This window comes from Bacteroides salyersiae, from assembly GCF_031172035.1.
In the GTDB taxonomy this organism is placed as follows: Bacteria; Bacteroidota; Bacteroidia; order Bacteroidales; family Bacteroidaceae; genus Bacteroides; species Bacteroides salyersiae.
Genome location: NZ_CP133452.1, coordinates 3,171,930 through 3,287,272, shown reverse-complemented (window position 1 = coordinate 3,287,272; position 115,343 = coordinate 3,171,930). Strand labels below are relative to the sequence as shown.

Annotated in this window: 89 protein-coding genes, 1 tRNA gene and 3 pseudogenes (2 of these 93 cut by a window edge); 48 read left to right on the top strand and 45 right to left on the bottom strand. The window is 42.2% G+C overall.

The features are described from left to right. Window positions 1–118, bottom strand: partial view of a leucine-rich repeat domain-containing protein gene (locus tag RB604_RS12120; protein ID WP_055295509.1) — the start only. Its footprint begins 3,134 nt before the window's first position; only the first 118 of its 3,252 coding nucleotides appear in the window; its start codon is at window positions 116–118; its stop codon lies beyond the left edge, outside the window. A 305-nt stretch (window positions 119–423) separates the two neighbouring features. Between RB604_RS12120 and RB604_RS12115 the strand changes: the two genes are divergently transcribed. Together RB604_RS12115 and RB604_RS12110 are read left to right on the top strand one after the other, a co-directional pair. Then, entirely contained in the window at window positions 424–936 is a 513-nt protein-coding gene (locus RB604_RS12115) for an RNA polymerase sigma factor (RefSeq protein ID WP_005923773.1), read from the top strand. A 3-nt stretch (window positions 937–939) separates the two neighbouring features. Beyond that, entirely contained in the window at window positions 940–1,524 is a 585-nt protein-coding gene (locus tag RB604_RS12110; protein WP_005923776.1) for a hypothetical protein, read from the top strand. 189 nt (window positions 1,525–1,713) lie between these two features. Here RB604_RS12110 and RB604_RS12105 read toward each other — a convergent pair whose 3' ends face one another. From RB604_RS12105 to RB604_RS12090, 4 genes are all read right to left on the bottom strand, one after another. Further along, complete coding sequence (locus RB604_RS12105; RefSeq protein ID WP_055295506.1) at window positions 1,714–4,599, bottom strand: AAA family ATPase; 2,886 nt, start codon at window positions 4,597–4,599, stop codon at window positions 1,714–1,716. A 158-nt stretch (window positions 4,600–4,757) separates the two neighbouring features. Then, on the bottom strand, window positions 4,758–6,008 hold the full coding sequence (locus RB604_RS12100) for an exonuclease SbcCD subunit D (RefSeq protein WP_055295504.1): 1,251 nt from the start codon (window positions 6,006–6,008) through the stop codon (window positions 4,758–4,760). 28 nt (window positions 6,009–6,036) lie between these two features. Further along, window positions 6,037–7,992 (bottom strand): sensor histidine kinase, encoded by a 1,956-nt coding sequence (locus tag RB604_RS12095; RefSeq protein WP_055295502.1) that lies wholly within the window; start codon window positions 7,990–7,992, stop codon window positions 6,037–6,039. Between the two features lie 11 nt (window positions 7,993–8,003). Then, a complete protein-coding gene (locus tag RB604_RS12090; RefSeq protein ID WP_055295500.1) occupies window positions 8,004–9,875 on the bottom strand; it encodes a sensor histidine kinase in 1,872 nt (623 codons plus the stop codon). 301 nt (window positions 9,876–10,176) lie between these two features. On the opposite strand from RB604_RS12090, the gene RB604_RS12085 reads away from it, so the two are divergent. Continuing rightward, the gene (locus tag RB604_RS12085; RefSeq protein WP_005923789.1) at window positions 10,177–10,935 is read left to right on the top strand and encodes a lysophospholipid acyltransferase family protein; all 759 of its coding nucleotides are present in this window, start codon (window positions 10,177–10,179) and stop codon (window positions 10,933–10,935) included. Between the two features lie 149 nt (window positions 10,936–11,084). Here the strand turns inward: RB604_RS12085 and RB604_RS12080 are convergent, their stop codons facing one another. The 4 genes from RB604_RS12080 to RB604_RS12065 form a co-directional block, all read right to left on the bottom strand. Further along, window positions 11,085–11,984 carry a hypothetical protein gene (locus tag RB604_RS12080; protein WP_005923792.1) on the bottom strand — a complete coding sequence of 300 codons (900 nt, stop codon included), beginning with the start codon at window positions 11,982–11,984 and terminating at the stop codon, window positions 11,085–11,087. 9 nt (window positions 11,985–11,993) lie between these two features. Next, window positions 11,994–12,371: a DUF3244 domain-containing protein gene (locus RB604_RS12075; protein WP_021936164.1), complete on the bottom strand. Its 378-nt coding sequence runs from the start codon at window positions 12,369–12,371 to the stop codon at window positions 11,994–11,996. A gap of 165 nt (window positions 12,372–12,536) precedes the next feature. Further along, on the bottom strand, window positions 12,537–14,279 hold the full coding sequence (locus RB604_RS12070; protein ID WP_055295498.1) for a tetratricopeptide repeat protein: 1,743 nt from the start codon (window positions 14,277–14,279) through the stop codon (window positions 12,537–12,539). Window positions 14,280–14,323: 44 nt separating this feature from the next. Next, window positions 14,324–15,052, bottom strand: a complete 729-nt coding sequence (locus RB604_RS12065; RefSeq protein WP_025819163.1) for a DUF4369 domain-containing protein — start codon at window positions 15,050–15,052, stop codon at window positions 14,324–14,326. A gap of 235 nt (window positions 15,053–15,287) precedes the next feature. On the opposite strand from RB604_RS12065, the gene RB604_RS12060 reads away from it, so the two are divergent. The 3 genes from RB604_RS12060 to RB604_RS12050 are packed head-to-tail and all read left to right on the top strand — an operon-like array spanning window position 15,288 to window position 20,948. Then, window positions 15,288–16,538: an anaerobic sulfatase-maturation protein gene (locus RB604_RS12060; protein WP_005923804.1), complete on the top strand. Its 1,251-nt coding sequence runs from the start codon at window positions 15,288–15,290 to the stop codon at window positions 16,536–16,538. Window positions 16,539–16,590: 52 nt separating this feature from the next. Further along, entirely contained in the window at window positions 16,591–18,756 is a 2,166-nt protein-coding gene (locus RB604_RS12055) for a S46 family peptidase (RefSeq protein WP_005923807.1), read from the top strand. Between the two features lie 29 nt (window positions 18,757–18,785). After that, the gene (locus RB604_RS12050) at window positions 18,786–20,948 is read left to right on the top strand and encodes a S46 family peptidase (protein WP_055295495.1); all 2,163 of its coding nucleotides are present in this window, start codon (window positions 18,786–18,788) and stop codon (window positions 20,946–20,948) included. 83 nt (window positions 20,949–21,031) lie between these two features. On the opposite strand, the gene RB604_RS12045 is transcribed toward RB604_RS12050, so the two are convergent. Genes RB604_RS12045 through RB604_RS12035 form a run of 3 tightly spaced genes read right to left on the bottom strand, consistent with a single transcriptional unit; the run spans window position 21,032 to window position 23,138 of the window. Next, window positions 21,032–21,214, bottom strand: coding sequence for a type II toxin-antitoxin system HicB family antitoxin (locus RB604_RS12045; protein WP_005923813.1), 183 nt, complete (start codon window positions 21,212–21,214; stop codon window positions 21,032–21,034). Beyond that, the gene (locus RB604_RS12040; protein ID WP_055295492.1) at window positions 21,211–22,335 is read right to left on the bottom strand and encodes a glycosyltransferase family protein; all 1,125 of its coding nucleotides are present in this window, start codon (window positions 22,333–22,335) and stop codon (window positions 21,211–21,213) included. Before RB604_RS12040 ends, RB604_RS12045 begins: the two co-directional genes overlap by 4 nt. Beyond that, a complete protein-coding gene (locus RB604_RS12035; RefSeq protein ID WP_005923819.1) occupies window positions 22,332–23,138 on the bottom strand; it encodes a UDP-2,3-diacylglucosamine diphosphatase in 807 nt (268 codons plus the stop codon). Before RB604_RS12035 ends, RB604_RS12040 begins: the two co-directional genes overlap by 4 nt. Window positions 23,139–23,308: 170 nt before the next feature. Between RB604_RS12035 and trxA the strand changes: the two genes are divergently transcribed. Next, a complete protein-coding gene (trxA, locus tag RB604_RS12030; protein WP_005923822.1) occupies window positions 23,309–23,614 on the top strand; it encodes a thioredoxin in 306 nt (101 codons plus the stop codon). A gap of 2 nt (window positions 23,615–23,616) precedes the next feature. Continuing rightward, window positions 23,617–24,087, top strand: coding sequence for a thioredoxin family protein (locus tag RB604_RS12025; RefSeq protein WP_055295489.1), 471 nt, complete (start codon window positions 23,617–23,619; stop codon window positions 24,085–24,087). Window positions 24,088–24,168: 81 nt separating this feature from the next. On the opposite strand, the gene RB604_RS12020 is transcribed toward RB604_RS12025, so the two are convergent. The 3 genes from RB604_RS12020 to RB604_RS12010 form a co-directional block, all read right to left on the bottom strand. Further along, entirely contained in the window at window positions 24,169–24,804 is a 636-nt protein-coding gene (locus RB604_RS12020) for a SagB/ThcOx family dehydrogenase (RefSeq protein ID WP_005923826.1), read from the bottom strand. A 137-nt stretch (window positions 24,805–24,941) separates the two neighbouring features. Next, window positions 24,942–25,499, bottom strand: a complete 558-nt coding sequence (locus tag RB604_RS12015; protein WP_005923828.1) for an NADH peroxidase — start codon at window positions 25,497–25,499, stop codon at window positions 24,942–24,944. Window positions 25,500–25,524: 25 nt separating this feature from the next. Further along, on the bottom strand, window positions 25,525–25,941 hold the full coding sequence (locus tag RB604_RS12010; protein ID WP_044093968.1) for a Fur family transcriptional regulator: 417 nt from the start codon (window positions 25,939–25,941) through the stop codon (window positions 25,525–25,527). Window positions 25,942–26,295: 354 nt separating this feature from the next. On the opposite strand from RB604_RS12010, the gene RB604_RS12005 reads away from it, so the two are divergent. Beyond that, entirely contained in the window at window positions 26,296–28,224 is a 1,929-nt protein-coding gene (locus RB604_RS12005; RefSeq protein ID WP_007480418.1) for an NAD(+) synthase, read from the top strand. A gap of 211 nt (window positions 28,225–28,435) precedes the next feature. On the opposite strand, the gene hisB is transcribed toward RB604_RS12005, so the two are convergent. The 7 genes from hisB to RB604_RS11970 all read right to left on the bottom strand — a co-directional run bounded on the left by hisB (window position 28,436) and on the right by RB604_RS11970 (window position 35,453). Next, entirely contained in the window at window positions 28,436–29,560 is a 1,125-nt protein-coding gene (gene hisB / locus RB604_RS12000; RefSeq protein WP_007480417.1) for a bifunctional histidinol-phosphatase/imidazoleglycerol-phosphate dehydratase HisB, read from the bottom strand. A 128-nt stretch (window positions 29,561–29,688) separates the two neighbouring features. Further along, the gene (hisC, locus tag RB604_RS11995) at window positions 29,689–30,759 is read right to left on the bottom strand and encodes a histidinol-phosphate transaminase (protein WP_055295487.1); all 1,071 of its coding nucleotides are present in this window, start codon (window positions 30,757–30,759) and stop codon (window positions 29,689–29,691) included. An 8-nt stretch (window positions 30,760–30,767) separates the two neighbouring features. Then, entirely contained in the window at window positions 30,768–32,060 is a 1,293-nt protein-coding gene (hisD, locus tag RB604_RS11990; RefSeq protein WP_007480415.1) for a histidinol dehydrogenase, read from the bottom strand. A gap of 482 nt (window positions 32,061–32,542) precedes the next feature. Beyond that, a complete protein-coding gene (gene hisG, locus RB604_RS11985; RefSeq protein ID WP_005923844.1) occupies window positions 32,543–33,400 on the bottom strand; it encodes an ATP phosphoribosyltransferase in 858 nt (285 codons plus the stop codon). A 265-nt stretch (window positions 33,401–33,665) separates the two neighbouring features. After that, a complete protein-coding gene (locus tag RB604_RS11980) occupies window positions 33,666–34,157 on the bottom strand; it encodes a PaaI family thioesterase (RefSeq protein WP_005923846.1) in 492 nt (163 codons plus the stop codon). A gap of 71 nt (window positions 34,158–34,228) precedes the next feature. After that, complete coding sequence (locus RB604_RS11975; RefSeq protein WP_129648579.1) at window positions 34,229–34,693, bottom strand: hypothetical protein; 465 nt, start codon at window positions 34,691–34,693, stop codon at window positions 34,229–34,231. Window positions 34,694–34,799: 106 nt separating this feature from the next. Beyond that, window positions 34,800–35,453, bottom strand: coding sequence for a DUF2490 domain-containing protein (locus RB604_RS11970; protein WP_007480413.1), 654 nt, complete (start codon window positions 35,451–35,453; stop codon window positions 34,800–34,802). A gap of 173 nt (window positions 35,454–35,626) precedes the next feature. Between RB604_RS11970 and RB604_RS11965 the strand changes: the two genes are divergently transcribed. Beyond that, window positions 35,627–36,334 (top strand): pirin family protein, encoded by a 708-nt coding sequence (locus RB604_RS11965; protein ID WP_025819386.1) that lies wholly within the window; start codon window positions 35,627–35,629, stop codon window positions 36,332–36,334. 89 nt (window positions 36,335–36,423) lie between these two features. On the opposite strand, the gene RB604_RS11960 is transcribed toward RB604_RS11965, so the two are convergent. Beyond that, window positions 36,424–38,460, bottom strand: coding sequence for a protein-disulfide reductase DsbD family protein (locus RB604_RS11960; RefSeq protein WP_007480411.1), 2,037 nt, complete (start codon window positions 38,458–38,460; stop codon window positions 36,424–36,426). A gap of 49 nt (window positions 38,461–38,509) precedes the next feature. Next, window positions 38,510–38,812 (bottom strand): Dabb family protein, encoded by a 303-nt coding sequence (locus RB604_RS11955; RefSeq protein WP_005923862.1) that lies wholly within the window; start codon window positions 38,810–38,812, stop codon window positions 38,510–38,512. Between the two features lie 102 nt (window positions 38,813–38,914). Here RB604_RS11955 and udk point away from each other — a divergent pair, with 102 nt between their 5' ends. Both udk and RB604_RS11945 read left to right on the top strand, forming a co-directional pair. Next, on the top strand, window positions 38,915–39,523 hold the full coding sequence (gene udk, locus RB604_RS11950; RefSeq protein ID WP_005923864.1) for a uridine kinase: 609 nt from the start codon (window positions 38,915–38,917) through the stop codon (window positions 39,521–39,523). 2 nt (window positions 39,524–39,525) lie between these two features. Continuing rightward, window positions 39,526–40,917 carry an MltF family protein gene (locus RB604_RS11945; RefSeq protein WP_007480410.1) on the top strand — a complete coding sequence of 464 codons (1,392 nt, stop codon included), beginning with the start codon at window positions 39,526–39,528 and terminating at the stop codon, window positions 40,915–40,917. 12 nt (window positions 40,918–40,929) lie between these two features. Here RB604_RS11945 and RB604_RS11940 read toward each other — a convergent pair. The 8 genes and pseudogenes from RB604_RS11940 to RB604_RS11905 form a co-directional block, all read right to left on the bottom strand. Further along, a pseudogene (locus RB604_RS11940) lies at window positions 40,930–41,192 on the bottom strand (helix-turn-helix domain-containing protein); the annotation flags it as partial. Next, a pseudogene (locus tag RB604_RS11935) lies at window positions 41,188–41,566 on the bottom strand (TolC family protein); the annotation flags it as partial. The pseudogenes RB604_RS11935 and RB604_RS11940, both read right to left, overlap by 5 nt. Window positions 41,567–41,656: 90 nt before the next feature. After that, a complete protein-coding gene (locus RB604_RS11930; RefSeq protein WP_007480409.1) occupies window positions 41,657–42,250 on the bottom strand; it encodes a nitroreductase family protein in 594 nt (197 codons plus the stop codon). 11 nt (window positions 42,251–42,261) lie between these two features. Further along, on the bottom strand, window positions 42,262–45,024 hold the full coding sequence (gene metH, locus RB604_RS11925) for a methionine synthase (protein WP_085930801.1): 2,763 nt from the start codon (window positions 45,022–45,024) through the stop codon (window positions 42,262–42,264). Between the two features lie 83 nt (window positions 45,025–45,107). Then, the gene (smpB, locus tag RB604_RS11920) at window positions 45,108–45,560 is read right to left on the bottom strand and encodes an SsrA-binding protein (RefSeq protein WP_005923872.1); all 453 of its coding nucleotides are present in this window, start codon (window positions 45,558–45,560) and stop codon (window positions 45,108–45,110) included. A gap of 7 nt (window positions 45,561–45,567) precedes the next feature. Next, window positions 45,568–46,113, bottom strand: coding sequence for a Yip1 family protein (locus RB604_RS11915; RefSeq protein WP_044093961.1), 546 nt, complete (start codon window positions 46,111–46,113; stop codon window positions 45,568–45,570). A 32-nt stretch (window positions 46,114–46,145) separates the two neighbouring features. Then, on the bottom strand, window positions 46,146–46,958 hold the full coding sequence (locus tag RB604_RS11910) for a hypothetical protein (RefSeq protein WP_007480406.1): 813 nt from the start codon (window positions 46,956–46,958) through the stop codon (window positions 46,146–46,148). Between the two features lie 201 nt (window positions 46,959–47,159). Further along, window positions 47,160–47,660, bottom strand: a complete 501-nt coding sequence (locus tag RB604_RS11905; RefSeq protein WP_007480405.1) for a DMP19 family protein — start codon at window positions 47,658–47,660, stop codon at window positions 47,160–47,162. A gap of 405 nt (window positions 47,661–48,065) precedes the next feature. Between RB604_RS11905 and RB604_RS11900 the strand changes: the two genes are divergently transcribed. Beyond that, on the top strand, window positions 48,066–49,796 hold the full coding sequence (locus tag RB604_RS11900) for a hypothetical protein (RefSeq protein ID WP_007480404.1): 1,731 nt from the start codon (window positions 48,066–48,068) through the stop codon (window positions 49,794–49,796). Between the two features lie 19 nt (window positions 49,797–49,815). Here RB604_RS11900 and RB604_RS11895 read toward each other — a convergent pair whose 3' ends face one another. Beyond that, complete coding sequence (locus RB604_RS11895; RefSeq protein WP_007480403.1) at window positions 49,816–50,217, bottom strand: HsmA family protein; 402 nt, start codon at window positions 50,215–50,217, stop codon at window positions 49,816–49,818. A gap of 222 nt (window positions 50,218–50,439) precedes the next feature. Between RB604_RS11895 and RB604_RS11890 the strand changes: the two genes are divergently transcribed. From RB604_RS11890 to RB604_RS11845, 9 genes are all read left to right on the top strand, one after another. Continuing rightward, window positions 50,440–51,141, top strand: a complete 702-nt coding sequence (locus RB604_RS11890) for an iron-sulfur cluster assembly scaffold protein (protein WP_002561828.1) — start codon at window positions 50,440–50,442, stop codon at window positions 51,139–51,141. Window positions 51,142–51,161: 20 nt separating this feature from the next. Further along, window positions 51,162–52,172 (top strand): GGGtGRT protein, encoded by a 1,011-nt coding sequence (locus RB604_RS11885; RefSeq protein WP_055295483.1) that lies wholly within the window; start codon window positions 51,162–51,164, stop codon window positions 52,170–52,172. 602 nt (window positions 52,173–52,774) lie between these two features. Then, the gene (locus RB604_RS11875) at window positions 52,775–53,254 is read left to right on the top strand and encodes a hypothetical protein (RefSeq protein WP_007480338.1); all 480 of its coding nucleotides are present in this window, start codon (window positions 52,775–52,777) and stop codon (window positions 53,252–53,254) included. Between the two features lie 104 nt (window positions 53,255–53,358). Beyond that, window positions 53,359–53,919, top strand: a complete 561-nt coding sequence (locus tag RB604_RS11870) for a hypothetical protein (RefSeq protein ID WP_007480337.1) — start codon at window positions 53,359–53,361, stop codon at window positions 53,917–53,919. A 444-nt stretch (window positions 53,920–54,363) separates the two neighbouring features. Then, window positions 54,364–56,112: a glycosyltransferase family 39 protein gene (locus RB604_RS11865; RefSeq protein WP_007480335.1), complete on the top strand. Its 1,749-nt coding sequence runs from the start codon at window positions 54,364–54,366 to the stop codon at window positions 56,110–56,112. A gap of 116 nt (window positions 56,113–56,228) precedes the next feature. Further along, window positions 56,229–61,838, top strand: coding sequence for an alpha-2-macroglobulin family protein (locus tag RB604_RS11860; protein ID WP_055295479.1), 5,610 nt, complete (start codon window positions 56,229–56,231; stop codon window positions 61,836–61,838). Between the two features lie 32 nt (window positions 61,839–61,870). Next, window positions 61,871–64,180, top strand: a complete 2,310-nt coding sequence (gene pbpC / locus RB604_RS11855; RefSeq protein ID WP_122282103.1) for a penicillin-binding protein 1C — start codon at window positions 61,871–61,873, stop codon at window positions 64,178–64,180. A 25-nt stretch (window positions 64,181–64,205) separates the two neighbouring features. Further along, entirely contained in the window at window positions 64,206–65,381 is a 1,176-nt protein-coding gene (locus RB604_RS11850) for an MFS transporter (RefSeq protein WP_005923930.1), read from the top strand. Window positions 65,382–65,434: 53 nt separating this feature from the next. After that, window positions 65,435–65,869 (top strand): hypothetical protein, encoded by a 435-nt coding sequence (locus tag RB604_RS11845; protein ID WP_005923933.1) that lies wholly within the window; start codon window positions 65,435–65,437, stop codon window positions 65,867–65,869. Here the strand turns inward: RB604_RS11845 and RB604_RS11840 are convergent. Further along, complete coding sequence (locus RB604_RS11840) at window positions 65,866–66,906, bottom strand: sugar kinase (RefSeq protein WP_055295473.1); 1,041 nt, start codon at window positions 66,904–66,906, stop codon at window positions 65,866–65,868. The genes RB604_RS11845 and RB604_RS11840 overlap by 4 nt on opposite strands. A 259-nt stretch (window positions 66,907–67,165) precedes the next feature. On the opposite strand from RB604_RS11840, the gene RB604_RS11835 reads away from it, so the two are divergent. The 3 genes from RB604_RS11835 (at window position 67,166) to RB604_RS11825 (ending at window position 70,246) form a co-directional block, all read left to right on the top strand. Beyond that, window positions 67,166–67,756: a DUF4251 domain-containing protein gene (locus tag RB604_RS11835; RefSeq protein ID WP_007480326.1), complete on the top strand. Its 591-nt coding sequence runs from the start codon at window positions 67,166–67,168 to the stop codon at window positions 67,754–67,756. Window positions 67,757–68,008: 252 nt separating this feature from the next. Further along, window positions 68,009–69,565 (top strand): PD-(D/E)XK nuclease domain-containing ATP-binding protein, encoded by a 1,557-nt coding sequence (locus tag RB604_RS11830; RefSeq protein ID WP_122282104.1) that lies wholly within the window; start codon window positions 68,009–68,011, stop codon window positions 69,563–69,565. A 15-nt stretch (window positions 69,566–69,580) separates the two neighbouring features. Continuing rightward, window positions 69,581–70,246: a LuxR C-terminal-related transcriptional regulator gene (locus RB604_RS11825; RefSeq protein WP_055295468.1), complete on the top strand. Its 666-nt coding sequence runs from the start codon at window positions 69,581–69,583 to the stop codon at window positions 70,244–70,246. 84 nt (window positions 70,247–70,330) lie between these two features. On the opposite strand, the gene mnmA is transcribed toward RB604_RS11825, so the two are convergent. Beyond that, entirely contained in the window at window positions 70,331–71,395 is a 1,065-nt protein-coding gene (gene mnmA / locus RB604_RS11820; protein WP_005923947.1) for a tRNA 2-thiouridine(34) synthase MnmA, read from the bottom strand. A 123-nt stretch (window positions 71,396–71,518) separates the two neighbouring features. Between mnmA and RB604_RS11815 the strand changes: the two genes are divergently transcribed. Together RB604_RS11815 and RB604_RS11810 are read left to right on the top strand one after the other, a co-directional pair. Beyond that, window positions 71,519–72,904 (top strand): S41 family peptidase, encoded by a 1,386-nt coding sequence (locus tag RB604_RS11815; RefSeq protein ID WP_007480323.1) that lies wholly within the window; start codon window positions 71,519–71,521, stop codon window positions 72,902–72,904. A gap of 13 nt (window positions 72,905–72,917) precedes the next feature. Next, entirely contained in the window at window positions 72,918–73,751 is an 834-nt protein-coding gene (locus tag RB604_RS11810; protein ID WP_055295465.1) for a DUF4595 domain-containing protein, read from the top strand. A 358-nt stretch (window positions 73,752–74,109) separates the two neighbouring features. Here RB604_RS11810 and RB604_RS11805 read toward each other — a convergent pair whose 3' ends face one another. Together RB604_RS11805 and RB604_RS11800 are read right to left on the bottom strand one after the other, a co-directional pair. Beyond that, window positions 74,110–74,925: an alpha/beta hydrolase gene (locus RB604_RS11805; protein ID WP_007480322.1), complete on the bottom strand. Its 816-nt coding sequence runs from the start codon at window positions 74,923–74,925 to the stop codon at window positions 74,110–74,112. Between the two features lie 26 nt (window positions 74,926–74,951). Beyond that, window positions 74,952–75,389 (bottom strand): putative signal transducing protein, encoded by a 438-nt coding sequence (locus RB604_RS11800; RefSeq protein ID WP_025819349.1) that lies wholly within the window; start codon window positions 75,387–75,389, stop codon window positions 74,952–74,954. Between the two features lie 112 nt (window positions 75,390–75,501). Between RB604_RS11800 and RB604_RS11795 the strand changes: the two genes are divergently transcribed. The 16 genes from RB604_RS11795 to RB604_RS11720 all read left to right on the top strand — a co-directional run bounded on the left by RB604_RS11795 (window position 75,502) and on the right by RB604_RS11720 (window position 99,024). Beyond that, on the top strand, window positions 75,502–77,877 hold the full coding sequence (locus tag RB604_RS11795; protein WP_055295463.1) for a TonB-dependent receptor: 2,376 nt from the start codon (window positions 75,502–75,504) through the stop codon (window positions 77,875–77,877). Between the two features lie 208 nt (window positions 77,878–78,085). Next, the gene (locus RB604_RS11790) at window positions 78,086–79,378 is read left to right on the top strand and encodes a hemolysin family protein (protein WP_025819347.1); all 1,293 of its coding nucleotides are present in this window, start codon (window positions 78,086–78,088) and stop codon (window positions 79,376–79,378) included. 37 nt (window positions 79,379–79,415) lie between these two features. Further along, window positions 79,416–79,892, top strand: coding sequence for a copper resistance protein NlpE N-terminal domain-containing protein (locus tag RB604_RS11785; protein ID WP_007480316.1), 477 nt, complete (start codon window positions 79,416–79,418; stop codon window positions 79,890–79,892). Between the two features lie 397 nt (window positions 79,893–80,289). After that, a complete protein-coding gene (locus tag RB604_RS11780; RefSeq protein WP_005923973.1) occupies window positions 80,290–80,856 on the top strand; it encodes an RNA polymerase sigma factor in 567 nt (188 codons plus the stop codon). Window positions 80,857–80,943: 87 nt separating this feature from the next. Next, a complete protein-coding gene (locus tag RB604_RS11775; RefSeq protein ID WP_055295461.1) occupies window positions 80,944–81,867 on the top strand; it encodes a FecR family protein in 924 nt (307 codons plus the stop codon). Window positions 81,868–82,082: 215 nt separating this feature from the next. Then, the gene (locus RB604_RS11770; protein WP_007480314.1) at window positions 82,083–85,505 is read left to right on the top strand and encodes a TonB-dependent receptor; all 3,423 of its coding nucleotides are present in this window, start codon (window positions 82,083–82,085) and stop codon (window positions 85,503–85,505) included. A gap of 24 nt (window positions 85,506–85,529) precedes the next feature. After that, complete coding sequence (locus tag RB604_RS11765; RefSeq protein WP_007480313.1) at window positions 85,530–87,266, top strand: RagB/SusD family nutrient uptake outer membrane protein; 1,737 nt, start codon at window positions 85,530–85,532, stop codon at window positions 87,264–87,266. 12 nt (window positions 87,267–87,278) lie between these two features. Next, window positions 87,279–87,410: a hypothetical protein gene (locus tag RB604_RS11760; RefSeq protein ID WP_259327220.1), complete on the top strand. Its 132-nt coding sequence runs from the start codon at window positions 87,279–87,281 to the stop codon at window positions 87,408–87,410. A 10-nt stretch (window positions 87,411–87,420) separates the two neighbouring features. Next, entirely contained in the window at window positions 87,421–88,206 is a 786-nt protein-coding gene (locus RB604_RS11755) for an endonuclease/exonuclease/phosphatase family protein (protein WP_055295458.1), read from the top strand. Between the two features lie 8 nt (window positions 88,207–88,214). Further along, on the top strand, window positions 88,215–89,264 hold the full coding sequence (locus tag RB604_RS11750; protein WP_055295456.1) for an endonuclease/exonuclease/phosphatase family protein: 1,050 nt from the start codon (window positions 88,215–88,217) through the stop codon (window positions 89,262–89,264). Between the two features lie 61 nt (window positions 89,265–89,325). Then, entirely contained in the window at window positions 89,326–90,894 is a 1,569-nt protein-coding gene (locus tag RB604_RS11745; RefSeq protein ID WP_055295454.1) for a T9SS type A sorting domain-containing protein, read from the top strand. A 107-nt stretch (window positions 90,895–91,001) separates the two neighbouring features. After that, window positions 91,002–93,173: an alpha-N-acetylglucosaminidase gene (locus RB604_RS11740; RefSeq protein ID WP_055295451.1), complete on the top strand. Its 2,172-nt coding sequence runs from the start codon at window positions 91,002–91,004 to the stop codon at window positions 93,171–93,173. 68 nt (window positions 93,174–93,241) lie between these two features. Beyond that, entirely contained in the window at window positions 93,242–94,390 is a 1,149-nt protein-coding gene (locus RB604_RS11735) for a glycerate kinase family protein (protein ID WP_055295449.1), read from the top strand. A 57-nt stretch (window positions 94,391–94,447) separates the two neighbouring features. Continuing rightward, entirely contained in the window at window positions 94,448–95,698 is a 1,251-nt protein-coding gene (locus RB604_RS11730) for a GntP family permease (RefSeq protein ID WP_055295447.1), read from the top strand. A gap of 59 nt (window positions 95,699–95,757) precedes the next feature. After that, window positions 95,758–96,843: an acyltransferase family protein gene (locus tag RB604_RS11725; RefSeq protein ID WP_055295445.1), complete on the top strand. Its 1,086-nt coding sequence runs from the start codon at window positions 95,758–95,760 to the stop codon at window positions 96,841–96,843. A gap of 6 nt (window positions 96,844–96,849) precedes the next feature. Further along, complete coding sequence (locus tag RB604_RS11720) at window positions 96,850–99,024, top strand: alpha-N-acetylglucosaminidase (protein WP_055295443.1); 2,175 nt, start codon at window positions 96,850–96,852, stop codon at window positions 99,022–99,024. A gap of 231 nt (window positions 99,025–99,255) precedes the next feature. Here the strand turns inward: RB604_RS11720 and RB604_RS11715 are convergent, their stop codons facing one another. Continuing rightward, complete coding sequence (locus RB604_RS11715; RefSeq protein WP_055295441.1) at window positions 99,256–99,579, bottom strand: thioredoxin family protein; 324 nt, start codon at window positions 99,577–99,579, stop codon at window positions 99,256–99,258. Between the two features lie 319 nt (window positions 99,580–99,898). Between RB604_RS11715 and RB604_RS11710 the strand changes: the two genes are divergently transcribed. Continuing rightward, a complete protein-coding gene (locus tag RB604_RS11710) occupies window positions 99,899–103,021 on the top strand; it encodes a response regulator (protein ID WP_007480299.1) in 3,123 nt (1,040 codons plus the stop codon). Between the two features lie 700 nt (window positions 103,022–103,721). On the opposite strand, the gene RB604_RS11705 is transcribed toward RB604_RS11710, so the two are convergent. Then, window positions 103,722–103,806, bottom strand: a tRNA-Ser gene (locus tag RB604_RS11705). Window positions 103,807–104,095: 289 nt separating this feature from the next. Here RB604_RS11705 and pflB point away from each other — a divergent pair. Together pflB and pflA are read left to right on the top strand one after the other, a co-directional pair. Then, on the top strand, window positions 104,096–106,324 hold the full coding sequence (pflB, locus tag RB604_RS11700; protein ID WP_021935498.1) for a formate C-acetyltransferase: 2,229 nt from the start codon (window positions 104,096–104,098) through the stop codon (window positions 106,322–106,324). Between the two features lie 26 nt (window positions 106,325–106,350). Continuing rightward, window positions 106,351–107,076, top strand: coding sequence for a pyruvate formate-lyase-activating protein (gene pflA / locus RB604_RS11695; RefSeq protein WP_055295439.1), 726 nt, complete (start codon window positions 106,351–106,353; stop codon window positions 107,074–107,076). A 390-nt stretch (window positions 107,077–107,466) separates the two neighbouring features. On the opposite strand, the gene RB604_RS11690 is transcribed toward pflA, so the two are convergent. Continuing rightward, window positions 107,467–108,717: an outer membrane beta-barrel protein gene (locus RB604_RS11690; RefSeq protein ID WP_182422702.1), complete on the bottom strand. Its 1,251-nt coding sequence runs from the start codon at window positions 108,715–108,717 to the stop codon at window positions 107,467–107,469. A gap of 11 nt (window positions 108,718–108,728) precedes the next feature. Then, complete coding sequence (locus tag RB604_RS11685; protein ID WP_005924050.1) at window positions 108,729–109,280, bottom strand: RNA polymerase sigma factor; 552 nt, start codon at window positions 109,278–109,280, stop codon at window positions 108,729–108,731. A gap of 218 nt (window positions 109,281–109,498) precedes the next feature. On the opposite strand from RB604_RS11685, the gene RB604_RS11680 reads away from it, so the two are divergent. After that, complete coding sequence (locus RB604_RS11680; RefSeq protein WP_005924052.1) at window positions 109,499–110,257, top strand: NigD1/NigD2 family lipoprotein; 759 nt, start codon at window positions 109,499–109,501, stop codon at window positions 110,255–110,257. A gap of 130 nt (window positions 110,258–110,387) precedes the next feature. Here the strand turns inward: RB604_RS11680 and RB604_RS11675 are convergent. Together RB604_RS11675 and RB604_RS11670 are read right to left on the bottom strand one after the other, a co-directional pair. Continuing rightward, window positions 110,388–110,537 (bottom strand): annotated as a pseudogene (locus tag RB604_RS11675) (aquaporin); the annotation flags it as partial. A gap of 16 nt (window positions 110,538–110,553) precedes the next feature. Further along, complete coding sequence (locus RB604_RS11670) at window positions 110,554–111,480, bottom strand: hydrogen peroxide-inducible genes activator (RefSeq protein ID WP_007480290.1); 927 nt, start codon at window positions 111,478–111,480, stop codon at window positions 110,554–110,556. Window positions 111,481–111,615: 135 nt separating this feature from the next. Here RB604_RS11670 and RB604_RS11665 point away from each other — a divergent pair, with 135 nt between their 5' ends. After that, entirely contained in the window at window positions 111,616–112,092 is a 477-nt protein-coding gene (locus RB604_RS11665; protein ID WP_005924056.1) for a Dps family protein, read from the top strand. A gap of 87 nt (window positions 112,093–112,179) precedes the next feature. On the opposite strand, the gene RB604_RS11660 is transcribed toward RB604_RS11665, so the two are convergent. Together RB604_RS11660 and RB604_RS11655 are read right to left on the bottom strand one after the other, a co-directional pair. Continuing rightward, entirely contained in the window at window positions 112,180–114,249 is a 2,070-nt protein-coding gene (locus RB604_RS11660) for a glycoside hydrolase family 20 protein (RefSeq protein WP_055295435.1), read from the bottom strand. Window positions 114,250–114,424: 175 nt separating this feature from the next. After that, a protein-coding gene (locus RB604_RS11655) for a GH92 family glycosyl hydrolase (RefSeq protein WP_055295433.1) crosses the window boundary here: on the bottom strand, window positions 114,425–115,343 show its end. Its footprint extends 1,331 nt past the window's final position; only the last 919 of its 2,250 coding nucleotides appear in the window; the start codon falls outside the window, past its right edge; its stop codon occupies window positions 114,425–114,427.

Sequence of the window (115,343 nt, the reverse complement as noted above, 5' to 3'; positions counted from 1 at the left end):
CTATCTGTTCTCTACGATTAGTCTCATGGCGTTTCAACCAATCGCCAAATGCATTTTGAGCATTAAGTTCCACACCCAACAAAAACAACAAAATAGAAAAAAGTAGTCTTGCTTTCATATGTCTGAAAATTTAAAAATTTACAATAATATTAGCATAGGTAAAGATATACTGTTTTAAAATATTAGAAAAACGGTATTTTTATCAAAAGTGCCCAAACTGATAAAATCAATGTCTATCACTCGAAAAACAGTAACTATATTACATATTTTTTTTCAAAAGCATCTTCTATCATTACCTAATAGGCTGAAATATGATAAGGAAACGACGTGAATCCACAAATTCTTTTCTATCTTTACCCACTTTCACTGTGATTTTTTTAATTCCGTAACGACCAATAATCCAAAAAGCAATCGAAAAAACCAATGGACTCAAGAGCCACGCAAGTCAACGAAAGCATAGAGCAGGAATTCCTATCCGTTATCCGGGAATACGAGCGGGTGATATATAAAGTGTGCTACCTGTACACCACCCCTACGGCTACCCTCAACGATCTATATCAAGACGTGGTACTCAATCTATGGAAGGCCTTTCCTAAATTCCGCAGAGAATGTAAGATATCAACATGGATCTATCGTATCGCGCTGAATACCTGTATCAGCTTCATTCGTAAAGAAAAAAATGTGCCGGAGTTTGTTACCTTAAACCGGGAGGGGGACTGGATGACCGAAGAGAACGATCCGCTTCAGGAAATGCTTCGCCAACTTTACCGGATGATTAACCAATTGGGACAGCTCGACAAATCCATCATACTGCTTTATCTCGAGGACAAAAGTTATGATGAAATATCAGAAATTACCGGCTTGACCGTAACAAACGTAGCAACCAAATTAAGCCGAATTAAAGATAAATTAAAAAAAATGAAGAAGGAGGAATAAGATATGGAACTGGATGAACTTAAAAAATCATGGAATGCATTGGATGAACATTTGAAAGACAAAAAGCTTGTCAAAGATGAAGACATATCCCAGCTCATCAACCATGCCACAAAGAATATCAATGCAATCAGCCGCTTGAACAAAAGATTACGTATCATCTCTCTGACAATTATTGCATTATTCATATTGGCCCTGTTATACGACGGTGTATTCCCGGATATCTACTATCAGATTATTCTCATAGCTCTGATACCGGCTTTAGGATGGGATATATTCAGTTCCCGCTATCTCAGCAATACAAAGATAGACGAACAGCCGCTTGTTACTGTTATTTCCCGCTTCAACCGTATGCATCGTTGGGTAATCCGTGAACGGATCATCGGTATCGGTTTTATTTTGTTTATGGCTGTATTTTTCTTTTTTTACCGGGAAGTATGGCAACACGGCACCGGAATGATCGTTTTCTTTTTCGTGATATGGGCAATAGGCATTATCATTCCTCTCTCGATATATCGTAAGAATCTGGGGCGTCTCCGCGAGATAAAGAAGAATCTCGGAGAGCTAAAAGAATTAAAAGATAATAATTAGCTCGGATCCGGTTTAAATTTTCCTCTTACAAGTTTTTATCGGCATTATTAAAACCGACCCTTAAACCATATTCTTCTCTTCTCTCTAACCTGAATAATTCATAATCAGTAGTAAGTAGCTAAGTAGTAAGTAGTTAACTACTTAACTACTACGTATAAATTATTCAAGTTAAGTATAGCGGAGAAGACTTTATACTATTGTTATCTCACTCTTTCCATTCACGGATTTATGCAACTGTATCTGTACGGAAATACGTTCGCTCATCTCCTGCACATGTGAAATCACACCAATCTTGCGCCCTTGCATTTGCAACTGTTCCAATGCCTCCATAGCGGTACGCAAACTATCGGCGTCCAATGATCCGAAACCTTCGTCAATAAAAAGAGATTCCACTTTCAGATTATTACTCGATAAAGACGAAAGCCCCAAAGCCAACGCTAAAGATATCAAAAAAGACTCTCCGCCAGACAACGAATAAACGGTACGTACTTCATCGCACATATCACAATCAATAACTTGCAAAGCCAATGTACCAGGCACCTGTTGAAGTCTATAACGCTTGGAAAGATAAGCCAAATGTTTATTGGCATGCAACAGCAACAGGTTCAATGTGTAACTTTGAGCAATCACTTTGAACTTTGTTCCATCGGCACTTCCAATCAATTTATTCAGCTTGGCCCATTGCTCGGCAACAGTCTGCTTCTCCTTCCATTCCGATTCTATTTCCATCAGCCGCTTTTTATTCTGTTCTTGCTGCAATAAACGGGCCTCGACAACGGAAAGCAAACGCTCTGTCTCCCGGTTTGCCGATTGACAGGCGACAATATCTTCAGACAAATGTTCCGGATTTTCTATTTTCTCCTGCTGATCGGACAGCTCAATAACAGTTTGTGAAAGCTGTTTGATTTCTCCTTGTATCCCCAAAATACGAACATGAACCGATTCCATGTTTTTACGGGCAAGTTCCAATGCCTCATTCAACTCTTTCTCCCGCCGATGTACTGCCGCTTCAGCCTCATCCGCCGGTTTACCTTTCAAAAGCCCGGCACGCGATTGCTGTAATTCGCCCAATTCCTTGCCTATTGTTTGAAAACGCAACTGCTCAGTGGCCTCCGCCTGCTTGGCCATAGTCAATTGTTCTTCAATGGCAGTCAATTGCTGAGTCAATAACCGGACTTGATTCACTTCTTTCCGAAAAGCCTCATAATGCATACGCAGTTGCTTTAATCTGCCGTCATGTTGTTGCCATTCGGCATAAAGAAGCTGATACTGTTTTATCCTCTCCTCCAATGCACAAAGGCACTGCTGTAACTCAGTCAAATGCGCATCCAGATACTCAGGTGCACGTTCTGCAACTGGATAGTCCGCTAAAACCTCTTCCTGGGCTTTCTGCTGAACGGCATAGTTATTTATATCCCGTTGAAGGGCAATCACACGATTATTTAATTGATTATAAATGTCTGAAGCTGATTTATACTCTTTCTCGATCGAATGATAAAGAGTATCGGCTACTTCATTATCCTGTCGATAAGGATGCGATTGACTACCACATACCGGACATGCTTCCCCGTCATGTAAATCACAACGTAAAGCCACCACATCTTTACTGATCGCCATACGGGCATTATCATAAAGTTTCTGTAGGGAGACGATTTGTTCTTGCTTCACAGCAAGTTGCCGCATTAAAGCAGCCAGTTCAGTAGAAGCTTCTTCTCGCTTTATACACAATTGAGCAAGTAATTGACTGGCCTGAAAAGCACGTTGCATCTGCGCCTGCTGTTTCAGAAGTTTATTCTGTTCTTCACTGACAGACTGAATTCCAAAAGTATTAAGGCGTGACACACGATTATCATTTTCCTGCTGAAGAGTCGTCAATTGTTGTTCTTCATGAAGTAAAAGTTGCTCTATACGTTGCAAATCGATGGGCAGAGAGTTATCAAAGTTATCTTTGCCTTTCAACAATCTGCTCATGGAATTTTGCGACCCACTGAGGGTCTCTTTTCCTGTACGGTATTTCTTTTCAATTTCTGCTGTCTGCTTCCGGGCAAGTAGCAAGGTCTGTTCCGATTGTCGATACTGAGTTCGTAAACTCTGCAAACGGACATCCAACTCGCGTGCCTTGCGCAACTCCGGTTGTAAAGCCTCCCATTGCTCTTGAAAACGAGCCAGATAATCCATCTGTTCCGCAAGGCCCGTTTGAAGTCTTTTTAGCTCCTCTACACCTACAAATTCCTCTTGTTGCTTTTCGTATAACTGTTTTTGCCGTATTTTGAGAGATTGTACAATGCTAAGTTGAGCATTCAGTTCCGTAAGGCGTTTTGTTTCGATAAAACGAAGTCCGATAAGGCGCTCCTGTTCCTTTCGCAATGACAAAAGTTCTTCCTCCGGGATAAGTTCGATGAGACTGATCGTATTTTTGAGAAGATTCATCGCTTCGTCAGCCGCCTTACTACGGGCATAAATCTCCCGGGAGATACGCGAATAGATTTCCGTACCGGTAAGTTTTTCCAATAATTCCGCTTTCGCAGATTCACGGGACTTCAAAAAAGTAGCAAAATCATTTTGGGCAAGCAATACCGTGCGTGTAAACTGTTCGTAAGTGAGCCCTACCAAAGCTACCAATTGGTTCAACAGTTCCGTTTTCGTACCTTGTAGTTCCTCTTCCTTATCCAAATCAGTAACCTGAATGGTTTGAGGTTGCAAAGAACCGGTAGCCTTGCTACGAGCGCGCCGAACCGACCAACGGGAACGATACCGCCTTCCGGTTATCCCGATAAAATCTACCTCAGCAAATCCTTCTCCCGTCCCCCTGCGAAGAATATTCTTCACATCCGACTGATTCACTTGATTTTCACCTACATCAGACAGGTAAAGATTCTCGCCTGATGCTGCAAAACGGGGTGTCTTATCATAAAGTGCCAGACACAAAGCATCCAATATCGTCGATTTTCCAGCTCCCGTAGGACCGGAAATGGCAAATATACCGGCAGAACGAAGAGGCTCGGCAGTAAAGTCCACCTCAAAAGTCCCTTCAATAGAAGTTAGATTCTTTAATCGTATTGTCAATATCTTCATAATAAATAATGTGCCAATAATTCAATGTGCCAATATGCCAATTGGAGAATGAATAATGAATAAAATGAAAGAATGAAAAAATCTGCCTATCAACTGTACCATCATCTGCCAGACATTTCTCCCCGCTTCCTTTCCCTTCTCTCCATTCTTCTCCCCGCTCAATTCTCCTTTCCCCCTTCCCTCACCGCTTCTTCAAACAACCGTTCCAGCTCTTCCGGCATTTCTGTCTGGTAAGTATTCTCAAAAGTCATCTTGAGTATTTGTAAAGGGTTCATTTCCTGCAATCCGGTAGCCACCAATGCTTCTTCCTTCACGTCTGTTTTAGCCTGTCGATATACCGAAACAATACGTGCCAGACGAACAGCTTTGTCAGACAGTATTTCTTCTATCTGTTGTCGAAGCATCGGTTCCGGTTCTGTCAACAGTACTTTCACTTCCAAATACGGATAGTGAGAATTACCTTTGGCTTCTTCCATCTGTAACGGTAACCGGGCAAGTTCATCCAGTACTTCCTCCGGACTGACAGCCTTTCCTTTCGGCACGCTCAGCAAACGAACCAATGGAGTATATTCCCGCTTCTCTATTTCCACAGCCCATCCTTCGGCAAGAGTCACCATCACTACGCCATGATGATAATCCCTTTCTGCAAACGACATCGGCAACGGACTACCGGCATAACGTATGTTCTCCCGTCCCGACACACGCTGGGATTTATGAATATGCCCCAAAGCCGTATAAGCAATCTGCTCTGTAAAAGTGTCAGGTGAGACACATTCCAAACCTCCAATAATGGTTCGTTCGCTGAAATCACGTTCTGCAATTTCCGACCCCGTAGCTTGCAGATGACCGACGGCAACTATTGCCTGATCCTTTTTTCTCCGTTCCATCGCCCGATTTTGCAGACGCGTATAAAGTTCCTTTACCCCCTCCGCATAGGGATTCCCATCAGTTACCACCACCGGATAATCTCCTTGCCGCAGGAAAGGTACTGCCAAACAGAGAGCTTCCACTTCTCCACTACGATTCTTCAATTCCACAATCAAATCATCGTAATCGATCTCTCCATCACGCCGCCGAACAATTCCTTTGATATCGGTACGCATTTCCTGCAATAGCGGTAAAGGAGCTTCAAGACGTGCAGCAGAATCATGATTGCCCGCCACAATCACCAATTGTAATTGCGGATTTTCCGTTGTCACTCTTCGGATAAAGCGGTAGAACATGCGTTGGGATGCAGCCGACGGATTGGAAACATCAAAAACATCGCCAGCAATGAGTAACACATCAATCTCATTTTCTTTTAATTCACGGGCCAGCCAATCCAAGAAATGCGCATGTTCTTCCACGCGATCGTAGCCGAAGAAGGTCTGTCCCAAATGCCAGTCGGCAGTATGCAAGATACGTATCATTCGGAATATCTATATCAAAAACATTTATTCAAAAATCGACTAAAGGACAAGTAAAAACAACCGTAGGTCCATCATCTGTTTCTACATTTACTGTATAAGTACCACCAAAATAACGAATAAAATGAATATTAATTTCATTACGGATCAATATCTTTTTATCTTTTACGTTTTCTTGTGCAAACAATGTACCGACCACACGAAAAACCAACATCGAGTCGACTTCGTCTCTTTCTATATAAAACATTACAAGATCCTCCCCTTCTCCCGAAACGAGTAATCCACGTAATAAAGACATCAGCCATTTCCTGTCGGTACATATCGTCTGAGACTCTACGGCAGTCTGTAAAACCACCTTTGCATTTTCATCTTCCACTTGCCCGTTGATAAAACCGACAATTTCACGACAAAGTGCAATTGCTTCTACTTCTGTCTGTTCATACTGTATTTTTCCAGATTCTAAACGTGAAAGTTCCAATATGTTATTTACATAATCCAATAACTGTTCAGCATTTTCCTGTATGATTTTCCCGTACCCCAGCTTACTCTCCTGATCCAAATCATCTGACTCGGCCAGTAATTCCGCAAAACCGACAACCGCATTCAACGGAGTACGCACATCATGACTGATCTCCATCTTCAATCGTTCTTTGGCCATATTATCCTCTTCGGAATGTGCCGCTGCCTCTGCGGCGGCACATTCGGCCAATACTATCTTTTTGGAAAGATGACGCGTATAAACGTAAAATAAAAAGGCTAAAACCAAAAGAATCAGTAATATGACAGAGACCCGCAAATAATTTGTATTCTTGATTTTCTGCTTTTCGAGCAACAGTTCGTCAATGTGATAAATCTCCTTCACCTGATTCAACTGGTCGGCAGAAAAAGCATTGTTTAAAGAGTCCTGCGTTCTTACCAGATAACGACGGGTTTCAATCGCCGCATCAATATCCCCCTTATCAAACTGGGTAATCGCCTTGTAGTTTATCAGCGTTCCGAATATAAATACATAATCTTTCAATACGATAGGAGTCACCTCATCAACAAAAGCAATACTCTTGTCATACTCCTTGGTGCGTGAAAAATACTGCAAGCGAACCAGTTGTACATTCAACCAGAATACCGGATCGACATGGGGTGCAAGCAACTCCTGAGCACGTTCAATATGCAACAGAGCCTGCTCAAACTTTCTTCTGTTCAAATAATGCAATACATATTTCACTTCACAATCTATCGCCAGATCAGTCCAGTTATTTTGCGCCTCCGGTTCGTTGCTCATCACTTCCTGCAAAGTCTTATCCATCTCACACAAGTAAGGCATCTTCGACTTGTCATCTCCTCCATTCCCGTAAACCTGAGTGATCCGGGAAAGAATATCTACCTTCAAAAATGGTTTTGTTCCGGGTTTAAACTCATGATATGCCTTCATCAAAACTTTAAGAGCCTCTTCCGGACGGCTGGATACGGAATAAGCACACCCCAAACTATTGTATGCAGCGATCTTCCCATTATTGCTATTATGAGCTATGGCCTCTTCCAATACCTCCTTAGTAACATGTACAGCCTTCTCTATCATCCTTTTAGAAGCCAATGCCCGGCCGATGGCCGCTTTCCGTTCCAAGTAATAATCATAAGTCCCCACCCCGGACACCAGTTCTTTCAACTGATTCACCCAATAAGTCAGGCTGTCCGGATCATGCTTTTTATCGTAATAACCTGCCAGATAATAAGCTCCTTCATTTTCATAAAAAATATTCTTCTGTCGTTTTGCTTCTTCATAAAGGGCGGTTGCAAAATATCTGTTATAAGGAAAATACTGATGACAGTAAGCCATACTTTGAAGATAAGCCAATCGGGCAGTATCCGAAGGCATGCTTTCTGCCAAAATCAAAATACTGTCGCGATAAGTAATTCCTTCATTCTTCTCAGCCCGCAGACTAACGGACAGAAAAATAAGATATATGAAACACAGGATTAATCTTTTCATGACAACAGCCGTTATATTAGTTTGGATTCACTCTTCAACGGATGCAAGAAACAAAAACGCGCACCCTCCGTATACTTATCGTCGATCCAAATCTTCCCTTTCAGCCTTTTCAAGATCAACAGACAGATAGACAATCCCAGCCCGGTTCCCTGCACAAAGTCATTCAGTTTCTCAAACCGTTCAAAGATAAGTTTCTGTTTTTCAAGTGGAATACCACATCCGGTATCGGTCACAGAAAATAAAGCCATATCAGCATCATCAATGCTTCTCTCTAACCGCAGAACAATAGATCCCTGAGTGGTGAACTTTGTGGCATTGACCAATAAATTAATCAACACCTGCCGCAGACGAGAATCATCGGTATCTATCATTAAAGAGGTAAGTGAAGTGTCAAAACGCAATTCAACCTGCAGTTTATAAGAAGCAGCTACCGTCTCTATAACTTCACGGCAAATTTTCACAGCATCCTGTCCCTTGATAGTCATACTGATATTATCTTCATCAAAATCTGAAAAATCAATAATATCATTTATCAATTTCAGCAATTGATATGAATTGATCCTGATAATTTCACAATACTCTTTTCGGGAAACCTCGTCCACTTCTATCTCTTCCGAAGCCATTAAGGTGGAAAAGCCAACGATCGCATTCAACGGTGTACGTACTTCATGGCTCATATTAGAAAGGAAGAGATTCTTTTTACGAATGGCATTTTCCGCTTTCCTATTCATCTCTTCCATTTTTTGTTTCGATTGCTTCAGACGAAATATCTTTCGCCAGCTGAGAAATATAAACAACGCCAGCACCATAGCACATCCCCCGATCGCTATCGCATAATAACGAAGCGAACGGTTACGGTCCTGCGTTATCTGATAAGTAAGTTGATCCGCCTCGAAGCGTGCGCAAAGCTGATCAATCTCTTTCGGATAATTCGCCTTAAATTTAGAATTTATATAAGAATAAATAGTGTTGTACAAAGTGAAAGCCTCCTCCTTACGTCCCATCTTCTCCAATAATTGTGCTTTCTTCTCCATCGTACTAATATACAGTTCATAATTATTCCCGGCATGCTTCAAGCTGAAAAAGTAATCGTATATTTCCAAAGCCTTTTCCAGCGCATTGCTCTGTTCCAGATAGTAAGCCTCTGCCACCAGAAAATATTCCAAAAGCCCGGGTATTAACTTGTCCTGCTGCTTCCGTACTTTTTCCAAGTAGCTATCGGCCTCTTCCAATGCTCCTGTATGGATCTTATAATATGCATTAAAAATAGACATCACCGTCTGCTCCAATTCAGACTGGCTGTCAGTAGAATACTGATTTAACAACCTCACATATTTAGCCATCGCTCCTATATCCTTCATACGCAGATTGTATTCGGCCAATTCCACCAGCAATATTTTTTTCATTGTTTCACCCCCACCATACTCTTCAAAAAGTGCCAACGAACGCTCATAAGCATCACCTGCCTCTCTTTCCCTTCCAATAGCGGTATAAATTTCACCGATGGCATTGAGAGAAAGGGCCATGCCCAAAACATCTTTCAAAACCCTGGCCTTGGAATACATTCTGTCGCTATGGGCAATTGCCATCCCCATCTTCCCTTTGAGTATTTGAGATTTTATTATAATTCGGGACAATTCAAAATAGGAATCAAATTGTTCATGCAATTCGAGTATATCCAACAGACTATCGGCATATACAAAACTACTGTCTTTTTCTTCCAGCACATTAAAGCCGAGACTGTTACAGAAAGATTGGATGATTTTCCCCTGTAAAGCGGTATCCTCTCCGACCTGATCGGCAGCATCAGTAGCAGCAGTGGCATTGCCCGCTAAAAACAAAGCACAGAAGCCCAACAGCAGATATTTCAGTAGCTTTCTCATCAGACAGTAAAAAGTGTATGTTCTGTTTGCATTGATCTTACAAATTATCGACAAATCTACATAAAAAATATCAGACTCTCACAGTAGTTTGACCGAAAGAAATGAGAATCTGTAAAAAAAATCTCCAGAAAGTTTATTATAAGTATTATTTAGATAAATAACGATCATGTATGCAAATTGGATATATCATCAGAAATACAGATTATCGTCAGCATTTTAGATATCCCCTGATTTTTATCCGTTTTGAGACACGACAATAAAAAGAGATTCTGTATCTTTGTCCTTCGAAAATCCAACACTCATGAAAATACTGTATTACATCTATCAGATTTGTATTGCATTGCCGATACTGTTAGTATTGACTATTCTCACAGCCATTGTAACCATCATTGGTTCACTGGTAGGGGGAGCACATTTCTGGGGCTACTATCCCGGCAAGATATGGTCGCAATTGATCTGCCTTTTCCTGCTTATACCAGTAAAGGTACGCGGCCGTGAAAAAATACATAAGCATACATCTTATATATTCGTTCCTAATCATCAAGGATCTTTTGATATTTTCCTTATTTATGGTTTTTTAGGGCGTAATTTCAAATGGATGATGAAGAAAAGTCTCCGCAAACTTCCTTTCGTAGGTAAAGCATGTGAAAGTGCAGGGCATATATTCGTAGACCGTTCAGGACCTAAGAAAGTGCTTGAGACCATACAACAGGCCAAAAACTCGCTGAAAGACGGTGTATCATTAGTCGTATTTCCCGAAGGAGCACGTTCATTCACCGGACACATGGGATACTTCAAGAAAGGAGCTTTTCAATTGGCAGACGATTTACAGTTGGCAGTTGTCCCAATCACAATAGACGGATCATTCGAAATTCTTCCCCGTACCGGAAAATGGATTCATCGTCACCGTATGATTCTGACAATCCATGATCCGATTCCCCCCAAGGGTAAAGGACCGGAAAACATAAAAGAGACGATGACAGAAGCCTATGCTGCCGTAGAAAGTGCATTGCCGGAAAGATACAAAGGAATGGTAAAGAATGAAGATCAGGATCGCTGATCCTCATTTTCTATGCCCATCAGAACCTTTTTAGTATCCAATTATTTATAAAAAAATAGGGCTGGGATATGCTCCCGCACTTCCCAACCACTCAATCAATCGTGTGTATTAAAAAAATCCCATTATGTAATTTAGAAAACCAGAAGGATTTAAGAATCTCGCATTATAGAATAAGATGAAACTATATCCCATATTTTTTTATTATTCTCCGACATTTCTTTTCTCAACTTATCGGATATAGTTTCTAATTCACGTGAAGAGAGTTTTAAAGCAGATTTTATCTCTTTCTGAAACTGATCAAGAGAAAAATATTCATCCAGTTCTCCACCAATTTTACCAGCAAAATAATTGTGATATTGGTCTACCACATTATCCTGTGTTAATATGCCACCCGACCCATAATCACCAATAATGATAACGGGCTTTTTATGTAAAGCTCCTTGTAACGCTACATATTTACTACCGATAACAAGACTGGCGTTTTGGATCATAGTGTCCAATTCAAACTCTTCACGTACGGTCACATGAGACGCATAACCTACTTCATAAAGTTCCTGTTCACCCGAATAAATGATGTTAATCTTATATTGGGTTAAAGTATTTAAGACGATGAATGTTCTTAATGCCGAACGTCCATTACCAGCTCCAACCAGAATAGAGGGTTTGGAATACGGATATTTAAGATAAGCATCCGTCTCTTCAACGAAAGGAAAAAGCAGGTCTGTAACACAGTCACCGCAAAAATGAGTTTTTTGGGGTGCAATCAACAGTAAATGCTCATATAGAGTAGCACCTCCTATAAACTCTTCCTCATAATCATCTGCCAAGATGGAATAAATAATAGGAATGGCAGGATGTAACGTCTGTATTCTCTCATAACCTCTCTTATTAAAAGCAAAAGCAAGATCATATAAACTCCATCTCTCTCTTACGACGCTTCCTGCCATATCCACTTGATAACGTCCATCTTTCAACAGCCTTATCAAACCTTCACAGGCTTTTTGCTGTGTATATGTGTTACAACAAGCAGAAAATAGAATTTTCCTCATAATGATGAATTACATTAATGTAAATTCGCCATAAACATAACCATCTTTTGAGTTTCTAAATTCTATTATATAAGTACCGGCTTGATAATTTTCCACGGAAATGGCAACTTGTTGTCCAAAAGCAGTTACATCCATAGAAGATGTATATACTACATTCTGGGTCGCATCTTTTATTGCAATATCAACATTACCTACAGGAGTAGTAAATTCAACATACAGGACATTTCCTTCGAAAGTTGCAGAAATCGGGAGTTCTGGTTTTACAGAACGAGTACCAGCTTGAGAAAATTCTCCCATTAACACTAAATCATCCTCAAGAGGAGTACCGGCAAAAACATTGCCTACCATAAACAATGCCGTCAATAATACAAACAAACGTGATTTCATAAATTATATTGTTTTTTGTTTCCCCAAATGTACGGTGTCATTATGAGAAAAGCAAAAAAATGACCCGGACAAATCAAGCAATGCAATCAACCCACAACAAACTACAAATCAGATATTTAAGATCTTAAGTAAAAAAATCACCCGGACAATTGAAAATATATTTTCTTAGTAATTTCGTATAAAATGATCCAAATCTTCTTGAGGAGCCACATTCAACCTTTTTTTCAATCGCCCTTTAGCCTTTGTTATAGAATCAGAAGTAGTAAGAAAGACTTTCTTCAATGCATCATTTGTAAAACCAAACTTCAACAAACAAAAAATTTCAAGATCATGTTTTGTTAATTGAGGATATTCTTCCTGTAAACGAATAACAATACCTAAATATAAAAAATTAAATAAATCAAACAGATGATCCCAATCACTATGAGATAACTTTCCTTTAAAAGAACCGGATTTTAAAGAAAGCAACATACGAAATATAGATATATACTTACCATCCACTGGCGAACAAGAGCTACCGATATCACCACCTAATGAATTCAAACGTTCCACTAACGTTCTATTTTGACTTTGCAAAAGCAAAACCTTACCATTCAACTCACCTATTTTACTTCTATAATCCTCGGACTCACTCTGTAATAATTGATAATTAACCAGTTCTTCTTGATAAAGAGCTATTTCTTCCTTGTTAAAGTTTATTTGCTGTTCTATTTCTTGTATCCGTTTTTTATTATGTTGATGCCTATAATAAACATAAAGTAAACATAATAATATCAGAAAAAGCAAAACAAAACAAAGAAGTAATATGCTTTGATTTTTTATTTTCAACTGAAGATTTTCTTTTTGTAATTTTTCATTTTCATATTTTTTTTGCAAATCGGCAACAGCTTCTTTTATTTCTTTCTTTTGAATTATTTTAAATATTGAATCAGACCTCTCCTTATATTCTAAAGCCACCCAAGGGGCATTCTTCTGTTTTTCTAATTTAAAAAGCAATTTGTAAGCATCAGCCTGTGTATAGATATTTACGCCCCTTGTAGATTTATCCAAATAATCTTCAGCTACAGTCATATTACCCATCAACAAGTAAGTATAACCTAATGACAAATAAATTCCGGAAGACAAAGAATCTTCTTTTGCTAATTCCAAAGCTTTTAACAAATAATATTCGCTTTTTTTATAATCTTTCTTCAAACGATATAAAACACCAAGTTCCTGTAAAATAGTTAATTCAGAGTTACAATTATTATCATGAGCTATGGTTAATGCACGTTGATAGTAAACATATGCACTATCAATCTTATTATCACATGATAAATAATAACGAGCAATATTTCTTGATGAATAACTCATTCCCAGCACATCATTAATCATTGTATAATACCTTAAAGCATCCTGATAATTCAACAAAGCTTCATCTGTTAAATACTGACTCCAGTTTAGAGTACCTATTTCCTCCGAAATAAGCCCTAACATCCTATACTCCTTACTTCCGTCGAATATACTTTTCGCTTTTAAATAGTACCTCATAGCATCCTCCGGGCGATTAAGTTCTTTCATTACCCTTCCATAATAAAAGAATGACTTTCCTTTCGCAACCCATTGATCATCAAGAGAGCCATAGTATCCTACAGCTATTGAAATTAAAGAATCGGACTCCGGCTTTATGTAATTCTTATCCATAGCCTGTGTCATCAACAAACTATAGTCAGCCTGTGCCTTGCCATGCAAGCTTTCAGGATTTGGAATACGTTTTAATAGATTGAGAGCACTATCCGGATGTGCCTCCATACAATTTTCTGCAGAAGAGAGAGTCTGCACAACAAAATCCGGAGTTTTCTGACACGAAATTACCCACAATGGTAATATAAACAGGAGTATAAGATTAAAAGCATATTGTCGTAACATAGTCTATTCGAGTTTTGCACAAAAATACGCAAAAAACTCCTAACTCAGTTACCGACAGAGGCGTTTTGTTCTAAACGTTGATGTTCTTCAATAAGCTGCATATTTTCCTTCGCCTTAGAAATGAACTCTTTCACCATTTTATTCATTCTAAAGGAATAAGGAGCATCTTTCATTATATCTTCTATCTGAGGAGTCATTATTGGATAAGGAAGATTGCTACACAACATCATAAAGACGCTCGGTCCTAAGACAGTTTCATAATTATCGGAAATAAACTTTTTCACATACCGATTCATATCATCGACCAACGCTTCTCCTTCTTTAGTCAACTGTTCATGGATATCAGCCAAGTCCGCTCCCTCCATCACCATACGCGCCTCTTTACGTTCAAGTTCTTCAATCTTTATGTCCATCGCATTTTTCTTATCGATGAAATCATAAAGAGCTTCATTGAGCGGGGTACCTTCTGCCGACAATTCGGTATTAGCAATCGTTATTTTGATATTACCCTTTTCAATTACCAAAGGCATAATAGCCTCATTATCCATATAAAGAGTAGCCATCATGATGGAATCTACCACACCTTTCATCGTAAACAAGCCATGAATTACCTCCGCTGAGTCTATTTTCACCCACTTTCCGTCCTCCAATGTTTTTATAAACAGCATTCTACCGTCAAGGCTACTCACCGATGATACCCCCTCAATCTTATACTTACGGCTACAGGAAGTAAAGATCACGAGGAAAAACAATAAAGGCAAAAACTTATTCACACGTATCTGTTTATAGATTTTCATACTGCAAAGGTACAACGGATTCAGATTTGAATGAAACATTTTATCAATATTTAAAATTTGTAAGACTCTTTTCTTTAATAATCCTTATAAACATCTGTTTTTGGTATGTATTTTCATTTAGTTTACCTAAATTTGCAGACTATGACTTGACAAATAGTCAATAGAAAAGCCTCATGATTCATAATTTATAATTCGTAAACAGAGAGATAGAATGTCAACTTATGCCCCCTTTGCCAAACCGCTCTACGTGATGCTAAAACCTGTCGGAGCTGTATGCAATCTTGCATGCGATTATTGTTACTATTTAGAAAAATCCAAATTATACAAAGAAAATCCGAAACATGTAATGAGCGAGGAACTCCTTGAAAAATTCATAGAGCAATACATTAACTCGCAAACAATGCCACAAATACTCTTCACATGGCATGGTGGAGAGACATTGATGCGCCCGCTTTCTTTCTATAAAAAAGCGATGGAACTGCAAAAGAAATACAGCCGGGGACGCACTATTGACAATTGCATACAAACCAACGGCACAATGCTGACGGATGAATGGTGTGAATTCTTTCGCGAAAACAATTGGCTGGTAGGCGTGTCTATCGACGGGCCACAAGAATTTCATGACGAATACCGGAAGAATAAACAAGGAAAACCTTCTTTCGTAAAAGTAATGCAGGGTATCAATCTACTCAAGAAACATGATGTACAATGGAATGCAATGGCGGTAGTCAACGATTATAATGCCGATTATCCATTAGATTTTTATCATTTTTTCAAAGAACTCGATTGTCACTATATACAATTTGCCCCTATCGTAGAACGTATTTTCGAACATGCCGACGGACGTCAACTGGCTTCACTTGCCGAACAGGAAGAAGGAAAGCTCGCTGATTTCTCAGTCACTCCGGAACAATGGGGAAACTTTCTTTGTACTTTGTTTGACGAATGGGTGAAAGAAGATGTAGGCAATTACTACATACAGTTATTCGACTCTACACTCGCCAACTGGGTCGGTGAGCAGCCGGGAGTGTGCTCTATGGCTAAAAACTGTGGTCATGCCGGTGTCATGGAGTTTAACGGGGATGTATATTCCTGTGATCATTTTGTATTTCCGGAATATAAATTAGGCAACATCTACAATAAAACTCTGGTAGAAATGATGTATAGCGAAAAGCAAAATGCTTTCGGACAAATGAAACAAAATTCTCTGCCAACACAATGTAAAGAGTGCGAATTCTTATTTGCATGTAATGGAGAATGTCCTAAAAACCGCTTTATCCGAACTTCCAACGGAGAATCCGGATTGAATTACTTATGCAAAGGTTATTATCAATTCTTTAAGCACGTAGCCCCTTATATGGACTTCATGAAAAAAGAACTGATGAACCAACGCCCGCCGGCAAATATAATGGAGGCACTGAAAAAGGGAGAGGGGAAAATGGAGAAGGGAGAATTATTATAAATCATAAGTCGTAAATAGATTGTAAATCAATTATAAATCATAAATTAAAAAGATGAATAAACTAAAACTTTGGGGACTGGCGCTTATGACGCTGGTTGTTGGTTCCGCTAAAGCGGATGAAGGAATGTGGTTGTTACAATTAATGCAACAACAAAATTCCATCGACATGATGAAAAAACAAGGATTGAAACTGGAAGCAAACGACCTTTACAATCCAAACGGGATATCCCTAAAAGATGCAGTAGGTATCTTTGGCGGAGGCTGTACAGGAGAGATTATCTCTCCGGAAGGCCTTATTCTGACAAATCATCATTGCGGATATGCCTCTATCCAACAACATAGCTCGGTAGAACATGATTACCTGACAGATGGCTTTTGGGCTACTTCAAGAGACAAAGAATTACCTACTCCGGGCTTAAAATTCACATTTATCGAACGGATCGAGGACATTACCGATCTGGTAAATCAAAAAATAGAATCAAAAGAAATCACAGAAGCTCAATCATTTACAACAGCTTTCCTCAATAAGTTGGCAAAAGAGCTTTGTGAAAAAAGCGATCTGAACGGCAAACCGGGAATCGTGCCTCAAGCTCTGCCTTTCTATGCAGGCAATAAATTCTACATGTTTTACAAGAAAGTGTATCCGGACGTACGCATGGTAGCTGCTCCTCCCTCATCTGTCGGTAAATTCGGTGGTGAAACGGATAACTGGATGTGGCCACGCCACACCGGCGATTTCTCCATGTTCCGCATTTATGCCGATGCAAATGGTGAACCGGCCGAGTATAGCGCAAGTAATGTACCGTTAAAAACCAAAAAACATCTTGCCATCTCTCTCAAAGGGCTGAAAGAAGGAGACTATGCCATGATTATGGGGTTCCCGGGAAGTACCAGCCGTTACCTTACCGTATCGGAAGTAAAAGAACGAATGAACTCAACCAACGAACCGCGCATACGGATACGTACAGCCCGTCTCAACGTGTTGAAAGAAGTAATGAACGCCAGCGACAAAACACGTATCCAATACGCCAACAAATACGCAGGCTCCTCCAACTACTGGAAGAACTCTATCGGCATGAACAAAGCCATCATCGACAATGATGTATTGGGAACAAAAGAAGCGCAGGAAGAACGTTTCGCTAAGTTTGCCAAAGAGAAAAACAATCCGGCTTACATGAATGTAGTAAAAGAGATAGATGATGCGGTAGCCATCACTGCTCCTCTTGTATATCAGGCCACTTGCCTGACAGAATCATTCTTCTCCGCCATTGAGTTCGGCAGTCCTTACCAAATCATGGAGAAACTGGAAAAAGCATTGGAAGAGAAGAATGATTCGGCAGTCAATGCCAACATCAAAGTATTGGAAAACGTTTTTGCCAGTATACACAATAAGGATTATGACCATGAAGTAGACCGTAAAGTAGCCAAAGTTCTGTTCCCGCTTTATGCTGAAATGATTCCTGCAGAACAGCGTCCGGCTTTCTACAGTACGATTGAAAAAGAATATAAAGGAGATTACAATAAGTTCATCGACGCAATGTACGATTCGTCTATCATGGCTAATCAGGCCAATTTTGATAAATTCATCAAAAAACCGACTGTAAAAGCCATCAAAAAAGACTTGGCTACTCAATATTCGCGTGCAAAATATGAAAGCCTGATGTCACTCAGTTCTGCACTCAAAGCGGAAAACGAAAAATTGGCTTCTTTGCATAAAACCTATATCCGTGGTTTGGAGGAGATGAAACTTCCTGTTCCCTCTTATCCCGATGCAAACTTTACCATCCGTCTGACATACGGGAATGTAAAACCATACAGCCCGAGAGACGGTGTGTTCTATAAATTCTATACGACAACGGACGGTATCATTGAAAAAGAAGACCCCGAAAACCGGGAATTCAACGTACCTGCCAAATTAAAAGAATTAATCGAGAAAAAGGACTTCGGAAGATATGCCATGCCTAACGGTGACATGCCGGTTTGCTTCCTGTCCACTAATGACATTACCGGAGGTAATTCAGGAAGCCCGGTATTGAACGAAAACGGTGAGCTGATCGGTTGTGCATTTGATGGCAACTGGGAGTCGTTGAGTGGAGATATCAATTTCGATAATGACCTGCAGCGTTGTATCAACCTGGATATTCGTTATGTGCTCTTTATCCTCGAGAAACTGGGTGGTTGCGGACATTTGATTAACGAAATGACCATTGTAGAATAATTATTCAATATGTGAAACCGTTATTATTGATGAAAAAACAATTATTAATAGCCGTCCTTTCTCTTGCAGTCTTCACAGCCCGTGCCGATGAAGGTATGTGGATGTTGACCGATTTACAGGCACAGAATGCCGCCGTCATGAGAGAATTAGGACTGGAAATACCGATTGAAGAAGTATATAGCCCCAACGGAATTGCCCTCAAGGATGCAGTTGTACACTTTGGCGGCGGTTGTACCGGTGAAGTTATTTCGGCAGAAGGTCTGGTATTGACTAATCATCATTGCGGCTATGGAGCTATCCAGCAACACAGCAGTGTAGAGCATGATTACCTGACAAATGGATTCTGGGCAATGAACAGGAATGAAGAATTGCCGTGCAAAGGATTGACTGTCACCTTTATCGACCGTATTTTAGACGTTACCCCTTATGTAAATGAACAGTTAAAAACAGATGAAGATCCGGATGGGACCAATTATCTCTCTCCCAAATATCTGGAGAAAGTAGCCAAACGTTTTGCCAAAGCAGAAAACATTGAAGTAACCCCGGCAACCAAATTAGAGTTAAAGGCTTTCTATGGCGGCAATCGTTATTATCTTTTCGTAAAAACAGTGTATAGCGATATCCGTATGGTAGGAGCACCTCCTTCTTCAATAGGCAAATTCGGTGCTGATACAGACAACTGGATGTGGCCTCGTCATACAGGAGATTTTTCTCTGTTCCGTATCTATGCCGATAAAGACGGTAACCCTTCAGAGTATTCGAAAGAGAACATCCCCTTGAAAGTAAAAAAACACCTGACAATCAGTCTTGCAGGTATACAGGAAGGTGACTTTACCTTTGTTATGGGATTCCCGGGACGTAACTGGCGCTATATGATTTCCGATGAAGTGGAAGAACGTATGCAGACCACCAACTTCATGCGTCATCATGTTCGCGGCGCACGTCAAGAGGTATTAATGGAACAAATGCTGAAAGATCCGGCCGTACGTATTCACTATGCCAGCAAATATGCCTCTTCCGCCAATTACTGGAAAAATGCAATCGGTATGAATGAAGGTTTGGTCCGTCTGAAAGTGTTGGATACCAAGCGTGCCCAACAAGAGCAACTTTTGGCATGCGGGCGTGAAAAAGGAGATGACTCTTACCAAAAAGCATTCGATGAAATACGCTCTATCGTAGCCCACCGCAGAGATGCAATGTACCACCAGCAAGCTATCAACGAAGCACTGGTTACTGCGTTGGATTTCATGAAAATACCATCTACTACGGCATTGACTGCGGCACTGGAGAAAAAAGACAAGGAAAAAATCCAAAAGGCCCTTGATGACTTAAAAGAAAAGGGTGAGAAGTATTTTGCTTCCGTGCCCTTCCCGGAAGTGGAAAAGTTGGTAGGAAAACAGATGCTGAAAACTTACATGGGTTATATACCGAAAGATCAGCGCATTGGCATATTCAAAGTGATAGACACCCGCTTCAAAGGAAACAGCGATGCGTTTATAGATGCCTGTTTCAAATATTCTATTTTTGGAAATAAAGAGAATTTCGAGAAATTCCTTAAAAAGCCAAGCTTGAATAAGATGGATAAGGATTGGATGATTCTCTTTAAATATTCCATCACAGACGGATTGATGCAAACAGCATTAGCCATGCATGACGCCAATAAAAACTATGATGCCGCCCATAAGATTTGGGTGAAAGGAATGATGGACATGCGTAAAGAAGCCGGTATCCCGATTTATCCGGATGCAAACTCCACACTGAGATTAACCTATGGCAAAGTGGCCTCATACGAACCGGCCGATGGAGCCGTATACCAATACTACACGACCTTGAAAGGTGCCATGGAGAAAGAAGACCCCGACAACTGGGAATTTGTCGTACCTGCCAAACTGAAACAGCTATACGAAGCAAAAGACTACGGCCGCTATGCCATGAAAAATGGCGAAATGCCGGTTTGCTTTATTGTAGATACAGATAATACAGGAGGAAATTCCGGTAGTCCGGTATTCAATGGAAAAGGACAATTGATAGGTACCGGTTTCGACCGTAACTATGAAGGTCTTACCGGTGATATCGCCTTCCGCCCTTCTTCTCAACGTGCAGCCTGTGTAGACATTCGCTATACACTCTTTATCATCGAAAAATATGCAGGAGCTTCACATATCATAAAAGAAATGGATATCAGTGATTAGCGGTTCAGCGATTGGTGATTAGTGACTGCGCTATATGCCGTATGACACTAATCACCAATCACTAACCACTAAACCGTTAATCACTAAATAAACTCTTCTACCAAATACATTTCATCCAGAAATTCTTCCATTGTCTGCTGCAAATTTTCCACAGCTTCCTCAGGAGAGTCTCCATACGCATTACATTGTATATTCACGACAAGCCAAGCATAATAACCTCCGTCAGAGGTACGTTCTAATATATAGTCCGTTCTTTTTAATTTCATATCGGCAAATAATTTGTTAATGTAGGTATATTTACTATTGATTGATGATCTGCTAACTTTTCCAATTCATCAATGATGTGGCGTTCGCTACTACGCGCCCAGTAGATAAATTCCCGATTAGGGCAATAGGTTTCCGAAAACCGGAGTAACGATTCCAATTCGAACGAGTCGCTCATAATTCCCGCACCGGAGCGAACTGCGTCATGTGCATTGCAGTCCTGTTCGATATGGGCAGGCACCATCAATACCGGCTTACCTAAGTACATGGCTTCACAGATAGACTCAAAACCGGCCGTACTGGCATAGGCACTACACCCTGCCATGTAATTAAGAAACTTCACATCATCGATCCGATGAAAACTCAGTGTTTCATCTACATGCATCTCCTCTTCAACATCAGCTTTATCCCAAAAGAAATGCAAGGATATTTCAGGATGAGTTGTATGAAAAGCCTCCACGCTGTCCGAAAATCCGGAATTCACCATATAGCCATGGATATAATGTCCCGTTTCCGGACGGATAGCCGCCACTTCCTGCCTGAGTAAAGGAGGAACGACCACAATATTATTCACCGGATCTTGGGCCATCTTACGAAAAGACAAGGCCAACCGTTTTTCTGCTTTCAAACTTGTCATCCGGGTAAAAAAGCGAAGCAAAAACAATTGTACCGAGCTCTTTTTCGGAAATTCAAACTCACGATGCAAAAACAAATATTGATGGCCGATACATATATACGGAACGGAGGGACGGAAGAATGCATAGGTAAGGCCGGTTAAAAGTTCGTAGAAGTTGATCACAACTTCCGCCCCTGTCTCCCTGATCCGTTGGTTTATATAACACATACTCCGGAAATATTCCGGTAAATGTATGAGATTATAGACAAAACTCTTTTTTAAATCAGCCCGTTTGTTATCTGGTGCAGGCATGAAGTTCGGACTAAGAAAACGCTTCACCGGCGCTTGTATATTACGGTTAAAGAATCCCGGCAAAGTACGCGACGAACTCTTGCCAACGAGTACTTCCACCACTTCGTGCCCATTACGCCGTAATATCTCTTCAAGCGTCAGCGCTTGGGTCAAATGCCCTCTCCCTTCCCCCTGGACAATAAATAAATATTTCATGAGGCTATTGTTATTTGTTCGGTTTCTTTTTCTTTCAACTCTCTGTCAGGCATCGACATACTATCAAAATAACGCACGCTCCAGTTTCCATCCTCGTCTTCCGTCAAAGCCGAAAGCGTCTCTACCCAATCACCGGAATTCAGATAATGAATATCATCATAATATGTATTGGCAGGATGATGAATGTGCCCGCAAATGACTCCATCACATTTTCTGGCCCTTGCCAACGTCACCAACTCCTTTTCAAAATCAGAAACATAAGAAACGGCCGATTTCACTTTATTCTTGATAGACTGGGAAAGCGAATAATAGGGTTTCCCCTGCTTCATTCTCCGGGCATTGTATACCTTGTTGAGCCAAAGCAAAAACGTGTATCCGGTATCCCCCAACTTTGCAAGCCACTTCATACGGGTAGTCACTGTATCAAAAATATCTCCGTGCGTCACATAGTAGCGCCTGCCATGACTTTCATAAATGCAGTCTTTAACAATCTGTATATTATAAAAGTTCAACGGTGCCAGATTATCAAGAAAATCGTCATGATTACCACGGACATAGATAACCTGCGTACCGAAATTTTCCATCATCTTCATTATCACTTTGAAGAAATCCGTATGCTTCGCTTTCCACTTGCTTAAACCACTTTTTTGTAAATGCCATCCGTCAATGATATCTCCATTCAATATCAAACGGTCGCAATTGATTGATTTAAGAAAACGGGTTACCTCCTCAGTTTTGGAGTGCTGGGTCCCCAGATGAATATCCGAGAGGACAACGGTGGGATAATACGTGCGTAAATACATAATCTTTGAATTTTTCGATATACAAAAGTCAGTATTCGGCATTACAACCAGATGTCTGCAAGATTACTATTTTATGAACAAAAACCGCATTCCGGCGTTATATATTTAAAAATAGTAATTATATTCGCAGCCTGAAAAGGCTGGTAATTCATTTTAAGAAAGGAAAAATCATGGAAAAATTTGATGAATTAATACAGTCACCGGTTCCCGTATTGGTAGATTTCTTCGCAGAATGGTGCGGTCCTTGTAAGGCAATGAAGCCTATACTCGAAGAAGTAAAATCTAAAGTAGGAGATACAGCACGCATTGTTAAAATTGACGTAGACCAGCACGAACAACTGGCAGCCAGATTTAAGATACAAGCCGTACCTACATTTATATTATTCAGTAACGGAGAATCGGTATGGCGTCACTCCGGAATGATACATGCCAGCGAACTGACAGGAGTAATAGAACAGTATTCACATAAAAATTAAGAATGAAGAAAGTATTAGCTATGGTAGCTTTCGTCATGATTGGCGTCATCGTTTACGCTTTCAATGACGAAAACAGAATAAATGTAGATCAACAAAGTAAAAAAGAGGTAAAAAGTGGTGAAGTCATTGTGATGAATAAAGAAATGTTCATCAAAGATGTATTCGACTACGAAAAAAGTGAAGAATGGAAATACAAAGGTGACAAACCTGCTATTATCGACCTCTACGCCGACTGGTGCGGTCCTTGCCGCATGACAGCTCCCATCATGAAGTCGTTGGCCAAAGAATACGACGGAAAAATTGTAATTTATAAAGTAAATGTAGATAAAGAAAAAGAATTGGCAGCTTTGTTCAATGCAACAAGCATCCCTCTTTTCGTATTTATCCCCATGAACGGAGAGCCTCAGCTTTTCCGTGGTGCGGCAGATAAAGCCACCTACCAAAAAGCGATAGACGAATTTCTATTAAAATAGCAGTAAAATAGTGGGTTAATGATAAGTGATTAGCAAGTTGCGCTGTAATCCGCAAGGCACTAATCACTTATCATTAATCCATTATTTATAATATCCCACCGGATGATTCATCAACGCCAATTGGCTCTCTTTCAATTTCAGTACACTTTTCAGTTTTGCAGTATCCATCGAAGCACGCGGTACAGTCGCCAGATTAGCTGCGGCACAGAAAATAGAAATATTCTGTGAAACGATACCGGCATCCACCGCCCCCATCAATTGAGTATGGGTATTCTTTGCATCGCCCAGACGTGACAAATCACTGACCAGTAACAGAGACACCGGTGCTGTTTTTACAAAAGCCTGCCCACCTGCTACGGCATCACGATGATCACCCTCGGCAACCAAGTTCAACTGATGCGCTTTGGCATCATACAAATAAGTACCCTGCGGCAACACGACGTAAACATCTACATCCTGCTTGTTCATCGCCGACGGTGCCGTACGTTTCCCATCCGCCGGGCGATTTACACCATTGGCAGCCCATAACAAATCCGATAAATCGGCAGAAGTCAATGCTTTGGCAGCATATTCACGAGTAGAATGACGTTCAGACAATGCATTCATCACCGATCCCGAACGGTTCATGTTGGGTTTGGGCAGTTTGATTACTTTCTCAGCAGCAAAAGCAGCTACCGAAACCAATAGACACAATAATAACAATTGTACTTTTCTCATAATCTGTGAAATTAAAATTGATGCACAAATATAACCGTATCTTATTGATTCCTTGCATCCTATAAGAAAGTTTAATAAAAAAAGGCCTGTACCTTTCTGAAGATACAAGCCTTTCATCCATTTACGAATTATACTGATTATTTCTTTCCGAAATAACGGTTGTAAAGTCCCTCGAAACCTTTACCGTGACGGGCTTCGTCCTTACACATTTCATGAACCGTATCATGAATAGCATCCAGGTTCAATGCTTTAGCACGTGTAGCGATACGTTTTTTGTCTTCGCAAGCACCGGCTTCGGCATTCATTCTCTTTTCAAGGTTAGTTTTAGTATCCCATACGCAGTCACCCAACAATTCTGCAAATTTAGAAGCGTGCTCTGCTTCTTCCCAAGCATAACGCTTGAAAGCTTCAGCTACTTCCGGATATCCTTCGCGATCAGCCTGACGGCTCATTGCCAAGTACATACCAACTTCTGTACACTCACCCATGAAATGGTTATTCAAATCCTTGATCATCTCTTCGTCACAACCTTTGGCAACACCGATTACATGTTCGTCAACAAAAGTAAGAGCACCACCTTCAGATTCAACAACTTCTACGAACTTGCTTGCAGGAGCTTTACACAAAGGACATTTCTCAGGAGCTGCGTCACCTTCATAAACGTAACCGCAGACAGTACATCTAAATTTTTTCATTTTGTCTTTAATTTTAATTAATTAGTCAATACGTATCTTTTCTTAAACAATTCTTACAAACACCCTTATAATAATAATGTATTTCTTTCACTTCGTGCCCATCTATTTGAGTTTCTTCCACCTCTCTCACCTCTCCCGGAAAAGCCAGATCATAAATTTTCCCACACTCTTTACACAAGAAATGTGCATGTTGTGAAGTATCTGCATCGAAGTTGGCATTCCGATCGTCAATCGTAAGCATCAAAGCAGCACCTTGCTCTGAAAACAATTTCAGTGTATTATAAACGGTTGTTTTCGAGAGTGTTGGCATCGAAGGAGATAATGCCGTATATATTTCATCGGCCGATGGATGCGTACGATGCTCCATCAAATACTCCATAATAGCAATACGCTGCATAGAAGGTTTTATACTGTATTTTAATAACCGATCATATGATTTCATCATTTCCCCTTTCCAAAATTGTAATCAGTACAATTTTAAATCTGATGCAAAGATAAAGATTTCTTTTGTTACCGCAAACAATTCAAAGATAAATTTCACAAAAAACATGCGACAAATTATCCGGATCATCAGAATATGGCAGTAAACAGGCAGAATCTGGCAGTTAATCTTATTAAAGATATACATTCATATATATAAGAAAGCTATTTAGTATTTATCGCACGATTTTCTCAAAACTATTTCCTACTTTTGCAACAAAATAAGATTATTATCATCGTTCATATGTCAAAAGAAGCATGCTATACATGGTAAAGAGCCCCATTGGCATATTGACAAATTAAAGAATTACTCATTATGAACTACGGATTTGTAAAAGTAGCGGCAGCAGTACCCCGGGTGAAAATAGCAGACTGTAAATACAACGCCGGACAATTGGAAAGCTTAATTGCCATTGCAGACGGTAAAGGAGTACAGATTATCACATTCCCTGAAATGTGTATCACAGCCTATACTTGCGGTGATTTGTTCGGGCAGCAACTTTTATTGGAAGAGGCCGAAATGGGGCTGATGCAAATACTGAATAATACCCGCCAACTGGACATTATCTCTATCTTGGGAATGCCGATAGCGGTAAATTCTACCGTTATCAATGCAGCCGTAGTCATTCAGAAAGGGAAAATCTTGGGAGTAGTCCCCAAAACTTATCTTCCGAACTATAAAGAATTTTATGAACAACGCTGGTTTACTTCCGCCCTACAAGTGGCAGAAGACAACGTACGCCTGTGCGGACAGATAGTACCGATGGGAACTAATCTGCTCTTTGAAACTTCCGATACCACTTTCGGTATTGAAATCTGCGAAGATCTGTGGTCTACCATTCCTCCCAGCTCAACGTTAGCGCTCCAAGGTGCGGAAATCCTGTTCAACCTTTCTGCCGATAACGAAGGTATTGGTAAACATAGTTATCTCCGCTCGCTCATCAGCCAGCAGTCGGCACGGTGCATTGCAGGGTATGTCTTCTCTTCCTGCGGATTCGGAGAATCGACCACTGATGTCGTTTTTGCCGGGAACGGTCTTATCTACGAGAATGGCAGCGAGTTGGCTCATAATAAGCGTTTTAGTCTCGAAGAGCAATTGGTAATCAGCGAAATAGATGTAGAACGTTTACGTGCTGAACGTCGTATCAATACGACATTTGCCGCAAGTAAAGGCACTGTCCCTTCCGACAAGAAGCCACTGCGTATCACAACGGAATTCGTAAACAGCAAAGAATTGAATCTGACACGTACTTTCGATATGCACCCGTTTGTCCCGCAGGGAGAAACGTTGAACGAACGTTGTGAAGAGGTGTTTTCCATACAGGTAGCCGGACTGGCACAACGCCTGGTTCACACAGGAGCCAAGACTGCCGTGATCGGTATTTCGGGAGGATTGGATTCTACGCTTGCCTTGCTTGTCTGCGTGAGAACTTTCGATAAATTGGAACTGCCTCGCAAAAACATTATCGGAGTCACTATGCCGGGATTCGGTACCACCGACCGGACTTATCATAATGCGCTTTCGTTAATGAAATCCTTAGGAATTACGATTCGGGAGATCAGTATCAAGGAAGCATGTATACAGCACTTCAAAGATATAAATCACGATATAAACATACATGATGTAACTTATGAAAACTCCCAGGCACGTGAACGCACGCAAATATTAATGGATATAGCCAACCAAACATGGGGAATGGTAATCGGAACCGGTGATTTGTCGGAACTGGTATTAGGATGGGCTACCTACAATGGCGACCACATGTCAATGTACGGTGTCAATGGCAGTGTCCCAAAAACATTAGTGAAATATCTGGTAAAATGGGTGGCGGAGAATGACATAGATGAAGAGTCACGTATCACCTTGCTCGATATCGTAGAGACACCTATCAGTCCGGAACTGATCCCTGCAGATGAAAATGGAGAGATACAACAAAAAACAGAGGATCTGGTAGGTCCTTATGAATTGCACGATTTCTTCCTCTACTATTTTATGCGCTTCGGATTCCGGCCATCCAAGATATATTATTTGGCAAATATAGCATTCAAAGATATTTATGACGAAGAAACAATCAAGAAGTGGCTTTCCACTTTCTTCCGTCGTTTCTTCAATCAGCAATTCAAACGTTCCTGCCTGCCCGACGGCCCCAAAGTGGGCAGTATCTCTATCAGCCCGCGAGGTGACTGGAGGATGCCCAGTGATGCAAGTTCCGCTACATGGCTTAAAGAAATAGAGAACCTATAAGCAGGAAGAATATCTTCAATACTTACAATGACTACTTATATAGGAATAACAACGGGAAAAGACAACTGATTTAGGTTATAAAAAGAATTCATCCTATTGAAACGATTGGTTTCAATAGGATGAAACTCATGGTTCCATATAATGGAAACGGGTAGTTCCAATAGGATGAAACAAACTGTTTCAATCCGATGAAACAAGTCCGATAACAGAATCAAAGCACCCCTTTGCTGGATGGTAATTCAAAGTGATAGATATCCCGCTTCAGCGCCATCTTCAATGCACGGGCTAATGCTTTGAAGATGCCTTCAATTTTATGATGCTCATTCTGTCCTTCCGCTTTTATATTCAAATTCATTTTTGCGGCATCGCTCAACGATTTGAAAAAGTGCAAAAACATTTCCGTAGGCATCTCTCCTATTTTCTCACGTTTGAATTCTGCATCCCATACTAACCAGGGACGCCCACCGAAGTCAAGGCACACCTGACAAAGACAATCATCCATAGGGAGAGCGTAACCGTATCGCTCAATCCCCCGCTTACTCCCCAAAGCCTGATAAATGCATTCGCCTAAAGCAATAGCAGTATCTTCAATGGTATGATGTTCGTCCACTTCAAGATCGCCTTTCACTTTGATAGTCAGATCCATTCCGGAATGCTTTCCTATCTGTTCGAGCATATGATCAAAAAAGCCAAGCCCTGTAGAAATATCACAAACCCCATTGCCATCGAGATTTAAAGCAACAAAAATATCGGTTTCTTTCGTTGTACGTTTCACTTCCGCTTTACGTTCACCGGCAAAAAGATATTCGGCAATCTTATCCCAATCGGTAGTAGCTAAAGCACAAACCGATTCAAGACCTTTTTCTTCCAACAGTTCGGTAGAGTCTTGCAGATAGATGGCCCGGCAACCTAAATTTTTAGCCAGTTCTACATCCGTAGGACGATCACCGATAACAAAACTACCCGCCAGATCATAGTCCGGGTGATCGATATATTTCGTCAACATTCCGGTACGGGGTTTACGGGTCGGTGCATTATCTTCGGGAAAGCTGCGGTCTATCAGGATCTCATCGAATGTTATTCCTTCACCGGCCAACGTCTTTAACATAAGATTATGTGCCGGCCAGAAAGTTTCCTCTGGAAAAGAATCTGTTCCCAATCCGTCCTGATTAGTGACCATTACAAACTCGAAGTCAAGCTTACTACGGATAAAACCTAAATTACGAAACACCTTCGGATAGAACTCCAATTTTTCCAATGAATCGAGTTGGTAATCCACAGGTGGTTCTATAACCAAAGTGCCATCCCGGTCGATAAACAATATTTTCTTCTTCATGATTAATAATTATTTAGAAATGGGGGCCTCTCCCCAACCCTCTCCGTAGGAGAGGGAATACAAATACTCCTGTTTATAATTAGATACAAAACCAACACTCTTGTTTATTAATTAGTTACAAAACTAACTTAGCTCCCTCTCCTACGGAGAGGGCTGGGGAGAGGCCCCATTCTTTTCAACGCTTCCAGCAATTTGTCGTTCTCCATACGCGTACCAACAGTTACACGAAGGCAATTACAGCAAAGCGAGATATTATGGCGATTACGGACAATGATTCCCTCGCCTACCAGATAATTGTAAATTTTTACAGCATCCGTCACGCGTGCCAAGAAAAAGTTGGCATCCGAAGGAAACACTTTTAAGACACAAGGCAAGCCGGTAAAAGCGTCTTCCAAATACTCCCGTTCCTCCTTCAACATTTTCACCCAACGTTCTATCTCATCGTGTTTATGTAACATCTGTATCCCCTGTTTCTGGGTCAAGTCATTCACGTTATACGGATACTTGATTTTATTCAGGATATTAATAATATCGACGGAAGCAAAAGCCATCCCCAAGCGGATAGCTGCACACCCCCATGCTTTGGAGAAAGTCTGGAGCACCACCAAGTTAGGATATTCCTTCAGATTGGCAAGGAAAGAAGGAGCCTCAGAGAAATCATTATAAGCCTCGTCAAGAACTACCAACCCTTCAAAGCGGTTCAAAACCTTTTCGATCTCCGTACGCAGCAAATCATTGCCTGTCGGATTATTAGGAGAACAGAGAAAAATCAATTTGGTATGTTCATCGGTTGCTGCCAGCAATTTATCGGCAGAGAATTGAAAATCCTCATCAAGCAGAACTTTCCGGTACTCCACATTATTCACATCTGCACAAACCTGATACATGCCATAAGTGGGATCGATAGCTACCACATTGTCTTCACCCGGTTCACAGAAAGCACGAAAAACAAGATCGATAGCCTCATCACTGCCATTTCCCAAAAAGATCTGTTCGGAATCGACTTTTTTGATCCTGGCCAGCTCTTTTTTCAAATCACACTGCAACGGATCGGGATACCGGTTGTGTGGAAGATTATACGGATTCTCATTAGCGTCCAGAAATACGGAAGCAGCAGCCCCCTTATATTCATCCCGTGCCGAAGAATAAGGCTTCAGCTTCCAAATATTGGTGCGGGTTAGTTCTTGCAAGGTTTTCATGTGAATGTTTATGATTTATGATTAATATTTCTCAGACGGACGGTTACGGCATTCTTATGAGCATCCAACTGCTCATTGGCAGCCATCGTTTCGATAGCCGGACCGATAGCTTTCATACCATCAGAACAAATTTCCTGAAAAGTGATCTTACGGATAAAACTATCCAGACTTACACCGCTATATGCCTTTGCATAACCATTAGTAGGCAGCGTGTGATTGGTTCCTGATGCATAATCCCCTGCGCTCTCCGGAGAGAACGATCCTAAAAAGACAGAACCGGCATTCACTACGCGTTCCGCCACTTCCATATAGTCTGATGTCTCTACGATTAAATGCTCCGGAGCATATTCATTGGTCAGCTCTACCGCTTCATCCATGTCATTGACCAGAATCAATTTACTGTTAGCAAGTGACTTCTCTGCGATTTCACGACGAGGCAATTCGGCCAATTGCCTTTCCACTTCCTCCACTACGGCAGCCTGCAGTCGCTCAGAAGTCGTAATCAATATTGCCTGGCTATCAACTCCATGTTCTGCCTGCGAAAGTAGATCCGCAGCCACAAATACCGGATTTGCCGAATCATCAGCCAGCACCTCTACTTCCGAAGGCCCGGCAGGCATATCGATAGCGACATCACGCAGGCTGACCAACTGTTTGGCAGCAGTCACATACTGATTTCCCGGTCCGAAAATCTTATAAACTTTCGGTATACTTTCCGTTCCATAAGCCATAGCTGCAATAGCCTGCACACCACCGGCTTTGAATATTCTATCCACTCCCGCCAACCGTGCAGCAAAAAGGATAGCCGGATGTATTTTTCCTTTGCTATCGGGAGGTGTACAAAGAATAATGTCTTTGCAACCGGCAATCTTAGCCGGAACTGCCAGCATCAATACGGTAGAAAACAAAGGAGCCGTTCCTCCCGGAATATACAATCCCACTTTCTCAATACCTACCGCCTTTTGCCAACAAGTCACGCCCGGCATTGTCTCTACTTTCTTACCTACGAACTTTTGTGCCGCATGAAAACGTTCAATATTCTGCTTTGCCAAAGAGATGGCGGCTTTCAATTCTTCACTAACCAAAGCCACCCCTTCTTCCAATTCTTCATTCGTCACCGCAAGTGATGTCAACTCCGCCTTATCGAAAGTGGCTTCATACTCTATCACCGCCTTATCGCCCTCTGTCCGCACGCGGTCGATAATGCCACGTACAGTATCAAACAGACTTTCCGTATTGAGCGCGGGACGTCTCAATATCTCCGCCCACTTCTCTTTTGAAGGATATTTTATTACTTTCATCTTATTATTATATTATTCTTTCTTTTGTCTTGATACAAAAGAAAGAACCAAAGAAAAAATCAAGGCTGCATTTCCTACGCTACTGCACTGCGGTAAAAAGCTAAAGGGGCTCGAACTCGCTACGCTCAGACAATCGCCCCTTCTTACGCTTTTTACCTACGTTCCGTTTGACGCGAAGGAAATGAGGCCGGGGGAACCATTCGGATGGAAAGCGAAACTTCCAAACTACCAATTCCCAGAAACAGCCAACTTCCCAACCACTTACTCCCCAACTCCCATCCGGCTCTGCCGTTACGGTAGGCGCCTCATTTTCTCTCCGTCAAGCGAACGCCCGCAGTGGAGCGTCAGAAAGGGGCGATTGTCTGAGCGAAGCGAGTTCGAGCCCCTTTAGCGAAACGGAGGAAGTGAGTAGGAGAGAAAATGCAGCCTTGATTTTTTCTTTTGGTATCTTTTCTTTTGTATCAAGACAAAAGAAAAGTACATCACAATATCATTTTCTCTATCGGCAACACCAATATCCCCTCAGCCCCCAGTGCCTTCAGTTTTCCGATGATCTCCCAAAAACGTTTCTCGTCGAGCACCGTATGTACCGAGCACCAACCTTCTTGTGCCAACGGCATTACTGTCGGACTTTTCATTCCTGGAAGCACCGCCACGATCTCCTCCAATTTATCTTTCGGGGCATTCATCAATACATATTTCTTATCTTCCGCCGTTTTCACAGCATTCATACGGAACAACAGCTCGTTCAGAATTTCCTTTTTCTCATCGCACATATTCTTATTACCTATCAACAGCGCTTCCGATTTCATCACCACTTCCACCTCTTTCAAGCGATTGCTGACCAAAGTAGAACCGGAGCTGACAATATCAAAAATAGCATCAGCCAACCCGATACCCGGAGCCACCTCTACCGAACCGGTAATGACATGTACTTCCGCATTCACCCCTTTCGTTTTCATGTAATTCTCCAGAATCACAGGATAAGAGGTTGCAATCTTCTTGCCATTAAACCATTCCACACCGGGATAATCGACATCCTTCGGCATTGCCAGCGACAAACGGCATTTACTGAATCCGAGACGTTTGATGACTTCTGCGTCTTCCCCTTTTTCAACAAACTCATTCTCTCCCACAATTCCCAAATCAGCCACACCGGTAGCTACCGACTGAGGAATATCGTCATCCCTCAAGAACAACACTTCTACGGGAAAATTAGACGACTGTACCAACAACGTACGTTTAGTCGTACTCAATTTAATATCTGATTCTTCCAAAAGTGCCATCGTTTCTTCAAACAAACGCCCTTTGGCCTGTACTGCGATTCTTAATAAACACATAATTTCATTTACTATTTAACGATTACTATTCACGATTGAAAAGAACTTCTATTCACGATAATAAAAAAAGGCTTACCTCACCGGCAAGCCTCGTTTTCTATATCATATATACACAATATCATACACGCCCACCGAGTTATTCGATCGAAAAATGATGATGATGATGTGTAGTTGTATATTTCATATTTTCATTCTTTACAGCGACAAAAGTATAGCATTCCATTCAAACCACCAAACATTTATCACAAAAAGTTCGATTTTAATTTCAAATTAAAGGAAGAATCTCTTCCGGTTCTACATCGCACGCCAAAAAGTGCATCTCGTTTTTCGACTTCTCCTGAGAGAACGTGAAATACGTACAAAGCGCTTCCGTACAAAGCTCACCGGCTTCATTGTAAAGTTTTGCATCTACCAAAACAATGTTGCGCTTTATCTCACGAATAGAGGCCCGCAATACCACATGGGAGTCTTTTGTACTGATCGACTTGCGATAGCGTGTCTCCATTTTAGAAGTCACCCCGGTAGTTTGCAGTTTCCGAAGAATCACCCAAGCGCAAATCTCATCCAATAATACCGACTGGATACCTCCATGCAGCGTATCTATCCAGCCCTGATATTCCGGACGTGGCTTCCAAATACTTACTACCTCATCTCCATCTTCATAAAATTCCATCTTAACACCTGCTTCATTGTTAGGAGCACAACCGAAGCAATTATAACCTTCCAAACCCTTCCACGGGTTGATAATCTTTTTCATATCCCTGTTTTTTTATTTATAATATACATATTCACGTTCTTCATACAGCACCGGAACGTCGTTTATGAACTTCACCCTTGTCTTCCAATTGCCATATTCATCATTATAATTGTATCTTTCAGAACGATATTCCGGTCAGCATCCAATACCGTCTTACCATCTACCCGTCCCTGTTCGTCATAACTGTACCGATAAATCCGCTGAATTCCTTGTTGTTTTACCGAAACGGTTATCTCTTCTCTTATCCGGTTGTTTTTATCATATACAAAGATCAGTTTTGTTTTGGCACTACCGTCCGGATTTAATAAATTCTCCACCGATATTCGTCCCTGTTTATCGTATCGGGCAAAGTAAATCTGATCGACAATAGCACCGGGAGTCCATACCGTATCTTTCCAGACTGCTTTATGCACAAAGGTACGGGTAGATTTAAAAAGAGGTACTTCTTGTTGCACTTGTGCAAAAGAAGGCATCCCCAAAAGTAGAAGAAACAAGAGGAGAAAGGCCCTCTTACATGAGCATATTTGATTTTTCATATTGTATCATTTATATAAAGTCCGCCACTCAAAACGGCATTGAAGAGTCACAAATATAAACGATTATCTTGAAAACAGTACTATCGTCCGTATTAAAAGTATATTATCAGAATGTAAAACTACACTCCACGCCTGCAATATGCTTCTTTTTATCCGGCTCATACTGATAGCAATAAAACACATCCAGTGACCATCTGTCAGTAATATCAATCTCCACACCGGGCCTATAGCGCATGCGTGCCACATCCCAAAAGGCAGCATCCCCAATTGCCTGATACAGTTCGATAGAAAAATAAGGAGAAACGATCCCTCTTTGCGGACTATAGCCTGCTTTCAGCCTTGAGCGCAAACGACTTTCAACGTTCCCATTGGAAAAAGTCTGTTGAAAACGCTCGCGAAGTGAAAAATTGAAATGTTGCCATTTTACACTTCCTGTTGCTCCTACACGATATCGATGTCTGAATTTCCATCCTTCATTTCCTCTGTCCCGATGATGAATTTCATAACCGGCTTCTGCTTTCAAAAAAGAGAATATCTGATAGTTAGCTTCCGCAGCAAATCCCCAACGGTCAAATGACTTCATAGAATCTTTTGTACGCAATTCGAACTTTCCGGCTACCGTAAGTCCGGACACAGGACGATGAACGATTTTCAGACTCGTCCAGGTAGTAAAATCATCTTGTGCATGCAATTCTCCGAAGATACAACACAATAGAAATATGATCCAACTTCCTTTTTTTGCTATTTTCTTATTCACCATCTTAATTTATCTTCATAATTATGCAAAGATATGGCAATAATTTTGAAATCATTCTGAAATACATGCGATTAGTTGTCTGTCTTCTCCAAAAGAGAAATCATCAGTTTACTTGTAAAAACTTTATCCTTACTTTATTTGTTATTAGTATAAACTATTTAAAGAAAGGAATTAATATGAAAAAAGTAATAGATAAAGCTGCTTCAAGAGGTTATTTCAACCACGGTTGGTTAAAAACCCACCATACATTCAGTTTCGCTAATTATTATAATCCCGAAAGAATACATTTTGGTGCTTTACGAGTGTTAAATGACGACAGTGTCGATCCGTCTATGGGATTCGATACTCATCCGCACAAAAATATGGAGGTAATATCCATCCCTCTAAAGGGTTATCTAAGACATGGTGACAGCGTGCAAAACACTAAAACGATCACTCCGGGAGATATTCAGGTTATGAGTACCGGAAGCGGTATTTTTCACAGTGAATACAACGGAAGCGATAAAGAACAATTGGAGTTTTTGCAAATCTGGGTATTTCCAAGAGTGGAAAACACTAAACCCGAGTATAATAATTTCGATATACGCCCGCTACTGAAGAAAAACAAATTGGCAGTGATCATTTCTCCCAACGGTGAAACTCCGGCATCTATCAAACAAGACGCCTGGTTTTCAATGGGTAGCTTCGATGCCGGACAAACGATTGATTACAAAATGCATCAAGAAGGAAACGGAGTATATATGTTTGTCATTGAAGGTGAAATAGAAGTAGACGGCGATCACCTGTCAAAACGTGACGGTATCGGAATTTGGGACACCAAAGAATTCCAGATAAAGATTACTAAAGAGACTACTCTTTTATTGATGGAAGTGCCAATGAGATAAATAATGACAGGATAATATGCCAATGTGCCAATTGATGCGTAAAACATAGCGCAACAATTGGCACATTAACGTATTGGGGTATCGGTCGGTTATTTACGATAATTTTCCAAACCGGTTCTCAAGAATTCGATATATTTAGGAATATCCTCGTTATAGGCATAAGACTTATTCAGAGGTTTTCCTTCGTTATCCAGAAGAACATAAAACGGCTGGGCATTGGCACCGAACTTGACACGTTGCAGATAACTCCACTTATCACCTACCGTACGTAAAGTACGCTCAGTTCCATTTTCCACAATCTTTACCGGCTTGGTAAGAGGAGTTTTATTATCAACATACAGGGTAATCAGCACATAGTCGTCATTGATTATTTTGCTAACCGTAGGATCCGTCCATACGGCAAGTTCCATCTTACGGCAATTTACGCATCCATAACCGGTAAAATCGAGCATGACAGGTTTATTATGCAATCTTGCATATTCCATTCCCAAATCATAATCATCAAACTTGGCATGTACCTCATTGGTGTATAGATTAAAATCCTGTGTCTTCATAGGCGGCGCAAATGCACTGACAGCTTTCAATGGCGCTCCCCACAAGCCGGGAACCATATAAACCGCAAATGCAAGCGAAACCAATGCCATGAAGAAACGCGTCACACCTATCTTATTACTATCATCATCATGAGGAAACTTGATTTTCCCTAACAGATAGAAACCGAGCAGTGCAAAGATCACAATCCATAAAGCTAAAAACGTTTCACGATCAAGAATTCTCCAACCATAAGCAAGATCGGCAACCGACAAGAATTTCAAAGCGAAGGCCAGTTCAAGGAAACCGAGAGTAACCTTAATCACATTCATCCATCCTCCTGACTTCGGCATAGACTTCAACCAAGACGGGAACAAAGCAAACAAAGTAAACGGCAACGCCAAAGCAATGGCAAACCCCAACATACCGATGGCAGGAGCAACAACACTACCCGTGGTAGAAACCTGTACCAACAGGAAACCGATAATCGGACCGGTACAAGAAAAAGAGACCAAAGAGAGCGTAAATGCCATCAGGAAGATGCTTATCAAACCACCGGTCGACTCCGCTTTACTATCCACCGCATTGCTCCATTTGGAGGGTAAAGTTATCTCGAAAGCACCAAAGAAAGAAGCTGCAAAAACAATCAACATCAGACAGAAAAGGATGTTGAACACAGCATTGGTAGACAAGGCATTCAATGCACTCGCTCCAAAAATAGCTGTAATGGCCAATCCCAAAGTCACATAAATAACAACAATGGATGCCCCATATGTCCATGCATCACGGATGCCTTTTTTCTTGTCTTTACTGCGTTTCAAAAAGAAACTCACAGTCATGGGAATAATAGGCCATACACAAGGAGTGAACAAAGCAAGCAATCCCCCTAAAAATCCGGTAATAAAAATATAAATCCAGGACATATCATCTTGGGAATGCTCTTCACCTAAACTCTGTAGCTCGTTGATTACCGGTTTCCAAAGGTCGATTTCTCCATCGGAAACATTTATTCCGGTTGTTCCGTCCGCCCCACCGATGGTTGCAACAGAAGCAGTATCCGTAACGGTTTTCACAGTAGCTTGTTGCGGTGCAGGCTGAGTCCCGGACTGTGGAGCGGCTACAGCTTCTTTAGAAAAATCACCTTCGGCCTTACCGGAAAAGTGAAATGGAACCTGAGTAGGCGGAAGGCAACTTTCATCGTCACAAGCTCCATACTCCAGATATCCGTCCATATCGTAAGTACCGGCGGTAAACTTTATCTTTTGAACAAATTGCGCGGTATTTTCAAAATAACGGACTTTCATTTCAAAGAGCTTATCGAATGTCGAAACTTCCTTCCCCACAGGTTTCAACTTGCCTACAAGCTCTGCACCGGTCATCTTATCCACATTAAATGTAGCAGAAATAGGGCCACCATCTCCTAAATCAGTGGAATAGACATGCCATCCCCTATCGATAGTACCGGTAAAAATAATCTCTCCCTCCGTATCAGACAGGGTTTTCAGTTCTGTCTTAAACTTTACGGGATCTTGGATCTGCGCATGAGCCGCCAAAACGACGAACATCAGCAACAAAAAAGAACATACTTTTCTCATTCTCTATTCGTTTTTCTTATTATAACAGTCGGAAAAGCGATCCGGTTCATTAAACTATTTCATAGTCTACGCACGAACGGCTTTCCTTTGCTTCGGCAATAATCTTACCGGCAGCCACATGATCGGGATGAGTGGCATAGAATTTTACATCATCCAGGTTGTCAAATTCACTATACAATGCAATATGCCAAGATTCTCCCGGGTTCATATTCAGTCCCACTTCAATCTTACGAATAACGGATATTTTTGCAGGCAGAGCCTCTATCGCTTCTTTAAATTTATTCATTACAACAAGTTTATCAGTTTCCGGAACTTCATCCTTTAACTTAAATAATACAATGTGTTTTACCATAACGTTGCTATTTTAATTTATTGTTTATATATTTGTCAGCCGAAGCTGCATTTATTTCAATGCAAAATTACTCTATTTGTTTCAAATATACACTATCAACAGATGTTAATAATAGGAATAGCAGGCGGAACGGGCTCAGGAAAGACCACCGTCGTACGGAAAATAATTGAAAGTCTCCCTGCCGGTGAAGTAGTACTGCTCCCCCAGGATTCGTATTATAAAGATAGTAGTCATGTACCTGTGGAAGAGCGCCAAAATATCAATTTCGACCATCCGGACGCTTTTGAATGGAGCCTGCTCTCGAAGCATGTCTCGATGCTGAAAGAAGGCAAGAGCATCGAGCAACCTACCTATTCATACCTCACTTGTACCCGTCAGCCGGAAACAATCCATATCGAACCGCGTGAAGTAGTTATCATCGAAGGAATTCTTGCCCTTTGCGATAAAAAACTACGCAATATGATGGACCTCAAAATATTTGTAGATGCCGATCCGGATGAACGCCTGATACGCGTCATTCAACGGGATGTGGTGGAACGCGGACGGACGGCTGAAGCCGTGATGGAACGTTATACACGTGTATTGAAACCGATGCATCAGCAATTCATCGAACCTTGTAAAAGATATGCCGACCTCATCGTACCCGAAGGAGGCAACAATGAAGTGGCAATCGATATCCTGACCATGTATATCAAGAAACACTTAGGATAGACATGACGGCCCGGCGCTCTATACTGCCCGTCTTTTTCATTATTCTTTTCTCCGTATTGGCCTGTAAACACAGACATCATCCGGCAGAAGAGACAGGAGCCTATGATTTGACCCAGATTAAAGACAGTGGAGAGCTGGTGGTACTAACGTTATACAGTTCGACTACTTATTTTATTTACCGTGGACAGGAAATGGGATTCCAATATGAATTAAGCGAGCAATTTGCCAAAAGCTTAGGAGTTAAACTGCGTGTTGAAGTAGCACGGAACGTGTCTGAACTGATCCAAAAACTATTATCCGGTGAAGGAGATCTGATTGCCTATAACCTGCCCATCACCAAAGAATGGAAAGACAGCCTCATTTATTGTGGAGAGGAAGTGATTACACATCAGGTAATCGTACAACGGAACAATGGCAAAACAAAACCGATAACAGACGTCACAGAACTCATCGGCAAAGAAGTATATGTAAAGCCCGGTAAATATTACGACCGGCTTGTCAATCTGAACAATGAATTGGGAGGCGGCATACAAATACACAAAGTGACGGGCGACAGCATCACGGCGGAGGATCTGATCACACAAGTAGCACAAGGGAAAATACCTTATACGGTAGCTGATAACGACCTGGCCAGGCTGAACACCACTTACTATCCCAATCTCAATATCAAGCTTTCCATCAGCTTCGACCAGCGAGCATCATGGGCTGTACGCAAAGATTGCCCGCAACTGGCGGCAGCAGCAGATAAATGGCACGAAGAGAATATGACCTCACCAGCTTATACGGCGAGCACGAAACGATACTTTGAAATCAGCAAATCGGTTCCCCACTCCCCCATCCTCTCGCTCCGTGAAGGAAAAATTTCCCATTACGACAATTTATTTAAGAAGTACTCCAAAGAGATTGACTGGGACTGGCGTTTACTGGCCTCATTAGCCTATACGGAATCGAATTTCGATACGACAGCCGTATCTTGGGCAGGAGCCAGAGGATTGATGCAGTTAATGCCGCAAACAGCACGGGCTATGGGAGTGCCACCCGGTAAAGAACAAAATCCGGAAGAGAGCATCAAAGCAGCAGTAAAATACATCAAACTAACAGACAGAAGCCTCAGCGCGGTTCCCGATAAAGAAGAACGTATCAAATTTATCCTGGCGTCCTATAACGCCGGTTTAGGGCATATCTACGATGCCATTGCCTTGGCCGACAAGTACGGAAAAGACAAAAACACCTGGAACAACAACGTCGAAAACTACATCCTGCTGAAAAGCAATGAAGAATATTTCACCGACCCGGTCTGTAAAAACGGATATTTCCGTGGAATAGAAACATATAATTTCGTAAGAGATATCATATCAAGATACGAATCGTATAAAAAGAAAATAAAAGAATAACCGTTCAAAAAACTATCCCTTGCGGTATTGCTGTGGTGACTGTCCTGTCTGTTTTTTGAAAAATGTGCCAAAATAAGAAGCATTCGGAAAGTTAAAAAAATCAGAAATTTCTTGAATGCTTTTTTGAGTGTTTTTAAGTAGCGAAATGCTTTTTCGGATATCAGTTGAATCAGCCTGATAAATATCTCATACTTATGTCCGACAGAGGTTTTCAGATTCATCAGTTTTCGGTTGTAGACGGAGCATATCCGATATGTTAATCCAAGAAGCTGCAGTAACTTGACCCAGATAATACATTTTACAAATTTGCAGGATGAAGTAATATAAAGAGTCTGGTTATAAAGTGACATCTGCAACTGTAACCCTACATTGGACCATACCGCAAAGTATGGGTTACGTTGTAAGGCGTACCGTAAGCAGAACCGTCGGTTACGGATACGGAGGGATCGATATTGTCATTGTAATTGGCAAAACCGTTAATTTGTGGAAGTAGCTTAGCGCAGTTTTCAGAAATGCCATATCTGCCTTTCTGTATCTCATTGCGCTTACTCTATAAAGACGGATTATTTTCTATACCCATCTCAAGACAGTTCTCAAGTGTCAGTGTTTCTTGTGCGCTGACACTCGTAACCGACAGGTAGAAAAACATAGGTAAAATATCTATTCGTATTTCCAAAATGGAAAATGTTCTTAAGGTCAGCAAACAGCCACCTCTTTATATCTTTCCTTTAGGTGAAATTTATTGATAGTGTATTTTCTTTTCATCATACTTTTGTTTCGGTTGCTGCTGCACCGCAGGATATCCGAAAGGAATGACACAAAGCGGAAGAATATTCTCGGGAAGAGCAATATACTTGCGCACTACCTCCATACGGTCTTCATAAGGATATGCCGCAGTCCACACAGCACCCAACCCCAAACTTTCAGCAGCTAAAAGAATATTCTGCGCGGCAGCCGAACAATCCAGATACCAATAAGAAGAACGGGTGGAATCACCGCAAACCACAATGGCATAACGGGCCTCAGTAAGCATCTTAGCATAGGGCAAAGCCGCAGCCATAGAATCGAGAGAAGCACGTTCGGTTATAACATAGAACTCCCAAGGACGCAGATCTTTACCAGAAGGGGCAGCCATACCGGCGCGGAGCATCAAGTCGATCTTTTCCTTTTCAACTCCTTTATTCAAATAAGTACGCACACTCTTACGCGCAAAAATATTATCCAAAGCAGCGTTAGCAGAAGCAGACTCCGAGTTTTGCGGAGCAGAAGAACAAGAGATGACACTTGCCAACAGAACCGCCACCGGCAATAATAAGAAACAGATCTTTTTCATACTTATATCAATTAAAACAGATTCAGTTTATTCTTTTGCGCTTCCTCGAGCGACACTGTTTCACGACGCATCATTCCACTCTTATCACGCAATTCTTCATATTCTTTCGTCAGTTCTATCGCCAACTCTTCCTTTGTTTTCGGATTAAGCAGACGCGCCGCTACACCGGCATTTTGAGAAGCGTCTTTCAAATGAACGACCGGAGCATGATAAACAGGAGCAATCTTCAAAGCGGTATGCATCTTTGAAGTCGTAGCACCACCTATTAACAAAGGAATATCCAAACCGGCCTTTTCCAATTCCATAGCCACGTGAACCATTTCTTCCAAAGAGGGAGTGATCAACCCACTCAGGCCAATCATATCTACTTTTTCCTCAATAGCATGCTGTACAATGGTTTCGGCGGGCACCATTACTCCTAAATCTACAATATCATAACCGTTACAAGCCATCACCACAGATACTATGTTCTTACCGATGTCGTGCACGTCTCCTTTTACAGTAGCCAGCAACACCTTACCGGCAGAGGAAGCTCCTTCCTGTTTCTCCGATTCAATAATCGGCTGTAAAATAGCCACTGCTTTTTTCATCGTACGCGCCGTTTTCACAACCTGAGGTAAAAACATTTTCCCCGCTCCGAACAACTCGCCTACATGATTCATCCCATCCATTAAAGGGCCCTCTATCACATCGACCGCCTTTTCATACAACGGTAATGCTTCCGCAAGATCCTCTTCCAGAAAATCACCTATCCCTTTGATCAATGCATGTTGCAAGCGTTCTTGTACTGTTCCGTCGCGCCAAGCCTGATGAACGGACAATTGAGAGTTGGAAGTCGACAACTGTGCGTCCGTGCTACCGGCCTTCAATGCTTCGGCAAGTTCGATCAAACGCTCGGCAGCATCCGGACGACGGTTAAGAACGACATCCTCTATCTTTTCGAGCACATCAGCAGGAATATCCGTATACAGAACAGAAGTAGCCGGATTGACAATTCCCATATCCATTCCCTGCTGGATAGCATGATAAAGGAACACGGCGTGCATTGCTTCACGAATATAATTATTCCCTCGGAAAGAGAACGAGAGATTACTAACACCGCCACTCACATGCGCACCGGGGAGATTCTTCCGTATCCAGCCCGTCGCATTGATAAAATCGACTGCATAATTATTATGCTCTTCGATACCGGTAGCTACAGCCAAAACATTCGGATCAAAAATAATATCCTGCGGATTAAAACCGACTTTATCCACCAATAGCCGATAAGCCCGTTCGCAGACCTCTATCTTACGGGCAGCAGTATCTGCCTGACCTTTTTCATCAAATGCCATCACTACGGCAGCAGCACCATATTGCCTGATAATACGGGCATGTTCCAGAAATTTCTCCTCACCTTCTTTCAAAGAGATAGAGTTTACCACCGATTTACCTTGAAGGCATTTCAAACCGGCTTCAATAACTTCCCATTTAGAAGAGTCGATCATCACAGGAACACGGGCTATCTCCGGTTCGGAAGCTATCAGATTGAGGAAAGTAGTCATTTCCTGACGAGCATCCAGCAAACCGTCATCCATATTCACATCGATAATCAGCGCACCGTCTTCCACTTGCTGACGGGCAATGGAAAGTGCTTCGTCATACTTCTTCTCATTAATCAGACGCAGAAATTTACGCGAACCGGCCACATTACAACGTTCGCCGATATTCACAAAATTTATCTCGGGCTTTACTTCCAGAAGTTCAAGCCCAGAAAGCCAAAGACAATCCGGTTTCCGAACCGGCACATGTGGGCGAGCCCCTTCTATTAAAGCCGGATATTCGGCAATGTATGCATCGGTAGTGCCACAACAGCCACCAATGATATTAATCAAACCTTCATGGATATATTCTTTGACTTCATGGGCCATATCAGCCGGGCTCTGGTCATACTGCCCCAAACTATTGGGAAGTCCGGCATTCGGATAAGCACTGATATAATAAGGAGCACGGGCAGCCAGTTGTTCAAGGAAAGGTTTCAACTGCCTCGCACCAAACGAACAATTTAATCCGACAGAGAAAATATTGGCATGTTGCACAGAAGCTAAAAAAGCATCCAGCGTCTGACCGGAAAGCGTACGTCCACCTGTATCGGAAACAGTAACAGAAAGCATTATGGGTACTTCGACCCCTGTTATCTTTATAGCTTGTTCGGCTGCATAAACAGCCGCTTTAGCATTCAACGTGTCGAAAATCGTTTCAATCAGAATCGCATCCACTCCACCTTCGAGCATAGCTTCCATCTGTTGCTGGTAGGCATCGGCCAATTCATCGTAACTCAAAGCGCGGAAAGCCGGATTATTCACATCCGGGCTCATAGAACAAGTCTTATTGGTAGGTCCCACAGAACCAGCGACAAAACGAGGCTTTTGCGGATTTTTAGCCGTATACTCATCAGCCACCTCACGGGCCAGTTTTACAGCTGCCAAATTTATTTCACGTACATACTGCTCTACATGATAATCGGCCATAGAGACTGTGGTCGAACTGAAAGTATTTGTTTCAATAATATCGGCCCCGGCTTCAAGATATTTACGATGAATATCCTGAATCACATCCGGACGAGTAAGACAAAGCAAATCATTATTCCCTTTCAACTGCCCGGGAATATGCGCGAAACGCTCGCCGCGAAAATCTTCTTCTTTTAAGTTGTATTGCTGAATCATGGTACCCATTGCCCCATCCAATATAAGGATACGCCGGGATACCAATTGCGGAATAGTTATTTTATCCATCTCCATTTATCACCTGTCTACTTTATCACTCACCGTCTATCGCTAATCACCATCACTAATCACTTACCACTAAATCACAATCTTCACCTTTTGAACATTCTGTCCATATCGCGACGGTCATCTTTTTCTTTCAGAGATTCACGTTTATCATACTGCTTTTTACCTTTTGCCAAAGCTACTACAACTTTAGCCAATCCTTTTTCATTGACGAACATACGAACCGGTACAATAGTAAAGCCGGTTTCCTTGGTGCCACGTTCGAGTTTCTTCAACTCTTTTTTATTAAGTAACAGCTTCCTGTCTCTACGAGCTGTATGATTATTGTACGAACCATAGAAATACTCGGCGATGTGCATATTCTTCACCCACAACTCACCTTTGGCAAAGTAGCAAAACGTATCTACCAGACTTGCCTTTCCCATACGGATGGATTTGATTTCCGTTCCGGTAAGCACAATACCTGCCGTATAAGTATCGATCAGTTCATAGTCGAATGTAGCACGTTTATTCTTTATATTTACAGGAGCCAGTTTCATTTGTTTCTTAATTTAATATTGCTGTTAGCTTATTGAACACGAATTGAATCACCGCCGGACACAGTATTAACAACAGGGATGATAAAATGGTGAATCGTAACCGATTCTTTTCTTCAACTTGCATCACAATCGGCACACCTTCCCACACCACATAGACGATATAAAACTGCAATAACCAACCGATAATACTGAAATCCGGCAACAAACCGGTAATTATTTTAAGCAGGAAAGTGACTACCAATGCATATCCGGCAAATTGTTGGGTCAAAGGAACATCATCGGACATCCCGAACATTTGTACCCGTAATTGATTGATGGCATATGCAGCCAGAAAATAACCGCCGAACAATGCCACTGCCACTGCACAACACTGCGTCATAGCTATCTGAAAGCTTTGCGGACCACCCCAACCGTTGACCAACAGAGAACCTATAAATACGGCAAGACCACATAAACCAATCATAGGATAGACAAAAGCTCCGAAAACCTTTCGCCTATCCTCTTCCAAACGAATTTCCTCCCAGGCCTTGGCCGGAGAGGAAATCAATGACATCGATATCTTAAATAATTCTTTGTAATTCAATATTATTCCTCTACTTTATAAGTAAGAGAATACTCTCTCTTCTTAGTTCTTTCATCATCCAACTTGTTATTGACAGTGTTCTCATCAACCTCAACAATAATCTTCACTTCTTTTCCCGGCAAAGTAGGCAAATAATTCGCAAGATCAAAGCTCTTGTAATATAAATACGGATAAGTACCTGCCACATTTGCAGAAATCAAAGTAACACCATCTTTTTCAGGTGTTCCACCATGACGCAAATAAAACTTAATAACACCATCCTCAACCTCCTCATTAGGATAGTTTACCAATGTAAACGAATGCTGCTTTTCCTGAACATAATATGATATTCCAGCAAAAAGATAACGATTATCCAAAATATAGAAATTTTCTTCACTCGTGGAAGAAGAGCTCATCACGTTGGTAACACGTATGATAGGAGCTGTAGCAACAGAATCATTGGAGGCTCCTTTTTCTGCTACACTCTCCACCGTACCATCTAACGATACAGCATAATTTAAAGTTACATTTTTCAACGTATTGGTTGCTCCCGAATTTCCACTCGCTTCATCATTGGAATAAGTGCAAGCAATATAGGCCATCTTGGTGGAAGAAGGATCAAATTTATAAGTTTCCTCGACAGCCATTAATGAAGTAGTAGTAGGTTGTATTTTAAGTTCACCTATTTTAAAATAAGTGCCTCCGTAAACAGAAGAAATAACCTCCACCGGTCCTTGCCATATAGGAGTATAATTATCATCTGAATTCATACAAGAAGTAAAACCAATACCCATTAAAACAATCAGGGTCAATACCAAAACTTTCACTTGTTTCATAAATCTATTTTTTAGAGTTTGCAAAGATATAAATTCTAATTCACAATTAGTAAATGCAGAGACTTAAAAAATACTGCACCGGTTATTTAATTATTTCTCCAAACTCACTTTCTTGTATAAATCGGATGGACTAAATAGCATATCTTTATTTTTAACACCTAAATTATGATTATACGAAGAAATAAAGAACAGCCTTTTACATCACTTTATTATCTCTCCAAACAGTTCTAAATGTTCATCTACATAACTTGCAATGATTACCGTCACCTGTTCCTCCATTTCAAAATACTCTTCTTCCAGCTCATCAAAAGCTTCATACTGTTCATACATTGCCATGAATTCATCTTCGGTACGCTCTTTTTCAAGATCTTCACGATGGGCATCATAAATTTTCTTTGCCCGATAGACAAGCTTAGAAAACTCTTCCGCCCCCCATAAACGCATTACTTTAGCAAAGGGATTATCAAAAATATAACCACCATATCCATTCTGAATCAATTGACAGAAACCGCCTACCATAATCTCATCACGGAATATCTGATAAGCCAATAACGAATGTTGCTCACCCGTAAGCAAAGCCATTGTTCCGGCAGTCAGCTCACCTCCTATCGCTTCTTTATATTTATCGGTAAACACTTGGATAAACTCATCCATTCCCTCACCTGCCGCTTTTTGCAAGACCGCATCTGACAATTTTATCATAATTCTATTTGCTATTTATATTAATGTTGCAAAGTTACGAACTTTATTAAAGAAACCCCTTTTTGACAACTACTATTTTCAAGTATATATAAATGTATGGTTTGAGAACATATATATTATGTTTGTTTGTGTGTGTAATAGGTAGGTGGTACCACCTACCTATTACACACACAAACAAATTAAATTATATACTTAAGAAACACCTAAAAAAAAAGATATAATAGTAATGTAAAATCAACTATCAATAGATGACATACCTATTAACAATATATGTAACAGCACATTACATATATTGATATATTCTATTCATAAAAGCCAATAGTTACACATAGAAAAATAATTTATCCACATACCTAAAGAAGATAATCCCGAACTTTGCCTAAAAATAAAATAGATAAGTAGTTTATGAAACGAATCATTACTTTATTTTCGATACTAATCATAGTAGCAGCGTTAATCAGCGATCTTCATGCCCAGACAACTCCAGCTTTCCCGGGTGCAGAAGGCTTTGCTCGTTATACCACCACCGGAGGGCGTGGCGGTAGTGTATATCATGTCACGAATCTAAACGACAGCGGTTCCGGCTCGCTTCGCGAAGGATTGAAAAGCGGTAACCGTATTATCGTATTCGATGTATCCGGAACTATTGCATTAAAAAGTACACTTGAAATAAAAAACGGAAACATAACAATTGCCGGCCAAACAGCTCCAGGAGATGGCATCTGCATCAAAAACTACTCAGTTGTAATTAAAGCGAGCAATGTTATTATCCGATTTATCCGTTGCCGGATGGGAGACGAAGAGCAAACGGAAGACGATGCTATGTGGGGACGCAATCAAAGTAATGTAATCATTGACCATTGTACGATGAGTTGGAGTACAGATGAATGCTCTTCTTTTTACGGAAATAAAAATTTCACAATGCAATGGTGTATCTTGAGTGAAAGCCTAACCAATTCCGTACATGGAAAAGGTAGCCACGGATATGGCGGCATCTGGGGAGGTGAAGGTGCTACTTTTCATCACAATTTATTAGCACATCATAAAAGTCGTACCCCCAGACTTTGCGGAAGCCGTTATACAGGAAGACCCGATGATGAAATGGTCGATTTGCGCAATAATGTATTTTATAATTGGGGACCGACTAATGGCGGATATGCCGGAGAAGGAGGTAATTATAATTTTATCAACAACTATTATAAACCAGGACCTTCAACTGCAACTAAAGAAGGTATCACCTATCGCATTTTTTCACCAAACGCAGATGATGGGAAATACGTAAACGAAGCTGGTGTTTGGGGAAAATTCTATGTATCAGGAAATTATTTTGATGACACTTGTTCTAAGCTGAGTAGCAAATCTAAAACCAATATCGCTAAAACAAATGCAGACAATTGGGTTGGAATCCATCCGGATACCGGTAATGCCCCATTACCCGGAGGGAGTATTGAAAACATCAAAAGTGTAACAGAATTTGAAGCTGCCCCTACTACTACCCATACAGCAATAGAAACATACGAAAAAGTGTTAACCTATGTCGGAGCAAGCTTGAAACGCGACGTGATAGACACTCGTATCATGTCTGATGTACGCAGTGGCGGTTACACTTTTGAAGGTTCCAATAAAAGCACTAACGGACTCATCGACTCTCAGACCAATTGTGAAGGTTATATCACCTATAACTCAGAAAGCAAACCTACAGACAGTAACAATGACGGAATTCCCGATGAATGGGCCAATAAATATCTGCCTCAAGGTAAAACATACAAAGATATTGATGAAGAAACCGGATATTGTTATCTTGAACTATATATCAACAGCTTGGTAGACGAACTGATGAAAGCCGGATATGAAAACGCAGAGTTTTCTCCGAGCAAAGACGATTTCGGTTTAAAAGGATCACCTACAGGTATCGGAGAAACGAGCACTTCTTCAAATCTGTCTCTACATAAAGAAGGTAATAAGATTGTTATTTTAGGATTAGAGGGTAAAAGCGTTATTGAAGTTTATGATTTGATGGGGCGACTGCTGAGTTCGCAAACAAACTACAACCCCAAACAGGAAATCACCCTCCTGCAACCTGTGATTATCAGAGTAACCGACACTCAACAAACAAAAAGTTTCAAAGTCCTTTAACAAAAGGACTTTTCTTTTTTTAATGATGAGACATCCCTAAATACATCCCGATAAAATAAGGTATAAGCCAAATACACCACACAAAAATACTGAAACGATTAAAATGTGCTTTTGCAGTAAGAGAACCTCTCGTATAAGTCCAAATAGCCCACATCGCATGTATCAGCATCAGTAAAATGGCAATCACACCGGTCACCGTATGTATTTCATCATGAAGATGGGTCATATGCGCGATACTCTTCATTAATCCCGTTCCTACTGCATCACACACCAATCCGGAAAGAAAAAAGAGAATGTGCCAGAATTTCAATTTTCCCTGCACATGCTCTCCCCATACTCCAATAGTATAAAATATCAAAGCACCCGTTATCACACAAATGGCTGCTATCAAATAATGCATATCTACTTGGTCGAACTCCATAATCATAAATTTTATCAAAGAACAAACTGTCCGGTGAATAGTTCAATCCCAAAATGTAATCTCCACATTACAATAAGCGAACTCCCTCCCTCCTATTTTATTCTTTTCATAAAAAAGTAATAAAAGCCGATTTGCAAAAACCAATAAAACGAGTACCTTTGCGTGCAATTTGAGAATAGTGACTACGTATTTTTAATTATATTACTTAAAAAAGAGCTAATTATGACTTATTCACACGAAGTGGAACACATGTGTGTTGTAAAGAAGGGTCCTAACCACGGACCGGCTCCCATACCCGAAGAAGGAAAATGGGTAAAATCAAAAGAAATCGTTGATATTTCAGGTCTGACACATGGTGTTGGTTGGTGTGCTCCTCAGCAGGGTGCTTGTAAACTTACTCTGAACGTAAAAGAAGGTGTCATCCAGGAAGCTCTGGTTGAAACTATCGGATGTTCGGGTATGACTCACTCGGCTGCTATGGCTGCAGAAATTCTTCCGGGTAAAACAATCCTCGAAGCATTGAATACCGACCTTGTTTGCGACGCTATCAACACTGCTATGCGCGAACTTTTCTTACAGATTGTTTACGGACGTACTCAGTCGGCTTTCTCAGAAGGCGGTCTGATCATCGGTGCCGGTCTGGAAGATTTAGGTAAAGGTCTGCGTAGCCAAGTAGGTACACTGTACGGTACTTTAGCTAAAGGTCCTCGTTATCTTGAAATGGCAGAAGGCTATATCAAGAACATCTTCTTGGACAAAAACGATGAGATCTGCGGATACGAATTCGTACACATGGGTAAGTTCATGGACGAAATCAAAAAAGGAACCGATGCTAACGAAGCTTTGAAAAAAGTAACCGGTACATACGGACGCGTAACAGCAGAACAGGGAGCAGTTAAACATATTGATCCACGTCACGAATAATATAAGGAGGAAAAGAAACTATGATTAGAGAAGTAAAATTTGAAAGTCAAGACCGTCGTATCAAAGGTATCATCGAAGCTTTGAACGCTAACGGCATCAAAGACATCGAAGAAGCTAACGCAATCTGCGAAGCTGCCGGACTTGATCCTTATAAGACGTGTGAAGAAACTCAGCCTATCTGTTTTGAAAACGCAAAGTGGGCTTACGTAGTAGGTGTTGCTATTGCTCTCAAAAAAGGCTGTAAGAATGCTGCTGATGCTGCCGAAGCTATCGGTATCGGTCTTCAGGCATTCTGTATTCCGGGTTCAGTAGCCGACGACCGTAAGGTTGGTATCGGTCATGGCAACCTGGCTGCAATGTTGCTGCGTGAAGAAACTAAATGTTTCGCATTCTTAGCCGGTCACGAATCATTCGCTGCTGCCGAAGGTGCAATCAAAATCGCTGCTAAAGCAGACAAAGTACGTAAAGAGCCCTTGCGTTGTATCTTGAACGGTCTTGGAAAAGACGCTGCTCAGATCATCTCACGCATCAATGGCTTTACTTATGTTCAGACTCAATTCGATTATTACACAAGTGAACTGAAAGTAGTTCGCGAAATCGCTTACTCTGACGGTGAACGTGCAAAAGTAAAATGCTATGGTGCTGATGACGTTCGCGAAGGTGTAGCTATCATGTGGAAAGAAGGTGTAGATGTTTCCATTACCGGTAACTCTACTAACCCGACACGTTTCCAACACCCGGTTGCCGGTACATACAAGAAAGAACGCGTATTAGCTGGTAAGCCCTATTTCTCAGTAGCTTCCGGTGGTGGTACAGGTCGTACTCTTCACCCAGATAACATGGCTGCCGGACCTGCTTCATATGGTATGACGGACACGATGGGACGTATGCACTCAGATGCTCAGTTCGCCGGTTCTTCATCAGTTCCTGCTCACGTAGAAATGATGGGATTCTTGGGAATTGGTAACAACCCGATGGTAGGATGTACAGTGGCTTGTGCGGTAGACGTAGCTCAAGCTTTAAGCAAGTAATTTAGTTACTATATACAAAAGGAGAGCGAACTTAGTGTCGACTCTCCTATTTTTATTTAAAACAATAAACTTTTGGAATAGCGATTCCATTCTTACTTATTAAAAGATATTAGAGCTTTTAGCTCTTATTCTCTATTCTGAAAACCGCCAAAATTGAAGAAACGCGAGAATAAGTTACTGAAAGTTCACGTCCTATCGGGCGTGAACTGTTTGTGCTTATTTGCGTTACGGTGCTTGGCGGTACCTCAGAATAGAATAAGTTACGAATGGTTCCGCCTTTTTTTATTACTATGGTACACATAGGTAAACTTATCGAAGAAGAATTTCACCGCCAAGAACGCTCTATAACTTGGTTCGCAAAAAGACTTTATTGCGATAGAAGTAATGTATATGCTATATTTAAACGACAAAGCATTGATACAGAACAGCTACTAAGAATATCTATCATTTTAAAATATAATTTTTTCAAACCTTATTTTCAAGAATATAGTGATTGTGAAAAAAAATCCACAATAGTGTAGTTTTTTTTCAACATACACATATTCTTATTCTTCTATTTTATACCGTTCTTTGCAGTATAATTTTAAAATCTCAATGTTATTATGAAAACATCAAATTTATTATTTATCTTAATTGTAAACTGCTTCTTTTTATCTTCATGCAATAAAGATGAATCAGACACTGGAAATGGAGAATTAACAGAATGGGTTCCTACCACATTACCCATAGGTGCTAAAATCGGCTGGGAGGGATATTATACATATCCGGGGGAAAGTAAACATTACAGTGAAAGCATAGGGATAACTCAAACATTTATTGAAATCCTAAACAAAACTGATTGTAAATCAAGCTGGTCGACAGATTGGGGAAGCTATACATATAACAAAACCAGTCCAAGTACAGCAATACTCAGTTTCTCTATTGCCCAAAATGCCTCTGGCCATATTCGTACTTTCCAATATAAAGTTCAATTAGAATTCACCAAACAGAATGAATTTACAATGAGTGGTACTAAATTCATATATAGTACAATAAATGGTTCGTCTACTGTAAATCTTCATTGTACAGGAAAAATATACTAATAAATACATAAAAGTACATACCGATTCAATATTTACATTTTCAATATACTACACATTTAAAAATAAATAATTAATAGATTGAACTTATACTAAAATAATATACAATGAAACAGCTTATACTCATTTTCTTTTTTTTAGTTTGTTATGCTTCTAATGAACAAGCTTCTGCTCAAAATTTCATGTATAAAGAAAGAACAACAGGCGCTCATGCTTCGTTGTCCCTTACAGAAAATGGCATTTCACTAAATGTTATGGGAGGTATATTAAATTTCGAATTAAAAGATCCCAATTATGCTAAAGATATATTTTTATATCAGAATCCAGGAGAAAAAAACGCGGTATTTATGAGTAAAACAAATTTTTCCATAATTCTCTATCTTGAGAGAGCTTCTATGCTTTATACATTTGATCTATCCTCTTCAGCAACTCCACCAAATTATATGGGAGGCGGTAATTCAGGCCATATAGGAAGCAATAGTTCAACTTATCGGCAAACCTGCTCTTTATGTGGAGGGAAAGGATGGATAGCAGGATCAAAGACTCCTACATATGGGAATTCGGGGACTCATTGGTGCAGCGAGTGTGGAAAGACTGTAAATGCATCCCATAGCCACGACAGTTGTCCTTCATGTGGCGGAAAAGGGTATTATAATAAAATTAAATAAATAGATACTTAACTCCACAGTCCTTAAATATTCATGAATCCAGCCCCGTGAGAAATTTATTAGGGTGTCCAGTTTTCCGTTTCGAAAACCGTATCTAAATCCCCCGACTTATAATTAACACTTAAGTTTCCCGCCCCTTTTCTATACGGTCAAGAAGAGGGGTGTCTATCTTCAATGCCTCATAAGTACTTTTTTTAAGATTAGATTGTCTATCTAAGATTAATGTATGGCTGATTGTCTTAGAATGAGCTAAGTTGAAGCTATATTTGCGACCATATTGCAACCATTTCACCTAATCTTAACAAAAACACTTATTCAACAAATCTGTAATGTCAAAAATTAAAAGATGAAAAAGAATCGTACACCAATAATTGACTATATTTGCATACTTTTTAGAAAAAGCTTATACAAGTCAATAACACAAAAGAATTTATAAATACATTAATGAACGCATTATCTAATCTTTACCATACTATAGAAGCAAAGCCGAAAACAGCTTTTGGCATTACATTTTTATTCCTTATCGCCTATCAACTAATTTCTGCTTTTATCGGATTCGAGTTATGTGACTCCGGGTTTTATATGGTTTTTTACGATAACATATTTCAAAATCCGGAATGCGTGGAATACAACTTTATGTATTACTTGAGCGGGGTCATTGGTGGTGCTTTTATGACACTGTTTCCTGATGCAGGGATATTCGATATGCGCATATTGGGAATAGTCAATAATATGATAATCATCTATCTATTATATAAACTATTTAGAAAACAGATTCCAATGTCGGCTATAATCATAGGTTGTGTCTTGGTCACGATATCTTATATAGCCATGCCGATGACTTTTTACAATGATCTTATAACCAGTCTCTTGTATACGACAGCTATCTTTTATATATTTAAAGGGCTAAACAGAAATAAATATCTATATTTCATCATAAGTGGTATCATAATAGGAATCAACTCTTTCTCACGCATTCCCAATATATTAGATTACGGAATCATATTATTGGTCATATTGCATGCTCTTTATTATAGAGAAACAGTTTGTCTCTGCATCAACAGATGCCTGGTATTTACAGTTTCGTTTATTATAGGAATAATGGGTATCATCAGTCTAATGAAAGTCTGGGGACATTATGAACCTTTCGTCAATAACATGCGTGAGTTGCTCTTTATAGCAGAAGATGATAGCGGTACGAGTTCCCATACCCTATCCAATATGATATTTGCACAAGTACGAATCTATTATTTAGTTCTCAAATTAGGAATAAAGATTGTTTTACTTTATATTATATTTTGGGGATCTGCTAAATATATAAAAAAGGAGGTGGTATTATTGCCTGTCCGGATCATCGTTTTCTCTTTACTTGCCATTCTCTTTTATAAAGAGAACGTAGTATTCACTTTGTGCGCTTTCAGTATGGTCGGGATATTGGGAAATATCGTTCTGAACAAAGATAAAGAGATAAAAATGCTATCATGGGCCGGACTCTCGATGATCATGATCATACCTCTCGGCAGTGATGGAGGCATGGTCAATAACGGAAGCATCATCTATTGGTTAGGGATGCCTATGGCAATCTCATTCTATCTATCGATTCAAAATATTCATATTCCAGCCATACCGCAATGGGCTGTCAGACAAACATTGCTGCTTACATTGGGGATATATATCCTTGCATGTGGAGCAAAGGCCATATGTGACGGAGTATACTTTGATGGTGGTCCGCTTTTCGAAAAGCGATATTCTATTCAAAACGACAGAGTTAAACATATTTATACGAGCCGGGAAAGGGCACAGATTCTCAATGACTTGTTAATAGGAATAAAACCTTATATCAAACAAGGCGATCACCTATTTGCTTATGGCAGTATTCCAGCTATAAATTATATGACACGCACCAAACCTTTTATCGGATGCTCCTGGCCGGAATTATTAGGAGAACCTCTGTTTAGACACAAATTAAATAATTACAGTGGTCCGCTTCCTGCTATATTGCGACAAAAATTCAACAGTATAGGCAAAGAGTTCGGAGAACCAAGCGAAAACTACCTGATTGACTGTGGTATTGAGACAGGTCCTTTCAGAAGTAATAAAAAGCATAGGGTAATAAACGAATTTATAGAAAAAAATAAATATAAGACTGTATTCGAAAACCAATATTTTGTGCTATATCTGCCCGAAAAATAAGATAATAAAAGAAAAAATCTTATTTCAAATACCGAAATTGTTTTTTCATTGAAATACATCCATAGAATATAGACTTTTCATTATCTTTGTTCATTGAACGATAAATTCTTTGAACTATGAAACGGACAGTCATTATCCCGGTTCTTCTTTCTTGCCTTTCGATCATCATCATTGGCCTGAACTCATGTGCAGGCAGTCAGAAAGAAATTATTCCTTCTTCGGAATTTGCTCCGTACATCAATGCCTACACAGGCGGAGTTATCTCACAATCGTCTCCCATACGGATAGAATTGACCCAAGATCAGCCTGTAGTAGACTTAAATAATGAACTGAAAGAGAACCCGTTCCGTTTCTCACCTTCACTGAAAGGAAAAGCGTATTGGGTAAGCAACAATACGATTGAATTTCTTCCGGAAGAAGGAGCTCTGAAACAAGGAACAATGTACGAAGGCTCATTCCAATTGGGAGAATTCGTCACTGTGGATAAACGATTGAAAGAATTCAACTTCTCCTTCCGCGTGCAGGAGAAGAATTTCTCATTGGCGATGGAACCGTTGGATATAACTGCTACAGCTCCCGATTATGCTTCGGTAAAAGGAGAGATTCGTTTCAGCGACAAAATAGACAACGCACAGGTAGAAAAAATCCTATCAGCCAGTGGTAACGGGACTTCTTCCTATAACATTTCAATAGAGGGGACCGGGAATCCGACACGATATACTTTCAACATCGGCCGTATTCCGAGAGCAGAAAAAGATTATGAACTGGAAATTAAGCTGGATGGAAAAGCGGCCGGCATCGACCGGAAAATGGTAGAAAAGATCACAATACCTGCCAAAAACATCTTTCGCTTCATGTCTGCCCTACGAATCGAACAGCCCGAAAACGGAATACAGATCTCTTTCTCGGATCCGGTATCGGACACTCAGGACTTGAAAGGGCTGATCGAAATTCCGGAACTCTCTTCGTATACATTCCAAGTGATAAACGATAAGGTAAATGTGTACTTTGAACCTAACCGGGCCAACAAGTTGACATTAAGAATATACGAAGGAGTGAAAAATATGGAAGGGAAAAGGTTAGGTACCTCCCACTCTATCTCTTTCAGCCAGCCCAGCCTGAAACCACAAGTGGAACTGCGTACGGAAGCAGCGATCCTACCCGACTCAAAGAATCTGATAGTACCTTTCCGGGCAGTCAGCCTGCATGCTGTAGATCTGAGTGTTATCCGCATCTACGAAAGTAATGTACTGATGTTCATGCAGAGTAATTCTTTGGCATCTTCCAACGAATTGAGACGCTCGGGGCGATTGGTTTATAAACAGACTTTGCATCTGGACAGAGACCCTTCGAAAGACATTCGCAAATGGGAAGATTATTCGATCGACCTTTCCGGATTGATAAACCAGGAGCCGGGTGCTATTTATCGCATCATACTTTCATTCAAACAGGCATATTCCGCCTATCCATGCGGAGAAGAGGATAAGGAACTACAAATTTCCGAGGGTCCGGAAAGATTGACTAAAGTATCTTCGGACCAGCTGTCGGAAGAAGATGAAGCAGAATGGGATACCCCGCAGGCCTACTATTATTATAACGGTTCGGAAAAGATGGACTGGCGGAAATACCGTTGGGAAGAACGGGACAATCCTTGCCATATTTCTTATTATATGGGTTCGGACCGCACGGCATCCTGTAATGTACTCGCCTCCAACTTAGGCATGATTGTAAAACGGAACTCTGTTAACAAATTATGGGTAACAGTCAACAATATACTCGACACAGCTCCGGTAGAGAAAGCCAAAGTAACCGCTTATAGCTTTCAATTGCAACCGGTAGGTGAAGCAGAAACCGACAAAAACGGATTTGCCGTTATTGACACAAAAGGAGTGCCTTTCATCGTAGTAGCGGAAGCCGGAAAACAAAAGGCCTATGTAAGAGTAGCCGATGGTGAAGAACAATCTGTAAGTCGTTTTGATGTCGGTGGCAAGGATATACAGAAAGGGCTGAAAGGCTTTATATATGGCGAAAGAGGGGTATGGCGCCCCGGAGATACCCTGCATATCTCGTTCATGCTCGAAGACCGTAACAAACGAATACCCGACAAGCATCCCGTAGCATTGGAAATTTACAACCCGAGAGGGCAATTCTACAATAAACTCATTTCTACAAACGGAATGAACGGACTCTATACATTTGCCGTACCGACAAAAACGGAAGACCCTACCGGATTATGGAATGCTTATGTAAAAGTGGGAGGAACCGCTTTCCATAAATCACTGCGGATAGAGACCGTAAAACCTAACCGATTGAAAATAAACCTGCAATTGCCGGGGAATATACTGAAAGCCACAGACGGAGAAGTACGAGCCACCTTGTCATCGGCATGGCTGACAGGTGCCAAAGCTTCACGGCTGAAAACCAAAGTAGAGATGTCGTTATCCAAAGTCAACACGCAATTCAAGAATTACGGACAGTATATCTTCAACAATCCGGCTACGGAATTTACCTCTTCACGGACAGATGTATTCAGTGGAATGCTGGATACAGAAGGAGACGCTTCGTTTACGCTCAAACTGCCGGAATCGGGAAATGCGCCCGGAATGTTGCAGGCGAATATCACGGCCAGAGTATTCGAACCGGGCGGAGATGCAAGTATCTATACCATGAGTGTGCCCTACTCTCCTTTCAGCTCGTATGTAGGTATCAATCTGAATCAGCCTAAAGGCAAATATATCGAGACTGATAAAGATCATATTTTTGATATTGTGACTGTAACCCCGGAAGGGAAGCCGGTAAACCGTTCGGGACTGGAATATAAGATTTATCGTATCGACTGGAGCTGGTGGTGGGAAAACTCCCGCGAGTCTTTTGAGACGTACGTCAACAGTAGTTCCTACACGCCGGTAGCTACCGGAAAGATAAACACTGTGAATGGAAAAGGCAGTTTCAAATTCCGGATTGACTATCCGGGTTGGGGACGTTATCTGGTGTATGTCAAGGATACGGAAAGCGGACATGCCACCGGAGGCACGGTATACGTAGACTGGCCGGAGTGGCGTGGACGTTCGTCTAAAACCGATCCTAACGGTATCAAGATGCTGGCCTTCTCTATCGATAAAGACTCTTATGAAATAGGCGAAACAGTAACAGCTATTATCCCTGCATCGGCGGGAGGACGGGCACTTGCCACGTTGGAAAACGGTTCAACCGTACTGCAACGCGAATGGATAGACGTTTCGGGCAAGGAAGATACGAAATATCAGTTTAAGGTAACACCGGAAATGGCCCCGAACGTTTATCTGCACATCAGCCTGCTGCAACCTCATGCACAAACGATCAATGATTTACCGATCCGTATGTATGGAGTGATGCCGGTATTCGTAACCAATAGAGAGACTGTGCTCGAACCGCAGATTCAAATGCCGGACGTACTGCGCCCCGAAACGGAATTCAGCGTAACAGTAAGTGAGAAGAAGGGAAAAGCGATGACCTATACCTTGGCGATTGTGGACGACGGGTTACTGGATCTGACCAATTTCAAGACTCCCGACCCCTGGAATGACTTTTATGCCCGTGAGGCATTGGGCATCCGGACATGGGATATGTACGACGATGTGTTGGGCGCTTATACCGGCAGTTATAGTTCGCTATTCAGTACCGGAGGTGACGAAACCTTAAAACCCGCAGACACGAAAGCCAATCGTTTCAAACCGGTAGTACGCTTCATCGGCCCGTTCAGCCTAAGCAAGGGAAAGAGCCGGACGCACCGGATAACCCTTCCGATGTATGTAGGTTCGGTACGTACCATGGTGGTAGCCGGAGAAAACGGTGCTTACGGACATGTAGAGAAGACGACTCCGGTACGTACACCACTAATGATTCTTTCCACACTCCCACGTGTACTCAGTACCCAAGAAGAGATTTTGTTGCCGGTCAACATATTCGCCATGGAGAAAGAGGTGAAAAATGTAAAAGTATCCGTTTCTGTATCAGGCAGTGCACAAGTAAATGGCGAACATCAGCAATCCGTAACGTTTGCAGAACCCGGCGACCAGTTGGTCTATTTCAGACTAAAAACCGGTAGTAAGCCGGGGAAAACCACTGTACGGCTGACGGCTGAAGGATCTGGCAAGAAAGTTTCGGAAACCATCGAAATAGAAGTGCGTAATCCGAATCCGGCCATCACCCTGCGCGAAAGCAAATGGATAGAAAGCGGACAAAGCTGCGAACTCTCTTATAAGCCGGGTAGTAATTCACCCGAAAACAGCGTGAAATTAGAGGTGTCACGTATCCCATCGGTGGACATCAGCCGCCGGTTCGATTTTCTGTATAATTATCAACATTACTGCACAGAGCAGTTGACATCGAAAGCCCTTCCGTTGTTGTTTGTCGGCCAGTTCAAAGCAGTAGATGAAGCAGAAGCCGGTAAGATAAAAGCGAATGTACAGGAAGCTATCAAGCAACTTTACAGCCGGCAGTTACCCAACGGAGGATTCGTATATTGGCCGGGCAATGCTTCTGCCAATGAATGGATCACCTCCTATGCCGGAATGTTCTTAGTAATGGCACAAGAAAAAGGATATGCCGTAAATGCCAATGTGCTGAATAAATGGAAACGATTCCAGCGTTCGGCTGCACAGAACTGGCGTACGCCTCAACAAGACACCGGCTATTATTGGCAATCGGATTTACAGCAGGCTTTCCGCTTATATACATTAGCGTTGGCAGGCGCGCCGGAACACGGAGCCATGAACCGGATGAAAGAGATGCAGCAAGATCTTTCGTTGCAAGCCAAATGGAGACTGGCCGCCGCTTATGCGCTGAACGGAAAAACGAAAGCCGCCAATGAACTGGTATTTAATGCCAAGACAACCGTAGAGCCTTATTCGCCTTCGGCCGGAAGTTATGTGTACGGTTCGTACGATCGCGATGAAGCCATGATATTGGAGACTTTATTGCTCATGGGGCGTGAACGGGAAGCATTCACGCAGGCACAAAAGGTTTCAAAGAATTTGTCACGTGAAGATTGGTTCAGCACACAATCCACCGCATTTGCATTAATGGCAATGGGCCGGTTGGCAGAAAAATTATCGGGTACTCTCGACTTCACCTGGACGATATACGGCAAACAACAACCGGCAGTAAAATCGGCTAAGGCCGTATTCGAGAAAGCGTTGTCTGTTGCACCCGGTGGCGGCTCGGTTACTGTAAAAAACAATGGTAAGGGAGCTTTGAATGTGGACTTGATAACCAAAACACAACTACTGAACGATACCCTGCCGGCCTTGTCAAACAACCTGCGCCTTGACGTAAAGTATACGGATATGAACGGAACAGCTATTGCCCCCGAAGCCCTGAAACAAGGCAGCGACTTTATGGCAGTGGTCACCGTAGCCAACATCAGCGGCACTACCGACTATTCGGATATTGCCCTGACTCACATCATACCATCGGGTTGGGAAATATACAATGAACGCATGACAACCGATCCGGAAAAGGCCAACAGTGCAGATAGCAACAACAGCTATTCCTACCGGGATATCCGCGATGACCGTGTACTGACCTATTTCAACCTGAAACGAGGGCAGTATAAAACATTCACCGTACGGCTGCAAGCCACCTATGCAGGTACATTCGTACTACCGGCTATCCAGTGCGAAGCAATGTATGATGCCGGAGCACAGGCGAGAACACGGGCCGGCAAAGCAATCGTCGAACGGTAAAAACTGTAAATAAACGCAGGCAAGAGACAGGAATGAAAAGATGGAAAAAGAAAAAAAGCCGGATAATCGGAGGGGGCATTGCCCTTCTGATTGTCTGGTATATCTTTTGCCTTCCCCGGCAACTGTTTCATGTGCCCTACTCTACCGTTGTAGCCGACCGTCACCATGAACTGCTCGGTGCCCGCATCGCTCCGGACGGACAATGGCGCTTTCCTCCACGCACCACCACACCGGAAAAGATTAAAACCTGTCTTTTAGCATTCGAAGACAATCATTTCTATTGGCACTGGGGAGTAGACCCGTTGGCAACCGGCAGGGCCATCTATCAGAACCTAAAAGCCGGTCGCATCATCAGTGGAGGAAGTACGCTTACGATGCAAACGATTCGCCTTGCCCGGAATAAGCCACGCACGTTCACAGAGAAATTTATCGAAATGATATGGGCCACCCGGTTGGAGTTCCGTTATTCCAAAGAAAAGATACTCTCTTTATATATCTCCCACGCCCCTTTCGGAGGAAACGTAGTGGGGCTGGATGCTGCTGCCTGGCGATACTTCGGGCATGCAGCAGAAGACTTGTCGTGGGCCGAAGCGGCCATGCTCGCCGTACTTCCCAATTCACCCGCCATGATACATCTTTCCAAAAGCCGTCAGTCCTTGCTCGACAAGCGTAACCGCCTGCTGACACGTCTTCACAAGAACGGCACATTGAGCGACTCCGATTATGAGCTTGCCCTCAGTGAACCTCTGCCACAGGAACCCAAACCCTTACCACAGACAGCCCCACATCTGACCGACTATTTCTATCGGACCCGTAACGGAACTTACTCGGTGAGTACCATCGACCGTGGAATACAACTACAAGTGGAAGAACTGGTAGAACGCTGGAACAACGAATTCTCCCGCAGTGACATCCGCAACATGGCCATACTCGTTATCGACATAGAGAAAAAACAGCCCATTGCCTACTGTGGCAACCTGCACTTCAACAAAGAGAGAAGCGGTAATCAAGTAGACGTCATCCGTGCACCGCGTAGCACGGGAAGTATTCTAAAGCCCTTTCTTTACTATGCCATGCTGCAGGAAGGCAGCATCCTTCCCCACACGCTGCTACCGGATGTTCCTATAAATATCAACGGCTTTGCTCCACAAAATTTCAGCCAACAGTTCGAAGGTGCCGTTCCGGCATCGGAAGCGATTGCGCGCTCTCTGAATATTCCGACCGTCAGCATGTTGCAGCATTACGGCGTTCCCAAATTCTATAACCTGCTCAAACAGATCGGTCTCACTACCCTTACCCGCCCGGCTTCCCATTATGGATTATCACTTATCTTAGGAGGAGCCGAAGGTACTTTATGGGACATTACTGTGGCTTACGCCGAAATGGCACGTTGCCTGAAAGGATTGGATAAGACAGATTGCTCTTTATTACTCTCCGATTCCACCCGGCATCTGCCATCTGCCAACTCACATGTCTCACTTTCTCCGGGTGCCGTCTGGCAAACCTTCGATGCCATTAAAGAAGTAAACCGACCGGAAGAGATAGACTGGCGCACCATCCCGTCTATGCAGACCATTGCCTGGAAAACGGGAACGAGTTACGGCTTCCGTGATGCATGGGCCGTAGGAGTTACTCCCCGTTATGCTGTCGGCGTATGGGTGGGCAACGCAACCGGAGAAGGAAAACCGGGCTTGGTAGGAGCACGTACGGCAGGACCTGTCCTATTCGATGTATTCAATCTTCTTCCGTCTTCCCCATGGTTCGACAGACCATCCGGAATATTTGCCGATGCCGAAGTATGCCGACTTTCCGGACATCTGAAAGGACGTTTCTGCGAAGAGACGGATACGACACTGATACTCCCTGCCGGATTAAAGACCGAAGCCTGCCCGTATCATCATCTCATCAACCTGTCGGCCGATGGAACTTCCCGCATCTACGAAAGTTGCATCGACATGGAGCCTACCATTCAAAAAAGCTGGTTTACCCTGCCTCCCGTATGGGAATGGTATTACAAACAGCACCACCCGGAATATAAACCACTCCCTCCTTTCAAACCCGGATGCGGTGAAGATGTGTTCCGCCCCATGCAATTTGTCTACCCTACGATGAATGCCCGGGTATTCCTCCCTAAACAGTTGGATGGCAGCAAAGGGCAACTGAACGTTGAACTGGTACACAACAATCCGAAAGCAACCGTATACTGGCATCTCGACAACAACTATCTGAGCGAGACACAAGACTTCCACAAGCTATCTTTCCTCCCCGCTTCCGGAAAACACTCTCTGACAGCAGTAGACAACGAAGGAAATACGGTTTCGGTGACTTTCTTTGTAGAGTAAATCCAATCTTCGTATCTTTGCCCCTATGAAACAGACTTTGAAAGAAAACGGAGGACTACCGGCATCCATACTTTGGACATTGGCTATCGTTGCCGGCATATCCGTAGCCAACCTCTACTACAATCAGCCGTTGCTGAACATGATACGCCACGATCTGGGTGTTTCGGAATTTAAGACTAACCTTATAGCAATGGTCACCCAGATAGGCTATGCACTCGGATTATTATTCATCATCCCTTTGGGCGACCTGTATCAACGAAAGAAAATCATTGTCACGAACTTTGCCATACTGATCGTCTCCCTGCTGACCATTGCGTTAGCACCCAATATACACATTATATTAATAGCTTCATTTCTAACAGGAATCTGTTCGGTGATACCACAGATATTTGTTCCGATAGCTTCCCAATTTTCGAAACCCGAGAACAAAGGAAGAAATGTAGGTATCGTTATCTCCGGATTGCTGACGGGTATTCTTGCTTCGCGTGTTATCAGCGGTTTTATCGGTGAAGTGTTCGGATGGAGAGAAATGTATCACATCGCGGCCGCATTGATGTTGATATGCGGAATTGTTGTAATGAAAGTATTGCCGGATATCCGTCCCACATTCAAAGGAAAATACAGTGATCTGATGAAATCGTTGTTTCTTCTCCTGAAAGAATATCCCTTATTGCGGATTTATTCCATACGGGCAGCACTGGCATTCGGTTCATTTCTCGCCATGTGGTCGTGTCTGGCATTCAAGATGGGACAAGCCCCTTTCTATGCAGGAAGCAATGTCATCGGCATGTTAGGACTCTGTGGAATAGCAGGTGCACTCTCTGCCTCCGTAGTAGGGAAGTATGTCAGGAGAGTGGGAGTTCGCCGGTTCAACTTCATCGGTTGCGGGTTGATACTCTTTGCCTGGTTCCTGCTTTTTGCAGGAGAAAACACCTATTTCGGTATTGTAGCAGGCATCATCATTATCGACATAGGCATGCAATGTATCCAGTTAAGTAACCAGGCCAGCATCTTCGAGCTCTGTCCCGGCGCATCCAACCGTGTCAACACGATTTTTATGACGACTTACTTTGTCGGCGGTTCGATGGGGACCTTTTTGGCTGGAAGTGCCTGGCAAGCATTCGGCTGGCATGGAGTCATAGGAATGGGAGTTTTACTGACAAGTTGCTCACTGCTTATCACTTTTTTTTCGCGAAAGTGAACCCAAAGGGTGGTTTCATTTGTTGTTAAGAACATCAATCCAAAATTTAATATATGAAATACGGGGTCAACAGACAAATTTTACTCATTACTGCCGGTATCGTGTGGATAGTGGCAGGAACAAATATACTGCGGATAGGAATCGTGACATGGCTCAGTGATTCACAGTATTGGCTGTTTAAAATAGGAGAGGCCACGATCGTATTTCTTCTTTTCTTTGTACTCATATTCAGAAGATTATATTACAAGCATACCGAACGCATCATTCAGAAGAAACCGGAAAAGAACTGCCCGTTCTCTTTCTTTGATGTAAAGAGCTGGATCGTCATGATTTTCATGATCTCTATGGGAATCAGTATTCGAAGCCTGCATTTGCTACCCAACAGTTTCATATCCGTATTTTATACCGGACTGTCACTGGCCTTAATCGCCACCGGTGCACTGTTCATCCGCTATTGGTGGCAGAAACGCCATCAACTGAGCACTTAACGCTGTACTCGTCCGGAAGCATCACCGTTCATCAGTGCTTCCACTTCAGCGACAGTCGCCAGATTGAAATCTCCGCAGAATGTATTTTTCAGACAGGAAGCCGCTAAAGCAAAATTCAGTGCTTTCTGATCATCATTCGGATAAGTCAACAATCCATAAATAAGTCCACCGACAAAAGCATCTCCCGTACCCACACGGTCTACTTCATGCGCAATGTCATAAATCCCCGTATGCTTTAATGTATTATCCGAATAAAGCACGGCAGCCAACAGATTATGATTGGCCGACAAAGAATTCCGTAATTCAAGGAACATCTTTTTACAACGGGGCACCAATGTCTCCACCTGCCTGCCGACCTTCTCAAATCCCTGCAAATCGAGTTGGTAATCCGTATTTATCGCCTTGAAACCGACAGGAGAAATGCCTAATATCTCTTTATATTCCGGCTCCGCGCCAAAAATCACATCACTATACTGCACCAACGGATACATGACATCAGCAGCCGTACGTCCATATTGCCACAAATTCTTACGGAAATTCAAATCACATGAAATAGTCAATCCCATACGATCTGCCGTTTGCAATGCTTCCAAACAGGTATCAGCTCCACTTTGAGACAAAGCAGCAGCAACTCCCGACCAATGAAACCAACCTGCATCGGCAAAAACAGTTTCCCAATCAATCATCCCGGGACGAAGTGTGGAAAAAGAAGAACCGGCACGATCGTACACCACTTTCGAATTGCGAAAAGAAGCTCCGTTTTCAAGGAAGTAAATGCCCATACGATCACCTCCATAAATTATTCCGTCTGTACGAAGTCCGTGGGAACGTAAATCACTGACACAGGCACGGGCTATTTCATTGTCCGGTAGCCGGGTCACAAATTCTGTAGGAATGCCAAAGTTGGCAAGAGATACAGCTACATTGGTTTCACTACCACCAAAAGCGGCCACATAGTCACGAACTTGTGAAAAACGGAGATTTCCGGGAGCAGTAAGGCGGAGAAGCACTTCTCCGAAAGTAACGATCTTCTTCATAATGTTTCAATAGATTCATTAAATATCCAAAGGTAGTATCAAAAATCTAAGGAGAGATAAACTTTTAATAAATTTTATTGCAAAAGTCACGTATGTAAGCACGCACTTCCTGCCGCTTCATCAACATTATCAGTCTGTTAATGAATATAACGATTGATAGGATCAGATATAAAATTGTGGCGTGCAGATGAACAATATCAAAAATATCTTGTTCTTGCAATAAACGAACAACGTTATTAAACCTAAACAAAAACAAGTTATGAAAAAGTTAATTGCATTATTAGCATTAGTATTGGTAAGTACATCTACCATGATGTATGCACAAGAATCAGAAAGAGCAGTACGCCGTGCCGACCGTAAAGCACAAAGAGATGCAGAAAGAGCAAGACTGAAAGCAGAAGAACAGGCGGCTGATGCAGTGGCCTACCAGCAAGCAGTACAAGCACTGAAGAACAAACAGTTCGTACTTGAAGCAGATCAAGTAATCTTCCGTAACGGACAAAGTGCGTTCGTGTCATCCACAACAAACTTTGTAATGATGAACGGTCAACGCTCTACCGTGCAGGTCGCTTTCAACACTCCATATCCCGGCCCTAACGGAATCGGTGGTGTAACAGTAGACGGTAGTGCATCGGATATGAAAATTACTACTGATAAAAAAGGAAATGTAAACTGCTCATTCAGTGTACAGGGCATCGGTATTTCGGCCCAGATATTTATCTCATTGACCAATGGAGGTAACAATGCTACCGTGACCGTAAACCCGAACTTCAACAACAATACTCTCACATTGAGTGGTAACATCGTACCGTTAGACCAATCGGATGTATTCAAAGGACGTTCCTGGTAATACAAATAAGACGGGCTAAAGGTAAAACCAATCAGGAATTTCAAGAGTGTACACTTTTCACATGCAAGAGTGTACACTCTTCTTATATAAAAGTCCATACTCTTGTCCTGCAAAAGTATAGAGTCCCATAAATACTGGTTATCAACACTTTGAGTTATTTTCACTCGTGTTATATTTCAAAATTCATCAAGGTACGAAACGGTTTATGGAAATAATGAGTATCTTTGAATGGTCAATAAATAAAAAGTAACAATGAACAGTGTATTACGCAAACTCCCGATCGGGATACAGACTTTTGAGGACATCCGCAGAGATAATTATCTGTATGTAGACAAGACCGCTTTCGTGTGGAGAATAGCGAATACAGGAAAACCTTACTTCTTGAGTCGCCCGCGTCGATTTGGAAAAAGCCTGTTGCTTTCTACTTTTGAAGCTTACTTTAAAGGTAAGAAAGAACTGTTCGAAGGACTGGCCATCGAACAGATGGAAAAAGAATGGAGGCAATTTCCGGTACTGCATCTGGACTTGAATGCTAAAAAATACGAGACCCCGGAAGATTTAAATGCCATGCTTAACCAACATCTTGAAAAATGGGAAAGTCAATATGGCGATGAAAAGAAGGACCGCAGTCCGGAAGAACGATTCAGTTATGTTATCAGCCGTGCCAGTGAACAGGCAGGCTGCGGCGTAGTAGTATTAGTAGACGAATATGATAAACCCCTGTTGCAAACCTTGTGTAACATTCCTTTAATGGAAGAATACCGTCAGACACTGAAAGCATTCTATGGTGTTCTGAAAAGTTCCGACCGTTATCTCCGTTTCGTCTTTCTTACCGGAGTGACGAAGTTTGCACAAGTCAGCGTATTCAGTGACCTGAATCAACTGAATGACATCAGTATGAAGCCCCAATATGCCACGATCTGCGGTATCACCATGCAAGAATTAACCCATACTTTCGCACCGGAAATACAACAGTTGGCGGAACACAATGGTTTGACACAGGAAGAAGCTCTTCAAAAGATGAAGATATCGTATGACGGTTATCATTTCTGCGAATTCGCAGAAGGAGTCTTTAACCCTTTCAGCGTGCTCAATCTTTTCGACGGATACAAATTCAGCAACTACTGGTTTCAGACAGGTACTCCTACTTTTCTTGTGGAACTGCTCAAAAAAAGCGAATATGATTTACGTACATTGATTGACGGAGTAGAAGCATCCGCCTCTTCATTTACCGAATACCGGATAGATGCCAATAATCCGATTCCACTGATTTATCAGAGCGGTTATCTGACAATAAAAGACTATAGTTCGCGTTTTGGAAACTATTTACTGGAATTTCCTAATGATGAAGTACGATATGGTTTTATTGATTTTTTGATCCCTTATTATACATCCGTTGTCGATGACGAGCGTGGTTTTTATATTGGCAAATTTATTCTTGAGTTGGAAAATGGCGATTACGATTCCTTCCTCACCCTCCTGCAAGCTTTCTTTGCTGATTTCCCATACGAGTTGAATGATAAAAGCGAACGCCATTATCAAGTGGTATTCTACCTCGTTTTCAAATTAATGGGGCAATTCACCGACGTAGAAATACGCAGTGCACGCGGACGGGCAGACGCTGTTGTGAAGACTCCCGCCTACATCTATATATTTGAATTCAAACTAAATGGAACGGCAGAAGAAGCCTTACAACAAATAGACGATAAAGGATATTTGATTCCTTACCAAGCCGATGGACGCAAACTTATTAAGATAGGTGTTGAGTTTAGTGCCACCGAAAGAAATATCAGCCGGTGGTTACCATGATAAAGAATACGATTCATGAGAGAATATATCATAGCAGATAATCAGGATATCACCAAAGCAGGCATGATGTTTCTGCTCAGTAAGCAGAAAGATGTATCACAACTGCTGGCCGTAGATAATAAAACAGAACTTATCAGAGAATTGCGCCTGCACCCACAAGCGGTAGTGATCCTCGATTATACTTTATTTGATTTTGCCGGAGCAGATGAATTGATAGTGCTTCGCGAACGTTTTAAGGAGGTGGACTGGTTGCTGTTCTCCGATGAATTGAGCATCGGATTTCTCCGTCAGGTATTATTTAGCAGTATGGCATTCGGAGTAGTTATGAAAGATAACTCGAAAGAGGAGATACTCACCGCTCTCCAATGCGCATCACGCAAAGAACGTTTCATCTGCAACCACGTAACTAACCTGTTACTGTCCGGAAATATCCAACAGGTATCTCCAAGCACAAATATACAGGAGGATCATTTACTTACCGCCACAGAAAAAAACATTCTCAAAGAAATTGCATCAGGCAAGACTACTAAAGAAATTGCCGCAGAAAAGAACCTGAGCTTTCACACCATCAACAGCCATCGTAAAAATATCTTCCGGAAACTCGGAGTGAACAATGTACACGAAGCCACCAAATATGCAATGCGGGCGGGGATTGTAGATCTGGCGGAATACTATATTTAGTTGAAAGTTGAGAGTTGAAAGTTGAAAGTTACTATGCAGCATAACAGCGCAGCCAACTTTCAACTTTCAACTCTCAACTTTCAACTAAATAACCACTCCGCTTCCTACACACACCTCCGCCTTCTCATCGTAAATCACTCCGAACTGTCCGGGAGCAATACCTTGCAGTTTCTCAGAAGAAAGTACATGACAGGTGTTACCTTTACGGACAAGACGTCCTTTAATAAATTCCGGAGTATGACGAATCTTGAAGGTTATATTTACTTCATTCGAGCCTTCCTCCCAAGGGTTTCCGGTGATAAAATGAAAATCGGAAAGAGAAAACTCCGTACCATATTGTGCTTCTGTGTCATAGCCATGAGACACATAAATAATATTCTCTTCAATGTTCTTCTTTATCACAAACCAAGGGCCGCCACCCAATCCCAATCCTTTACGCTGACCGATAGTGTGAAACCAATATCCCCGGTGAGTTCCGATCCGTTTCCCTGTCTCCCACTCGACCACCGCTCCTTCTTTCTCTCCAAGAAAACGGCGGACAAAATCATTGTAGTTTATCTTACCCAAGAAGCAAATGCCTTGGCTGTCTTTTCTACGCGCATTAGGAAGTTTCGCATTTTGTGCTATCTCACGCACTTCATGTTTCATCAAATGACCGATAGGAAACATCAGTTTGGAAACTTGAAGATAATCAATCTGAGCAAGAAAATCAGTCTGATCTTTCACGGGATCTTTGGCTGTACCAAGCCAAATCTTCCTATCCCGCAATAATGTAGTAGCATAATGCCCTGTTGCCGTAAAGTCGAAATCTTTTCCGACACGCTGCTCAAAACAACCGAATTTAATCAACTTATTACACATCACATCGGGATTGGGTGTCTGCCCTTTCCGTATCTTATCGATAGCATAGGCTGCCACATTGTCCCAATATTCACGATGCAGATCGACTATTTCCAATGGCAAGCCATACCTCCGGGCCGTAGCCGTGGCAAGTTCTATGTCCTCTTCGGCAGAACAGTCCATGTATTCCGCACCGTCCATACCTATTTTAATATAAAACAACGACGGTTTATACCCCTGCTCACAAAGGAGATGAACGACTACCGAGCTGTCTACCCCACCCGATACTAAAGCTGCTATATTCTTCATGACGGCAAAGATAAAGCAAACGATGTTTACAGGCTATCACACATTAAAGGCATTTTTATACCACAATTGTGGTAGATAAGCGAAGTATTTCCTACATTTGCAACTTCTAAAGACGATAAAGATATGAAGATAAGAAACATACTGTTCACCCCTATATTATTCATCGTGATGATATCCGGTCTTTTCTCCTGCGGAGTAGACCGTTGGCCGGAGTATGCGGAAGAAACCGAACTGGATATATGGATAGACAGCGTGATGCGTCAGGAATACCTCTGGTACAACGAAATGCCTTCGGTTACTCCCAACCAATATTTTCTGGCTCCCGCAGAATTCCTCAAGAAAGTGATTTATACTACTCTCGACAAAAATTATTCTTATATAGACACACTGAATAAGGTGCAGTCTCCCGAATACGGCTTCGACTATACACTTTATAAGAATGCAGATGTAGATACACTTTATAATGCTTTAATTACAAATGTTCTTCCCGGCTCTCCGGCTTCAACAGCCGGTCTGGAACGTGGCGAATGGATAGTGAAAGTAGACGATGAATACATCACCAAGAAAAACGAAAAGACCCTTCTCCAAACAGGAAAAGCCATGACACTGACTTTGGGAAAGTATGAATTGCAAAATATAGAGGATGAAGACAAGAAGACCGAGAAACAGAAAGGAGTGGTTATAGAAACCGGAACTGCAAGTATTGGTGCCGAACAAATAGTAGAAGACGACCCGATTCCCGTATACGAAATAGTAACCAGTGCTACAGGAGTAAAAGTAGGATATATGGTCTACAACCATTTCACAGCAGGAACTGCCGATGACAAGGAGAAATACAACAACAAACTTCGCGATATCTCCCGGGTATTTGCCAGTGCAGGTGTGACTCACTTTGTGCTCGACTTACGTAACAATACGGGAGGATCATTAGAATGTGCGCACTTGTTAGCTTCCCTATTAGCACCGGGGAGTGAAGTGGGAAAAATCTGTGCCCATCTGGAATATAACGACAAGCAATCCTATAAAGACTTCGACTTGCTCTTCGACCCGCAACTGATAGGAAACGGAGCGAATATGAATATCCAAAAAGGCTTCATACTAACCAGCAGCACTACTACGGGGATAGCAGGGACTTTTTATGACTGCCTGTTCCCGTTTGAGAAATGGGAAATATTAGGTACGGCACTGCCTGCTATGGGAGTAGCTACCGAAAGTTTTGTTAACCCTAAATACGGTTGGTCGTTGAATCCGGTAGTATGTACTGTTTATAACAGTGCAGGCGAAGCACATATGGGAGGAAATTTTACTGCCAAATATACAATAGATCAGACATCAACCACTAATTTAGTGACCTATTTGCCACTGGGAAATAAGGAAGAGACATTATTCAGTGCAGCTCTCGGAATTATTGACGGAACCTATCCCCCAAAAGAGGAAGAACCGGACGAAGAAACACCGGAAACCGGCACTACATACACGGTCCGAATCGGAGACGGAATGAGGCCTTAATAAAAATAAAATAATGAAACGAATACAACGCAATTTTCTTTTTTTCCTGTTTTTTTCCTTGATGCTGACAGCATGTAATGAAAAAGAAGAAGATATGGAAGAAAAAATAGCATGTCTCACCATTACCGAAGCAACCGGTTCCGGAGAAGAAAGAGTAACTACCGAACAGAAATTTATCTATGAAGATGGAAAATTAACCCGACACATCACCAAACAGACTTATACGGACAGACTGCTCGAAGGCGAATATACGCATAGTGTCAGCAGCCAGATCAGTTACGAACCGGGGAAGGTTATCGTAACCGATGAAGCCGGCACCGTATCTACTTATCAGATAGATGAGAAAGGGTATGCCACCATGTGTACCCGCAAAGAACCCGGCGGTAAAATCCGCACATATACATTCTCTTACTCAACAACAGGAGATGAAAATCTGACCGGAGTGAAAGAAAGTATCGACGGTAGCCCATATTCTGAAATATCTATCATTATCCCGGACAATGGTACAATGAATATAACGGAACAAGTAAATACCTATCAAAACACGTTCACCACCGGTATCAATGAGAGTTGTCCCGGCATATCCAATGAGAAAAGCAAGTTACCATGCCTGTTCCTCTCAGAGCGCTACCCTCTCTCTTTCCATACAGAAGCTTTCTATGCCAACATACTCGGAGCTCCTCTTTCCCTTCTTCCGGGTCAGTTGACAATAAAAAATAGCGAAGAAGTTACTACTTATAGCTACACGGAGGACGAAAAAGGATATATCACTTCATGTGCAGTAAAAATCAGTATCCCGGGTAGAAACTGGTACCGTTATGTGCAGTATTCGTATCTCTTGAATTGATCACTTTTTTGTCAAGAGCAGATTTACGCATTCTTAACTAAAAAGCGAGGGTTACAGGAACAAAAGAACGTTTTATCTGAAAACAGTATCAATTGTACTGCGACAAGTAATGAAAGGCATCGTAACAAGTAATGAAACATGTCGTAACATACCGGCATATTCTCCGTAAAGACCGTCCTTAATCACCCGGAATACCCTGTTCAGTAGGTTTCTCAAGCAGAAAGAAATAAAAAAAGGAGAAAGCTTTAGCTTTCTCCTTCCTGTGTAATCTAACTGAATCTACTATATGATTATGTCTGTAAAGATACGACATAAAAACAGTAAATCAAACTTTCGATCAACTATTTCTTACTGCTTTTCACTTCTTAAAGAATTTACTGAAAAAAAGAATCTGATAATCGATGGAGTTATTCCAGTACTCACCGTTGTGCGCTCCCGGACGGGTGATGAAATCATGATCGATCTTCAGTTCCAACAAACGGTTGTGCAGATTCTTATTTACATCCAGAAAGAAATCCGCTTCCCCACAATCCACAATCAATGCCAAATCACCATTCTGCAACTTATCCACCTGATTAATAACCGTATGGTCATCCCACACCTGTCTGTTTTCTTCGATTGTTCCCAATTGCTCGGACATCAACCAATTCTTCGGAAACGGACGGATATCGACTCCACCACTGGTACTACCTGCTGCACCGAACACATCTTTATGCCGGATGGCATTCCAAAGTGCTCCATGCCCGCCCATACTAAGCCCGGTAATGGCGCGTCCACGACGATCGGCTATCGTTTTATAATGTTTGTCTATGTAATTGATCATTTCTGAAGAGACAAAAGTCTCGTAGCGATAATCCTTATTCTTCGGGCTATCCCAATACCAACTGTTTTTACCATCGGGACATACAAAAATAATTCCTTTTTCATCGGCAATCTGCGGAAGTTCAGGGCGAATGCCGATCCACGTCTTGGCATTACCGCCAAAACCATGCAACAGGTATATCACCGGGCAATCAACACCCTTTTTGCCCAAAGCAATATCAGGAACAACCACTACCACTTGCACTTCCTTGTTCATAGAAGGGCTTTTTACCATCAGCGTATCTACCTGTGCTGCATAAAACGGAAGTACTGACCACAACAGACAGAGCAATAATAAACTTTTTCTTTTCATCGCATTAAAAACATTTGCATTAAAAATTAAATCCGGGATTCTTCTTCTCTCTCATAATCCGCAGAAACCGGTTTATCGAAGAGAGCCTTACAACGATTGCATTTATAAGTCCAATGATTGTCTCCGGGAGGCGCCATAACCAGCAAAGACAATACCGCAGCACAAGCTGCCCGCATCCGTCTGTCGCTCCGCAACTTAAATGTGATATCCGCCGAACCGCAATAAGGGCAACATTTCAGATCCTCCGGAAAGCTCTGATTATCACGCAACACCTGAAGGGCACGTTCATAATCTTTCTCATAAACGAAAATATCGACGCCGGAAATATTGCTTACACAACTCTTCAGTAATGATGACAGATTTTCATTATGCAACAATGATTCTATTCCCTCATTCTCTAAAGCTCCCTGAAAGATATGCGCCTGCATAGCATCATTGCATGTTATCAATCGGACTGTTCTCATGATGATTATCTACTCAAGTGATTAATGCCAACAAAAATACCGGATAATAATGAAAAGAAAAACATTTTTTATGTAATTTTGTATTCAAAATAGAAAAGGAAAAACCAAACCAATGAAAAAACGCTCCGTATTTCTTCTGTTCTTTCTCTATCTCCTCATAACGGCAACGGCACAACCACTCCACCAGATAAGAGGTACCGTTATCGACAAAGCCAGTCGTAAGCCATTGGAATTTATCAACGTAGTGATCGCCGGTTCGGGTATGGGCAGTGTCACGGATTCAATGGGACATTTCACCATCCAAGCAGTCCCTCCCGGTATCTATCGGTTGCAGGCATCTGCCGTAGGATATAAAACCACCCTGACCTCCGAATATATCCTTTCGACCAAAAATCTGAATATAGACATCGAAATGGAAGAAAATCCGACGGAATTAGAAGGAGTCACAATTACCGCCTCTCCTTTTCGTCGCGATCTGGAAAGTCCGGTAGGCCTGCGCATTATCGGGGTACAGGAAATCGAAAAAAGTCCGGGAGCCAACCGGGACATTTCACGTGTAGTACAGTCATATCCGGGCGTAGCATTCTCGCCCGCCGGATACCGCAACGACCTGATTGTACGTGGCGGTTCTCCATCCGAAAACCGATTCTATCTGGATGGAGTCGAAATACCGAATATCAACCATTTCAGTACGCAAGGAGCATCAGGAGGTCCCGTCGGTATCATTAATGCAGACTTTATCCGGGAAGTTAATTTCTACACGGGTGCTTTCCCGGCAAACCGGGGTAATTCGCTCAGTTCGGTACTCGATTTTAAACTCCGCGACGGAGACATGGAACGGAACTCACTGAAAGCCACTCTCGGCGCATCGGAAGTATCCCTTGCTTCCAACGGGCATTTGGGAAATAAAACTTCTTACCTCGTATCTGTCCGCCAATCTTATCTGCAATTTCTGTTTGATATGCTGGGGTTACCTTTCCTACCCACTTTTACCGATGCACAGTTCAAACTGAAAACCCGTTTCGACGAACGGAATGAATTACTTGTGCTCGGCCTGGCAGGCATAGACAATATGCGCCTCAACACCAAACTGGACGGAGAAAAAGCAGAATACATATTGAGTTACCTTCCCAAGATACAGCAAGAAACATTCACATTGGGAGCCGTATACCGTCACTATGCCGGGGCACATGTACAGACGGCAGTCATCAGCCACAGCTATCTGAACAACCGCAACACTAAATATCTGCACAATGACGAATCTTCGGAGGACAACCTCACTCTCCGGCTACGTTCTGTAGAACAGGAGACGAAACTCCGACTGGAAAACAGTTCTACCTTCGGAGCCTGGAAAGTAAATTTGGGATTGAACCTCAATTATAGCCAGTACACCAATACCAGTTTCCAACGCGTGTACATCGGAAAAGGAGAGACATCCGACTATCACACAGCCTTAGGGCTTCTCCACTGGGGTATATTCGGAACAATGAGTTATGCTTCGCCCGACGAACGCTTCACGGCATCATTAGGGGTAAGAGCGGATGCCAATAACTATTCGTCAAGGATGAAACACCTCTCCGAGCAACTTTCCCCACGTCTCTCCCTCTCTTACCGCCTCATCGACGGACTGTATGCCAGTGGTAGCGCCGGACTATACTATCAATTACCGCCCTATACAGGACTCGGATTCAAAGGGAACAACGGGAAACTGGTAAATAAACAACTCCGCTACATGAGCGTAAGTCAAGGCAGCCTCGGCCTGAATTGGCGTACCAACAGTACATTCGAACTTTCCGCCGAAGGTTTTTATAAGTCCTATGACCGGATTCCCCTATCCGTTACAGACGGTATTCCGCTTGCCTGCAAAGGAAATGATTACGGGGTAATAGGCAATGAAGAACTGACTTCTACTGCACAAGGCCGTTCATACGGCATAGAAATATTATTGAGATGGCTCGTTGCAAAAAAATTGAACCTCGCTTCTTCGTTCACCCTTTTCAAAAGTGAATATCGCAACAACAAGCAAAGCGAATACATTGCATCGGCATGGGACAACCGCTATATTTTCAATCTGAGCGGCACATACAACTTCCCCCGCCATTGGAGCTTCGGCATGAAGGTAAGCTGTATCGGCGGTGCTCCCTATACCCCTTATGACGAAGAAAAATCCCGGCTCGTAACAGCCTGGAATGCACAGGGCAGACCCTACTACGATTATAGTAAATACAATACGGGCCGGCTCCCCGCTTTCGGGCAACTGGACATCCGGGTAGACAAAACGTTCTACCTCAAGCGCTGCATGTTAGGCTTTTATATCGACCTGCAAAATGTGACGAAGAGTACCTTCAAACAACCGGATATTTATATGAGTACCGGAGTGATTGAAAACCCTTCGGATCCACTGCCTGAACAGCGATACAAAATGAAATACATCGAACAGAAAAGCGGCACACTGATGCCGACTCTCGGAATCACTTTCGAATATTAACACGGAAAAGCGTGTGGCACGCATGAAAGCGAAAGCAGACGAATACACCCAAAACAAATAAAAGAACGGGCGGCCCGATACGACCGCCTGTTTTGTATAATTAAACGAAGCCTCATAAAACGTTAAATATTCATTAATATACTCTCCATATAGATAGTGTTTCAATAGATTCAAGTAATTTTCGGGACAGAAACCATTCATATATTATATGGAATTTATAATTATTATTCTCTTACTTCTTTTAAATGGCGTCTTCGCCATGTATGAAATCGCCTTAGTATCTTCAAGTAAAGCACGTCTGGAAACCCTTGTAAGCAAAGGAAACAAATCCGCACGAGGAGTTCTGAAACAATTGGAAGAACCCGAAAAGTTCCTCTCCACCATTCAAATCGGTATCACACTGATCGGTATCGTATCGGGTGCTTTCGGTGGTGTAGCCATCGCCGATGACGTAACACCACTCTTTGCCATGATTCCCGGACTGGAAGCCTATGCCCGGAACCTTGCCATGATTACTACCGTAGCCGTCATCACTTATCTGTCACTCATCGTTGGCGAACTTGTTCCGAAATCCATCGCACTGAGCAATCCGGAACGATATGCCACAATGTTCAGCCCCATCATGATCCTTTTGACCAAAGTCTCTTATCCTTTCGTATGGCTGTTGAGCGTTTCTACCCGACTTCTCAACAAACTCATCGGACTGAAAAGCGAAGAACGCATCATGACACAGGAAGAACTGAAAATGATTCTTCATCAAAGCTCCGAGCAGGGAGTGATCGATAAAGAAGAGACAGAGATGCTGAAAGATGTATTCCGTTTCTCGGATAAACGTGCCAACGAATTGATGACTCACCGCCGTGACCTAATAGTACTCCACCCCAACGAAACCAAAGAAGAGGTGATGCGTATCATCGATACCGAACACTTCAGCAAATATCTGCTGGTCAATGAAAACAAAGATGAGATCATCGGTGTGGTTTCAGTAAAAGATATTATTCTCATGGTGGGCAGCGAACAAGAGTTCGATCTGCGTAAAATAGCCCGTCCTGCCCTCTTCATACCCGAAAGTTTATACGCAAAAAAAGTTTTAGAGCTATTCAAGAAGAACAAAAACAAGTTCGCGGTTGTTGTTAACGAGTATGGCAGCACAGAGGGTATTATCACCCTGCACGACCTGACCGAAAGCATCTTCGGAGACATTCTCGAAGAAGATGATACGGAGGAGGAAGAAATCGTCCGTCGTCAAGACGGTTCGCTGTTGGTAGAGGCTTCTATGAACATCGGCGACTTTATGGAAGAAATGGGTATCCTTTCTTACGAAGATATAGATTCGGAAGATTTCACCACATTGGGAGGTTTGGCTATGTTCCTTATCGGACGTATCCCCAAAGCAGGAGATACCTTTACATATAAGAATCTACAGTTTGAAGTGGTAGACATGGACCGTGGAAGAGTTGATAAGTTGCTTGTCATACGAAAAGAGGAGGAAGAGGAATAAGCAACTCACTTTTTATATTAACTTAAAGCACTTAACAATGAAAAAAGTAATTATGTTGGCAGCCGTTGTAGCTGCTCTGGCATCATGCCAATCAAAAGCAAACAAAGCCGCAGAGGCTGAAGCAGACAGCATTGCTATCGAAGCAATGTCACCCACAGTAGAAGCAACCGAAGTTTATGAAGGAACACTTCCTGCTGCTGATGGTCCGGGTATCCGCTATGTATTGACTCTGAATATGCTTGCCGATGCAAACGATACCACCTACACGTTGGACATGACCTATCTGGATGCTGACGGACAGGGAAAAGACAAAACATTTACATCGGCCGGTAAACCTCAGATGATTCAGAAAACCGTCAAAAACAAAAAGAAATCGGCCCTTAAGCTGACTCCGAATGACGGTAGCGAACCTGTCTACTTCGTTATTGCCAACGATACGACCCTGACATTATCAAACGATAGCCTTCAGGAAGCAGTCAGCGACCTGAATTACGACATCGTACGGGTAAAATAAGAAAAACAAATCAAAGGAAAGGCTTCATGAGTATTACCCCATGAGGCCTTTTTTGTTACAGACAAGTTACATTCCGACAATCTCGATTCTCTTTTTATCATCCCAGCCAAACCTTTATTTTTTCAGTTCCAATACCCGAAACACCTGCTTATCAGTTCTATCTTCCCTATTTATCAATTCCATTTTCTCGCAAGACTTTCATTTCTTTCATCAAGAATACTTTCGAAATGTCGGTATTCTGATAGTTTTTCATATATTTGTAATCGCTATGTACTAGATATTTGGCTAACTTTGAATCGTGGAAAGAAAACTAATATATATATTAGAGTCACAATCGTGGTGTAAAACAAACCTAATCCGTTGAAAAAATAATATAGCTTAAAAGGGGATTTATTTGATGATTAATGAAGAAATTATAATTCGTCAAATGAAGGAAGGCAACCAACTGGCCTTTACTTTATTATTTAACGAATACAGTAAACAGGTGTATTCGCTGGCTTTTAAATACCTATATAACAGGGAACTTGCAGAGGATGTCGTCCAAAATGTCTTTTTCAAAATCTGGGAAAAGAAAAAAGACATAGACGAATCAAGACCGTTTAACCGGTATCTTTTTACTATTCTAAAGAACGATCTGCTGAATGTTCTGCGCGACAAAGACAAGGAGATATTTCGTATCTCAGATAATTTAAACCTTTTAAATACGCTTGCCAACGAAACCGAAGAACCGGAATTGGATGAAGAACAATTACGGTTGGTTCGTAGAGCCATTGAACAGCTATCTCCCCAAAAACGAAAAATAGTAGAACTGAAAATCTCCGGAAAATATTCGAATCAGGAGATTGCCGATAAGCTGAACCTATCTATCAATACCATCAAGTTTCAGTATAGCCAAGCACTGAAAGAATTGCGTATGACAATCAGATTATCCTCTTTCATGCTTCTCCTCTTGGGTGGTTTATAAATAAAATATCTTTTTTTAAAAAAAATTCCATTTTATATAATACTTTTCTTACCGACTTGTGTATTACTAATAAAAGACAGCAATTAAATGACAACTCAAGATAAGCAAACAGCATTAAACGCTATTTCCAAAGCAATGGACGAAGATATCGAAAATATCATCGAAGGAAAGGAAATAGATATCCCCGAAACAGAGGAAACCTGTTTTCGCCAGGAACAAGTCTACGTGCACCTGATGAATCGGATTAATTCGAAAAGGAAAAAATTCTCTTGGTTGAAAATAGCAGTTGTCTTATTGCCATTCCTTATTTTGAATATGGCATTTTGGATATATTCGGGTAGCGACAACCGCGAAGCGGTAACCAGAGACATTTATGTGCCATGTGGAGAAAGAATGACGGTAATGTTGGCAGACGGAACAAAAGTATATCTCAATGCAGATACGAAACTGACCTACCCGGAACAGTTCGTCGGAAAAGAACGAAAAGTATCTGTAGAAGGAGAAGCCTATTTTGAAGTAAAGAAAGATGCAAAGAAGCCTTTCATTGTCGATGTCGCCTCCATGCAGATCAAAGTACTGGGAACTTCGTTCAACGTAAATGCATACCCGACAGAGAGTAAAGTGTTGACAACCTTAGACGAAGGTTCCGTAAAAATACGAAACGCACAAAGCAACTCATTCGACTATATAATGAAACCGGGTGAAACAGCTATTTATGAAAAAGAAACCGGTACGTGTATCATACAGAAAAATAAAGATTACAAAAATGAATCCGTATGGATGAAAGATGTACTGATATTTAATGATACTCCCCTGGAAGATGTACTTAAAGTATTGTCCAGAAAGTATAACGTACAATTCAATATAGAAAATGAAGCCATCTATTCTTATACGTATACATTAAGAAGCGAAGGTGAATCCTTACAGGAAATATTGGAAAGCATGAGACATATTACTCCGATCAAATATGAGAAAACGAATCGGAGAGAGATAAAAATAAGTCCGAGATAAACAAAAAAGATAAAACCTAATCTGAAATATTATACTTATGAACGCGCTATTACAAACCTTATCAGAAACTTCAACATAAGAATACCGACATCGTCTTCTTTGTTGATTAGAAAGCCATTAATATATTAAATTTCAAAGAGTTAAGAAACGAACATTTCTTAGCAAGGGATTCTATTGCTCAAATTTAAAATAATCATAATTCTAAAAAACACACAATGAAAAATTCTCTGAAAAAAAATCATTATTGTCTTTGCTCTCATGTGAGACAGTGGATTTCTATTTGGTTGGTATTATGTATATTTCCTTTAGCATTACACGCACAAAATAGGGAAATAACATTGGACCTGAAAAATGTAACGCTTGAAAATGCGGTTACCCAAATCGCCTCACAAGCAAAGATATCGGTTGCTTACAGTAAAGAATTTGTCGATACGAAGCAATTGGTAAGTATTTCTGTGAAAAATGCAACTTTAAGAGATGCTTTAAACAGTTTACTGAAAAAGACGAATGTAGGGTATAGTATTTCGGGAGATAAGCTGCTTCTGTTCGACAAAAAGACAGAAAACAGAGTTACTCCGGAAAAGAAAGTGAAAGTCCGTGGCCAAGTCATCGATCAGGTTACTACGGATCCTATGATCGGAGTCAGCGTTTTTGTGAAAGGTGGAAAAGAAGGGACTATCACTGATATAGACGGTAATTATTCGATAGAAGTCGATCCCGGAAAAACATTGGTATTTTCCTTCATCGGTTATAAAACCCAAGAAATTGAAGTCGGTTCAAAAACTGAAATATCAGTTCGTATGACGGAAAATACCGAAATGCTGAATGATGTAGTAGTTATAGGCTACGGTGTACAGAAAAAAGTAAACCTGACAGGAGCTGTATCTGCCGTAAAAGGCGATGAGCTATCCAGCCGCCCAATTACCAATGTAGGTAGTGGCTTACAAGGTATGTTGCCCGGTGTATCCATCGTACAGCCTTCCGGCCAACCGGGCAATGATAAAATGTCGATCGTAGTCCGTGGTATCAGTACATTGAACAGCAAAACCGATCCTCTCATCCTGATCGACGGAATTGCCGGCGGAGATTTAAACCTGTTGAATCCCGATGATATAGAAAGCGTATCCGTATTGAAAGATGCAGCATCTTCTGCCATCTACGGTGCTCGTGCTGCCAACGGAGTTATCTTGGTGACAACCAAACAAGGTAATCAGAAAGAAAAAACCACAGTAAGTTATTCAGGTTATGTAGGCTTCCAGACTCCGACCGCATTACCCGACTTAGTAAACGGACGGGAATATATGGAATTAGCTAATGAAGCGTATATAGCTGCCGGTTTTGGTAAACTATATCAAGATGAAGCATTCGAAGCATACGATCGGGGCGACTCTCCCAATGACTATTCAAACACCGATTGGGTAAAAGAAGTATATAAAAAATCAGCAATGCAAACAGGACACAATATCAGTGTCCGTGGTGGTACGGAAAAAAGCGGCTATTACATGTCATACGGATATTTAAATCAGGACGGTCTTATCGTAGGCGATCCGTTCTCCTCAAAAAGACATAACGCCCGCCTAAGCATGAATACAGAACTCTATGACCGCCTGAAAATAAACGGTAATATCAGTTTCGTAGACTTTTATCGCCAGGAAAACGGTGTATCCGGAACGACTGGTGTATTCCGAACCGTTCAGCGTGTCTCTCCCCTTCTTCCTGTAAAATGGAAAGAACAAAATGAAAAGGGAGAGTGGGTAGATACCGACCATTACGCATATACTTCATTGATGAATCCGGTGGACATTGCCTATAATTCCGGTTATAATAAACGTAATTCACGTACTTTCAACGGACAGGTAAACGCCTCTTTGAAAATAATAGAAGGTCTGTACCTAAACGGACAATATGCCGCCAACTATTACACCCGAGATACCAAAAAATATGTCCCGGCAATGAATCGCTGGATGTCCGATGGTACGGAAGACCCGGGAAACAAATTAAGAAAGAACTCAATCAGTGAATCTCATATCAATACATTGACCCAAACTTTGAATGCCACTGCCACTTACCAGAAAAACATCAATTTGCATGATTTCAAATTGTTGGGTGGTTTTTCTCAGGAATGGGCACACACCAACACATTAAGTGCCGGTAGAAAAGTACTGTTGCTGGATGGAATTGAAGTAATAGATGCCGGAACAGATGAAATCACCAACGGGGGCAGTGCGGAAGAATGGGCTCTCCGGTCTTTCTTCGGCCGTATAAACTACAATTATGACGAAAAATATCTGCTCGAAGCCAATGTCCGCTACGATGGAACTTCCCGTTTTGCAAAAGATAACAGATGGGGATGCTTTCCCTCCTTTTCTGCCGGATGGAATTTCTCTAAAGAAAAATTCATGAGTTTTGCAGACCCTGTCTTGCAGATGGCCAAACTACGTGCTTCATGGGGAGAATTAGGTAACCAGAATGTAGGTGATAATTTTTATCCATATTTAGTAGCAATCGAATCCGTAGACAAAGCTTATCCTATCGGCAATCAGTTGAACACTGGCTTTCAACAAATCGCTTTAGGAAACAAAAACATAAAATGGGAAACGATACGCATGCTCAATATAGGTGTCGACTTCGCCCTCTTTAACAATCGTCTAACGGTCAGTGCCGACTGGTTCAAGAAAAACAACATGGATGCTTTGGTACGTCCTTCTTTCCCTTTAGTGATAGGAAAATGGCAAAAAGACTCAAGCCGTGACTACCTGCCATTGGAGAATTTAGGAGAAGTAGAAAGTAGAGGATGGGAAATAAACTTAGCTTGGAGAGATCAAATAGGTCAAGTGAAATACCGCGCATTCTTCAATTTATCCGATGCAAGAAACAAAATTATAGATTTAGGTTCGAGCGCCCCCGTATTAGGAGACCAAATTCGCAGAGTAGGCGATCCGATTGATGCGTACTATGGGTATAGAACAGACGGATTGGCACAAGTGGATGATTTTGAAGGAAAAGACAGTTTCGGCAACTATGTAAATCCGAAGTTTCCGGTGATACAAGACGGTGTTGCCGTTCAGCCCGGTGATATCAAATACAAAGACATCAGTGGCCCGGATGGAAAACCGGACGGAATTATAGATGATTACGACAAAGAAATAATCGGTGACAAGACTCCACGATATTCTTACTCATTCAAAGGAGAACTGGAATGGAAAGGAATCGACTTTTCTTTCTACCTCCAAGGAGTGGGCAAAGCAAACGGTTATTTAAGTGAAGAAGCCAGACATTGTTTCATCAACGACTACTCGGTTCCCAAAAAGTCTCATTTAGACAGATGGACTCCCGAAAATCCGAACGCATCATATCCACGTATGTATTATGCACAGACCCACAATCGCAGATTCTCGGATTTCTGGATAGAAAATGCAGCATATCTCCGCTTAAAGAATGTGCAATTAGGATATACGTTTCCACAAAAATGGATGAGAAAATTTGGAATCAACAGATTGAGAGCTTATGTCTCTGCCGATAATTTGTTTACCGTCACCAAATATTTCGACGGCTTCGACCCCGAAGTTCAACAATCTTCCGGAGATACTTATCCACAGGTAAGAACATATGTATTTGGATTGAATCTGACATTCTAACTTAAACAAATAAGAAATAACATCATGAAAAATAAAATAAAATATATTCTGGCAGGCTGCTGCCTGATGACTACTTTTAGTTGCAGTGATTTTTTGGAAAGATATCCTTTAGACAAAGCGGTCAACGATACATATTGGAAAACGGAAGCCCAACTGCGGGCTGCCTTGTATCCCTGTTACGAAGGTTTGCAATATGACCTGATAATCAATCTGGGTGAAGCTTGTGCGGAAACAGTAGTATGGGGAGACCCGACATCCGGCTTGAGTAAAGTGAGCGGAGGAACCAGCAGTGCGCAAGACAACTTTCCATTCTACAATTATTGGAGAGACATTTATGGCCACATTTTTGATTGCAATAACTTTTTAGATAATTATAATGCCGCAGATGTCCCTCAAGAAACAAAAGACGTGTATGCGGCCGAAGTGAAAGTAATCCGGGCGTTACAGTACTTTTGGCTGACTTCTGTATGGGGTGATGTACCTTTGATCGATAAGGTTATCAGTTCTGAAGAAGCTTATGGCCCCCGTAATCCCAAAGAAGAGGTCGTCGATTGGATGATCGAAGATCTGAAGTGGGCAGCCGAGAAACTGAGTCCGGAAATTCAGACCGGTCAAGATGTAGGCCGTATCGACAGATGGGGAGCCTTGGCACTGATGGCACGTATCGCTCTCCAAAATCAAAGATATGAACTGGCGGAAAAGGTCTCCAAATATATCTTGGATAACAGTCCTTACGATTTATATGACTATGAAAAGGTTTATCACTTGGAAGGAAATTCTGAAAATGATCCTGATAATAAAGAATCCATCATTTATAGCTTATACGTAAAAGATATCCGGATGAATAATATGACAAATTATACTTGTACACCGGTAAATTATATACGTTTGAACGCTTCCAAAACATTTGTCGATGCATTTCTTTGTACAGACGGCAAACCTGCCACTACCGGTTTGGAATATTACAAAAGAACCGATGTTGCCGTTTCCCCTCTATCAAAATATCCGGTAACACATTATGCCGATTACTTCAAAGATAGAGATCCACGTATGAAAATGACCCTCTATACCCCGGGAGATGCATGGCCCGGCGGTGATGATGGTGATGCCGGCAACAGAGTAAATGCAACTTTCGGCTTACCTCGTTTTGCTTCCTTGCAAGGGAACAATAATAACGGTGCCAATACAAAGACCGGATTTTATTTCAAAAAATATAATTCTCCGGAGTTGGCCGGTCTGACAGACCAAGATCACAATAACATCAACGTAATTCGTTATCCGGAAATTATCCTTATTTATGCAGAAGCCTTATTTAACCAGCAAGGAGAAACTTTAACCCAAGACCAAATCGATGAAACGATCAATCGCCTGCGTAACAGGGTAGGAATGCATCCGATGAAACTCTCTGAACTGGAAGCATGGAATATGGATTTAAAAACAGAATTAAGACGTGAAAGACGAATTGAAATGTCATTCGACGGTATGCGGTACTTTGATATTCTGCGCTGGAAAGAAGGTTTCCGCCTCGGCCGTGCTATTACTTGCCCCAGCTTGGAGGTATGTATGAATGAATTGGGTGGCTGTCCGTACGTGGACGATCAGGATAACCCGATTGTAGATGAGTTCGGTGATGTGGTTTATGATAAATCTACTGCCGAAGGCGGTTCACGTAATTTTGATGAAAGCAAGCATTATCTATGGCCTGTCCCCTATCAGGAAAGATTAAAAAACCCATCGTTAGGACAAAATCCAGGTTGGTAAAAAAACAATATCATGAGACATAAGAATATATACCTGTCCATATTCACTCTGATGGCTCTCTTCTGTTCCTGCGGAACAGAAGAGAATGCTCCGGAAACTTCCGGGAATGGCGGAAACGATTCGGATGAGGATACGAAAAACTAAAATAAACAAAATGAAAAAGTTTCTATTAATAACATTACTTTCAATCTTTGGGGGTAATTGGGCTTTCGCTCAAAAACAAGACACATTGCGCATCCGTGTCATGACTTATAATCTCCGTTTTGGTGAGCTGGCCTCTCTGGAACAAATAGCCGAACACATCAAAGCTTTCCAACCGGACTTTGTCGCTTTACAAGAAGTTGACAGTAAAACCTACCGTGAAAGAGCCCCCAGACAGAATGGAAAAGATTTCATTACAGAGTTAGGATACCGCACCGGAATGTATCCTTTGTACGGAAAATCAATTACTTATAAAAATGGATATTACGGTATAGGAATGCTTTCCAAACATCCGTATTTCAGAGTAGAGAAAATGATGTTACCTCGCCCACAGGAAAAAGAACAAAGGGTGATGCTTCAAGGTACTTTCGAAGTAAACGGTACCGATACAATTACTTTTGCCTGCACGCATCTGGATTATTTTTCAGAAGATACCCGTTTTTTACAGATACAAAAGATTACGGAAACATTGATGCAATCGCCTTACCCTGTCATCTTAGGAGGTGATTTCAACGCACGCCCAGACTCCAAAACGATACAAAGAGGAATGGCCGGTTGGAATTTACTGACAAATGACGATCTTACTTTTCCATCCCATAAACCATCTATAAAAATTGATTATCTCTTCGGATATCCTAAAAACGCTTGGCGTGTTGTTCGTACTCAATCCATACAATCGCTGTTATCAGACCATTTACCTATTATCACAGAATTAGAATTAATAAGAGAAACTAAATAATTAACAGTATGAATAGACTCAATACCGCTTTACGCTGCCTATTGGTGACTGCCATAAGTCTCTGTTATGGATTGATTCAGGCACATGCAGACGATTCGGGAAAACAACTGACGATGATGACCTATAATATTCAAGGGCACACCATCATCAACTCGCGTCAGGTAGATAAAATTGCATCTGTCATCAAAAGTGTAACTCCCGATGTAGTAGCCATCCAAGAAGTAGATCAAAGATTTGTGAAAGACTGTGCCGAACAATTGGGTACTAAAACCGGAATGAAATCCCGTTTTTTAATTACTCACAATACCTACTACGGTATCGCCTTATTAAGCAAAGAAGAACCGCTTGGAGTAAAAACCCATCTTATTCCTAAAGGAACAGGAGGAGGAACGGCAAAACCCGATCCGGATGACAATCGTGGAATCATAATTGCAGAATTTCCCGATTATTATTTCCTATCTACCCATTACTCTCTGAATGCAGAAGACCGAGATGTAGCAACCGACTATATCATCAAATTTGCAAAAAGTGTCAGTAAACCTGTTTTTTTAGGAGGTGATCTTAACATAAAAGAGACTTACCGGGCGATGGTTACATTCAAAAATAATGGATTTTCTATCTTAAATAATACCAAACAGTTCACCTATCCGTCTACGGCTCCGGCAGACTGTATTGACTTTATCTTAGGTCACAACCAATCTTCCACATCCTATCGTGTTGTAGAAACCGGAATTGCTGATCAGAGTGAAATCGACCTCACAGCAGTCTCAGACCATTTACCTGTCTATGTAAAAATCGACTTATCAAACGCTACCGGTAATAAACCGATAACGGATGAGAAAAACAATATAGAGATTGTAAAAGACGGTAACAATTATCGTATAACAGGAATTGAAGGAATAGCTAATGTAAAGCTTTACTCAATCACCGGAGAAATCATTTTCGATACCTATATCCAAGATGGAGACAAATTACCTATTTACAACCAAAAATCAAAGATTGTTTTGCTATGGTTGAGAAACGGTAATGAGATCTATACACATAAGCTGGTGTTATAAAATCGAACTTTGGAACTTTTATCTGATATATCATTTATTAATCAATTAAAATTGTATTGTTATGAAAAAACAAATTTTACTTTCGGCAATATTAAGTTTAGCAACATGTAATATGTTTGCAGCAGACCTTACGGTGACAAGTGCCAGTGGCGACCCTTCAGTAGAAGGTTCTTTCCCTAACATAATGGCAAGTGCACAAACTGACGATGTTATCAAGTTTAATCTTGCAACGGATGACATTGAAGAATTTGATGCTGTCACCATAGATTCCAAATCATTGACTATCGATGGTATGAACCAAGCTACCGGAAACAAAATAAAATTTACCGGTGCCAAGCAAACATTATCAATGAAAGGAGCTTGCACGATTATGATTAAAAATTGCGTCTTTACAGGGAAAAATAAAGCTCAAGCATTATTCGTACAGACAGGAGCCAACCTAAATATCCAAGATTGTGACTTTATCAAGAATATGCACAGTAGTTCGGGTGGCGTATTAGGAGTAAGTCAGGATGTAACCTGCTCTATAAAGAACTGTCTTTTCGACGGTAACTCGGCAACAGGTGATGGAGGCTGTATCCGCATTTATAATAATGCCAAAGTGACTATTGAAAACTCTACATTCAAAAACAACAATAGTTCGGCTTCCGGAGGTGCCATTTATATGTATAGCACCAATGGTAAAAACGAATCAGCATTTGCATTGACAATAACAAACAGTACATTTGTGAACAATTATGCCGGAAACCGTGCCGGTGCTATTTATATCTACTCACGTGATGTATCAAAACCACTTGACGGTGTAAAAATTATCAATAGCACCATCACAGCCAATTACTCAACCAAGAATTTAGGTGGCGGTATTTTCGTATGTTCCAATACTGATTGTTCTTCAAAACTGGTATTGGTAAATACCATTATTGCCGGAAATACAGGTGGGTTGGTTGATGGAGCTTATTTCGTTCCTACTGATTTAGGTTTCTGGAAAGGAGACAAAAAAGACGGCGTTGAAATCGTAAGAAACTATGATTGGGAATTAAAGAACTGTGTTTATGGAGCGACTTATGCTACCGCAGACGATACCCAGTTAAACAATGTAGACCACTCTGCCCTGTTTGATAACTCCAATATCAAGGTTACTGATTTCGCAACCAGCAAGCTGTTTACTTCATTGTACAAATTGGATAACACAGTATTTCCCGATATTGAAGGAGATGAAGTATGGAGCCCGGCTCTGAGTAATGATGCCACACCTATCGCTTCTCTTTGTGAAAACAGTATTGCAATAGCCAAAGGAACAGCCAGCTATGCAGGAGTAACGATTCCTACAACAGACCAATTAGGTACTGCCCGCCCGGCTACTCCCGCCATCGGTGCTGTAGAATATGGAAGTGCAACCGGCCTATGGAACCCGGCAGCCCAAAAGTCAAGTATTAAAATCTGGAATGATGGTAACCAACTGTTCGTAGATGGTTTCGAAGGTACTGTGTCCGTATCTGTTTACGACTTGACCGGCAAACAAGTATACGAAGGTACTATTCAGAAAGATGCTTCAACCACTTTAAATATAGATAAAGGCATCTACGTTGCTAAAGTGAACAATGTTACGGCCAAATTAGTCATGAAGTAATGTAATCTTAACACAATCCAACTATCATTTTTCAGCCGGCAACCGGGGAGATTCCCCTAATGTCTTTGGTTGCCGGCTCTCTTTATTAATTTTGAAAATCTAATTGTATGAGAAGCTTCTTTCTTACCTGTTTTTCTATTGCCTGGGTATTTTTTACGGGCGCCTGCACCGATACTTCCGGTTCCGCCGATATTGTAACTCCTGCCAAACACGTCATCGAACGGCAAATTGGAGAAAAAGTAAATGGTATTAGTTTTCAACAGATAAATCCCGTTGACGGGAAAGAAACCTTTGAAATAGAAGCAAAAGAAGGAAAACTAACCCTCAAAGGAAGTAGCACAGTAGCACTTTGCTATGCTTTTCACACCTATCTGAGAGAAGCATGCCATAGTATGAAGACTTGGAGTGGCGAACATTTGGAACTTCCCTCTTTATGGCCCGATTATTCATTAAGAAAACAAACCACGCCTTACGACTTCCGGTATTTCCTGAATGTCTGTACCTACGGATACACCACTCCCTACTGGGACTGGGCGCGCTGGGAAAACGAAATAGACTGGATGGCACTCCGAGGAGTAAACATGCCGTTGGCCACTGTTGCCAGCGAAGCCATTGCCGAACGAGTATGGCTGCAAATGGGATTGACAAAAGAAGAAACCAGAGAATTTTTCACTGCTCCGGCACACCTCCCTTGGCATCGCATGGGAAATCTGAATACTTGGGACGGACCTCTGTCCGACGAATGGCAGAAAAGCCAGATTGAATTACAACATCAGATCATTAACCGCATGCGCGAATTGGGAATGCAGCCGATAGCACCGGCCTTTGCAGGTTTCGTGCCGATGGCTTTTGCCGAAAAGCATCCCGATATAAAGTTCAAACACCTGAAATGGGGTGGTTTCGATGATAAATTCAATGCCTACGTGCTCCCTCCGGATTCTCCTTTCTTTGAAGAAATCGGAAAACGGTTCGTCAAGGAGTGGGAAAAGGAATTCGGAAAAAACACTTATTATCTCTCGGACAGCTTCAACGAGATGGAACTTCCTGTTGCAAAAGACGACGTGGAAGGAAAACATAAATTACTGGCCCAATACGGAGAATCTATCTATCGCTCCATCACGGCAGGAAATCCGGATGCCATCTGGGTGACCCAAGGCTGGACATTCGGCTATCAACATGATTTCTGGGACAAAGCAAGCCTGCAAGCATTATTAAGCCACGTCCCGGATGATAAAATGATCATCATCGATTTAGGTAACGATTACCCGAAATGGGTCTGGGGAACCGAACAGACCTGGAAAGTACATGATGGTTTCTACGGAAAGAAATGGATATTCAGCTATGTGCCTAATTTCGGAGGAAAAACACCTTTGACAGGCGATTTACAGATGTATGCCACCTCCTCAGCCGAAGCACTGAAAGCCCCTTCTCACGGAAACCTGATCGGTTTTGGCTCAGCACCCGAAGGGCTCGAAAATAACGAAGTGGTCTACGAGCTACTGGCAGATATGGGATGGACCGATCAGGCAATCGATCCGGAGCAATGGATGCCTTCATATTGCACGGCCCGTTACGGTGCCTATCCGGAAAGTATGAAAAATGCCTGGGAGCTATTCAGAAAGACAGCATACAGTTCGCTGTATTCCTATCCCCGTTTCACTTGGCAAACGGTAATTCCGGATCAACGGCGTATCAGTAAGATAGACGTAAGCGACGATTTCCTGCACGGAATAGAATTATTCTTGGCAAGTGCAGACAGCTTAAATCGTTCCAAACTCTACGTCAACGATGCCATTGAATTTGCTTCCTATTACATCGCTGCCCAAGCTGACAAACTTTACAAGCAAGCACTGACTGAAGATACCGCCGGAAAGCCGGTTGCCGCACATCAACATTTAAATCAAGCTATCGACCTGCTGCTAAACGTTGATAAATTGCTGGCTTCTCACCCGCTCTACCGTTTGGAGGAATGGGTGGAACTGGCCAGAAATAGCGGTACTACACCTGCGGAAAAAGATGCTTATGAAGCAAATGCCAAACGGCTGATTACCACTTGGGGAGGATTCCAGGAGGATTATGCAGCACGTTTTTGGAGCGGATTGATCAAAGATTACTATATTCCGCGCCTAAAGCTCTATTTCTCCAAGCAACGCGGTGATTTGGACAACTGGGAAGAAGAATGGATACGTACTCCTTGGCATAATACCACTACCCCATTTGAAAAACCATTGGATATGGCAATCGAATTGGTACAAAAAGCCAAGGAAATAAAAAATTAAAGTCTTATTTTTGGTGAATCAAAAAAGGTTTGATTATAAAGAGGTTTTAATTAAAACGATGCACAACCATGAAAAAGATACTTCTTGCATTCGACTCATTTAAGGGTTCAGTTGGGTCTCTCGACATTGCCAAAGCAGCAGAGAAAGCTATTTTAAAAGTATATCCTCACTGCAACATAGCCACGTTTCCGATTGCAGACGGAGGCGAAGGAACGACAGAAGCCATCTGTACGGGATTAAATGTCGACAGAATATCATGCCTCGTACACGATCCGTTGATGAACCCGATTGAAGTAACCTACGGAATTACCCGAGACGGAACAACGGCCATACTTGAAATGGCCGCCGCCAGTGGTCTACCGTTAGTCCCGGATCTACTACGAAACCCGATGAACACTTCTACCTATGGCACGGGAGAAATCGTTCTGGATGCACTGAACAGAGGTTGCCGGCAGTTCATCATGGGGCTTGGAGGGAGTGCGACGAATGATGCCGGGATAGGTATGCTGGCTGCTTTAGGCGTTCGTTTTCTCGATAAATCGGGAAACAGGCTGGATCCACAGGGAAGCAACCTGATGCACATAGCTTCCATTGACGATTCACATCTCCACCCGGCTTTGCAAGAATCTTCTTTTATTATTGCCTGTGATGTAAACAATCCGTTTTACGGTCCGCAAGGAGCCGCTTTTGTATATGCTCCGCAAAAAGGGGCCTCCGATGAAGAAGTAATAGCACTGGACAAAGGTTTACAACATTATGCTGCTGTAATCGAGGAACAGAAAGGTATAAACATCGCTTCCATCCCCGGTGCCGGAGCAGCCGGTGGTATGGGAGGCGGTCTGTTGCCTTTCCTCCGGGTTACCCTCAAACTGGGCATCGACACCATACTGGAAATACTGCATTTTCACGAATCGCTGCAAGATGCCGATTTAGTATTCACGGGAGAAGGAAAACTCGATGCCCAGACAGCTATGGGAAAAGCACTGGGTGGAATACTGAGAATAGCTCACGAACAGCATGTTCCCGTAATAGCATTGGGAGGAGGAGTAGAAGCTACCACCCAACTGAATGAAATGGGATTTACCGCCGTACTGTCCATTCAACCGGCTCCTGTTTCCTTAGACAAGGCCATGCAAAAAGAATTCACCCTGAATAATATAGAGCGAACCGTCACCCAGCTCCTCCGTATCATACAGCATTTCACCCCGAATTCCTAAATCCCCCGAATCCAAGCATAAATCATAAATCACAAATCATAAATCAAATCCTCTTCTATGACTGCCATCGGTGCTTTATTCGGATTATTAATATCCGTCTTTTTAATTATAAAGAAAATATCTCCTACCTACAGCCTGATTGCCGGTGCTATTGTAGGCGGATTATTGGGTGGACTGTCACTGGCAGATACCGTAAGCGTGATGACGGACGGTGTCAAGGACGTAACTCCAGCCATTATTCGCATTCTTACGGCAGGTGTGCTATCGGGCATACTAATCAAAACAGGAGCAGCAACTACTATTTCCAATGCCATCATCAACACACTCGGTGAGAAGCGTGTATTTGCCGCTTTGGCTCTGGCCACTATGTTGCTGTGTACAGTCGGCGTCTTTATCGACGTAGCGGTTATCACCGTAGCCCCCATCGCCTTATCCATCGGAAAACGTCTGGGGCTGTCGCCATCCGTGCTGCTGATAGCCATGATCGGCGGTGGAAAATGTGGTAATATAGTATCTCCCAACCCGAATACCATCATTGCCGCCGAAAACTTTAAAGCCGATCTCTCATCGGTCATGTTTTATAATGTTCTGCCGGCAGTTATAGGACTACTTTTTACGATTTTCGTCATCATGCGTCTTATCCCTAAAAGATTGACAAACAATGGAACCAAACAAGAAGAAGAAGTTGCAGACGACAAACAATTACCGTCTCTTGCCAGCAGTCTGGTAGCCCCCATTATCACAATCATCCTACTCGCCCTGCGGCCTGTGGCAGGAATCACCGTCGACCCTCTCATCGCATTGCCCATCGGCGGCATCTGCGGCATTCTCTGCATGAAACAATGGAAAAACATCTTGCCGAGTATAGAGTACGGTCTTCAAAAGATGTCCACCGTAGCCGTACTGCTGATCGGAACAGGAACAATTGCGGGCGTCATCAAGAACTCCACCCTTAAAGACTGGATACTGCATCTTCTGGAACAAGCGCATTTCAACGAAATAATGATAGCCCCGGTATCGGGCGCGTTAATGTCCGCCGCTACGGCATCCACTACCGCTGGTGCTACGCTTGCTTCGGCTTCCTTTGCCGATGCCATCCTTGCCGTAGGCATATCAGCCGCCTGGGGAGCTGCCATGATAAATTCCAGCGCTACCGTTCTGGACCACCTGCCCCACGGCTCCTTTTTCCATGCCACCGGAGGCGTTTGCGAACTGACGTTTAAAGAGCGGTTAAAACTTATCCCCTACGAAACCCTCATAGGAGCCGTATTAGCCACCTCCACCACCCTTCTATGTCTCATCTGGTAGTTCCCGTTTCACATAATTCATAATTCATAAATCATAATCCATAAATCATGAATCCCCCTATGTCCACCCACCAACGTCTTCTCTCTCTCGATGTTTTGCGAGGTATCACTGTTGCCGGCATGATACTTGTCAACAATGCCGGTGCATGTGGATATGGCTATGCCCCACTACGGCATGCAAAATGGGACGGCTTTACTCCTGCCGATCTCGTCTTCCCGATGTTCATGTTCCTAATGGGAATTTCCACGTATATCTCCCTCCGGAAATACAATTTCCGATGGCAACTTACAATCGGAAAAATAATAAAACGTGCTTTTCTTTTAATTCTGATAGGCATTGCGATGAAATGGCTCATCCATTCCTTCGAAACGGGAATCTGGAACGACTGGGAGCACATGCGCATCTTAGGAGTGATGCAACGGCTCGGCATCTGTTACGGGATCACTGCCGTCATGGCATTATTCATCCCACACAAACGTTTTCTTCCGATAGCCCTGCTCTTGCTAATAGGCTATTTTATCCTTCAACTGGCAGGAAACGGATTCGAGAAAAGTCCCGATAACATCATGGCCATAGTCGATTCCACCGTTTTAGGAACCAGCCACATGTACTTGCAAGGCCGGCAATTCGTTGAGCCCGAAGGAATTCTGAGTACCATTTCTGCCGTAGCCCAAGTAATGATCGGTTTTGTATGCGGTCACATGCTTATCAACCGGAAAGACAACCAGGAGAGGATGCAGCAACTCTTCTTTATGGGCACTCTCCTGCTCTTTGCCGGATTCCTGCTCAGCTATGCCTGTCCGCTGAATAAACGCCTGTGGTCACCGAGTTTCGTGCTGGTTACTTGCGGAATAGCTGCTTTGGCATTGGCTGTACTAATTGAAGTAATCGACGTCCGAAAAAAGAAAGAATGGTGTACTTTCTTCAAAGTCTTCGGGGTTAATCCATTGCTGCTATATGTAGCAGCCGAGATATTCGGTGACCTGTTCCGTACATGGCATATCAATACTTTCCTGTTCGATACCTGCCTGCAACCTCTATTCGGCAATTATTTCGGTTCGTTCATGTATGCCGCCCTTTTCCTGTCCCTCATTTGGCTGGTGGGATATATTCTGTTTAAAAAACAAATTTACATAAAACTCTAATTAAAAATGATGAAAAGAAACATTTGTCTGGTTATCGTAACCCTATTCCTCTCCCTCGCGGCGGGAGCGAAAGAGAAAGACGTAGTTGCCATGCAATCGATGGTAAAACGTCTCATTCCGGCATACGCCGAAAACTTTCAGTTCAGAAAGATAAAACCGATAGACGGGAAAGACTGTTTCCGCCTGGACGCTTCCGATCCCCGGAAAATCATAATCAGTGGCAACAATGCCAACTCGATGGCTATGGGACTGAATCACTACTTGCGATATTATTGCCTGACCACTATCTCCTGGTATGCTGACATTCCGGTAGAAATGCCTGAAACACTTCCGGCTGTCGAGAAACCCATTCAAATAGAAGCGAAAGTAGACCGGCGTTTCTTCCTGAATTATTGTACATATGGCTACACCATGCCTTTCTGGCAATGGAAAGATTGGGAACGCCTCATCGACTGGATGGCGCTAAACGGCATCAACATGCCCCTGGCCATTACCGGACAAGAAGCCGTGTGGTACAAAGTATGGAAGAAAATAGGACTGACGGATGAAGAAATACGCTCTTACTTTACCGGACCGACCTATCTTCCCTGGCACCGGATGGCCAATATAGATGGATGGAACGGCCCTCTACCCATGCACTGGCTGGATAGCCAAGTGGAATTACAAAAGAAAATTCTGACCCGCGAACGCGAATTGAACATGAAACCGGTACTTCCCGCCTTCGCCGGACATGTGCCCGGTGCACTGAAGCGTATCTTCCCCGAAGCGAATATTCAAAATCTCGGAAAATGGGCAGGTTTTGCCGAAGAGTATCGCTGTCATTTCTTGAATCCGGAAGAAGCCTTATTTGCTACTATCCAAAAACAGTACATCAAGGAACAAACCCGTCTCTTCGGGACAGATCATATTTATGGCGTAGACCCTTTCAATGAGGTAGATCCTCCAAGCTGGGAACCGGAATACCTCAGTAAAGTATCCGCGGACATGTATCACACCCTGACTGCTGCCGACCCGAAAGCCGAATGGATGCAAATGACCTGGATGTTCTACTTCGACCGTAAAGACTGGACCGCACCGCGCGTGAAAGCAATGTTGACAGGAGTGCCGCAAGGCAAAATGGTACTTTTAGATTATCACTGCGAGAACGTGGAATTATGGAAAACCATCGAACACTTCCACGGCCAACCTTACATTTGGTGTTATCTTGGTAACTTTGGCGGAAACACCACGCTCACCGGAAACGTAAAAGAAAGCGGTGTCCGTCTGGACAACACCCTGATAAACGGCGGAAGCAATTTTAAAGGTATCGGCTCCACGTTGGAAGGATTGGATGTGATGCAGTTCCCCTATGAATATATCTTCGAAAAAGCCTGGACACTGAATACGGACGATCGCAGTTGGCTGAATGCTCTTGCCGACCGTCATACCGGAGTTACCTCCGAACCGGTTCGCGAAGCTTGGGATATCCTGTTCAATCAAGTGTATGTACAAGTTCCCAGAACCCTGGCCGTACTACCCAACCTTCGTCCCGTAATGAATAAGCCCAACAACCGTACTTCCATCAACTATCCGAATACCGCTCTGCTTCAGGCATGGCAAAAGCTGTTGCAAGCTCCCGATTGCAATCGCGATGCACTCCGGCTGGATATCATCACTGTAGGACGCCAACTACTTGGAAATTATTTCTTGACGGTAAAAGATGACTTCGACCGCATGTATGAAGCCAAAGACCTGCCGGCATTAAAGGCAAGAGCGGCAGAAATGCGCGAAATACTAAACGACCTGGAACGTTTGAATGCCTTCCATAGCCGTTGCTCGCTCGACAAGTGGATTTCCGATGCCCGCAAATACGGCAATACCCCGGAATTGAAAAACTATTATGAGAAGAATGCCCGCAATCTGATTACCACCTGGGGAGGCCGTCTAAATGATTATGCCAGTCGTACTTGGGCAGGACTTATCAAGGACTACTATTCCAAACGTTGGGACATGTATCTGGACGCGGTCGTTGCAGCAGTTGAAAATAATCGGGAATTCGATCAGGAAAAGCTGGACGGAGAATTCAGACTGTTCGAAGATTCATGGGTGAGTTCCACCCGCCCTGTTGAAGTAACTCCGGAAGGCGACCTGCTTATTTACGCCCGTTTTTTATTAAATAAGTATAAACGAAAAATAAACTAATCATCAGGGTAACGACAAAAGACAATGCAACTTGCAGTGAAATGTGATGCAACTTGCAATTTTGAAAACAGTATTTAAGTCCCTAAAGACGCAGTATCCTCTGTATGAAAGGGTATAACTTCTTTCCGAAAAAGATGTGGCAGAATAGAAAAAACTGCCACATCTTTTTCATAAATCCCGACTATCTGCAACATCAGAAGAAATATTCATCTGTTACAGACATAAAACATGTCAGGACTTAAACTCTTTCACAGCCCTTTCCAATCTTTCCAAACTCAATTCTCCGGATTGTCTCCACAATTGTTCACCTTTTCTCATCAAGATGAATGTAGGCGTACTTTCAATCGTATAAAATTCGGCAAGAGCATTTTCCTGATCCACGTCCACCTCCACGACTTCAAGAATACCTTCCATCATTTTCTTAAACTGTTTCACCACCGGATGCATACGCTTACAGTGAGGACACCAAGTTGCATAAAATTCTGCCATGACCCAATCGCCATGACTCAGTTTTTCCTCATTTCTATTTTCACGGGCTATTTTCTTTTCTTCCATTTCGATAAATACTTTAAATTGATTAACTGCTGTTCCAACAACACAAAAAGGGAGAATGTTTACGATACAGACAAGAATAAAGATAGATTAATACATCGGGCAACCAAGCCCTTCAAAAGTATCGATCCATTCTCAATATTGACAAAAAACGATCCGCTTATGTCAAGATATGCCACTTAAACGTTTCTTCATCATACTACTTAACTTCAATTATATCATTTTATTCAAATATTCTCCTGCTTTTTTTTGCCCATCGCTAATTTATACATATTTTTGTTCAAAATTTAAACCAAGCAACAAACAAAATCATAAAAAAGAAATGAGGAGCATTTTAAAAGCAATCATCATCACCCTCTGCTTATTAGTAAAAACCTACTTGTCATACAGCGAGAACACTGGTACCAACATCAATCATATTCTCGTTCTTAATGCTTACAGCAGTTCTAATCCCTGGAGCAATAGTTTCATCACTCCAATTGTAAACATGGCATCACAAAACAAACAAATCGGAGTGTATGTAGAAAACTTAAACATGCTGACATTACAAGACGCTGAAGCAAGAAAAAATCTGAAAAAGGATATACTTTCAGAAGTATATTCCTACTCTCCCAAAGTTATTGTACTTATAGGAAATGCAAGCTTCATCCTACACGATGAATTGAACCGGCGCTGGCCCGACATCCCTATGATATTGTGCGGTGAACGGGATTACACAGGGCCTATCGACTCGATCATTCAAGGGCATCCCCTCACAGAAGAAGAACGTATTCCTATAAATAGCCTGCAAGACAAATATAACCTGACAATGATGCAGGCCAATATTTATATGGAAGAGAATCTTCAGCTTATGAAACAACTGATCCCGCAAATGGATAAAGTTATATACATCGGTGATGAAACATATATCTGCCAACAAAACGATTACGATCTTTCCAAACTCATCCGTGAGAAGTATCCGGAAATGGGATACGAGTTCATTTCTGCCAAAAACACTTCGACCGACAGCCTGTTTTCCATCTTGAACCAGCAAGACCTGCAAACTACCGGCATTCTATTTTCCTCTTGGCTCCGTGCCAAGGACTACAATGGCAATACCGTACTGATAAGTAATTCGCATCGGATCATCGCCACTTCATCCATGCCTTTATTTTCATTCAGAACGGTAGGGGTCGATGAAGAAGGCGGAATCGTAGGCGGCTACATATATGATGAAGAAAAATACGTCGACCGGCTTTTAAACACGATTAAAGAAATTCTCAATGGAAAACAGGCACGTGATATCCCTTTTTACTATGCCACAGATGCTGCGCCAAGGTTCAATTACCAATCATTAATCCAACACAATCTCAGTCCCGAGCGTTGTCCTGAAAACACCGTTTTCTATAATGCCCCTCCTACTTTCTGGGAACAATACGAATATATAATCATCGGAAGTATCTGTTTTATTATCGTTCTTTTGCTATCTTTCCAGTATCACCGCCTGCACGTACTCGAAAAGATGAAACGATTACAACAAAAAGAACTGGAAACCACTACAAGATACTATAGCCTTATCAATAACATGCCCATTCTTTATATGTCGGAAGAACTGATAAAAAATAAAGAAGGCCGTATCATCGATACCAAATACACCGATGTAAACAAACACTTTGAAAACAGATTCTTCAAACGAAATGAAATCATAGGAAAGTCGGGCAGCGAAATGTTCCCGGAATCAATGCCACAATTCCTGTATTTCATGAATATAGCCTTACAGGAAAAACGCTCCATCACTTTCTCTTACTATTACAAAGAAATAGATACATTTTATGATATCGTAGTAAACGCTACCAGCGACGGACGCTTTATGGATGTATTCTGCCTGAACAGCACAGAATTACATCATGCACAAAAACAGTTACGCTCTATCAACCATAAGCTTTCGATGGCTCTCGACATAGCCAACATTGTGCCCTGGAAATGGAATCTGCAAACTCACACCATACTTTGTGACATAAACAAACCTGTCGAATTAAGTGATAATAATAAAATAAATGAAGAACAAATGTCTGTGCCCGATAATCAATATTTTGCCAAGATATACAAAGAAGATCTTCCTAAAGTGAAAGAGGCCTATGCCGATCTGATTGCCGGACGTATACAGACTGTTAAAGAAGAATACCGTGTTGTGAACCGTGTCAATGGTTGCAAGCACATCGATTGGGTAGAAGCCCGCGCTGCCGTAGAAAGTTATGATGAAAAAGGAAAACCGCTAACACTGGTAGGTTCTTCATTGGTTATCACTGAACGAAAAAAGATGGAGACAGATTTAGTTTCTGCCAAAAACCGTGCAGAAGAATCCAACCGTCTGAAATCTGCTTTCCTTGCTAATATGAGCCATGAGATTCGTACCCCTCTTAATGCCATCGTCGGATTCTCCGGAATTCTGGCCTCTACTGAAGCGGAAGAAGAGAAACAAGAATATGTCAGCATTATCGACAACAACAATACTTTATTGTTACAACTTATCAGTGACATCCTCGATCTTTCTAAAATTGAAGCCGGTACGATGGAATTCATAGACACTGATTTCGAACTGAACAAAGTCATGACAGAGCTGGAAAGTTCTCTTCGTCTGAAACTGTCTCCGGACAAAGAGGTCACGCTTTCGTTTGAGCCCCAATTACCGGAACTTTATATTCACGCCGAACGTAACCGTATTTCACAAATAATTATTAATCTGGCTACTAATGCCATTAAGTTTACCAATAAAGGCAGTATACGTTTCGGCTACGAAAAGCGTGACAATGGCACTCTTTATTTTTACGTCACCGATACCGGATGTGGCATTCCGGCCGAAAAACAAAAAGATATATTCGAACGCTTCGTTAAGCTAAACAATTTTGCACAAGGTACAGGTTTAGGTCTCTCTATCTGCCAAACCCTCGTCGAACATATGGGAGGGGAAATCGGTTTGAAATCCCAGATAAACGAAGGTTCTACTTTTTGGTTTACCCTACCTTATGTTCCTGCAACTAATCAGCATCATGAAGAAGAGACAAAGTCAGAACCGATAAAAATAAAAAAACAAAAAATCACGATTCTGGTTGCAGAAGATCATGAAAGCAATTATCATCTGATAGAGTCCATTCTCAAAAAAGACTACACTTTGGTGCATGCCTGGAATGGAAAGGAAGCGGTTGATCTATTCAAAGAATATGCTCCACAACTCATTCTGATGGATATCAACATGCCTGTTATGGATGGATACGAAGCGACTAAAGAGATACGCAAATATTCGACTCAGGTTCCAATCATAGCTGTCACCGCTTTCGCCTATGCTTCTGACGAACAAAAAGTCATGGAAAACGGCTTTGATGCCTATATGGCAAAACCGATAAATGCCGACCAATTGAAAACACAAATAACTTCCATGCTAAGGCAACATATCATTTTCATGTAACAAGTTACTTTTGAAAAAGCATATTTAGCAATGCTTAGAACCTGTTTAAATTTTCCTCTTAAAAGTTCTTATCAGTTTATTTTGAGCAAAATTTAAACAGACTTAAAAACACTTGATATATTGTTCCGGTTTGATCAGGCCATTTCATTTTAGAAGCTTCCCCTAAGGGACAATTTTGTTCATCGGGGTACATTATCCACATAGAATTTACCCCCTTCACCCCCTTCACCTTTTTTAATCAAATCCCCTATTTATCGGTGATGCAGAGTGAAGGCACGCCTTGTTTTTCCGGCAACCGTGCCCACCGTCTGTATGATCGGTGCTCACTGCCCGTATGCCTGAGGCTTACGCCCCGTATGCCCAGTTCTTGGAAGGTATTTACACAGAGAGCGGAAAGTGGCAACGGCCCTTCACCCTGTACTGCCGATGAATAGGGTATTTGATTAAAAAAAGGTGAAGCCGGTGAAAGGGGGAAAAAACATACAGAAGAGTCAACATTCTAAAGAATAAAACATTCACCGGAAAAAAGATGCTACATCTTTTTTGGAAACCTGCACATCTTTCCGTTAAAACCTGTTACATCTTTTTTGGAAAGTTGCTACGTCTTTTTCTTGAAGATGCTACAACTTATCACAAAAAGAAATAGCCCCGTAAATCAATGATTTACAGGGCTATTTAGTAAATATTTCTACTATTTCAGCGGAGAGACAGGGATTCGAACCCCGGGTACCTCGCAGTACAACGGTTTTCAAGACCGCCGCAATCGACCACTCTGCCACCTCTCCAAAACTTCTTCTTCATCTCTTTCTCACGAACCTCATCTGTTGTTCGTTTAAATTCAAATCAGAAGCGCTTTTCGTTAAAAGCGGTGCAAAGATACAAAGAGATTCTAAAACTCCAAACGTTTTCATAAAAAAAATGATATAATCTTTTATTCTCATTCCCTATTTATAGGTATTTTATGCTATTAAACACAAAATGGAGAATATTTATACCCATAATATGAAAAATGGTTGTAACTTTGCACGCTCTAAAGAAGATGGATACCCCCAACCACTAACTAAATATTTTATTATGGAATTGAATAAAACCTTTAATGACGGACTTTGGAGCAAAGAAATCAATGTGAGGGACTTTGTCAGCAACAATATCACTCCCTATTATGGAGATTCTTCTTTCCTGCAAGGCCCTACCGAACGTACAAAAGCGGTGTGGAACTGCTGTCTTAAAGCACTCGAAGAAGAAAGGGCAAATAACGGTGTACGATCACTCGACCACAAAACCGTATCAACAATAACTTCGCATAAAGCCGGATACATCGACAAAGAAAATGAGCTAATCGTCGGCCTGCAGACAGATGAACTGCTGAGACGTGCCATCAAACCGTTCGGTGGAATCAATGTGGTGGCTAAGGCATGTCATGAAAACGGTGTGGAAGTAGACGACCGTGTAAAAGATATTTTTACTCATTATCGTAAAACACACAACGACGGGGTATTCGATGTATACACCGAAGAGATCCGCTCGTTCCGTTCATTGGGATTCCTTACAGGACTTCCAGACAACTATGCCCGTGGACGTATCATCGGTGACTATCGCCGCCTGGCCCTCTATGGCATCGACCGTTTGATTGAAGCGAAACAGGAAGATTTGAAACACCTGACAGGCCCGATGACTGAAGCCCGTATCCGCCTTCGCGAGGAAGTAGCAGAGCAAATCAAGGCACTGAAAGAAATGAAAGTGATGGGCGAATATTACGGACTCGACCTCAGCCGCCCCGCATACAATGCCCAAGAAGCCGTTCAATGGGTATACATGGCCTATCTGGCAGCTGTAAAAGAGCAGGACGGCGCCGCAATGTCCTTAGGTAATGTATCATCTTTCCTTGACATTTATATTGAATACGATCTCGCTCACGGAAAGATTGACGAAACATTCGCACAGGAACTAATCGACCAGTTTGTCATCAAACTGCGTATGGTACGCCACTTGCGTATGCAATCTTACAACGATATTTTTGCAGGAGACCCTACATGGGTAACCGAATCAATCGGCGGACGCTTCAACGACGGACGTACCAAAGTTACCAAAACTTCTTTCCGTTTCTTACAAACCCTATACAACTTAGGACCGTCACCGGAGCCTAACATGACTGTATTGTGGAGCCCCGACCTACCGGAAGGTTTCAAAGAATTCTGTGCAAAAGTTTCCATCGACACCTCTTCCGTACAATACGAAAACGACGATCTGATGCGCGAAGTACGTCAGTCGGACGACTATGGTATCGCCTGCTGCGTATCCTATCAGGAAATCGGTAAGCAGATACAATTCTTCGGCGCACGTGCCAATCTTGCCAAAGCACTGCTGTTGGCTATCAACGGTGGACGTTGTGAAAACACCGGTACGGTAATGGTAAAAGATATTCCGGTGTTGACGGGCGAGGTGCTGAAGTTTGAAGAAGTAATGGCTAACTATAAAAAAGTACTGACCCAGATAGCACGTGTATACAACGATGCCATGAACATCATTCACTATATGCACGATAAGTATTATTATGAGAAAGCACAAATGGCACTCATCGATACTAATCCGCGCATCAACTTAGCTTATGGTGTAGCCGGCCTTTCGATTGCTATCGACTCGTTGTCCGCAATTAAATATGCCACGGTGAAAGCCCGTCGCAATGACATCGGACTGACGGAAGGTTTCGACATCGACGGTGAATTCCCCTGCTTCGGTAATGACAATGACAAAGTAGACCACCTGGGTGTAGACCTTGTGTATTATTTCAGCGAGGAGTTGAAGAAATTGCCGGTTTACAAGAACGCCCGTCCTACCCTTTCATTGTTGACCATCACCTCCAATGTGATGTACGGTAAGAAAACCGGTGCCACTCCCGATGGACGTGCCAAGGGCATTGCCTTTGCTCCGGGTGCCAATCCGATGCACGGACGTGATAAAAACGGTGCGATTGCTTCTCTGAGCTCGGTAGCCAAACTGCGTTACCGTGATTCACAAGACGGTATCAGCAATACCTTCTCGATCGTCCCGAAATCACTCGGTGCCACAGCAGAAGACCGGATAGAGAATCTGGTAACAATGATGGACGGATACTTCACCAAAGGCGCACATCACCTGAACGTAAATGTACTGAACCGCGAGATGCTGGAAGACGCCATGGAGCATCCGGAAAAATATCCGCAACTCACCATCCGCGTTTCCGGATATGCTGTAAACTTCATCAAACTAAGCCGTGAGCATCAATTGGAAGTTATCTCACGCAGTTTTCATGAACGCATGTAATGTGAAAAACTGAATCGATAAAGAAGATGATAAACGTACATTCATACGAAAGTATGGGAACATTCGACGGGCCGGGTCTTCGGCTCGTCGTTTTTCTACAAGGTTGTAACTTCCGTTGTCTCTACTGTGCCAACCCGGATACGATTGCCGCCAAGGGAGGAACCTCCACAAATCCGGAAGAGATTGTCCGTATGGCAGTAAGCCAAAAACCTTTCTTCGGAAAACGTGGAGGAATCACATTCTCCGGAGGTGAGCCTACCTTGCAGGCGGAAGCATTATTGCCTCTGTTCCGCAGGCTGAAAGAAGAGGGAATCAATATTTGTCTCGACAGCAACGGTGGAGTATGGAACGAGCATGTAGAAGAATTATTGAAGTTGACAGACCTCGTACTGCTGGACATCAAGGAATTCAATCAGGTACACCACCGGACACTGACCGGACGAAGCAATGAGCAGACATTGCGTACGGCAGCCTGGTTGGAAGAAAACGAACGGCCGTTTTGGTTACGCTATGTATTAGTGCCCGGATATAGTGATTTTGAAGATGACATCCGCGCACTCGGCAGACAACTGGGAAACTACCGGATGATTCAGAAAGTAGAGATACTCCCTTATCACACCCTTGGCGTACATAAATACGAAGCAATGGGACAAACCTATCAACTGAAAGGAATCAAAGAGAATACGCCGGAACAGACCGAACACGCTGCCGGGCTATTCAAAGAGTACTTTAAAACCGTACAGGTAAACTAAGATAAAAAGACTGACAAACTGAAATAAAAAGAAGAAAAAGACTTGACTTACACATTTTAAGTTCGTATCTTTACGGATGTAATCATGAAATAGATTCAATTAAACTACACCTAAAGGAGAAGGCCGCCGCTTCCTCCTTTCTTTTTATAAATACAGGAAACCAAAGTTCCAAACACGGTATTTTCACTATCCGGGCACGATACTTTCATAAAATAACACGGCATGTAACGATGAATAACAAGCAACGTTACGATGAATAACAAGTAACGTCACGATGCCTTTCATTATTTGTCTCGGTACAAATGTTGCTATGGGGCAATGCCACACACTTTCTCCTGAAAAAACAACTATCCGAGTTAATAATACATAAATCCGCTCTTGACAGATTTATCAATAAGTAAAGCGAATCCCCGCCTGAAGATTGAAATTGAAAGGAGTATCTTTACGAATCGTCTGCACATCGGAACCATCGTCAAAGAAATAAGCAACTCCGGGCTCTACATAGACACCGATATGCTTCGTTGCATTAAACTGCGCACCTACCGCACCGGAAACCGAGAATTGCAACGGATTTACCGTCAGCTTGTCATTTCCTAACTTGCCATATACGCACTTTTCTACCATTCCGCCGGCAGCTACGTATAATGTGAAACGATCTTTATCAAAGAAATTCCAGTTGGCACGAACAGGAATACCGATATAATGCAGCTTCTGATCAATCCGGGCATCACTAACCACCGTCTGTACATCGGAAGAAAGCAAAGTATATGTCACACCTGTTTCCACGGAGAAACCTTTCGCAAGTCCTTTACGCACCGACAGCCCGAAAGAAACCGGTTGATGATGTTTGATATCTACTATTTCATCCGTCCGTTTTAAGTAAGGCACCCCTTCTTTAAATACCACCACCTGATTATTGGGAATCTGAATAATCTCATTCCCGGCAGTAGGTGCCAAGTTCAACCGTTGGTCGGAAAACGAACTGTGCAGAGGTTCTACTGCCCCGTTACCGGAGAAAGAGGTACCGCCACCATTCCCGACAGCCGCCCCCACAGACCAACGCCCTTTCTTTGCTTTGGGTTTCTCTGCCGGAATATGCAATTTATCTTGCCCCGAACGTTGATGAGGACGCACGACTGTACCTGATTCTTCTTTAGTCTCTTTCGTTTCATCCGGAAGAGTCTCTTTCGCTTCTGCTTCCCGTATCGGGTTTACCCCTTCTTCCACCGGACATGTAACAGTTTCGGCAGGTACCGAGGGTTCGATTCCCTCCCTCTCCGTCACTTTCCTCGCTTGGGCAATTACCGGACGTGGCTGCACAGGTTCCACCTTTGCCACTTGCATGTCGGGATCGTGTGCCGGTGGCAACAGATCGGGATCGGAGGCCAATACCGGAGCAACCGTATGACGTATTTCATCGGCCGTAGGAGTATTCAGAAAATAAATACTCAAAGAAGAGGCCACCACCAGTAACACTGCGGCCGCTGCTGCTCCCCATCTGCGATAAGGATACAGTATTCTTTTTTTGACAGGCGGCACCAGCTCCTTCTCCAGTTGTTCCCAACCGAAAGGAGGTATCGGCTCAGAGTAGTTTTCCAACTTCTCTTTCAGCTTGTCCATCCACATCTCTCTATCTTTCATCTTCTCATCCTTCATCTGTCATTCATCATTAACCATTCTTTCACTTTCCTGGCCAGCACGGTTTTGGCACGAAACAATTGCGAAGCCGAGGACTTTTCGTTGATACCCAGCAATTGGGCAATCTCTTTATGCGACTTATCTTCAAACGTGTATAAGTTGAATACGGTACGATAACCGGCAGGCAACTCTTCTACAAAATGCATCAAGACCTGCTGTGGTATGGCCTCCACCTCCGAAGCATCCGGTTCTTCGTATGTTTCGGGAGCATCTTCCAGTGCCATCGACTGGCTCATCACATCATTTTTTCGCAGATATTGCAGTGCCACATTCACCATCACACGTTCCATCCATGCCCTAAGAGAACCTTCACCACGCCAGGTGAATTTATCGAACGAACCGAAAATCTTCAGGAAGCCGTCGTGCAGCAGATCCTGGGCGGTCTCTCTGTCTCCGGCATATCGGAGACAGATACCGAGCATCCGTCCGGCATACTGCTCATAAAGTTCCTTGCGGGCACGGTTGTCGCCTTGCCTGCATAGCTCTGTCAGCTCTTGTTCTTCCATTCTCTTAAACACGTGTTTATCTTATAAATGCAGCAAAGATAGAAATACTGCATATAGAGAACAACACTTTTCCCACTTTTGTTTCTTTAACAATATTCCGTGCAATATTCTTTTCTTTCCTGTATTTTCCATACGGATGCTTCCCCCACAGGGAGGCGCACCGGGCAAATGAAAGCCTTTACAATTTAAGTGTAATATTCCAAAACCAAAACGAACTTATGAAGAAATTGAATTTATTTGCAGTAACCGTGATCTTGGCTCTCGTTCCCTTCCTCCAGTCTTGTCTGGACGACGATGATGCCGTTTATTCCGATTTCACAATTGCCACTCTCAGACAAATTGATGACACGGATGATTATTATTTCGGTCTGGACAGTGGCAGAAAGATGTATCCGGGCGATGACTCCGCTATCCGTAATTATCCGATTGTAGACGGAAAACGGGTGTTCGTATGGTTCCATCAGTTTGAAGAACAAGTCCCCGGATATGATTATAATATTCAAGTAGTGAGAATGGATTCCATCCTGACCAAAGACATTATCCCGCTGACAGCCGAAACAGCCGACAGCATCGGAGACAACCGTATCAATATGACTTACCATTGGATTGCACAAGGCTATCTGACAATGGAGTTCCAATATCGCGGAACAAGCAATCCCAACAAAAAGCATATGCTGAACCTGGTATATGATACGGACAAAGATCTCATAGATGAGGAGGGGTACATCAACCTCGAATTCCGCCACAATGCATATGACGACGACGAAGGAAGAATAGGTGACGGCATCGTATCCTTTAAACTGGATAAAATAGCGGAGGAGATGAAAACCGCCAAAGGCTTGAAGATACGTGTAAATACGATTTATGATAATGTGATATACAAGAAAATAGACCTTGAAAAACAATCGAAAAGCAGCCAAATACCTACTGCTAATCAACTCAAACCGATGAGTTACACGACTGGAACGAACTATTAATTCTGATATAATAAAATGATGAAGCGGCTGTTTCCCAAAACAGGGAACAGCCGCCTTTTTATAAGCACAGGTTCGAAGTCTATGAAAAAGAACCTTTCTGCCTTCTCCTCACAAATCAAACAGGCATTTATTACTTATCAGAAGAAAGTATTTTCCAGATTCCGACACTTAATGCAGCACCGACAAACGGAGCCACGATAAACAGCCACAACTGAGACAATGCAACACCACCCTCAAACAAAGCCGGACCAATACTACGTGCCGGATTGACAGAGGCACCCACCGACCGGTCTTCACTAAACCAAGCATTGTACAGCCTGCAAAGTAAGCATCTCCTTAGGTACAGCAGTCCGTATCTCTTCCTTAAGCACAGCAAGCAGGCTGACACGTATAAAATCCTTATTGGTTGTCAGCACAATAGGCCGGGTGGGACGAGGAATAGCAAACGGACGCACCAACTCTTTCTGCGATTCGGAAAGCTGATACACGGCCAGCTCCGGGATAAATGTAATTCCTTTCCCGCTTTCCACCATCCGCATAAATGTCTCCATACTTCCCAAACGATAAGCCATCTGATGGAGCTTCACGGCTTCCATCTGGCAAAAACGAACTAACTGGTCGCGAAAACAATGTCCTTCATCAAGCAACCATAACCTCTCACCGGTAATGTCGGAAGTACGGACTACCTCTCGCCCGAACAAAGGTTCCTTTCGGGAAACATATCCATAAAACTGTTCATAAAAAAGGATCTCCTCGGACAAAGCCGTATCCTCTAACACACTTGCCAGAATAGCAGCATCGATATCTCCTGTATGTAAAGCCTGGCGGATATCCTGTGTCTTCATTTCTGTCACACGGATATCCAGCCCGGGATATTTCTCCATCATCTGCGGGAAAAAACGTGGCAACAGATAAGGTGCGATGGTTGGCAACACCCCCAGATGGAAAGTGCCGGTAAGCGTCCCCTGCTCCTCATTGATAATATCCTTCACCTGCGAAGCCTGTGTCAATATGGTACGTGCCTGCGCAATCACCTTCTCTCCTATCCGTGTAGGACACACCGGTTGCATGGTACGGTCGAATAGCTTCACTCCAAGTTCTTCTTCCAGTTTCTGAATCATTGCGCTCAAAGTAGGTTGAGTTACCCGGCAATATTCCGCAGCACGGGCAAAATGCCTGAACTGATCTACGGCAAGTATATACTCCAATTGTTGTATCGTCATCTATCAAAGTTTTACGGGTTATAGATTCTGTCTATGCAAAGATAGAAATTATCAGTTTGACACGCATACATTTTCCCCCTATCTTTGCAATACGAAAAAGAAAAATAGTATAAACCAATTAAAATAAAAAAAGTTATGAAAACATTAGATTATATCAAACTGAACGAATCGGGAGTGAACAACGTAGTAGCATCTTTGCAACAATTACTGGCAGATTTCCAGATATATTACACCAACCTGCGTGGTTTCCACTGGAACATTAAGGGACATGACTTCTTCGTACTGCACAGCAAATTTGAAGATTTGTATAACGACGCAGCCGAGAAAGTAGACGAAATAGCAGAACGTATCCTGATGCTGGGCGGCACTCCGGCCAACAAATTCAGCGATTATCTGAAAATGGCTAACATCAATGAAGTAGACCGCGTAAGTAACGGTGAGAAAGCTCTGGAAAATATCCTCGAAACATACAGCCACCTGATCGGTGAAGAGCGCAAACTTCTCTCCATTGCATCACAGGCCGGCGATGAAGTAACAGTAGCATTGATGAGCGATTATCTGAAAGAACAAGAGAAAATGGTTTGGATGCTGACAGCTTACAGCAACAAGTAAGCCCTCATGGCATATTAAATCAAAAGAGACACAATTTACGGTTATTGTGTCTCTTTTCTTTTTTACAACATCAGAATGGATTCATATCTATTTTATTACGATCTCATCCGTGAAAAGCCAGCCACCTTCTATTCCATTAGATAAAGCTTGATAACGGACATAGCGGGCCGAAGCTTTACCGTCCCATTCGTAGGTCCGGAATACCAACCGGTCTTCCGTAGTCGGCACATCGGTATGAAGGCGAGCCTGTTCGGTAAATGTATTTCCGTCTTCCGAAATAGAAATAATCACTTCACGTGGAAGCCATACATAAGGACCGGACAATTGCATAAATTCGGCAGCAATGGAAGAGATTTCTTTCATCTCACCCAAATCGACCGTAATATCCATATCCGTATTGAGGAAACCCTGCCAGCGTTTATCACCGTACGTCCATCCGCCACGAAGCCCGTCGACCAAAGCAGAATCTCCTCCGGCCGTATACTGCGGCGCATAAGGGCTGGTATATTTTACCGTTTTCATTAATCCTAAATGTTCAACAGGAATAGCCGCCTCCGGACGTTCTCCCACCTCCTTACTCAAATCGAAAGGATGATAGCCGTTATCCTGCAACCATTTTACCTCTTTCAATGCGCAACGATGGAAATGTTCCCAGTTTTTCTTATCCGGTTGTGTCCAGGCCACTTCTGCCAGAGCCAGCAGACGAGGATAAACCATATACTCCATATGCTCGGCAGTTGTTATATACTCTGCCCAAACATTTGCCTGCACACCTTGTATATAATCTGCTCCCTCTTTCGTCAAAACTTCCGGAATCGGATCATAAGAATATACTTTCTCCAAAGTCAAGTATCCGCCGATCGCTTCGGGCTGAGTCGTCGGAGCATCCTGGTAAGAATCCAGATAACAAAATCCGCCCGGTGTCATGATCACGTCATGCCCTGCTTTGGCTGCTTTAATTCCGCCTTCTTCACCACGCCATGACATCACAGTGGCACGCGGTGCCAAGCCGCCTTCAAGTATTTCATCCCATCCCAACAACTGCCGGCCGTGCTCATTCAAAAATTTCTCCATCCGATGAATGAGATAGCTCTGCAACTCCTTCACATCCGCCAGTCCTTCCTGCTTCATCCTCTTCTGACACAAAGGACACTTCCTCCAACTATCCATATTGGCTTCATCTCCGCCGATATGAATATATTCCGAAGGAAATATCTCCATCACTTCCAACAATACATTCTGCAGAAAAGTAAAGGTATCTTCATTGCCGATACAAACTTCAGAATTAACATACGGTTTTCCGGAGCAAGACAAATGAGGAAACACAGCCAGCACTTCTTCCGAATGCCCCGGCATCTCTATTTCCGGAATAACCGTGATATGACGTTGCCGGGCATACTCCACAATTTCCCGTGCATCTTCCTGAGTATAATATCCACCGTCTGCACCGGGGGCATCCTTCGTACAATACTTGCGCCCGCCTTTCCACCAGGCTTTCCAATTGGGATAAGGGCGATAGGCTGCCTGCTCCGTCAGTTCCGGATAACGTTTGATTTCCAATCGCCAACCCGCACCGTCTGTCAGATGCCAATGAAAGCGATTCAGCTTATAGCGTGCCATGGCATCGAGTTGTTTCTTGAGAAATTCTTTGGTACGGAAATGACGCGAAACATCCAGATGTAAACCTCTGTATGAAAAACGAGGGGAATCTTTTATCTCGATCAAAGGGAAAGAAAACGTTCCGTCAGCCTCTTGTTCCGCTAACTGCAACAGGCTCTGAAAGCCATAAAATAATCCGGCAGCCGATGGAGCAACAACAGAAATTCCTTTTCCGGTGATAGATAATTGATAGCTCTCCATCGATTCCTGATCGGAAACGGGAGCTATTATCGTAAAGCTAACCACACTCTTCTGGGTACCCTCTGCTTCCGGCTGTAATGCAAACGGAGATGCCTGAAGATATTCGGTAAATTCTTTCTTATCTTCTTCCGGCAAATTAGTGCTAAATACAGCTTGCCGGGGCAATCCGTATGTTCCGGAAGAAAGTTCTGATGACTGGGGCTGAGGTATAATCTGCACCTCGACCTCTTTTCTCTGCTGGCATCCGGCCAACCAGAAACTAATAAACAACAAACACGAAATAATTCCTTTTCTCATAATATTAAATATAAGAGATTGATTTGACAATACCGGGCGCAGTTGAAACGGGCTCCGCTTATCTATAATACAATCAAGTGAACAAAACTACTAAATAAAAATGAGGCTGTCCTAACAAACAATGTCCGGACAGCCCCTCTCTTTTTACCTTCACATAGACTAATAGCGAAAACTATTACCTAATAGAAAACTCCAATCGTCCTCCATGTACCAGCTCATCATGAGTGATACGGAATCGATTGAGCTTTTTGCCACCAATTTTTACATTATCAATATACAAGGCGTCAGGTTTCTGACGGGTAGACTCAATCACGAGTTCTTTTTCCTTGTACCATTTAGGATCAAGACGAATTATTACTTTATCAAAGACGGGAGTTGTCAACGTATACTCCGGCAATCCCGGACAATCCGGATAGAATCCCATCATATTAAAAATAGCCCAAGTAGACATTGTTCCTGTATCATCATTACCGGGAATACCGTCCGGCTGCGTAGTGAAATATTTAGCCAACAAACGTTGCGTTTCTTTTTGAGTACGCCATTCCTCTCCCTTAAAATAAGAAAACAGGTAAGGATAAGCGATATCGGGTTCGTTCGCCGGATCATAAAGCCCTTCGTCAAATATCATCTGTAATTTATTGACAAAAGATTTCTTGCCTCCCATTAAGCGGGCTAATCCATATACATCATGAGGTACATAGTATGTGTAATTCCATGCGTTTCCTTCGTGGAAACCGGGACTGGGTTCGAAGTTCTCACCCTGTTTCGGGCTGAAAGGAGAATAGAAAGTACCATCGGGAAGTATCGGCCGGAATGTGCCGAACTCTTTGCTATAATAGTGTTTATATCCCAACGAGCGATTATAGAACAACTTGGCATCTTCTTTCTTCCCTAAAGCATCGGCTAAGCGGGAAAGGGCGAAATCGGCAATGTAATACTCCAACGCATGAGATACCGAGTTGTCATATTGTTCGCGTAAAGGTACATAACCTTTAGACATATAATCATCATTATCCGGACGCATTAAATTTTCCGCACCGGGAAGCGTTGCCGATTTATACATCGCTTCATAAGCAAGATTAATATCAAAATCC

Excerpts from the sequence above, each read along its gene's own strand:
- RB604_RS12115 (WP_005923773.1), top strand. The coding sequence starts at position 424 with ATGGACTCAAGAGCCACGCAAGTCAACGAAAGCATAGAGCAGGAATTC.
- RB604_RS12110 (WP_005923776.1), top strand. The coding sequence starts at position 940 with ATGGAACTGGATGAACTTAAAAAATCATGGAATGCATTGGATGAACAT.
- RB604_RS12105 (WP_055295506.1), bottom strand. The coding sequence starts at position 4,599 with ATGAAGATATTGACAATACGATTAAAGAATCTAACTTCTATTGAAGGG.
- RB604_RS12100 (WP_055295504.1), bottom strand. The coding sequence starts at position 6,008 with ATGATACGTATCTTGCATACTGCCGACTGGCATTTGGGACAGACCTTC.
- RB604_RS12095 (WP_055295502.1), bottom strand. The coding sequence starts at position 7,992 with ATGAAAAGATTAATCCTGTGTTTCATATATCTTATTTTTCTGTCCGTT.
- RB604_RS12090 (WP_055295500.1), bottom strand. The coding sequence starts at position 9,875 with ATGAGAAAGCTACTGAAATATCTGCTGTTGGGCTTCTGTGCTTTGTTT.
- RB604_RS12085 (WP_005923789.1), top strand. The coding sequence starts at position 10,177 with ATGAAAATACTGTATTACATCTATCAGATTTGTATTGCATTGCCGATA.
- RB604_RS12080 (WP_005923792.1), bottom strand. The coding sequence starts at position 11,984 with ATGAGGAAAATTCTATTTTCTGCTTGTTGTAACACATATACACAGCAA.
- RB604_RS12075 (WP_021936164.1), bottom strand. The coding sequence starts at position 12,371 with ATGAAATCACGTTTGTTTGTATTATTGACGGCATTGTTTATGGTAGGC.
- RB604_RS12070 (WP_055295498.1), bottom strand. The coding sequence starts at position 14,279 with ATGTTACGACAATATGCTTTTAATCTTATACTCCTGTTTATATTACCA.
- RB604_RS12060 (WP_005923804.1), top strand. The coding sequence starts at position 15,288 with ATGTCAACTTATGCCCCCTTTGCCAAACCGCTCTACGTGATGCTAAAA.
- RB604_RS12055 (WP_005923807.1), top strand. The coding sequence starts at position 16,591 with ATGAATAAACTAAAACTTTGGGGACTGGCGCTTATGACGCTGGTTGTT.
- RB604_RS12050 (WP_055295495.1), top strand. The coding sequence starts at position 18,786 with ATGAAAAAACAATTATTAATAGCCGTCCTTTCTCTTGCAGTCTTCACA.
- RB604_RS12045 (WP_005923813.1), bottom strand. The coding sequence starts at position 21,214 with ATGAAATTAAAAAGAACGGACTATATATTAGAACGTACCTCTGACGGA.
- RB604_RS12040 (WP_055295492.1), bottom strand. The coding sequence starts at position 22,335 with ATGAAATATTTATTTATTGTCCAGGGGGAAGGGAGAGGGCATTTGACC.
- RB604_RS12035 (WP_005923819.1), bottom strand. The coding sequence starts at position 23,138 with ATGTATTTACGCACGTATTATCCCACCGTTGTCCTCTCGGATATTCAT.
- trxA (WP_005923822.1), top strand. The coding sequence starts at position 23,309 with ATGGAAAAATTTGATGAATTAATACAGTCACCGGTTCCCGTATTGGTA.
- RB604_RS12025 (WP_055295489.1), top strand. The coding sequence starts at position 23,617 with ATGAAGAAAGTATTAGCTATGGTAGCTTTCGTCATGATTGGCGTCATC.
- RB604_RS12020 (WP_005923826.1), bottom strand. The coding sequence starts at position 24,804 with ATGAGAAAAGTACAATTGTTATTATTGTGTCTATTGGTTTCGGTAGCT.
- RB604_RS12015 (WP_005923828.1), bottom strand. The coding sequence starts at position 25,499 with ATGAAAAAATTTAGATGTACTGTCTGCGGTTACGTTTATGAAGGTGAC.
- RB604_RS12010 (WP_044093968.1), bottom strand. The coding sequence starts at position 25,941 with ATGAAATCATATGATCGGTTATTAAAATACAGTATAAAACCTTCTATG.
- RB604_RS12005 (WP_007480418.1), top strand. The coding sequence starts at position 26,296 with ATGAACTACGGATTTGTAAAAGTAGCGGCAGCAGTACCCCGGGTGAAA.
- hisB (WP_007480417.1), bottom strand. The coding sequence starts at position 29,560 with ATGAAGAAGAAAATATTGTTTATCGACCGGGATGGCACTTTGGTTATA.
- hisC (WP_055295487.1), bottom strand. The coding sequence starts at position 30,759 with ATGAAAACCTTGCAAGAACTAACCCGCACCAATATTTGGAAGCTGAAG.
- hisD (WP_007480415.1), bottom strand. The coding sequence starts at position 32,060 with ATGAAAGTAATAAAATATCCTTCAAAAGAGAAGTGGGCGGAGATATTG.
- hisG (WP_005923844.1), bottom strand. The coding sequence starts at position 33,400 with ATGTGTTTATTAAGAATCGCAGTACAGGCCAAAGGGCGTTTGTTTGAA.
- RB604_RS11980 (WP_005923846.1), bottom strand. The coding sequence starts at position 34,157 with ATGAAAAAGATTATCAACCCGTGGAAGGGTTTGGAAGGTTATAATTGC.
- RB604_RS11975 (WP_129648579.1), bottom strand. The coding sequence starts at position 34,693 with ATGAAAAATCAAATATGCTCATGTAAGAGGGCCTTTCTCCTCTTGTTT.
- RB604_RS11970 (WP_007480413.1), bottom strand. The coding sequence starts at position 35,453 with ATGGTGAATAAGAAAATAGCAAAAAAAGGAAGTTGGATCATATTTCTA.
- RB604_RS11965 (WP_025819386.1), top strand. The coding sequence starts at position 35,627 with ATGAAAAAAGTAATAGATAAAGCTGCTTCAAGAGGTTATTTCAACCAC.
- RB604_RS11960 (WP_007480411.1), bottom strand. The coding sequence starts at position 38,460 with ATGAGAAAAGTATGTTCTTTTTTGTTGCTGATGTTCGTCGTTTTGGCG.
- RB604_RS11955 (WP_005923862.1), bottom strand. The coding sequence starts at position 38,812 with ATGGTAAAACACATTGTATTATTTAAGTTAAAGGATGAAGTTCCGGAA.
- udk (WP_005923864.1), top strand. The coding sequence starts at position 38,915 with ATGTTAATAATAGGAATAGCAGGCGGAACGGGCTCAGGAAAGACCACC.
- RB604_RS11945 (WP_007480410.1), top strand. The coding sequence starts at position 39,526 with ATGACGGCCCGGCGCTCTATACTGCCCGTCTTTTTCATTATTCTTTTC.
- RB604_RS11930 (WP_007480409.1), bottom strand. The coding sequence starts at position 42,250 with ATGAAAAAGATCTGTTTCTTATTATTGCCGGTGGCGGTTCTGTTGGCA.
- metH (WP_085930801.1), bottom strand. The coding sequence starts at position 45,024 with ATGGATAAAATAACTATTCCGCAATTGGTATCCCGGCGTATCCTTATA.
- smpB (WP_005923872.1), bottom strand. The coding sequence starts at position 45,560 with ATGAAACTGGCTCCTGTAAATATAAAGAATAAACGTGCTACATTCGAC.
- RB604_RS11915 (WP_044093961.1), bottom strand. The coding sequence starts at position 46,113 with ATGTCATTGATTTCCTCTCCGGCCAAGGCCTGGGAGGAAATTCGTTTG.
- RB604_RS11910 (WP_007480406.1), bottom strand. The coding sequence starts at position 46,958 with ATGAAACAAGTGAAAGTTTTGGTATTGACCCTGATTGTTTTAATGGGT.
- RB604_RS11905 (WP_007480405.1), bottom strand. The coding sequence starts at position 47,660 with ATGATAAAATTGTCAGATGCGGTCTTGCAAAAAGCGGCAGGTGAGGGA.
- RB604_RS11900 (WP_007480404.1), top strand. The coding sequence starts at position 48,066 with ATGAAACGAATCATTACTTTATTTTCGATACTAATCATAGTAGCAGCG.
- RB604_RS11895 (WP_007480403.1), bottom strand. The coding sequence starts at position 50,217 with ATGGAGTTCGACCAAGTAGATATGCATTATTTGATAGCAGCCATTTGT.
- RB604_RS11890 (WP_002561828.1), top strand. The coding sequence starts at position 50,440 with ATGACTTATTCACACGAAGTGGAACACATGTGTGTTGTAAAGAAGGGT.
- RB604_RS11885 (WP_055295483.1), top strand. The coding sequence starts at position 51,162 with ATGATTAGAGAAGTAAAATTTGAAAGTCAAGACCGTCGTATCAAAGGT.
- RB604_RS11875 (WP_007480338.1), top strand. The coding sequence starts at position 52,775 with ATGAAAACATCAAATTTATTATTTATCTTAATTGTAAACTGCTTCTTT.
- RB604_RS11870 (WP_007480337.1), top strand. The coding sequence starts at position 53,359 with ATGAAACAGCTTATACTCATTTTCTTTTTTTTAGTTTGTTATGCTTCT.
- RB604_RS11865 (WP_007480335.1), top strand. The coding sequence starts at position 54,364 with ATGAACGCATTATCTAATCTTTACCATACTATAGAAGCAAAGCCGAAA.
- RB604_RS11860 (WP_055295479.1), top strand. The coding sequence starts at position 56,229 with ATGAAACGGACAGTCATTATCCCGGTTCTTCTTTCTTGCCTTTCGATC.
- pbpC (WP_122282103.1), top strand. The coding sequence starts at position 61,871 with ATGAAAAGATGGAAAAAGAAAAAAAGCCGGATAATCGGAGGGGGCATT.
- RB604_RS11850 (WP_005923930.1), top strand. The coding sequence starts at position 64,206 with ATGAAACAGACTTTGAAAGAAAACGGAGGACTACCGGCATCCATACTT.
- RB604_RS11845 (WP_005923933.1), top strand. The coding sequence starts at position 65,435 with ATGAAATACGGGGTCAACAGACAAATTTTACTCATTACTGCCGGTATC.
- RB604_RS11840 (WP_055295473.1), bottom strand. The coding sequence starts at position 66,906 with ATGAAGAAGATCGTTACTTTCGGAGAAGTGCTTCTCCGCCTTACTGCT.
- RB604_RS11835 (WP_007480326.1), top strand. The coding sequence starts at position 67,166 with ATGAAAAAGTTAATTGCATTATTAGCATTAGTATTGGTAAGTACATCT.
- RB604_RS11830 (WP_122282104.1), top strand. The coding sequence starts at position 68,009 with ATGAACAGTGTATTACGCAAACTCCCGATCGGGATACAGACTTTTGAG.
- RB604_RS11825 (WP_055295468.1), top strand. The coding sequence starts at position 69,581 with ATGAGAGAATATATCATAGCAGATAATCAGGATATCACCAAAGCAGGC.
- mnmA (WP_005923947.1), bottom strand. The coding sequence starts at position 71,395 with ATGAAGAATATAGCAGCTTTAGTATCGGGTGGGGTAGACAGCTCGGTA.
- RB604_RS11815 (WP_007480323.1), top strand. The coding sequence starts at position 71,519 with ATGAAGATAAGAAACATACTGTTCACCCCTATATTATTCATCGTGATG.
- RB604_RS11810 (WP_055295465.1), top strand. The coding sequence starts at position 72,918 with ATGAAACGAATACAACGCAATTTTCTTTTTTTCCTGTTTTTTTCCTTG.
- RB604_RS11805 (WP_007480322.1), bottom strand. The coding sequence starts at position 74,925 with ATGAAAAGAAAAAGTTTATTATTGCTCTGTCTGTTGTGGTCAGTACTT.
- RB604_RS11800 (WP_025819349.1), bottom strand. The coding sequence starts at position 75,389 with ATGAGAACAGTCCGATTGATAACATGCAATGATGCTATGCAGGCGCAT.
- RB604_RS11795 (WP_055295463.1), top strand. The coding sequence starts at position 75,502 with ATGAAAAAACGCTCCGTATTTCTTCTGTTCTTTCTCTATCTCCTCATA.
- RB604_RS11790 (WP_025819347.1), top strand. The coding sequence starts at position 78,086 with ATGGAATTTATAATTATTATTCTCTTACTTCTTTTAAATGGCGTCTTC.
- RB604_RS11785 (WP_007480316.1), top strand. The coding sequence starts at position 79,416 with ATGAAAAAAGTAATTATGTTGGCAGCCGTTGTAGCTGCTCTGGCATCA.
- RB604_RS11780 (WP_005923973.1), top strand. The coding sequence starts at position 80,290 with ATGATTAATGAAGAAATTATAATTCGTCAAATGAAGGAAGGCAACCAA.
- RB604_RS11775 (WP_055295461.1), top strand. The coding sequence starts at position 80,944 with ATGACAACTCAAGATAAGCAAACAGCATTAAACGCTATTTCCAAAGCA.
- RB604_RS11770 (WP_007480314.1), top strand. The coding sequence starts at position 82,083 with ATGAAAAATTCTCTGAAAAAAAATCATTATTGTCTTTGCTCTCATGTG.
- RB604_RS11765 (WP_007480313.1), top strand. The coding sequence starts at position 85,530 with ATGAAAAATAAAATAAAATATATTCTGGCAGGCTGCTGCCTGATGACT.
- RB604_RS11760 (WP_259327220.1), top strand. The coding sequence starts at position 87,279 with ATGAGACATAAGAATATATACCTGTCCATATTCACTCTGATGGCTCTC.
- RB604_RS11755 (WP_055295458.1), top strand. The coding sequence starts at position 87,421 with ATGAAAAAGTTTCTATTAATAACATTACTTTCAATCTTTGGGGGTAAT.
- RB604_RS11750 (WP_055295456.1), top strand. The coding sequence starts at position 88,215 with ATGAATAGACTCAATACCGCTTTACGCTGCCTATTGGTGACTGCCATA.
- RB604_RS11745 (WP_055295454.1), top strand. The coding sequence starts at position 89,326 with ATGAAAAAACAAATTTTACTTTCGGCAATATTAAGTTTAGCAACATGT.
- RB604_RS11740 (WP_055295451.1), top strand. The coding sequence starts at position 91,002 with ATGAGAAGCTTCTTTCTTACCTGTTTTTCTATTGCCTGGGTATTTTTT.
- RB604_RS11735 (WP_055295449.1), top strand. The coding sequence starts at position 93,242 with ATGAAAAAGATACTTCTTGCATTCGACTCATTTAAGGGTTCAGTTGGG.
- RB604_RS11730 (WP_055295447.1), top strand. The coding sequence starts at position 94,448 with ATGACTGCCATCGGTGCTTTATTCGGATTATTAATATCCGTCTTTTTA.
- RB604_RS11725 (WP_055295445.1), top strand. The coding sequence starts at position 95,758 with ATGTCCACCCACCAACGTCTTCTCTCTCTCGATGTTTTGCGAGGTATC.
- RB604_RS11720 (WP_055295443.1), top strand. The coding sequence starts at position 96,850 with ATGATGAAAAGAAACATTTGTCTGGTTATCGTAACCCTATTCCTCTCC.
- RB604_RS11715 (WP_055295441.1), bottom strand. The coding sequence starts at position 99,579 with ATGGAAGAAAAGAAAATAGCCCGTGAAAATAGAAATGAGGAAAAACTG.
- RB604_RS11710 (WP_007480299.1), top strand. The coding sequence starts at position 99,899 with ATGAGGAGCATTTTAAAAGCAATCATCATCACCCTCTGCTTATTAGTA.
- pflB (WP_021935498.1), top strand. The coding sequence starts at position 104,096 with ATGGAATTGAATAAAACCTTTAATGACGGACTTTGGAGCAAAGAAATC.
- pflA (WP_055295439.1), top strand. The coding sequence starts at position 106,351 with ATGATAAACGTACATTCATACGAAAGTATGGGAACATTCGACGGGCCG.
- RB604_RS11690 (WP_182422702.1), bottom strand. The coding sequence starts at position 108,717 with ATGAAAGATAGAGAGATGTGGATGGACAAGCTGAAAGAGAAGTTGGAA.
- RB604_RS11685 (WP_005924050.1), bottom strand. The coding sequence starts at position 109,280 with ATGGAAGAACAAGAGCTGACAGAGCTATGCAGGCAAGGCGACAACCGT.
- RB604_RS11680 (WP_005924052.1), top strand. The coding sequence starts at position 109,499 with ATGAAGAAATTGAATTTATTTGCAGTAACCGTGATCTTGGCTCTCGTT.
- RB604_RS11670 (WP_007480290.1), bottom strand. The coding sequence starts at position 111,480 with ATGACGATACAACAATTGGAGTATATACTTGCCGTAGATCAGTTCAGG.
- RB604_RS11665 (WP_005924056.1), top strand. The coding sequence starts at position 111,616 with ATGAAAACATTAGATTATATCAAACTGAACGAATCGGGAGTGAACAAC.
- RB604_RS11660 (WP_055295435.1), bottom strand. The coding sequence starts at position 114,249 with ATGAGAAAAGGAATTATTTCGTGTTTGTTGTTTATTAGTTTCTGGTTG.